108 protein-coding genes (1 of these 108 only partly in view) are annotated in these 113,580 nt (G+C 65.5%); 47 read left to right on the forward strand and 61 right to left on the reverse strand.

Translation table 11 applies throughout. The features are described 5' to 3' along the window. Positions 1–186 precede the first annotated feature (186 nt). From N825_RS39130 to N825_RS39855, 4 genes are all read right to left on the reverse strand, one after another. Positions 187–336, reverse strand: a complete 150-nt coding sequence (locus N825_RS39130) for a hypothetical protein (protein ID WP_157619526.1) — start codon at positions 334–336, stop codon at positions 187–189. An 862-nt stretch (positions 337–1,198) separates the two neighbouring features. Further along, the gene (locus N825_RS39135; RefSeq protein ID WP_211098411.1) at positions 1,199–2,779 is read right to left on the reverse strand and encodes a hypothetical protein; all 1,581 of its coding nucleotides are present in this window, start codon (positions 2,777–2,779) and stop codon (positions 1,199–1,201) included. A gap of 313 nt (positions 2,780–3,092) precedes the next feature. Beyond that, positions 3,093–4,148, reverse strand: a complete 1,056-nt coding sequence (locus tag N825_RS38090) for an AAA family ATPase (RefSeq protein ID WP_157619528.1) — start codon at positions 4,146–4,148, stop codon at positions 3,093–3,095. 562 nt (positions 4,149–4,710) lie between these two features. Then, positions 4,711–5,052, reverse strand: coding sequence for a nucleotidyltransferase family protein (locus tag N825_RS39855; protein ID WP_051513007.1), 342 nt, complete (start codon positions 5,050–5,052; stop codon positions 4,711–4,713). Between N825_RS39855 and N825_RS39860 the strand changes: the two genes are divergently transcribed. Further along, on the forward strand, positions 5,051–5,569 hold the full coding sequence (locus N825_RS39860) for a hypothetical protein (RefSeq protein WP_198038890.1): 519 nt from the start codon (positions 5,051–5,053) through the stop codon (positions 5,567–5,569). The genes N825_RS39855 and N825_RS39860 overlap by 2 nt on opposite strands. Continuing rightward, positions 5,517–6,110, forward strand: coding sequence for a DUF6036 family nucleotidyltransferase (locus N825_RS39865; RefSeq protein ID WP_198038891.1), 594 nt, complete (start codon positions 5,517–5,519; stop codon positions 6,108–6,110). The genes N825_RS39860 and N825_RS39865 overlap by 53 nt, the downstream gene beginning before the upstream one ends. 91 nt (positions 6,111–6,201) lie before the next feature. On the opposite strand, the gene N825_RS38100 is transcribed toward N825_RS39865, so the two are convergent. The 3 genes from N825_RS38100 to N825_RS25090 all read right to left on the reverse strand — a co-directional run bounded on the left by N825_RS38100 (position 6,202) and on the right by N825_RS25090 (position 7,764). Then, positions 6,202–6,513: a type II toxin-antitoxin system RelE/ParE family toxin gene (locus N825_RS38100; RefSeq protein ID WP_084165054.1), complete on the reverse strand. Its 312-nt coding sequence runs from the start codon at positions 6,511–6,513 to the stop codon at positions 6,202–6,204. After that, a complete protein-coding gene (locus tag N825_RS25085; protein ID WP_037458212.1) occupies positions 6,510–6,758 on the reverse strand; it encodes a type II toxin-antitoxin system ParD family antitoxin in 249 nt (82 codons plus the stop codon). Before N825_RS25085 ends, N825_RS38100 begins: the two co-directional genes overlap by 4 nt. A 115-nt stretch (positions 6,759–6,873) precedes the next feature. Further along, positions 6,874–7,764: a LysR family transcriptional regulator gene (locus N825_RS25090; RefSeq protein ID WP_037458214.1), complete on the reverse strand. Its 891-nt coding sequence runs from the start codon at positions 7,762–7,764 to the stop codon at positions 6,874–6,876. Between the two features lie 125 nt (positions 7,765–7,889). Here N825_RS25090 and N825_RS25095 point away from each other — a divergent pair, with 125 nt between their 5' ends. After that, positions 7,890–8,120, forward strand: coding sequence for a DUF1127 domain-containing protein (locus tag N825_RS25095; RefSeq protein ID WP_037458216.1), 231 nt, complete (start codon positions 7,890–7,892; stop codon positions 8,118–8,120). Positions 8,121–8,145: 25 nt separating this feature from the next. After that, positions 8,146–8,607 (forward strand): GNAT family N-acetyltransferase, encoded by a 462-nt coding sequence (locus tag N825_RS25100; RefSeq protein ID WP_051513010.1) that lies wholly within the window; start codon positions 8,146–8,148, stop codon positions 8,605–8,607. 111 nt (positions 8,608–8,718) lie between these two features. On the opposite strand, the gene N825_RS25105 is transcribed toward N825_RS25100, so the two are convergent. Then, a complete protein-coding gene (locus N825_RS25105; RefSeq protein ID WP_037458219.1) occupies positions 8,719–9,468 on the reverse strand; it encodes an SDR family NAD(P)-dependent oxidoreductase in 750 nt (249 codons plus the stop codon). 218 nt (positions 9,469–9,686) lie between these two features. On the opposite strand from N825_RS25105, the gene N825_RS39140 reads away from it, so the two are divergent. The 9 genes from N825_RS39140 to N825_RS25145 all read left to right on the forward strand — a co-directional run bounded on the left by N825_RS39140 (position 9,687) and on the right by N825_RS25145 (position 16,623). Then, positions 9,687–9,839, forward strand: coding sequence for a hypothetical protein (locus N825_RS39140; protein WP_157619529.1), 153 nt, complete (start codon positions 9,687–9,689; stop codon positions 9,837–9,839). A gap of 249 nt (positions 9,840–10,088) precedes the next feature. Next, complete coding sequence (locus N825_RS25110) at positions 10,089–10,970, forward strand: polysaccharide deacetylase family protein (RefSeq protein ID WP_037458222.1); 882 nt, start codon at positions 10,089–10,091, stop codon at positions 10,968–10,970. A 27-nt stretch (positions 10,971–10,997) separates the two neighbouring features. Beyond that, positions 10,998–11,321, forward strand: a complete 324-nt coding sequence (locus N825_RS25115; protein WP_037458225.1) for a hypothetical protein — start codon at positions 10,998–11,000, stop codon at positions 11,319–11,321. Further along, positions 11,318–12,346, forward strand: coding sequence for a CobW family GTP-binding protein (locus N825_RS25120; RefSeq protein ID WP_037458226.1), 1,029 nt, complete (start codon positions 11,318–11,320; stop codon positions 12,344–12,346). The genes N825_RS25115 and N825_RS25120 overlap by 4 nt, the downstream gene beginning before the upstream one ends. A 108-nt stretch (positions 12,347–12,454) precedes the next feature. Continuing rightward, complete coding sequence (gene cdhC, locus N825_RS25125; protein ID WP_245613228.1) at positions 12,455–13,363, forward strand: 3-dehydrocarnitine:acetyl-CoA trimethylamine transferase CdhC; 909 nt, start codon at positions 12,455–12,457, stop codon at positions 13,361–13,363. Next, positions 13,360–14,313, forward strand: a complete 954-nt coding sequence (locus tag N825_RS25130; protein WP_037458229.1) for an L-carnitine dehydrogenase — start codon at positions 13,360–13,362, stop codon at positions 14,311–14,313. Before cdhC ends, N825_RS25130 begins: the two co-directional genes overlap by 4 nt. Next, a complete protein-coding gene (locus N825_RS25135) occupies positions 14,310–14,792 on the forward strand; it encodes a thioesterase family protein (RefSeq protein WP_051513012.1) in 483 nt (160 codons plus the stop codon). Before N825_RS25130 ends, N825_RS25135 begins: the two co-directional genes overlap by 4 nt. A 27-nt stretch (positions 14,793–14,819) precedes the next feature. Beyond that, complete coding sequence (gene choX / locus N825_RS25140) at positions 14,820–15,785, forward strand: choline ABC transporter substrate-binding protein (protein ID WP_245613229.1); 966 nt, start codon at positions 14,820–14,822, stop codon at positions 15,783–15,785. After that, a complete protein-coding gene (locus N825_RS25145) occupies positions 15,775–16,623 on the forward strand; it encodes an alpha/beta hydrolase fold domain-containing protein (RefSeq protein ID WP_051513014.1) in 849 nt (282 codons plus the stop codon). The genes choX and N825_RS25145 overlap by 11 nt, the downstream gene beginning before the upstream one ends. Here N825_RS25145 and N825_RS25150 read toward each other — a convergent pair. The 7 genes from N825_RS25150 to bcsA form a co-directional block, all read right to left on the reverse strand. Further along, the gene (locus N825_RS25150) at positions 16,607–17,680 is read right to left on the reverse strand and encodes a GlxA family transcriptional regulator (protein WP_342666048.1); all 1,074 of its coding nucleotides are present in this window, start codon (positions 17,678–17,680) and stop codon (positions 16,607–16,609) included. The genes N825_RS25145 and N825_RS25150 overlap by 17 nt on opposite strands. Next, positions 17,677–18,450 (reverse strand): molybdate ABC transporter substrate-binding protein, encoded by a 774-nt coding sequence (locus N825_RS25155; RefSeq protein ID WP_198038892.1) that lies wholly within the window; start codon positions 18,448–18,450, stop codon positions 17,677–17,679. Before N825_RS25155 ends, N825_RS25150 begins: the two co-directional genes overlap by 4 nt. A 306-nt stretch (positions 18,451–18,756) precedes the next feature. Further along, a complete protein-coding gene (gene bcsN, locus N825_RS25160) occupies positions 18,757–19,884 on the reverse strand; it encodes a cellulose biosynthesis protein BcsN (protein WP_037458235.1) in 1,128 nt (375 codons plus the stop codon). Further along, entirely contained in the window at positions 19,884–21,686 is a 1,803-nt protein-coding gene (locus tag N825_RS25165; protein WP_037458237.1) for a hypothetical protein, read from the reverse strand. The genes bcsN and N825_RS25165 overlap by 1 nt, the downstream gene beginning before the upstream one ends. A gap of 2 nt (positions 21,687–21,688) precedes the next feature. Then, the gene (locus tag N825_RS25170) at positions 21,689–22,759 is read right to left on the reverse strand and encodes a family 8 glycosyl hydrolase (RefSeq protein ID WP_037458239.1); all 1,071 of its coding nucleotides are present in this window, start codon (positions 22,757–22,759) and stop codon (positions 21,689–21,691) included. Continuing rightward, a complete protein-coding gene (locus N825_RS25175) occupies positions 22,752–25,196 on the reverse strand; it encodes a cellulose biosynthesis cyclic di-GMP-binding regulatory protein BcsB (protein ID WP_037458240.1) in 2,445 nt (814 codons plus the stop codon). The genes N825_RS25170 and N825_RS25175 overlap by 8 nt, the downstream gene beginning before the upstream one ends. Continuing rightward, entirely contained in the window at positions 25,193–27,397 is a 2,205-nt protein-coding gene (bcsA, locus tag N825_RS25180) for a UDP-forming cellulose synthase catalytic subunit (protein WP_084165057.1), read from the reverse strand. Before bcsA ends, N825_RS25175 begins: the two co-directional genes overlap by 4 nt. Positions 27,398–27,701: 304 nt before the next feature. Here bcsA and N825_RS39145 point away from each other — a divergent pair, with 304 nt between their 5' ends. After that, positions 27,702–27,863: a hypothetical protein gene (locus N825_RS39145; RefSeq protein WP_157619530.1), complete on the forward strand. Its 162-nt coding sequence runs from the start codon at positions 27,702–27,704 to the stop codon at positions 27,861–27,863. An 18-nt stretch (positions 27,864–27,881) separates the two neighbouring features. Here the strand turns inward: N825_RS39145 and N825_RS25185 are convergent, their stop codons facing one another. Beyond that, positions 27,882–29,135, reverse strand: coding sequence for a dienelactone hydrolase family protein (locus N825_RS25185; RefSeq protein WP_037458241.1), 1,254 nt, complete (start codon positions 29,133–29,135; stop codon positions 27,882–27,884). A 135-nt stretch (positions 29,136–29,270) separates the two neighbouring features. Here N825_RS25185 and N825_RS25190 point away from each other — a divergent pair, with 135 nt between their 5' ends. Continuing rightward, on the forward strand, positions 29,271–30,365 hold the full coding sequence (locus N825_RS25190) for a catalase family protein (RefSeq protein ID WP_245613230.1): 1,095 nt from the start codon (positions 29,271–29,273) through the stop codon (positions 30,363–30,365). 18 nt (positions 30,366–30,383) lie between these two features. On the opposite strand, the gene N825_RS36905 is transcribed toward N825_RS25190, so the two are convergent. The 16 genes from N825_RS36905 to N825_RS25270 form a co-directional block, all read right to left on the reverse strand. Then, positions 30,384–30,770 (reverse strand): DUF5615 family PIN-like protein, encoded by a 387-nt coding sequence (locus N825_RS36905; RefSeq protein ID WP_051513022.1) that lies wholly within the window; start codon positions 30,768–30,770, stop codon positions 30,384–30,386. After that, complete coding sequence (locus tag N825_RS36910) at positions 30,767–31,357, reverse strand: DUF433 domain-containing protein (RefSeq protein WP_051513024.1); 591 nt, start codon at positions 31,355–31,357, stop codon at positions 30,767–30,769. Before N825_RS36910 ends, N825_RS36905 begins: the two co-directional genes overlap by 4 nt. Positions 31,358–31,467: 110 nt before the next feature. Next, positions 31,468–32,856: an aspartate aminotransferase family protein gene (locus N825_RS25205; protein WP_037458242.1), complete on the reverse strand. Its 1,389-nt coding sequence runs from the start codon at positions 32,854–32,856 to the stop codon at positions 31,468–31,470. A gap of 79 nt (positions 32,857–32,935) precedes the next feature. Then, positions 32,936–34,648 (reverse strand): hydantoinase B/oxoprolinase family protein, encoded by a 1,713-nt coding sequence (locus tag N825_RS25210; protein ID WP_051513026.1) that lies wholly within the window; start codon positions 34,646–34,648, stop codon positions 32,936–32,938. A gap of 38 nt (positions 34,649–34,686) precedes the next feature. Beyond that, positions 34,687–36,705: a hydantoinase/oxoprolinase family protein gene (locus N825_RS25215; protein ID WP_037458243.1), complete on the reverse strand. Its 2,019-nt coding sequence runs from the start codon at positions 36,703–36,705 to the stop codon at positions 34,687–34,689. Between the two features lie 81 nt (positions 36,706–36,786). Next, positions 36,787–37,725, reverse strand: coding sequence for a branched-chain amino acid--2-keto-4-methylthiobutyrate aminotransferase (locus N825_RS25220; RefSeq protein WP_037458362.1), 939 nt, complete (start codon positions 37,723–37,725; stop codon positions 36,787–36,789). Positions 37,726–37,733: 8 nt separating this feature from the next. Further along, a complete protein-coding gene (locus N825_RS25225; protein ID WP_051513030.1) occupies positions 37,734–38,798 on the reverse strand; it encodes a branched-chain amino acid ABC transporter permease in 1,065 nt (354 codons plus the stop codon). 14 nt (positions 38,799–38,812) lie between these two features. Next, positions 38,813–39,727 carry a branched-chain amino acid ABC transporter permease gene (locus N825_RS25230; RefSeq protein ID WP_037458244.1) on the reverse strand — a complete coding sequence of 305 codons (915 nt, stop codon included), beginning with the start codon at positions 39,725–39,727 and terminating at the stop codon, positions 38,813–38,815. Beyond that, the gene (locus tag N825_RS25235) at positions 39,724–40,485 is read right to left on the reverse strand and encodes an ABC transporter ATP-binding protein (protein WP_051513032.1); all 762 of its coding nucleotides are present in this window, start codon (positions 40,483–40,485) and stop codon (positions 39,724–39,726) included. The genes N825_RS25230 and N825_RS25235 overlap by 4 nt, the downstream gene beginning before the upstream one ends. Further along, a complete protein-coding gene (locus N825_RS25240; RefSeq protein WP_084165058.1) occupies positions 40,485–41,252 on the reverse strand; it encodes an ABC transporter ATP-binding protein in 768 nt (255 codons plus the stop codon). The genes N825_RS25235 and N825_RS25240 overlap by 1 nt, the downstream gene beginning before the upstream one ends. A 106-nt stretch (positions 41,253–41,358) precedes the next feature. Continuing rightward, entirely contained in the window at positions 41,359–42,561 is a 1,203-nt protein-coding gene (locus N825_RS25245; protein ID WP_051513034.1) for an ABC transporter substrate-binding protein, read from the reverse strand. Positions 42,562–42,722: 161 nt separating this feature from the next. Then, positions 42,723–42,905 (reverse strand): hypothetical protein, encoded by a 183-nt coding sequence (locus N825_RS25250; RefSeq protein WP_037458245.1) that lies wholly within the window; start codon positions 42,903–42,905, stop codon positions 42,723–42,725. Next, complete coding sequence (locus N825_RS36915) at positions 42,902–43,822, reverse strand: GntR family transcriptional regulator (protein WP_084165059.1); 921 nt, start codon at positions 43,820–43,822, stop codon at positions 42,902–42,904. Before N825_RS36915 ends, N825_RS25250 begins: the two co-directional genes overlap by 4 nt. Positions 43,823–44,225: 403 nt before the next feature. After that, positions 44,226–44,717 carry a hypothetical protein gene (locus N825_RS25260; protein ID WP_157619531.1) on the reverse strand — a complete coding sequence of 164 codons (492 nt, stop codon included), beginning with the start codon at positions 44,715–44,717 and terminating at the stop codon, positions 44,226–44,228. A 212-nt stretch (positions 44,718–44,929) separates the two neighbouring features. Continuing rightward, a complete protein-coding gene (locus N825_RS25265; protein ID WP_037458247.1) occupies positions 44,930–45,568 on the reverse strand; it encodes an NHL repeat-containing protein in 639 nt (212 codons plus the stop codon). A gap of 9 nt (positions 45,569–45,577) precedes the next feature. After that, entirely contained in the window at positions 45,578–46,798 is a 1,221-nt protein-coding gene (locus N825_RS25270) for an HTH domain-containing protein (RefSeq protein ID WP_037458249.1), read from the reverse strand. Between the two features lie 128 nt (positions 46,799–46,926). Between N825_RS25270 and N825_RS25275 the strand changes: the two genes are divergently transcribed. From N825_RS25275 to ppc, 4 genes are all read left to right on the forward strand, one after another. Further along, entirely contained in the window at positions 46,927–47,700 is a 774-nt protein-coding gene (locus N825_RS25275) for a DUF899 domain-containing protein (protein ID WP_037458251.1), read from the forward strand. 213 nt (positions 47,701–47,913) lie between these two features. Further along, complete coding sequence (locus N825_RS25280) at positions 47,914–48,213, forward strand: co-chaperone GroES (protein WP_037458252.1); 300 nt, start codon at positions 47,914–47,916, stop codon at positions 48,211–48,213. A gap of 32 nt (positions 48,214–48,245) precedes the next feature. Then, positions 48,246–49,871: a chaperonin GroEL gene (groL, locus tag N825_RS25285; protein ID WP_037458254.1), complete on the forward strand. Its 1,626-nt coding sequence runs from the start codon at positions 48,246–48,248 to the stop codon at positions 49,869–49,871. Between the two features lie 197 nt (positions 49,872–50,068). After that, the gene (gene ppc / locus N825_RS25290; RefSeq protein WP_037458255.1) at positions 50,069–52,864 is read left to right on the forward strand and encodes a phosphoenolpyruvate carboxylase; all 2,796 of its coding nucleotides are present in this window, start codon (positions 50,069–50,071) and stop codon (positions 52,862–52,864) included. Positions 52,865–53,002: 138 nt separating this feature from the next. On the opposite strand, the gene N825_RS25295 is transcribed toward ppc, so the two are convergent. The 4 genes from N825_RS25295 to N825_RS25310 form a co-directional block, all read right to left on the reverse strand. Then, on the reverse strand, positions 53,003–53,767 hold the full coding sequence (locus N825_RS25295; RefSeq protein WP_037458256.1) for a hypothetical protein: 765 nt from the start codon (positions 53,765–53,767) through the stop codon (positions 53,003–53,005). A 184-nt stretch (positions 53,768–53,951) separates the two neighbouring features. Then, positions 53,952–55,025, reverse strand: a complete 1,074-nt coding sequence (locus N825_RS25300) for a type 2 periplasmic-binding domain-containing protein (RefSeq protein ID WP_037458257.1) — start codon at positions 55,023–55,025, stop codon at positions 53,952–53,954. 10 nt (positions 55,026–55,035) lie between these two features. Continuing rightward, positions 55,036–56,037, reverse strand: coding sequence for a glycosyltransferase family 2 protein (locus N825_RS25305; protein ID WP_198038893.1), 1,002 nt, complete (start codon positions 56,035–56,037; stop codon positions 55,036–55,038). A gap of 47 nt (positions 56,038–56,084) precedes the next feature. Then, entirely contained in the window at positions 56,085–57,545 is a 1,461-nt protein-coding gene (locus N825_RS25310) for an O-antigen ligase family protein (RefSeq protein ID WP_157619532.1), read from the reverse strand. 422 nt (positions 57,546–57,967) lie between these two features. Between N825_RS25310 and N825_RS25315 the strand changes: the two genes are divergently transcribed. The 9 genes from N825_RS25315 to N825_RS25355 all read left to right on the forward strand — a co-directional run bounded on the left by N825_RS25315 (position 57,968) and on the right by N825_RS25355 (position 70,855). Continuing rightward, positions 57,968–59,185, forward strand: a complete 1,218-nt coding sequence (locus tag N825_RS25315; protein ID WP_051513040.1) for a glycosyltransferase family 4 protein — start codon at positions 57,968–57,970, stop codon at positions 59,183–59,185. Then, complete coding sequence (locus N825_RS25320) at positions 59,182–60,675, forward strand: hypothetical protein (protein WP_157619533.1); 1,494 nt, start codon at positions 59,182–59,184, stop codon at positions 60,673–60,675. Before N825_RS25315 ends, N825_RS25320 begins: the two co-directional genes overlap by 4 nt. A gap of 4 nt (positions 60,676–60,679) precedes the next feature. Beyond that, the gene (locus N825_RS25325) at positions 60,680–61,903 is read left to right on the forward strand and encodes a glycosyltransferase family 4 protein (protein WP_051513042.1); all 1,224 of its coding nucleotides are present in this window, start codon (positions 60,680–60,682) and stop codon (positions 61,901–61,903) included. Positions 61,904–62,047: 144 nt separating this feature from the next. Next, a complete protein-coding gene (locus N825_RS25330; RefSeq protein ID WP_037458261.1) occupies positions 62,048–63,268 on the forward strand; it encodes a glycosyltransferase family 4 protein in 1,221 nt (406 codons plus the stop codon). Between the two features lie 23 nt (positions 63,269–63,291). Then, positions 63,292–65,574, forward strand: coding sequence for a GumC family protein (locus tag N825_RS25335; protein WP_198038894.1), 2,283 nt, complete (start codon positions 63,292–63,294; stop codon positions 65,572–65,574). Positions 65,575–65,764: 190 nt separating this feature from the next. After that, on the forward strand, positions 65,765–67,012 hold the full coding sequence (locus N825_RS25340; RefSeq protein WP_063833928.1) for a glycosyltransferase family 4 protein: 1,248 nt from the start codon (positions 65,765–65,767) through the stop codon (positions 67,010–67,012). Positions 67,013–67,096: 84 nt separating this feature from the next. Next, a complete protein-coding gene (gene rffA, locus N825_RS25345) occupies positions 67,097–68,407 on the forward strand; it encodes a dTDP-4-amino-4,6-dideoxygalactose transaminase (RefSeq protein WP_084165060.1) in 1,311 nt (436 codons plus the stop codon). 80 nt (positions 68,408–68,487) lie between these two features. Continuing rightward, entirely contained in the window at positions 68,488–69,795 is a 1,308-nt protein-coding gene (locus N825_RS25350; protein WP_037458264.1) for a lipopolysaccharide biosynthesis protein, read from the forward strand. A 55-nt stretch (positions 69,796–69,850) separates the two neighbouring features. Beyond that, on the forward strand, positions 69,851–70,855 hold the full coding sequence (locus N825_RS25355; protein WP_037458266.1) for a glycosyltransferase family 2 protein: 1,005 nt from the start codon (positions 69,851–69,853) through the stop codon (positions 70,853–70,855). Between the two features lie 574 nt (positions 70,856–71,429). Here the strand turns inward: N825_RS25355 and N825_RS25360 are convergent. After that, positions 71,430–72,209, reverse strand: a complete 780-nt coding sequence (locus N825_RS25360; protein WP_037458269.1) for an SDR family oxidoreductase — start codon at positions 72,207–72,209, stop codon at positions 71,430–71,432. Continuing rightward, on the reverse strand, positions 72,209–72,541 hold the full coding sequence (locus tag N825_RS25365; protein ID WP_051513077.1) for a nuclear transport factor 2 family protein: 333 nt from the start codon (positions 72,539–72,541) through the stop codon (positions 72,209–72,211). Before N825_RS25365 ends, N825_RS25360 begins: the two co-directional genes overlap by 1 nt. Positions 72,542–72,718: 177 nt before the next feature. On the opposite strand from N825_RS25365, the gene N825_RS25370 reads away from it, so the two are divergent. Next, positions 72,719–73,078, forward strand: coding sequence for a winged helix-turn-helix transcriptional regulator (locus N825_RS25370; RefSeq protein WP_051513043.1), 360 nt, complete (start codon positions 72,719–72,721; stop codon positions 73,076–73,078). A gap of 53 nt (positions 73,079–73,131) precedes the next feature. Here the strand turns inward: N825_RS25370 and N825_RS25375 are convergent, their stop codons facing one another. Together N825_RS25375 and N825_RS39150 are read right to left on the reverse strand one after the other, a co-directional pair. Then, positions 73,132–73,977 carry a transporter gene (locus tag N825_RS25375; protein ID WP_084165061.1) on the reverse strand — a complete coding sequence of 282 codons (846 nt, stop codon included), beginning with the start codon at positions 73,975–73,977 and terminating at the stop codon, positions 73,132–73,134. A gap of 175 nt (positions 73,978–74,152) precedes the next feature. Next, positions 74,153–74,326, reverse strand: coding sequence for a hypothetical protein (locus tag N825_RS39150; RefSeq protein ID WP_198038895.1), 174 nt, complete (start codon positions 74,324–74,326; stop codon positions 74,153–74,155). A gap of 209 nt (positions 74,327–74,535) precedes the next feature. Between N825_RS39150 and N825_RS25380 the strand changes: the two genes are divergently transcribed. The 4 genes from N825_RS25380 to fbaA all read left to right on the forward strand — a co-directional run bounded on the left by N825_RS25380 (position 74,536) and on the right by fbaA (position 77,102). Continuing rightward, on the forward strand, positions 74,536–74,832 hold the full coding sequence (locus N825_RS25380) for a 2Fe-2S iron-sulfur cluster-binding protein (protein ID WP_037458273.1): 297 nt from the start codon (positions 74,536–74,538) through the stop codon (positions 74,830–74,832). A gap of 140 nt (positions 74,833–74,972) precedes the next feature. Further along, complete coding sequence (locus N825_RS25385; RefSeq protein WP_037458275.1) at positions 74,973–75,464, forward strand: methyltransferase family protein; 492 nt, start codon at positions 74,973–74,975, stop codon at positions 75,462–75,464. After that, entirely contained in the window at positions 75,455–75,880 is a 426-nt protein-coding gene (locus tag N825_RS25390) for a DUF4345 domain-containing protein (RefSeq protein WP_245613231.1), read from the forward strand. Before N825_RS25385 ends, N825_RS25390 begins: the two co-directional genes overlap by 10 nt. A gap of 106 nt (positions 75,881–75,986) precedes the next feature. Next, complete coding sequence (gene fbaA / locus N825_RS25395) at positions 75,987–77,102, forward strand: class II fructose-bisphosphate aldolase (RefSeq protein ID WP_051513045.1); 1,116 nt, start codon at positions 75,987–75,989, stop codon at positions 77,100–77,102. A 75-nt stretch (positions 77,103–77,177) separates the two neighbouring features. Here fbaA and N825_RS36920 read toward each other — a convergent pair whose 3' ends face one another. Further along, positions 77,178–78,836: a sensor histidine kinase gene (locus tag N825_RS36920; RefSeq protein ID WP_084165062.1), complete on the reverse strand. Its 1,659-nt coding sequence runs from the start codon at positions 78,834–78,836 to the stop codon at positions 77,178–77,180. Between the two features lie 348 nt (positions 78,837–79,184). On the opposite strand from N825_RS36920, the gene N825_RS25405 reads away from it, so the two are divergent. The 8 genes from N825_RS25405 (at position 79,185) to N825_RS25440 (ending at position 87,960) form a co-directional block, all read left to right on the forward strand. Next, on the forward strand, positions 79,185–80,588 hold the full coding sequence (locus tag N825_RS25405) for an MmgE/PrpD family protein (protein WP_037458277.1): 1,404 nt from the start codon (positions 79,185–79,187) through the stop codon (positions 80,586–80,588). 28 nt (positions 80,589–80,616) lie between these two features. Beyond that, positions 80,617–81,795, forward strand: a complete 1,179-nt coding sequence (locus N825_RS25410) for an acyl-CoA dehydrogenase family protein (protein WP_051513049.1) — start codon at positions 80,617–80,619, stop codon at positions 81,793–81,795. Between the two features lie 21 nt (positions 81,796–81,816). Then, positions 81,817–83,070, forward strand: a complete 1,254-nt coding sequence (locus tag N825_RS25415; RefSeq protein ID WP_211098415.1) for a CaiB/BaiF CoA transferase family protein — start codon at positions 81,817–81,819, stop codon at positions 83,068–83,070. Next, complete coding sequence (locus tag N825_RS25420; protein WP_051513051.1) at positions 83,067–83,843, forward strand: GntR family transcriptional regulator; 777 nt, start codon at positions 83,067–83,069, stop codon at positions 83,841–83,843. The genes N825_RS25415 and N825_RS25420 overlap by 4 nt, the downstream gene beginning before the upstream one ends. A 78-nt stretch (positions 83,844–83,921) precedes the next feature. Further along, the gene (locus N825_RS25425) at positions 83,922–84,506 is read left to right on the forward strand and encodes a TRAP transporter small permease (protein WP_051513054.1); all 585 of its coding nucleotides are present in this window, start codon (positions 83,922–83,924) and stop codon (positions 84,504–84,506) included. Position 84,507: 1 nt separating this feature from the next. After that, positions 84,508–85,776, forward strand: coding sequence for a TRAP transporter large permease (locus N825_RS25430; protein ID WP_037458278.1), 1,269 nt, complete (start codon positions 84,508–84,510; stop codon positions 85,774–85,776). A 130-nt stretch (positions 85,777–85,906) separates the two neighbouring features. After that, positions 85,907–87,496, forward strand: a complete 1,590-nt coding sequence (locus tag N825_RS25435; protein WP_051513056.1) for a putative bifunctional diguanylate cyclase/phosphodiesterase — start codon at positions 85,907–85,909, stop codon at positions 87,494–87,496. 17 nt (positions 87,497–87,513) lie between these two features. After that, a complete protein-coding gene (locus tag N825_RS25440) occupies positions 87,514–87,960 on the forward strand; it encodes a BLUF domain-containing protein (RefSeq protein ID WP_037458279.1) in 447 nt (148 codons plus the stop codon). 128 nt (positions 87,961–88,088) lie between these two features. Here N825_RS25440 and N825_RS25445 read toward each other — a convergent pair whose 3' ends face one another. The 6 genes from N825_RS25445 to iolG are packed head-to-tail and all read right to left on the reverse strand — an operon-like array spanning position 88,089 to position 94,907. Continuing rightward, entirely contained in the window at positions 88,089–89,120 is a 1,032-nt protein-coding gene (locus N825_RS25445; RefSeq protein ID WP_037458280.1) for a class 1 fructose-bisphosphatase, read from the reverse strand. A gap of 58 nt (positions 89,121–89,178) precedes the next feature. Then, entirely contained in the window at positions 89,179–90,177 is a 999-nt protein-coding gene (locus N825_RS25450; protein ID WP_037458281.1) for a Gfo/Idh/MocA family protein, read from the reverse strand. Between the two features lie 30 nt (positions 90,178–90,207). Then, positions 90,208–91,098, reverse strand: a complete 891-nt coding sequence (locus tag N825_RS25455; protein ID WP_037458282.1) for an SMP-30/gluconolactonase/LRE family protein — start codon at positions 91,096–91,098, stop codon at positions 90,208–90,210. Further along, positions 91,091–92,020 (reverse strand): myo-inosose-2 dehydratase, encoded by a 930-nt coding sequence (gene iolE / locus N825_RS25460; protein ID WP_037458283.1) that lies wholly within the window; start codon positions 92,018–92,020, stop codon positions 91,091–91,093. Before iolE ends, N825_RS25455 begins: the two co-directional genes overlap by 8 nt. A 21-nt stretch (positions 92,021–92,041) precedes the next feature. Next, a complete protein-coding gene (gene iolD, locus N825_RS25465) occupies positions 92,042–93,889 on the reverse strand; it encodes a 3D-(3,5/4)-trihydroxycyclohexane-1,2-dione acylhydrolase (decyclizing) (protein WP_037458284.1) in 1,848 nt (615 codons plus the stop codon). A gap of 22 nt (positions 93,890–93,911) precedes the next feature. Next, positions 93,912–94,907, reverse strand: coding sequence for an inositol 2-dehydrogenase (gene iolG / locus N825_RS25470; RefSeq protein ID WP_037458285.1), 996 nt, complete (start codon positions 94,905–94,907; stop codon positions 93,912–93,914). Between the two features lie 182 nt (positions 94,908–95,089). Between iolG and N825_RS25475 the strand changes: the two genes are divergently transcribed. After that, positions 95,090–96,040, forward strand: a complete 951-nt coding sequence (locus N825_RS25475) for a GDP-L-fucose synthase family protein (protein WP_051513082.1) — start codon at positions 95,090–95,092, stop codon at positions 96,038–96,040. A gap of 5 nt (positions 96,041–96,045) precedes the next feature. On the opposite strand, the gene N825_RS25480 is transcribed toward N825_RS25475, so the two are convergent. Further along, on the reverse strand, positions 96,046–96,348 hold the full coding sequence (locus N825_RS25480) for a hypothetical protein (RefSeq protein ID WP_051513084.1): 303 nt from the start codon (positions 96,346–96,348) through the stop codon (positions 96,046–96,048). Positions 96,349–96,811: 463 nt separating this feature from the next. Between N825_RS25480 and N825_RS25485 the strand changes: the two genes are divergently transcribed. The 3 genes from N825_RS25485 (at position 96,812) to N825_RS25495 (ending at position 99,212) form a co-directional block, all read left to right on the forward strand. Beyond that, positions 96,812–97,714 carry a replication initiator protein A gene (locus N825_RS25485; RefSeq protein ID WP_037458289.1) on the forward strand — a complete coding sequence of 301 codons (903 nt, stop codon included), beginning with the start codon at positions 96,812–96,814 and terminating at the stop codon, positions 97,712–97,714. A 279-nt stretch (positions 97,715–97,993) separates the two neighbouring features. Further along, on the forward strand, positions 97,994–98,824 hold the full coding sequence (locus N825_RS25490) for a helix-turn-helix domain-containing protein (protein ID WP_037458291.1): 831 nt from the start codon (positions 97,994–97,996) through the stop codon (positions 98,822–98,824). Continuing rightward, positions 98,814–99,212, forward strand: coding sequence for a hypothetical protein (locus tag N825_RS25495; protein ID WP_037458292.1), 399 nt, complete (start codon positions 98,814–98,816; stop codon positions 99,210–99,212). The genes N825_RS25490 and N825_RS25495 overlap by 11 nt, the downstream gene beginning before the upstream one ends. Here the strand turns inward: N825_RS25495 and N825_RS25500 are convergent. From N825_RS25500 to argE, 4 genes are all read right to left on the reverse strand, one after another. Next, complete coding sequence (locus N825_RS25500; RefSeq protein WP_037458294.1) at positions 99,209–100,771, reverse strand: B12-binding domain-containing radical SAM protein; 1,563 nt, start codon at positions 100,769–100,771, stop codon at positions 99,209–99,211. The genes N825_RS25495 and N825_RS25500 overlap by 4 nt on opposite strands. A gap of 81 nt (positions 100,772–100,852) precedes the next feature. Then, positions 100,853–101,920, reverse strand: coding sequence for an extracellular catalytic domain type 1 short-chain-length polyhydroxyalkanoate depolymerase (locus N825_RS25505; protein WP_051513058.1), 1,068 nt, complete (start codon positions 101,918–101,920; stop codon positions 100,853–100,855). 220 nt (positions 101,921–102,140) lie between these two features. Beyond that, the gene (locus N825_RS25510; protein WP_037458296.1) at positions 102,141–102,563 is read right to left on the reverse strand and encodes a GlcG/HbpS family heme-binding protein; all 423 of its coding nucleotides are present in this window, start codon (positions 102,561–102,563) and stop codon (positions 102,141–102,143) included. Beyond that, complete coding sequence (gene argE, locus N825_RS25515) at positions 102,560–103,747, reverse strand: acetylornithine deacetylase (RefSeq protein ID WP_037458297.1); 1,188 nt, start codon at positions 103,745–103,747, stop codon at positions 102,560–102,562. Before argE ends, N825_RS25510 begins: the two co-directional genes overlap by 4 nt. 31 nt (positions 103,748–103,778) lie before the next feature. On the opposite strand from argE, the gene N825_RS25520 reads away from it, so the two are divergent. Next, positions 103,779–104,432, forward strand: coding sequence for a DUF1028 domain-containing protein (locus N825_RS25520; protein ID WP_037458299.1), 654 nt, complete (start codon positions 103,779–103,781; stop codon positions 104,430–104,432). A gap of 5 nt (positions 104,433–104,437) precedes the next feature. Here the strand turns inward: N825_RS25520 and N825_RS25525 are convergent, their stop codons facing one another. From N825_RS25525 to N825_RS25550, 6 genes are all read right to left on the reverse strand, one after another. Then, positions 104,438–105,592: an ABC transporter ATP-binding protein gene (locus N825_RS25525; protein ID WP_051513059.1), complete on the reverse strand. Its 1,155-nt coding sequence runs from the start codon at positions 105,590–105,592 to the stop codon at positions 104,438–104,440. Continuing rightward, entirely contained in the window at positions 105,573–106,391 is an 819-nt protein-coding gene (locus N825_RS25530) for an ABC transporter permease (protein WP_037458302.1), read from the reverse strand. The genes N825_RS25525 and N825_RS25530 overlap by 20 nt, the downstream gene beginning before the upstream one ends. Before the next feature lies 1 nt (position 106,392). Continuing rightward, positions 106,393–107,244 carry an ABC transporter permease gene (locus tag N825_RS25535; RefSeq protein ID WP_037458303.1) on the reverse strand — a complete coding sequence of 284 codons (852 nt, stop codon included), beginning with the start codon at positions 107,242–107,244 and terminating at the stop codon, positions 106,393–106,395. A gap of 22 nt (positions 107,245–107,266) precedes the next feature. Then, positions 107,267–108,298, reverse strand: coding sequence for a polyamine ABC transporter substrate-binding protein (locus N825_RS25540; protein ID WP_051513061.1), 1,032 nt, complete (start codon positions 108,296–108,298; stop codon positions 107,267–107,269). 326 nt (positions 108,299–108,624) lie between these two features. Continuing rightward, positions 108,625–109,152: a flavin reductase family protein gene (locus N825_RS25545; protein ID WP_037458305.1), complete on the reverse strand. Its 528-nt coding sequence runs from the start codon at positions 109,150–109,152 to the stop codon at positions 108,625–108,627. Beyond that, on the reverse strand, positions 109,149–110,603 hold the full coding sequence (locus tag N825_RS25550; RefSeq protein ID WP_037458307.1) for a 4-hydroxyphenylacetate 3-hydroxylase family protein: 1,455 nt from the start codon (positions 110,601–110,603) through the stop codon (positions 109,149–109,151). Before N825_RS25550 ends, N825_RS25545 begins: the two co-directional genes overlap by 4 nt. A 91-nt stretch (positions 110,604–110,694) precedes the next feature. Here N825_RS25550 and N825_RS25555 point away from each other — a divergent pair, with 91 nt between their 5' ends. Then, positions 110,695–111,657 (forward strand): LysR family transcriptional regulator, encoded by a 963-nt coding sequence (locus N825_RS25555; RefSeq protein WP_037458309.1) that lies wholly within the window; start codon positions 110,695–110,697, stop codon positions 111,655–111,657. Here N825_RS25555 and N825_RS25560 read toward each other — a convergent pair. The 3 genes from N825_RS25560 to N825_RS25570 form a co-directional block, all read right to left on the reverse strand. Further along, positions 111,610–112,545: a 2-hydroxyacid dehydrogenase gene (locus N825_RS25560; RefSeq protein WP_037458311.1), complete on the reverse strand. Its 936-nt coding sequence runs from the start codon at positions 112,543–112,545 to the stop codon at positions 111,610–111,612. The genes N825_RS25555 and N825_RS25560 overlap by 48 nt on opposite strands. Continuing rightward, on the reverse strand, positions 112,542–113,018 hold the full coding sequence (locus N825_RS25565) for a type II 3-dehydroquinate dehydratase (protein ID WP_037458313.1): 477 nt from the start codon (positions 113,016–113,018) through the stop codon (positions 112,542–112,544). Before N825_RS25565 ends, N825_RS25560 begins: the two co-directional genes overlap by 4 nt. 148 nt (positions 113,019–113,166) lie before the next feature. After that, positions 113,167–113,580 carry the final stretch of a ring-cleaving dioxygenase gene (locus tag N825_RS25570; RefSeq protein ID WP_037458315.1) on the reverse strand. It continues 531 nt past the right edge of the window, so only the last 414 of its 945 coding nucleotides appear in the window; the start codon falls outside the window, past its right edge — the gene reads right to left on this strand; its stop codon occupies positions 113,167–113,169.

The raw sequence follows: 113,580 nt of genomic DNA on the forward strand, positions 1-113,580 counted from the left end.
TGAGGAATTTTCAATGCCCTCAAGTGGGGATTATTGAGTGCCCGATAACAGTGTCGACATGGCTGTTGATCCGCGTCTCCGAGAAAGCGACACGACAAGGGGCGTACGCGCGCACGGGGGGCGCCGTCGCTCGATCCCAAGTCAGGGAGCGGGCCGGTGTTCGGGCTTGACGCCGAACTCCAACTCTCAGGACGGGAGCGTGACCGTGGCGCCGCGGAACTCCGCGACGCCCCACGGTTCGCCCGTCGCCGCGAGGGTCGAAACCCCCACGGCGACGGTCACCAAAAATCGGCGCGCGAAGGCGCCGGGCGGTGTGCTATTGGTGGCGGTAGCCATTGATACATTTTCCTTAACACGGGCTATCAGTGGTCAGGTCGGGCGGGGAAGTTGCAAGCTCCTCGTTCGACCGCCCCGCGGGTGCGTGGGCTGCGGCGACTCTGATTGGGTTACCCCGGAATGTCAAGGATGGGACAGGGGGCGCCTGGCTCTTCGGCGCGATGGCAACCGGGAACTGCCACGTGACTGATGGCTGTTTCATATCAGGTTTTCTCTTCCCTACTATGCGGCACCAACTCCGTTGCCGCCCACTTCGCGTCGGTGGTGGAATGGACGTTGAATGCTTGAGACAGTCATCGCGAGCCGCTGCGACTGGAAGGCGGTCGTTGGACTTACAACACCATATCGGATCGCCGCCACCACTAAGAGCGCCTAACATAACCTTCGTTCACGCAATAAAATCAACTGCTTAGATGTTGGCGGCTAGGGTTATGATAGGTCCTCTAAGCCGAGCGATGATGTTGAAATGCTTGTGAAGCCGAGCGCAGGATGTGATGGTGGTGTCGCAGCCTTGGTAGACGGTGTCGTTGAATTTATCCCCGTGATGAGATGAAGGTGTGATGCACACCTATACTCATACCGTGCTTCGTTATATTCATGAGAAGATTAGTGTAGAATTCGTGAATATGAAGGTGGCGCTACACGCTGCTGATTACCAGTTCCTCGGAGCCAAGTGTGGGCATATCTTGGCCGTATCTCGAAGGCATTCCCTCGCGTAGACGGAGAAGTCTTGTCGCCCACGCTGCTTGCAGCAAAAAGCGAAATTGGGAAACGTGCCGGGCGGATCGGCAGCAAGTTTCTATTCGATCTGACAGCTTCTGTAGAGCATTTGATCATAGAGAAGCCTATTTATCAAAATTTATCAACGATGAATATATACATTCATCGTATCCCGAAAATTCTTCAGCCGCAAATGAATGTGGGAATATACAGATGGATAACTTTCGACCAATATTCCACTTTCCCGCTTAGTGGGTAGCCATAGCTCACTTCTAATTCTATGTCGAGGATAGCGGCTCTGAAGTATTTTCTCGTAGACAAACTGCTTTCTCAGATCTTTCTCAAAAACCCAGGTTTCAGCTTTCGAGTCGAGCATCTGATGTTCGTTCACATATTTGATGTCAATGATAGTGAGAGCAGGCACAAGCGCGTGACGGGCTGCCGCCCAATCAACTCTGTGCTTTTCAATTATATCGAAGAAATCTTTTGCTAGAATCCTCAACGACTGGTCTGTATATTCTCGAAATATGCATTTTTCTAAGAACTCACTTCTACCTGCGTTTTTCTCAAGCCATTTTGGAAAATCTAAACTACCCTTAGTTCCATCGAGAACATATTGTACAGACAAGCTGTTCAGCCGTATAAGTACTTTAAAGAGATATATTCGATCATTCTGAGGCATGTTGTCAATTTCATCATCATCCAAAGTAATATGAGACACAATATCATCTGGGAATGGATATCTTAAGTTAATAGCAATATATTTTTGACCATACCGATCTTTGTCATCGATTACCACTGCCAAGCCTTTTTCTACCAGAGAGTTAGACGAATGTGAAGAGTGAAAATCTCCCTTCTGGTGGTCTAACGATGCCAGTTTAACTTTCATGCTCACGCCTGAGATGGGCAGACTTAATGTATAAGTTGCCTTATATCCAAAATCATCCCAAGCATTTGTCTTTAAGCGGATATTTAGCAGAGCGGTGCTTTCTACTACGGCGTCTGGGCGAAGATTAATCCATTTTTCTTCATTAGAGCCACGGATGGAGAAACAAAGGTCGGTACTATGTCCAAAATTAATAAAGGAAGTATCAACACACAAGAGATGATTTATGCTCGTAGTCTCTACGAGTTCTGTGAGGCACATGCTCTCCCAAACAGCCCAAAAGTTCGAAAACCCCCATATTACCCCGTCTGGTTCAACAGATTGCTCATTCGAAGCATACAAAAAAGCATAGATGGCGTCAAATACATCATGATAAAGATTGTCTTTATAGTTTGTAGTACAATCAATTCTTTCCAACTCATCTCGGAGTGTATCCCTTACTAGTTCGAAATAGTCCTGATCAAACATCATGCCATGGGCTATTCCCAACTGCTCATGACACGCTTCTGCCAGCACACTCATTTCAGGATGGATCATTTCACGCTGATCCATTTCTGATATAAGTTCGACAAGTACAAAAGCGTACAACCGGAAAATAGGTCCAGGCCAATATAGAATTTCGTTTCTCAATTCACAACTTTCTTGGAATATGGCTGTGCCGTCCGAAAGAAAGGTAGCCTGGTCTAAGCTGCGGAGACACCATTCATTGAATGCATCACTCGATTTCCCAAGATTCCTTATGATAGAACTTTCTTGCACTAGCTCATGTATATTTAATACTGCTTCAAGTTGAACAAATCGCGCATATCCAGGTATTGGGATAGCGGTCTGCGCCATTTTTCTGTTTGTTTCTTCACTAGACTGATAAGTTCCATCTCGCGAGTTCGATAGTATTTTATTAATAGAATCTTCAGAATATTGGTTATTTTGCAAAAGGTTTGCAAACTTCCTCAATAAACAAAACATTTCGAAAAACGCTTTTTTTTGCTTTCGAAGCTTCCGATATCAGTTTCGCCACTATATCCCTTTGGAAGATGTAGTGTAAGTTTTCCGTTGAACTTCTGGAGGCCAACAAATGAATTAGTAGCATCTACGTTGATTTGCAGTTTGTCAAAGGCGATCATGGTACAGTTAACTCTCATAGATTGAGTTAGAAGGGAATTTTAGATTCAAGCCCGTGAGACTCCTCCAAACGGTTTTGGAATTTTCCAAATCCGTCAGAGAAATCGCCAAATGTAAAGAGTCTAGTGTCTTTTCCTAAAAATTCGCTCAATGGCTGTTTAGATCGTGAGAAGACTGAGTCCCAGAGATGAAATAGAATTTTCTCCCTTACGTTTTCAGCGTCAAGTACTTTATCGCGCGTCGGCTTTATAAACCAGTATCCTATAGTCTTGTCCTCAACTCTTCTCACTTTGTCGGCACAGGAAATAATAAATGAATTGACGGCATCCACGAAGTTGATCCAGTCGTATGACAAACGCTCGTATTCGAAATGACTTTCCATATGAGCACTCGTTTCGCTCAACTGGTTTCTAATATACTGCCAGTTCCATCTACGTTTAAATGCACTATCCAAGTAAAAGATTGACTCGTCTGATGTATTCATTGTTCCAATTATCGAAAGATTAGGTGGGAGTACAATTCTTCTTTCTCTAAGCATTTCGCTCAATTCTACCATAGCGGCTTCGTTCTTGGGTTTGATGAAACTGAATCCAGTAATTTGGCCAGACCTTGTATTTTCTTCAAACCCCACCTTACGAGCTAGTGCCAAGATTTCCATGTCCGACATCGATACAGCGTAATTGGACCAACCGTTAAGGTTACGATCAAGTAACTGAAAAACCTTTCCAAAGATCGCTGGCGCATTTCCACGGTTAATTTCATCAATGATAAGGGCAACAGGTTCGGGAACTTCTTGGGATATAAGTAGATAGTACGCTCTTGCCAGGGCACGAAAAAAGTCACCAATATAATAATTGTAGGCAACACCGCCATCTGGACGTGAAAGTGGAAGCAATTTACCAACGAAATCGCCATAGCTGTATTCAGGATGAAAAACAGTTCTCACGACATTCTGCTGCCAATCACAGTCTAGCAGGAGCCTCTCGCCAACATGATGGCTTTTTCCTGTTCCTGGCGGGCCAAAAAGTATTTTCTGGATAGGTTGAAGTGGAGAGCCATCTGGGGCTAAAATTTCGTAATCCATTATGTTCACATCTATCAGCCAGCGAGCCTAGTACGGTTCGATCAACTATTTTACCCTAACCTATGACTTTTGGCAAAGGACAATCGGGCGTTTCTGATTCGATAGGAGGCAAATAGGCATTGACGGCGATCAACTTTGGAATGTCATTATAGCTGCGTACCACATCTTCCTTTAGATTCATTCAGCTTGAGATTGATAAGAGCCACAGTAAATGTCCCTCAATATCGCGCCAAGGTAGTGGACCCACGCTTTGCGGCGCCAAGTCGTTTCTCACCGCCCCAATTCGAGGACGTTGTCCGATCCGGCGTGCTGCGCTCACGACTACGTTCCGTTAAGCCGTGCCGGCGGAGGGGTTGTCCTTGGCGATCTGACAGACCGCCACGAGTAGGTCGCGACATAGAACCGGGGACAGACCCAATACCGTTCACTTAAGTCGGCCGAAAGCCAGATATTGGGTATTTTTCCGCTTGGTGCCCACAATATCTTGTTCTCTTTTGCGTTAAGTGAACGGTATTGGGGACAGACCACCATTAATGCGATATCCTAGATGCGCTGGACGTCGTCATGCGTGGAAGATTTCCACGCCTTCCGCTTCGACTGAGGCACGAACCGCATCACGCAGGCATTCGTCCGCGACCACATCCGCCTCTCGTCCAATGATGTCGGTCAGGAGGTTCCTCCAGCCGGCCAGACGCAGACCGCTGACGGTCACGGAGGGCAGGGGAGTGACCATGATGTCGACATCGCTGTCCCTGGTATCCTCTCCTCGAACGACCGACCCGAAGACGACGACCCGCCCAATGCCCGCCTTCCGCAGCCTCGACTTGTTCTCGCGGAGCGATTCGGCGACCGCGTACAGGGTTGGCCTGGATGCGCCGTCGATTTGATCGATCACCCGTGCCATGCAATCCTCCGCCACCCGCGATGAACATGCTCCTGATCCCCGCGAAGGACAAGCCGTCGTCGATCGGAAGCCGCAGCAAGCCATGGTTCCAGCGGGCAAGAACCCAGCAGGAACCGGGGCAGGCATCAGCCTTCCAGCAGCCTTGCGTGCCACCCTCCGCCAGTTTAATTTGGCACTGGAGGCCACCATGCATCGCGAGATCGTCAACGACCGGCTGAAGCTGATGTATCACCGCTTGGTCGTGCGGCGGCTGGCGCGCGACTCCAGCTTGATCGACGACGCGCGTAAGGTCGTGGCGCGCTGGCGGGAGGAAGAGGAACGCAGGACCTTCGTTGGCGAATGGGACTCGCTCCTGTCTCAGCCCTCCGACCGCATTTGCCGGCTCATCTCGTCCCGCTCACAGGATGCCGCCCGTCTTCGGCTCAGTTCACCTTTTCCACATGTCGAGCGTCTACGTATCGCCGATGAGGCCACACGGAGGCGCATGTGGCGGAAGGCACGGATGTCCGCACGGTAGCGGACTCGACCGCGCCGTCCGGGCGCTGTGCGAGTACTTCAAGACCGATACGACGATCATCATCGGCAGTCAGGCAATTCTGGTCGGCTGGCCCGATGCTCCGGTGGTCATGCGGACTTCGGTCGAGATCGACGCCTACCCGGTCAATGCCAGGGAGTGGGAGGCGGCGAACCCCGACGCGGAAGCGTCGGAGGAAATCAGCGTGTTGTTTGGCTACCTCTCGGATTTCCACACCGCGCATGGCTTTTACATCGATGGCGTGGATGAGACGACGGCATGCCTGCCTCCTGATTGGCGGGAACGCGCGGTCAGCAGGACGGTCCACAGCCACGGGCGCATGGTGACCGCCGTGGCACCGGCGACGAATGACTTGATCGTTTCCAAACTCCATCCGTTACGAGAGAAGGACAGAAGCTTCATCCTCGCCTGTCATCAAGCGAGGCCGCTCGATATCGATTTGATCAGGCGGCTGTTTGTCGAAACTGCTCCCAACGACCAAGCTCAAGCGGCCGCGACGGCGTTTCTCGATACGCTGAAGTGAGAGGAAGAAAAAGCGTCGAAGCATAGTTCCGCCGCTCAGGCTGTGCGGGCTTCCAGCCCGCGGGATCCTCCAAAGTGCGGACTCCGTGCCCTCAAAGGTCCCGCAGCAGTTCCGGCAACTCGCGGGCACCGTGGAGGACTCGGAGGATCAGTGCCGGCTCAGACCGCGCATCATAAACGATGACATAGGGAAAGCCGCTCACAGGTAGAAACCTCACGTTTTGCGGCGCCAAGTCGTTTCTCACCGTCCCAATTCGAGGATGCTGTCCAATCCGGTGAGCGGCGCCCACAACCGTGTCCCGCAACGCCGTGGCTGCGGATGGATTGTCCTTGGCGATCCAACGGACCGCCGCGAGTAGATCGCGCCGTGCCCAGGGAGCCAACACCGCCGTGGGTGGTGTCACTTGGACGCCGCGATGATCTCGTCCATTTCCAGGGCGACGGCGTCGATATCATGGGTGCCTTCGCGGTCGGCCTCGCCTCGGACATCATCGAGCATCGATATGAACCCGGCGCGGCGTTCCTCGCTCTCCTGTAAAAGCCGCAGCCCCGACCGGACGACTTCGCTGACGTTGTTGTACCGTCCGCTTTCGACACAGCTCCGGGCGAACTTCTCAAGTTCGGCCGTCAGGCTCACATTGGTGGACACGCGCGACTCCTATGCCAAGCTTTGACATAGGCTACCGGACCGCACCGGGATTGGCAATCGAGCGCGCCGATCACCTCCCCAAGCTCCCCCATGGCCACCCCCAACTTCCACCCCCTCACGCATCCGCCAGCCCCAGCAACTCCGCCCGGACCAAGCCCAGCGCCCGGTCCGCCTCCTTATCACGCCGCTGGATCAGTCCCAGCCGGCGCGGGATCGGCGGGGAGAGCGGGCGCGTCATCATGCCCTCGGGCATCGGGCGGCGCATGACGGACTCGAACGGCAGGATGGAGGCTCCCAGGCCGGCCGCCACGATGGACTTGATCGCCTCGATCATGTCCAACTCCATGGCCGGGCGCGGCGGCGCGCCGGCGCCGGTCAGCCACTCGCGCACCATCCGGCCCGTGGTGGCCTTGGCGTATTCCAGGATCAGCGGCTGCCCCATCATGTATTCGGCGGTCACCATGTCCGGAACACCCTCGTAGCTGGTCGGCAGGACCGCCTGCATCGGATCGCTCCTGATATAGGTCACGTCGAAAACCCGCTCATCCACCGGCAGGGTCACGGCGCCGATGTCAATCTCGTTCCGTAACATGCTCTCCACGATCGACTGGGTCGTTCCCACGGTGATCTCCAGTTCGATGTTGGGATGCGCGTCCCGCAGCCGCCGCAGGATGGGCGTGAAGAAATAGGCCAGGTACGTGGCGCCGGTGCCGATCCGCACCCGGCCAAGCCAACCCTCCCGATGCCGCCGCATCGCGGCCAGGGCCAAACCGGCGTCACGGGCCAGGACGCGGGCGTGTTCGACCAACTCGGCGCCGGCATGGGTGGCGAAAGCCCGCTTGCCCAGCCGCTCGACCAGTTGGACGCCGACACGCGCCTCCAACTCCCGGATCTGCTGACTGACCGCCGGCTGGCTGAGGTTGAGCCGCCGGGCCGCCGCGGAAAAGCTGCCGCCCTCCAGCACCTCGACCAAGGTCGCGAGTTGATCGAGGCTGAGGTTCCGCATCTCAAACCTTTCCTTATGGTTTCGATCCAAAGATGCAATTTGCGCTAATGGTTGGCCGGAAGCAATCTTTAGGGCGCACCGCTTGAACAACACCGCGCGTCACCGCGCATTCGGGGGACCCGACCATGAAGCACTCAACGGCCTTACGGCACTCCAGCACGACCGGAAGCCTCGGCCAAACCATCCTCAATTCGGCGGCCGGCGCCTGGTTGGCACTTCTCGAACATCGGCGGATCCGGCGCGACTATCGTTACCTGATGGACGCCGACGACACCCTGCTCCGCGACATCGGCGTCACGCGCGACGACATCCGGAAAGCCTCGATGGGCACCGCGCCAAGCGGCGCCCACCGCTGATCCCCACGCCGCGAACGACGATGCCATGCCTCCCCGCTTGACGATCATCCAAAGCCTGCCCGACGCGCCGGCGTCGATGCCGCTGATCGACGCCCTGTCCGCCGAACTCCTGCGCCGGTTCGGCCACGACGGCCGCCACTCCTTCGCCGACTGGAACCCGCGGGACCAGCGCTCCGTCTTCCTGCTGGCGCTGGACGGGACCGAGGCCGTGGGCTGCGGCGCCATCCGCCCCATTCCTGGCGAGCCGGATGTCGCCGAGGTCAAGCGCATGTACGCCAGCAAGGCCCGGCGCGGCATCGGCTCGGTGGTGCTGGAGGCGCTGGAAGGGGAGGCGCGCCGCCTTGGCTTCTCCCGGATCTGGCTGGAGACGATGGCCATCAACACCGAGGCGGTCGCGTTCTACACCCGCCACGGATACCGCGGACGCGACAACTACGGGCGCTATGTCGGCATGGACGACCGCGTGTGTTTTGAAAAGTGGTTGTGAGGGAATGTTCGACGGAGGTCCTCCGGAAACGCCACGGCGGCGAAGCGATTCCGGGAACCCTTGGCCGTGTGGATCATACCACCACGGCCAACTTGACGGGGTGGGCGGGACTCAGTAGGTGGCGCGGCCACCGGACGCGTCGAACACGCTGCCGGTGGTGAACGAGCACTCGTCGCTGGCGATCCAGCAGACCAGCGATGTGATCTCCTCGACCAAGCCGAAGCGGCCCATCGGGATCTTCGACAGCATGAAGTCGATGTGCTGCTGCGTCATCTGATCGAAGATCGCGGTCTTGACGGCGGCGGGGGTCACGGCGTTGACGGTGATGTTCGTCTTGGCCAATTCCTTGCCCAGCGACTTGGTCAGCCCGATCACCGCCGCCTTGGACGTGCTGTAGGCCGACGCGTTGGGGTTGCCCTCCTTGCCGGCGACCGAAGCGATGTTGACGATGCGGCCGTAGCCGCCCGACATCATGTGCGGCACCACGGCGCGGTTGCAGTGGAAGATGCCGTTGACGTTGATGTCCATCACCTGACGCCAGCTGTCGACCGGGTAGTCCCACAGCGTCGTGTTGGGTCCGGTGATGCCGGCGCAGGCGACCAGCACGTCGATGCCCCCCAGCTTCGCGACCGTCTCGCTGGCCGCGCGTTCGACTGTGTCCCAGTCCGCCACGTTGACTTGGACGCCCATGGCCTTGTCGCCCAGCTCGGCGGTGGCCTTGGCGATGCTGTCGGGGTTGACGTCCCACAGGCAGACCGACGCTCCTTCCGCCACCAGCCGGCTGGCGACGCCAAAGCCGATGCCGGACGCGCCGCCGGTGATCACGGCGCGACGGCCCTTGTAACGGTTCTCGTAGATCATCTTTCCCCCACAGGTTCTTGGTTCGGTGGTTCTTGATTTTGGTCGATGGCGCGGTACGCGATTACGTCCGTACTCGATGGGCAATTGGTAGAAGCTACCGCGTGGCAACTCAAGGAGATTGCCGGCTGGTTGAATCCGACAGCTGATTTGACCTGAATCAAAGCCCTACAGTTCTTGTGGCCGTAGCGTTTCCCCATCGCTTGGTGATGGGTGGAAAAATGGAAACGCTGCTTTTCGTCGTCCTCGGAATGCTGGTCCTGGGTTCGGGGTTGGCGCTGTCCGGTCTGGTGCTGACCGGCGTCATCGCGACCGCGCGGACGCTGCTCAAGACCGTGACGAACGCGCGCGGCAAGGCGCTTCCCGCCGGCTGAGCGGTACTGGACCCGGATCAACCCAATGACGGTAGGGTGACGATATGTCGACAGGTGAGATTTTGTATCTCGTGATGGTGGTGGGTGCCTTCGCCAGCTTCAGCGTGTCGGTCTATTACGCGATGAGCGTGACCAAGGAACTTGGCGCCAAGCACTGAGCGTAAGCGTGAACTTGGCCGGCAACCATCCGGTTCCCGCGGCGTTCGGAAATGGTATGTTCCGACACGTCGATAGGGAGGGATCGCGCCGATGCCCAAGGAAATTTTGTGTGCCTTCGGGGTGGATGTGGACGCAGTCGCGGGGTGGCTTGGCTCCTATGGGGGTGAGGACTCCCCGGACGACATCTCGCGCGGCTTGTTCGCGGGCGAGGTCGGGGCGCCTCGCCTGCTGAAGCTGTTCGACCGCTTCGGCATCAAGACGACGTGGTTCGTGCCCGGCCACTCGATCGAGACGTTCCCCGAGCAGATGAAGGCCGTGGCCGAGGCGGGCCACGAGATCGGCATCCACGGCTATAGCCACGAGAACCCGATCGCGATGACGCGCGAGCAGGAGGAGAGGGTTCTCGACAAGTCGATCGAGCTGGTCACCCAGCTTTCCGGGCGTCGGCCGACCGGCTATGTGGCGCCGTGGTGGGAGTTCAGCACCGTCACCAACGAGCTGTTGCTGGAGCGGGGCATCAAGTACGACCACAGCCTGATGCACAACGACTTCCATCCCTATTACGTGCGGGTCGGCGACAGCTGGACCAAGATCGATTACTCGCAGGACCCGGACGACTGGATGAAGCCGCTGGTGCGCGGTCAGGAAACCGACCTGATCGAGATCCCGGCGAACTGGTACCTCGACGACCTGCCGCCGATGATGTTCATCAAGAAGGCGCCGAACAGCCATGGCTTCGTCAATCCGCGCCATCTGGAGGAGATGTGGCGGGATCAGTTCGACTGGGTCTACCGGGAGAACGATCACGCCGTCTTCACCATGACCATCCACCCCGATGTCTCCGGCCGGCCGCAGGTCCTGATGATGCTGGAACGGCTCTACGCCCACATCATCCGGCATCCGGGCGTGCGCTTCTGCACCTTCGACGAGATCGCCGACGACTTCGCCCGGCGCTCGCCCCGGAAGAAGTGACGGCGGGCCGATCGAGGGAGACAGAAGATGTGCGGGTTATGCGGGGTTCTGGGCGGCGGACCCCATTGGACCGACGGCGCCACCGGAGTGGATGATCCAAGCGCCCGGCGGCGCGAGCGGCTGGGACGGGTCGCCACCGTCAACCGGGTGCTGGCGCATTACGCGCTGAGGTCCGACGACTGGCAGGGCAGCGCCTATCTGCTATCCAACAGGACGGGGAAAACCGAGATCGTCGACAACCTGACCCACTTGTGGCAGGCGGCGGAGCGGATGATCGGGCGGGGTTGCGACCCGCTCGACCCGGCCTTGATCGAGCGGCTGGGAATGGATCGGTTGGGGAGGGGCGGGTGAGCCGGCTTCCCGTCAATGTCCTGACGGGGTTCCTGGGGAGCGGGAAGACGACCCTGCTCCAACGGATGCTGGCCTCTGAGGATCTGGCCGACACCGCCGTGCTGGTCAACGAGTTCGGCGAGGTCGGGCTGGATCATCACCTGCTGCGCCGGGTCGAGGGCGACATCGTCCTGCTGAAGAGCGGCTGCGTCTGCTGCACGATCCGCGAGGACCTGGGCTCCGCGATCCGGGACCTGTACTCGATGCGGAGCCGGGGTGTCGTGCCGCCGTTCCAACGGCTGGCGATCGAGACCACGGGGCTGGCCGATCCGGTGCCAATCCTGTCGACCGTCATGGGCGAGCCGGTGATCCGGCATCACTTCCGGCTGGGCAACGTCGTCGTCACGATCGATGCGGTCAATGGCGGGTTCCACCTGGACCGCCAGCCGGAATCCGTCCGCCAGATCGCCGTCGCCGACCGCATCGTGCTGACCAAGACCGACATCGCGGAGCCCCACGAGGTCGAGCGGCTGGTCGGGCGGGTGCGGGCAATCAACCACGCGGCGCCCATCGACTTGGCGGGCGATCCGAACCTGGACATCGGCGGTCTGCTGTCCTCCGACCCCTACGACGTGGGTTCCCGGGGCCAGGTGGTGGCGGATTGGCTGCGGCTGGCGGGGGAGGAGCGGGAACATCACCATGACCATTCCCACGGTCATGACCGCAACAGGCACGACGCGGCGATCCAAACCTTCAGCGTGACGCTGGACGAGCCGCTGGATTGGACCGCGTTCGGCATCTGGTTCAGCATGATGCTGAACCGGCATGGCGACGACCTGCTGCGGGTCAAGGGCATCCTGAACCTGAGGGGCGGCGACGCTCCCGTGGTGATCAACGGGGTGCAGCACGTCATCCACCCGCCGATCCACCTGGACGCCTGGCCGGATGGGGACCGGAGATCGCGGATCGTCTTCATCGTGCGCGGGCTGGAGCGGGAGCGGATCGAGGCGTCCCTGCGGGCTTTTCTGGGGCTGTCCGCGCTTTAGGCGTCGCTCGTGTCGCTTGGCGTCATGTCCATGACGGATTCTGTCAAGCGGCGTGCCGTGGCTGGCTCACACTGACGCTCACAGGAACAGCGAGCGGCACGGTGCGCCATGGCCCATTCAACCGAGATCAACCGACGCGTCATCATCACCTGCGCCGTCACCGGCGCTGGCGACACCGTCGACAAGCATCCCGCCATCCCCGTGACACCGAAGCAGATCGCGGCGGCGGCGCTGGAGGCGGCCTCGGCCGGCGCGGCTGTCGCCCATATCCACGTGCGCGATCCGGATACCGGCAAGGCGAGCCGCGATCCCGCCCTGTACCGCGAGGTGATGGACCGCATCCGCGACAGCGGCGGCGATGTCATCGTCAACCTGACGGCGGGCATGGGCGGCGACCTGTATATCGGTCCCGACCACGCGCCTTTGGGCTTTGGCGACGGCACCGATCTGGTCGGGGCGGAGGACAGGGCGGTCCACATCGCCGACCTGCTGCCGGAGATCTGCACGCTGGACTGCGGCTCGCTGAACTTCGGCGATGGGTCGCTGGTCTATGTCTCGACGCCGGACATCCTGCGCCGGCAAGCCGCGATCATCCAACGGTTGGGCGTCAAGCCGGAGCTGGAGATCTTCGACACCGGTAATCTGTGGTTCGCCAAACAGCTGCTGGACGAAGGTCTGCTGGAAGCGCCACCGCTGTTCCAATTCTGTCTCGGCATTCCGTGGGGAATGCCGCCGGAGCCGCGCCTGATGCTGGCGCTACGCGACATGCTGCCGCCGGGCGCCGTTTGGGCGGGCTTCGGCATCGGCAGGATGCAGATGCCGATGGTGGCCCAGGCGGTCCTGCTGGGTGGCAACGTCAGGGTCGGACTGGAGGACAACCTGTACCTGGACCGGGGCGTTCCCGCCAGCAACGGAAGTCTGGTGGAGCGCGCGGTGACCATCATCGAGGCGCTAGGTTCCAAGGTGGCGACACCGGACGAGGCGCGGGAAACACTTGGGTTGAGGCGGCGGGCATGAGCACCGACAGGATCATAAAGACGCTTGGGCTGGTCGGCGGCGGCGTGATTGGCAGCGGCTGGGCGGCGCGGGCGCTGGCCCAGGGGTTGGACGTGGTGGCCTACGACCCCGCTCCCGCCGGCGAGGCGACGCTGGTCGCGGCGGTGGAGAACGCCTGGCCGGCGCTGGAGCGGATGGGATTGGCCGAGGGAGCCAGCCGGGACCGCCTGCGCTTCGTCAGGTCGGTGGCCGAGGTCGCCGCCGCGGCCGATTTCATCCAGGAGAACGCGCCGGAGCGCGAGGAGTTGAAGCGCGGGTTGCTGGCCGAGATCGACGCCGGCTGTGGGCCGGACGTGATCATCGCGTCGAGCTCGTCGGGGCTGCTGCCGTCGCGCATCCAGTCGGAGTGCCGGCACCCGGAGCGGGTCGTGATCGGCCACCCCTTCAACCCGGTCTACCTGCTGCCACTGGTCGAGGTCGTTCCCGGCGAGCGCACGGCGGCGGAGACGGTGGAGCGGGCGGCGGCATTCTATCGCTCGATCGGGATGCGGCCGCTGCGGATGCGGAAGGAGATCGAGGGTTACCTGTCCGACCGGCTCCAGGAGGCCTTGTGGCGCGAGGCGCTCCACCTGGTCAACGAGGGGATCGCCACCACCGAGGACATCGACGACGCCATCGTCTATGGGCCGGGCCTGCGCTACGCCTTCATGGGCACCTGCCTGACCTTCCACCTGGCGGGCGGCGCAGGGGGAATGGCCCACATGCTGGACCAGTTCGGCCCGGCCTTGAAGCTGCCCTGGACCAAGCTGGTGGCCCCCGAGCTGACCCGCGAACTGCGCGACCGCATGGTCGAGGGCACGGCGGCGCAGGCCGACGGACGCTCGGTCGCGGAGCTGGAGCGCTGGCGCGACGACTGCCTGATCAGGCTGATCGAGGCGCTGGCCCCCGTGCGGCACGAGCGGCCGGCATGATGATGGCTACAGGCGCGCTTCACTCGCACCGGGCCCGGATCATCGCGGACTGGGTCGATTACAACGGACATCTGAGCGAGGCCTACTACGTCCTGATCTTCGGCCACGCGACCGACGCCCTGCTCGACGCGATCGGCATGGACGACGCGTTCCGCCGCCGGACCGGCCGATCGGTCTACACGGTGGACGCCCGCGTCCTCTACCTCGCCGAGGTCGCCGAGGGCGAGGAGGTCGAGATCCGCAGCTGGGTCACCGCCGCGGATCGGAAGCGGATGCTGGTCCAGCACGCGATGTATCTGGCCGGATCCGATCAGCCGGTGGCTCGGACCGAATTGGTCCTGCTGTCGGTCGGCCCGCCTGGACCGAAGGCGATGCCGTTCGACGCCGGCGTTCTCGACAGTGTCTTACGGCTCGTCAGGTCGTCCGGAGCGGACTTCCCGGCGATGCCGCCACGATGGGTTCCATCCAACCAGTCATAATCTCAACCAAAAACAGGGAGAACCAACATGCCTTTCAAAACCGCCCGCATGATGACAGCCGCCGGTATCGCGCTTTGTGGTGTCTCCCTGTGGTCCATGGCGGTATCGGCCGCCGAACCCGCCGAGTGCAAGCCTGTCCGGATGTCCGACCCCGGCTGGACGGACATCACCTCGACCACGACGACAGCGGCGGTGATCCTGTCGGCGCTGGGGTACGAGCCGAAGGTCGTCAGCCTGTCGGTCGCTGTGTCGATCGAGGGGCTGAAGTCAAAGAACCTGGACGCGTTCCTGGGCAACTGGATGCCGGCGCAGGAGGAGATGACCCGCAAGTACATCGATGGTGGCCAGATCGACATCGCAACCGTCAACCTGGAGGGCGCCACCACGACGCTGGCGGTCAACAAGGCGGCGGCGGACGCGGGCGTGAAGACCTTCGAGGACCTGAACAAACACGCCGACAAGTTCAACAGCACGATCTACAGCATCGAGCCCGGCTCCTCCGCCAACGCGAAGATCCAGAAGATGATAGCGGACAACGCCTACGGCTTGGGTGGCTGGAAGCTGGTGGAGTCCAGCGAGGCCGCCATGCTGGCCTCGGTCGACCGGACGGCGCGGCGGAAGGAATGGGCGGTGTTCCTGGGCTGGGCGCCGCACCCGATGAACGTCAAGCTACCGATGGGCTACCTGGATGGCGGCGAGGAGTATTTCGGCCCCAACCGAGGCAGCGCCACGGTCCGCACCCTAACCAGGTCTGGCCTGACGGGAGCCTGCCCGAACCTGGGTACCCTGTTGAAACAGATGGTCTTCTCCATTCCGATGGAGAACGACATGATGGTCATGATCCTGAACGACAAGATGGACCCGAAGAAGGCGGTCGAGCAGTGGATGCGGGCCAACCCGGCGGCGCTGGAGCCGTGGCTGGCCGGTGTCACCACGTTCGACGGCAAGCCGGGTCTGCCCGCCGTCAAGTCGGCGCTCGGCCTTGCCTCCTGAGGACATCGCGGCGCTGCGGGCGGCTTACGCCGCCGAGCGGGCGGGCTGGAACCAGCCGGTTATTCCGCTGGCATCGGTCACGGACGCGGTGCTCGAGGTGGCGGGCGGCGGCGTCGCGGTTCGGTTCTACCGGCCTTCGGACGCGATTGCGGCGCCGGCGCTGATCTACCTGCATGGTGGCGGCTTCGTGGTCGGCTCGCTCGACACCCACGACCGTATCATGCGGCAGCTTTGCCGACGATCGGGAGCCATGGTCGTTGGCGTCGACTATCCGCTGGCCCCGGAACACCCGTATCCCGCGGCGCTCGATGTGGTCGAGGCCGTGGTGGTCGAGTTGGCCGGTCGGGCGGCGGACCATGGCATCGATCCGGCGCGTCTGGCGATCGGCGGCGATTCCGCCGGAGCCTTCCTGGCGCTGTCGGCCACGGTGCGACGGCCCGACCTGATCAAGTTCATGCTGCTGTATTATGGTCTCTATGGCTTGCGCGACGGACGGTCCCGCCGGCGCTTCGCCGCTCCCGAATACGGCCTGACGCCCGCCGACCTGTCGTTCTACGAAGCCTGTTATCTGGCGGGCGGCGTGGACCGTGCCGTGATGGACGTGCTGGCGGCCGATCCATCCGGACTGCCGCCCGCCTTCATCGGTGCCGCGGCCCTCGATCCGCTGCTGGACGACAGCCTCGCCTTGTCCGATCTAATGCCGGGTGCCGAACTCCGCGTCTACGACGGCATGCGTCACGGCTTCCTGCACTGGAGCCGGGAGGTTCCCCTGGCGGAAACCGCGCTGGACGATGGCGCCCGCGCGCTCGCCGCGGGCTTGGTCACGCCCGCATCGTGAGCGTGGTCGCGGCCACCGCCGGCTGAAGGCGCGCCGTCGCCCTATCCTTGCTGGGCGAGGCTCCCGCGTGGCGCCGGTATGTCCGGGAAAAGCCCTCGTAGCTGCCGAAGCCGCATGCGACGGCGATTTCCGACAGCGGCTGGGTGGAGTAGAGCACCAGGGAACGCGCCCGCTCGACCCGAAGCCAGAGATAGTAGCTGGTGGGAGACTGGCCGAGACCGGCGTGGAACAGCCGCTCCATCTGTCGGAGCGACAGGCCCGCCCGATCGGCCACAGTGTTCAGCGACAGCGGCTCCTCGAGATTCTGCTCCATCATCTGGACCGCCGCCGCCAGCTTGGCATGCTGGAGCCCCAGCCGCCGCGGCACCTCCGCCCGCTGGCTGGAATGGGCGTCGCGGATGGCGGGGTGGATGAACTGCTCGGACACGGCGACGGCGACCCGATGGCCGAGGTCGATACGGATCAGGTGCAGCATCATGTCCAGTGCCGCGGTGCCGCCAGCACAGGTCAAGCGCCGACGGTCGATGACGAAGATCGAGGGTTGGACCTCGATCCGGGGAAACTGCTCGGCCAAGCTGTCCAGGCATTCCCAGTGGGTCGTCGCCGCGTGCCCGTCCAGCAGGCCGGTGCGGGCGAGCAGCAGGCTGCCGCTGTCGATGGCGCCCAGGATGGTGCCTTGCCGGTCGAACCGGCGCAGCGGAACCGCCATCGCGTCGTCGAAGGTCTCGCCGGGATCGAACCCCGCGCACAGGATCAGCATTCCGGGAGAGGGGAGATCGCCCAACCGATGATCCGTGACCAGCGTCATGCCGTTGCTGGCCATCACGATGCCGGTTTGGGCGGAAACGGTCGACCAGCGGTAATACGGTCGGCCCATCAGATGGTTCGCGACACGCAAGGGTTCGACGGCGCAGGTGAAGGCCATCATCGAGAACTTGGGAAACAGGAGGAAGGCGATATCGCGGCCGGTCCGCTCACCTGGCCGCTCGCTAGACGGTATCGCGTTCAGGCCCAGCCTCCGTCGCCAAAATTCACGTGTCCGACAGTGTGCGATCAGCCGCCGCCGTGCAAGCCATCCGGTATTCCGGCCACGGCGAAGCCATGGCGGGCCAGGATCCGCTGGCCGGGGGGAGACATGATGTACAAGACCAAGGGCAAGGCCTTGGCCCTATCCGCGTTCTCCATGACGGTCAATCCATACTCGGCCGCCACGCCAAGTTCGGGAGGAAGCTCCACCACGGTGGCGCCCGGCAACTCAGAAGGAACGTGACGCGCCGCCGTGTGGTAGGTGAGGAAGACATCGGACCGGCCTTCCTGGATGTGCCATCCATAGACCGTCCGTCCCACCGGCGGATGGGGGGAGTTCGGCCCGCCGGTCAACGTCAGCGCCTTGGCCTCCAGCCTCTCCCGGCTGCCCGGCAGCACGGCTTCCGCTTTCGCGAACATCGCCCAGGCATAATCGCCGGATGGGTCGGCCCCAGGAGTCGAGGTCGCCAGTTTGATCGACGGGTCGAGCAGGCTCGTCAACAGGGTTCGCGGAGTCAGTTCCAATCCCGGCCGGACGATCGCGCAGAGGTGATTTCGGGCGAACAGCACCACGGGACCCGCCAGTCCCAGGTGCGACAAGGTCATCGGGTTGCCAAGATCGGCGGAGGCGAAGATATCTCCAAGCTCGCCCCTCTCCAAACGCCTGCGGATCAGTCCTGACGAGCCGAACATCGCTTCCACGGGAGCGCCGGTCTCGGCGGTATAGGCGCTTGCGACTTCCGAAAGCGCCGCCTTCAAGCTGCCAGCCGCGTGAAGGCGGATCGGTTTGGCGTTGATCACGGGAACCGAATCGGTAGGCGGAGGCATCGATACCGGAGCGTGATGGAGTTCACTTCCTAATCGGGGAAGGGACATGGACAGCATGCCACGGCATGCATGTTCGCGTGTCGCGGGTACGACTTATCCCCTATTCTCGCCAGTGTCCGGTGGAGCGGAACGGCCACTCCACCGAGACATACTGGAGGGAGAATCCATGCTGAAATGGATAATCCGGCTCCGCTGGAAAGGACAGACGATCGAGATTGAAATCGAGATCGGACTGAACTTCTAACGGAGTCGCGGGAGGGGTGTAGCAAGCACCCCTCCCTACTCCTCCACTCTAATCAAATTCGTGGCGGTTTGAAAGGGGCCGCGTGATGACGAGCCTTGGCCATATCGTCCGCCCGGCACCGGTACCAGTTGCCCCATCCGCCGCTGAACCGCCGCGTCCCAGCCATCGTTGGCCGGCAAGCCATTGGCCGCCTTGAACAGTTTGAGCGCCTTGCGGGATTGCGGTCCCCAGATGCCGTCGATCCGTCCTTCGTAGAGCCCAACCCCCTGGAGCAAGCGCTGGACGGTTTCCGCGTGCGTCGCGTTGTCCAGGTCCAGCAGGCTGGCCCGCCCCAGCGGAATGTCGCCGCTGGATTTCCCACGTGTGCTGATCGACAGGGTCGGGGACTCGGGCTTGACGCGGGGGGCGCTTCGGCCGACTGGCGGCTCGCCCCTTTCGGACGGCGGGACGATCTCGTCACGATGGCCAAGGTAGGAGGCGCCGGTTTCGATCGACGGCATCATGTTGCCGTTGAAGAACAGGGTCGCCGTGTCGAACGCCTCCAGCAACTCGCCGGGCTTCTTGTCCGGCGCGCAGAAGCGATACTCGGAGCGCAGAAGCTTGAACATCGGCGGCAGGACGCGCTCGGAATCGTCGATCACCTGCCACGCCAGGACGCAGCCGACGATGCCATCCGTCGCCGTCGCGTAGCTGTACATTCCATAGCGATTGACGCGGAGGTCCGGCTGGATCTTCGCCTGGAGCGTTGGAAACTCCTGTTCCAGCTTGACGGTCAGCACGCGCTGGTCGTAACGCGGCGTCGCGAACGGTTCGCTTAGGGTCGTGATGCTGGTCAGCATCGACGTGGGACGGTGCCGGATTTCCAGCCGGAAGCTGTTCTCGCCCGGCAGGATGGTCGGGTTCTCCAGGGTCAGTTCGAAGATTTCCGTCAGCTTCCCATAGGTCTGGCGCCGCGCGGCCAGGATGTCCAGGGGGTGGTCCTCGGTGAAGATGACCGGAACATCGTCCTGGGCGACCCTGCGCCACGACTGGGAACTGGGGAGCTGGGCCTCCGGGTCATACCACGCGGTGCAGGCCGCCGTGGAGGCGAGGAGGCTCAGGGACAACGCCGCCTTGATCACGCGGCGGACGCCGGTGGACCGGCGGCCAATCTGGTTCACCATTATTCATAGCCCCCGGTGGTGACGCGGATTCCCTCGCGCGATTCAGGTGTGCTCAGCAGCTTGTCGAGTTGCCGGAAGATATCGAGCGCCTCGGTGATCCTATTTTCCTGGCGGAGGCTATAAGCGCGCAGGATCTCCAGGTCGCGGCGAGGCGGCATCACTTGGTTGCGAGCTTCGATCAGGCGCAGGGCCTCGGCGTAGTGGCCCGCCTCGTAATGGCGGATCGCCTGCTGCGACAGCGCGTCGGCGTGGAGTTCCGCGATCTTGGCCCGGCTGAGGTTGCTGGTCGCGAGGTCGCGCATGGCCTCGTCGACCATGCCGGCCTGGAGGCGCGACAGGATGATGCCGAGCTGGGCATTGTCCTCGTCGCTCGGCGTGCCCGACACGCCGGTTGAAACGGGGGTCGTTCCGGGGGCGGTGGCGCCAAGCGCCTTGGCCTCCTCGAAAGCCATGCGCGCTTCGGTCTCGCGCTTCAGCGACAGCAGGCACCAGCCGCGCATCTCGGCCATGGCGCTGGTCCAGCCCGGCAGCTCGCGGACGGGGTTCAGCTGGGCCAAGCAGTCGGAGGAGGCTCCCCGCGCATGGGCGGCGGTGGCGGCCCGCATGGCGGCGGCGGTGACCGCGTCACCCGCGGATTCCGGGCGAACGGCCGGAGCGCCACGCGCCCGCTGGGTCGCGGCGGCGGCGGACTTGGTGGCCGGTTTGCCTCTGCCCTTGGCCGCCGAGCCCTTGTCGGAGGCCAGCGCCTTCCTCACCTTGTCCGACGTCGACCAGGGTTTGGCGGCGTCCTCGGCCCGTTCCCGGTCCTTCAAGGCCAGATAGGTGTAGACGAGACCTTCGGCGGAATTCTCGTCAGGCCGCAAGGCGTTGGCGTAGAGGAACCACTTCTCCGCCTCGCGGTGGTTCTTTTCGTTGTGATAGTACCAACCAAGCGTCACGGCGCCGTCGCTATCCTTGGCGGCCCTGGTCTCCTCTTCGAACGACTTGACCTCCGTCGGATCCAGCTTGGCGCCCTTGGCGGTCGTCAGCTTGCGTGACAAGTTTCCCCGCTCCAGCTGGGCGCGGACCTGTTCGAACCGGGGTTTGCCCTCGGCGCTGGAACGCGCCGCCTCCTGGTTCAGCAGCGTCGCCAGCTGTGTCTCGCTCAAATAAGCCGACGCCTTGAGCAGGGTGTCCTGCCGCTCCTTTTCATTGGGGCAGGTGCCGATGATCTTGCCGAACAAGTCGTTGGCGTCGCCCTTGCGCCCAAGCTCACCATAGGCTTGCGCCACGGTCCACATGATGTCGATCGTGTCGCACGCCACCAGTTCCGGATGCTGGCCCGCGATCTCCACGACCGTCGTCCATTTCCGCGCCGCGCTGGCGAGCTGAATGCCGCCGCGCGTTTCCTGGACGCTCAGGTGCTTCTCCAACGCGGGGGACGCCGTCCAAGTCGGGTTGAGCCGCTTGATCTCGGCCAGCTTGGCGCGGGCTTCCGCCGTCTTGCCCTTGGCCGCCAGATCCCAAACGGGTGTCTCGTCGGCACCCGCCGTGGCGGGCTTGGGAGCCAGCAGGTCCTTGGGCGGCTGCCAGCTGGGGTCGAGCGCCTGGAGCCGCCGGATCTCCGCTTCGACGCGGCCAAGATCCCGCTTCGACGCGTAGTATCGCAGCGCGGTCTCATCCAGCGCTCCGGCCGATGGCTGGGGTTGATCGAGCGTCACGGTGGGAGCGGACGGAGCGATGTCCGGCTTTTGAGCGTGGGCGGGGCAGGCCGCGAACAGGCCGACGGCGGCGCCGAGACCGATCAGGGTATTTTTGACCATGTCTATATCCCGGTTTCTTTGGCGGCTATCTTGGAAAGCAGCCGGAGTGATGCGGAGTAATAATCCTCAGGCATGGCGGCGTCTGGCCGGGGCGCGCGGTATCCCGCTTTCCGCGACCGAGCGACCAGCTCGTAAACCGCCAGGGTCCCGGCCGAAGCGGCCATGGCCGAGGGTTCGCCCGACGATAAATCGACCGTCGCCGCCATCGTCGGACCGTCTTTCCGCGCTTCCACCAGCGTCAGGTAAGGCTCCAGGTACCAGGCGTCTTGATAGCCGGCCCAGGTCAGATAGAGCGGCACCCGGATCGCGTCGAAGCCGAACTTACCGGAGAACCCTTCGGCCAATCCAACGTTCAGATCGGGATCGACCAGCATCCAGTCCGGCGGCAGGTTCCACTGGCTGAACCGCCCGCGGGCGAGCAGGGCGAGGCCGCCGGTGACGATGTCGTTCCAATCCGGGTGCCGTTCCCAATCGTGGAACGCCAGCAACGCCGGAAAGACCCAGTAGGACGGATTGACCACCAGCCCGCCCGGCCGGTCGAACCCTTGCGCTCCGGGCTTCAGGACGCTCTGATCACCGATCCGCTGGACCAGGGTTTCCCGGATCGTGACCGCCAGGGCGGTGGCGGCGTTCAGATAGCCGCGATCGTTCCACCGGCGGCCCGCCCGCAGAAGCGCCCAGGCGATCAGGATATCGCCATCGCTGGCGTTGTTGAGATCGGTGACCTTTCCCGAGCCAGCGGCCGCGGCGTCGGGCACCCATTTCCAGGCGGCCAAGCCGTCCTGCCGAACCATCAGCCTCGTGCGGGTCCACTGCCAGATCTGGTCGAAGTCGGACTTGGCGTCGGCGGATGCCGCCAGCAGCATGCCATAGCCTTGCCCCTCGGAATGGGAGATGCCGCCGTTGCCGGTATCGGTGACGCGCCCGTCCGCCGTCACGAAGGACTGGCGGAACCAACTCCAATCCTCCCGCGGCAGTGTGGGCGGAGGCGCCGCGCGAGCCATGAGCGGGGCGAAGGGCAGGCAAGCCGCCGTCGCCCCAGCCGCCTTGATCAAGTCACGCCGGTCAATCATGGCCGGACTTCTGTTCATTGCCAAGAAATGTCCGGGTGACCAAGCCGAACGCCGCGACCAGGGCCAACAGGCCCGCCGTCCACCACAGCACATGTTCCGACATCAGGTTGCCGGCGATCAGGCGGAGGTTCGACACGCGGAGGTCGGTGTCGAACCTATGGTAGGTCGTCGCCGGCTCGATGCTTCTGGTGGCCGCTGGATCGGGGCCCCAAGCCGTGGCGGCCCCGGACAACCTGTCCCAGTACGGGCGACGAACCAGAAGTGCCGCACTCTCGGCCAGCTGCCCGTCACCGCCGGCCGTCAGGATCGTCCAGGTCCGGGACGGCGTGACCGTCGATTCCATCTGCATCAGCAAGCCGGACGGTACCGGTCCACCGCCGGAGAACAAGCCGACCTCGGCGGGCTTGGCCTGGCCGAACACGGCGGGGAAGTGCTGGCGCATCGACGTGACGGCATCCTCCGCCGCCTCCGATACGCTGGTGACGACGCTCTGCTTCTCCCCCGACTTGACGATCTTCTGCCAGCGGTTCCGGACATCGCCATCGCCGGCGGGCGTCTCCGTCTCGCCGGAGGACTGTCCGGCCGCCCGCATCGCCTCGATCTGGGCCAGCAGTTGGCTGGTGTCGTCGTTGACCGGAGAGGCCGGGTCGGGCGACGGCGATGTGTCCAGCCCGATGCCCCAGGCGGCGGTCATCTCGGCTGGCTTGACTGGAAGCTCGACGCCGGGCAACCGCGCCAACGTCCGATGGTTTCCGACGATCAAGGCGTCGCCGATCGGCATCGTGGCGCCCGGCGGGACGAAGCGTGGCGCCAGGGGATGGCCCGAAGCCTGTGCCAGCTTGGCCAGCAGCGCCCAGGCGGCGGAGACCTCGTCCGCCGACCTGTTCATGAGGACCACGTCGAAGGCGTCGGCCCCGCCATCGGTGTAGGGGCTGCCGGTGCGGGCGAATGTGCCGAGGTCGGGGAATTGGGATAGCCGGGCGTATTCGGGCAGGGTCAGCGTGCTGTCGGAGAACAGGCTGAAGCGCGGCGAGATCTGCTGTTCGGGTATGCAGTTGGCGCCGTCGGCTGGCGGCAGATCGGCGGTGATCAGGATTTCGTTGTGGCCGGGCCGGAACAGCGACATCGGCAGATGAAGGTCACGGCGTTCGATGATCGCGCCGTCGCGGCTCAGCGGCATCGCCGCGGCGGCTCCGCCATTGACGAAGACCGAGAGGGCGGCACCCGTCCCGATGCCGGGAGCGGACGCGGCGTTGATCCGCAGGATGGCCTTGCGGCTGTCCAGATTGAAGAAGTCCCGCCCCAGCGTCACCGCCAGCCTTTGCGAGAACCGGTAGCCGTTGAACTCGCGGGTCTTGTAGCCGAGTTCCGACAAGGCGACCGCCCGCCCGCTGGGGAAGGTCACCAGTTCCGGCACCGGAGCCGCGTGCGCGTCGGAAACGATCATCTCGGCCGTGGCCGGCAACGTCACGGCGGGGTTGGAGAAGGCTTGTGTGGCGGTGGTCACCTCGTCCGCCGTGCGGCCGGAAACGACGAGGACCATGGCTCCGTCGTCACCAACGTTGAACAGACCAAGATAGGGCCCGGTGATGGCGGTCTGGATCCGGTCGCCGACGATCGCGCCGAGTTGCTCCGCGTCGCCGATCAGGACATTGCGGCCATATCCCAGCGTTGATTTATCCAATCCAGGAAACAGGCGGTCGCCGTCGGGGCGCTGGACCACCGCGGTGCCAGCCTTGGGGGTGATGGCCCGATCGCCAGCCCGGAGCGCCACGCCCTGTGCGATCCCCGCTCCCCAAGCCAGTTGAGCCGTCCCGCCATCCGGTTTGGCGTTCAGGATGGTCAGGCCGTGCCCTGTGGGGGACGCCATCGCCAGCAGCGTCGCGGCATCCCGCAGCAGGGGGGCCGCGGAGGCGTCCTGGTCCAGCACCTCGAGGGACGAGCGGTCCAGCAAGGGACGCGCCCACATCTCGAATGTGCTCTCGACGCCACAACTCACCCGGTGCCGGGCGGTATAGTTGATGGTCAACTCGTTGCGGCCGGCTTTCAGATAGCCGGGTGGCATGTCGATGCTGGCCGAGACCGGCTTCTCGAACGCGGTCAGGGGAAGGTCGCCAAGTTCCAACCCGTTGAGCGCCACCTTGAAGTGGGACAGGTCCGGCAGGATGTGGACCGCGTTCTCGTAGGCCAGCTTCAGGACCGCCGGCTTGTCCTTGGCGGTGACGGGGAGGTTGAACGGGATCGACAACGTGTCCGCCTCGCCGCCGAGGGTGGCGTGCAAGTCCGCATCGACCAACCGCGACAGCGGCACGGCTTCCAATTGGGGCTGTGCCGACGCGGGCATGGATGACGGTAGGGTGGCCGCGATCCAGACGGCGCCGGCGGTGGCCCGTTTGATGACGCGGGAGGACCGGCCGGGATGAGCGGGCTTCTTCATTGCGCGGGAACCGTTTCGGAGGACTCTTTCGCGGCGCCGCGGCGGGTGACGGCGCCTTTGCAGATGTTCCAAGCGGCCGGCAGGCCACGCGTCAGCGCCAGACCGGTCAGGAAGGCGAAGCTGCGGAGCGCGGATCTCTCCGCCGGAACGCGGCCTTGCCAGCGCTTGGCCCAGATCCGGCTGTTGCCGTAGACCAAGTGGACGGCATGCGCCGCCTCGGTCTGGCTGACCGGATTGAACTCGCAGCCGATCGAGAATGTGCCGCCCGAGACGGACATGCGCCTGACGCGCAGCGTGATCGGCTTCTCGATCTCCTCGTCTTGGGTCGGCGCCAGCAGGGTCACGATCATCGACTCGCTCAGATGCGACCGCGCCGGTATCGGCAGCTCGATGTTCAGCCCATTGGCCGACCCGTTGAGGACCTGCGCCGGGAAGCTGATGCCGTCGAGTTTCAGGACCGCCGGGACTTGCAGGCCGATGCGGGGAAAGCGGCGGATCTGGCGCTGCTCATAGACCGCTCCCAATCCCGCCAGCGCCAGCAGCAGGCTGATGCCGTTCCAGAACGCGACGATGCCGATGATCTCTCGGCTGTCGGGAAGGACGATGAAGCGCCAGACAGCCGCCACCATGCCAGCGGACAGGATAAGAACCATCCACACGAAGGGCCCGGCCAAGGGGGAGGCGCGGTTGGATGTCATGGTCTCGCCCTTCGCCGTCACCTTGAATTGGGGTGCGCGGGGATTCCACAGCACCGACAGCACGGCGCGGGACAGGTGGAGCGAGAGCACGTATTCGTAGAGTTCGGAGATGAACGGCCAACGAACCTTGCCGTTCAGGATGTTCGGCAACATCACGCTGGCGACGATATGGGGCAGTATATAGGCGAAGAACTCCGGCACATTGGTCCGGACGATCTGGAGGCCGAAGAACAGGTAGCATAGCGGGCCCAGCACGAAGATTGGCCGGATGAAGACGAAGAACCAGTACAGGCTGTTGCTGAGGTAGCAAAGCCGTTGGGCCACGGTCAGGCCCCGGCGCCACAGCACGTTCTTGAGCAGCAGGATCTGGATCATGCCCTGCGCCCAGCGTGACCGCTGGCCGATGAAGCTGACGAAGCTCTCCGGCTGGAGACCGGCGATCAGGGGTTCGTCGAGATAGGCGCTGCGATAGCCCTGGGCATGCAGGTCCATCGCGGTCTCGCAATCCTCGGTGATGCTGGTGCCGCTGATGCCGCCAACCTCCTCAAGGGCGGTCCGGCGGAGCAGCGCCGCCGAGCCGCAGAAGAAGGCGGCGTTCCAACGGTCGAGACCGGGCTGGATGTTGCGGTAGAACAGCTCGTTCTCGCTCGGCATCCGGGGGAATGTGCGGAGGTTGTATTCGACCGGATCGGGATTGAGGAAGAAGTGCGGCGTCTGGACCAGCGCGATGCCGGGGTCCTTGACGAAGAAACCGACCGTCTTCAGCAGGAAGTCGGACGATGGGACGTGGTCCGCGTCCAGGATGGCGATCAGGTCGCCGCCGATCTTGGACAGCGAGGCGTTGATGTTGCCCGCCTTGGCGTGCTCGTTGCGCTCACGCGTCAGGTAGATGGCCCCAGTCGCGGCGCAAAGCTCCTTCAGCTTCTCCGCCCGCCTGCGCGCGGCGTCCGCCTTCAAGGCGTCGGCTTGGTTGCATTTCTGCGCGGTCCCGCCGTCGTCCAGCAGGTAGACCTTGAACTTCGACTTTGGATAATCCAGCGAAACCGCCGCCGTCAGGGTGATCAGCAGCAGATTGGCCTCCTCGTCATAGGTCGGGATGACGATGTCGACCGAGGGCAGATCCGGATCGGTGACGTCGATCGGGATCGATTTCCGGTTGAGCGGATTGCTGATCACGAAGGTGCTCAGCAGGAACATCATGAAGGAGAAGATCTCGGCGACGTAGAGGATCATCCCCGGCACGAAGTTGACCAGATCGTCAGGCGCGGGGAGCGTGTTGGTCGTCCGCCAGATGATGTATCGGATCGTCACGAAGGCGGCGAAGGAAATCCCAAGGATACGCCCCGTCCGATGCGTCTTCAGCGAGGAAATCAGGAACAGGGCCGCGACGAAGGACCAAGCGACGAGAAGCTGCGCCTCAAGGCTGACTGGCAGGGTTGCCGAACATCCGATCGCGGTGAGAAGCACTAACCAGAGAGCGCGTGAAAGCAACTTGCGAACCATGAATAAGGTCCATTCTTTCCCCGTCCTCCGATAGGTCAGGTTCCATCAGATCGTTATGGCCTGCCTTGCTAAACATTTACTTAATAGATGCACGAGAAGCAGCTTACGTTATGTCGAGATAACAAGAATAAATGCTATAAAAGTCTCTTTATACTGACCGATGTCAAAACGGATACTTTACAAAAGACATAGCTCATTCGGTGGTGTGGTCACGCCGTGACGTTCCCTGTTGGTGGGTGTTGAGGGTTGGGCGGGCGCCATCCGGCGGACCCGCGCGAGACCAGGCAATTCACGGGAGGCCACCATGGCCGATGAGAACAAGAGCAATCAGGTTGACCAGGACCATCCCGACAGCGGCACGCCGGACGCCGGAAAGAAGGACGGCGCCAAGCAGAAAAGCGGCGCCGTCGATCAGGATGTCCAGGAGGAAGCGGCGGAGGAGCGGAAGGAAGGCGGCTACCAGTGACGCATCACCGGTGATGCGTCATCCGTGATCCGTCCCGCCCGGTTCCGTCCAGCGCGCCATCAGCGCGTTCGACGGCAGGGCGGGATCGACCAGTTTCCGGGCGGTCTCGACCCCGGCGACCGGCAGGCCGTCGGGCTTCAGTACGCCAATCTGGACCAGCACGGAGGCTTGATCCCAGTAGATGTGCTCGTTGTAAAGCTTGTCGCCCCGGAAGTTGATGATCGCGATCAGAGGGATCTCGACATATTTGCCGGTTGGTGGGATCCCGGGGATCATCCAGTCGATCTCGCGGTCATGGGTGAAGCAGAACAGCATCTCATCCACCACCCGGTCGGCCCCGACGGTGCGGGAGATCGGGATCAGCTTGGTGTCCCCAGGGTTCCCGTGGACGAAATGCTTCAGGTAGAAGTGATGGAGTTGCTGGTACCCATAGCCGCCGGTCATGGTCGGGATGTGGTTGACGTAGGGCTCGGCGACCATGGTCGACATGGTGGCGTCGACATCTCGGGTTCCGAACTCGTATTCGCAGTGCTTGTCCCACAGCGCCGACAGATCATAGCGTGGTCCCATCGCCTTGCGGAACACCGCGATCGAGCGTGAATGCGCCATCAACGCCGCCGGCTTGTTGAAATGCGGACCAGGGCGGTTGAAGGCGTGGCCAGCCTCCGGATACGCGAAGACCTCGACATCGGGACGGCCGGCGAAGGCGGCGCGGATCCTCTCGATGGTCTCCGGCGGTGAGATCCTGTCGGTGGCGCCGAAATGCAGCGTCAGAGGGCAGGAGACGCCACCCGCCTCGTCCAGCAGCTTGTCGATGCCGCCGCCGTAGTAGCCGACCGCCGCGTCGACCTCGAGGCGCGCGGCGCTCAGATAGGCCAAGCGCCCACCCAGGCAGAAACCGACGACGCCGACCGCCTTCCGCCCATCGGGACCGGTCACCTCCGGCAGGGCGCGGGCCGCGGCGACGGTCGAACCGATGTCGCGGACTCCCTGGTCGATGTCGAAGCGGGACAGCAGGTCCAGCGCCTTCTCCCGCTCGGCGCCCTCATAGCCAAGTTCGACATCCCGCTCGACCCGCCAGAACACGTCCGGAGCCAGAACGACATAACCTTCCTCGGCGTAGAACTCGGCGACATCCCGGATATGCGCGTTGATGCCGAAGATCTCCGGCAACAGAATGATCGCGGGGCCGCCGCCCGACCGTGGCACCGCCTTGTAGGCCCGGAACCGCTCGCCGCCTTCCGCTTCGATCTCGATGAATCCGCCACTCATGTAGGCACTCCCGATCTCACGTGCTTGGAACAGTCTGTCTACCGCGCGATCGGTGGCGCGTACAGGCGGGAACGAGAAGTCGATGATTTGGTTATCGCCATAAACCAGTTGATCACGATCCGGAAGATGACAATCATGACCGCGCCCCCAATCCCATACTCCCCGTCCGTCGAGACGGTGGAACCCGACGAGGCGGAGACGATCGCCGATCTCGTCGCCACCATGCGGAAGATCAGCGAGACCACATTCAGGGATGGTGGGCACGCCTTGAGAAGCGTCCACGCCAAGAGCCATGGCCTTCTGCAAGGCGAGTTGCGGGTGCTCGACGGTCTGCCGTCCGAACTGGCGCAAGGAATGTTCGCGCGCCCGGCAACCTACCCGGTGGTGCTGCGGTTCTCGACCAATCCAGGAGATATATTGGACGACAGCATCACCGTCCCGCGCGGCTTGGCGATCAAGGTCGTCGGTGTCGAGGGCGAGCGGCTTCCCGGATCGGAGGGAGCCGCGACGCAGGACTTCGTGATGGTCAATGCCCCGGCCTTCGCGGCGCCCACCGTGAAGAAGTTTCTAGGCAACCTCAAGCTGCTCGCCGCCACGACCGATCAGCCGCAGATCCTGAAGAAGGTGATCTCCACCGTCCTGCGCGGCGCCGAAAGTGTGGTCGAGACCTTCGGCGGCGAGAGCGCCGCGTTGAAGACCATGGGCGGCCATCCCCAGACCCATCCTCTGGGCGAGACCTTCCACACCCAGACGCCTTACCGGTATGGCGCCAACATCGCCAAGCTGTCGGTGGCTCCCGTGTCGGCCGAAATGACGGCGCTGACGGGCGACAAGCTCGCCACATCGGGCCAACCCAACGTGCTGCGCGAGTCCATCGTGGATTTCTTCGGGACCCAGTCCGGGACGTGGGAGGTGCGCGTCCAGCTCCAAACCGACGCGGAGGCGATGCCGATCGAGGACGCCTCCGTCCCCTGGCCGGAGGACAAGAGCCCCTACGTCACCGTCGCCCGCATCACGGTCCCGGCGCAGCCCGCCTGGAGCGACACGCGCTCCCACGCGGTGGACGACGGCCTGGCGTTCAGCCCGTGGCACGGCTTGGCGGCGCACCGCCCGCTCGGCTCGATCAACCGCGCCCGCAAACCCGCCTACGAGATGTCGGCGGGCTACAGGGCGGAACACAACGGCTGCCCGATCCACGAGCCAGACGCCGGGATCAAGTTGCCGGGCTAGGGCTTTCGACATGGCCCATCACGGAAGTTGAGCCGACGTCACTTTGTGGATGGCTATGGGGTCGGGCTCGATCAAGATTTCCATGTTGTCGATTGGCCCATGGGAGGCGATGTGCGCGAGCGCTTTGCCGAACGCGGCAAGCTGATAGGCGCGGCCACGCGTCGCGTCGGCGATGAACACGACACCAGCGTGAAACACTTGGCGGTTTCGATACCGCGTCCGGAACTCCTCGATATTGTTGGTCACCAAAGTGTACCCCTCGGCTTCCACAAGCTTGAGAAGCACGGGGTCACCGTCGTTCTCGCGACCTAGCGTACGGACATGGTATGCCTCATGTCCGTACGCCCAAGCTGAACCTTCGAGTTGTGGGGTGAGATTGGCGTCAATCAAAAAACGGTACTTCACACATCCCGGCCTTTCCCCAAGGGTCTCCCCCTTTGGGGGTATAGCCTATCGAAAAGGACCGCAAGCTCGATCATCTCGTCTGTGATCCGAGGGAAGTCCTCCGCGATCTCCCGGCGGTCAACCTTGTTATGGACCAGGCCTGCGACGTGGCGGACAAGAACGCGGGTTCCCTTGAAGGTCGGTGCTCCGCCTTGAACGTCCTCATCCATGACGATCAATTCGCGGATGCGCTCGATCTTCGCCAATCGCTCCGTCACGAGTTTGGCGAGTTCGGAACTCTTGAACGTCGTCACCACGCAGTGTTCGGTGTGGTCGACATCCTCGACTTCCGAAAGCCCATCGGCATCCCTGATCGCGTCCGCGACCTTCCCCTCGATACGCTTTCGCACCGGCGCTGGATAGTGTTTGAGGCGCTCCGCCACCGCGAGTTCGAAGGTGCCGCGGAGGTCGAGCGTCCGTTGCCGGGGTAAATTGGCGACCGTCGTGACTCGGTGGTTCTCGAAGGCCTTGGTGACCTTCCCATAATCCACATCGGCGACAAACGAGGCCTCCCGCGCCGTCAACGCCGTTTCCATCCCGAGCGCCATGTCCGTTCCCCATAAATATACCCCGTCTCAGGGTATATTTATGGGAAATAAGCTACCCGATCAAGATGGTCGATGGACCGAAGCACAACGGCATCCACCGAGGTTGAACCTCAAGCCGTCGGGAATTCCGTCGCGACGAAGTCCTCGATGTCCTTGAGGGTGCGGGCGAAGCGGGAGACGACTTCGCGGATCTGCTCCTCGGTGATGATCAGCGGGGGGCAGAAGGCGATGGTGTCTCCGATGGCGCGGATGATCAGGCCGTGTTCGTGGCCCTGCTGGAAGAACTTGGCTCCGACCTTGCCGAAGGGGTCGAACTTGGCCTTGGTCGCCTTGTCGGCCACCAGTTCCACCGCCGCGATCAAGCCGACGCCGCGAACCTCTCCCACCAGGGGGTGGTCGGCGAACCGGCGCAGTTCCGCTTGCAGGACCTCGCCGACGATGGCGGCGTTCTCCATCAATCCGCGCTCCTCGATGATGTCGAGGTTCTCCATCGCGACGGCGGTGGCGACCGGGTGGCCGCTGGTGGTGAAGCCGTGGCCGAAGCTGCCGATCTCGGCGGATTGGTCGGCGATGCCCTGGTAGATCTTGTCGCTGAACAGGATGGCCGCCAGCGGCTGGTAGGACGATGTCAGCTGCTTGGAGATGACCAGGATGTCCGGCTTGATGTTGAAGCGCTCGCAGGCGAACTTGGTGCCGGTGCGGCCGAAGCCGTTGATCACCTCGTCGGCGACCACCAGCACGTCGTAGCGGCGGCAGACCTCCTGGACCTTCTCCCAATATGTGGCGGGCGGAACCAGCACGCCGCCGGCGCCCATCACCGGCTCGCCGATGAAGGCGGCGACGGTCTCGGGGCCCTCCTCCAGGATCTTCGCCTCCAGCTCGGCGGCGAGGCGGTCGGCGAAGGCCTCCTCGGTCTCGCCCGGCTCCGACCAGCGGTAGTGGTGCGGGCATCCGACATGCTTCATCATCGGCAGCGGCAGGTCGAAGCCGCGCTGGTTGATCGGCAACCCGGTCAGGCTGCCCGACGCGATGGTGATGCCGTGATAGCCGCTGATCCGCGAGATGAACTTCTTCTTCTCGGGCTTGCCGATGGCGTTGTTGTAGTACCAGACCATCTTGACGACGGTGTCGTTCGCCTCGGATCCGGAATTGGTGAAGAAGACGCGCGACAGCCCGTTCGGCGCCATCTTGACCAGACGCTCGGCCAGCAGGATCGAGGGTTCGTGCGCCTTGCCGGAGAAGGTGTGGTAATAGGGCAGCTTGGCCATCTGCCGGGCGGCGGCGTCGACCAGCCGCTTCTCGCCGAAGCCGACCGCGACGCTCCACAGGCCGGCCATCGCCTCGATATACTGCTTCCCGGAGTCGTCGTAGACGTAGACACCCTCGCCGCGGTCGATGATGATCGGACCGACCTCCTCGTGGCGGCGGGCGTTGGTGTAGGGATGCAGCTGGTAGGTGATATCCCGGGCGTGCAGGGAGTTCAGCGCGACATTCATCATGTGATCCGTGGTTTCAGGTTCGCCGCGCGCTCCTCGCCATGGGGAGAGGCGCGCGCGGCAGGGTAAGTCCCGACCCCGCTCAGGCGGTCTCGGTTTGGCGGACGGATTTAACCTTATAAACCGTTTCCGCCTGTTCCGGTGTGATGAAGCCGTCGAGCAGGTCGGCTTCGACCAGCGCCGGATCGCGCTCCTCCACCGGACCCCAGCCGCCACCGGCGGGCGAGGTGATCTTGATGCGGTCGCCGGGCTTGATCGGCACGTTGGCGAACTTGCTGGGCGACGGCTTGTTGAAGGCCTGCGTGATCGTCAGCCATTCCTCCGAACCGGCGCGCATCATGAACAGTTCGGCCTTGCCGCCATCCTGGCCCTCGTGGATGCCCCAGGGCGACAGCTTCTGGCGGTCGCTCATGTAGCTGAAGGTCATCTCGGTGTCGGTGCAGCGCACCGTCTTGCTGAGCGACAGCCCGCCGCGGAACTGGCCGGGGCCGCCGGAGCCGTCGACCAGCTTGAACTCCTCGACGTGCCAGGGATAGCGGAACTCGAAGACCTCGACCGGGATGTGCGGGCAGTTGCCGTTGATGCCGCCGACCGCGTCGTTGCCGTCGGCGTTGGCGCGGCCGCCCCAGCCGACCGGCGTCAGGTCGTAGCAGCAGAAGAACTCGCCGGTCTGCTTGTCGGTGCCGCCGAACAGGAAGTTGGAGTGCGAGGCGCCGTCGGTCGCGGCCGAGCGCTCCTTGAGGCCGGGCGCCAGCGCGCCCATGATCGTGTTGGCGATCCGGCAGTGGGTTTCCGTGTTGCCGCCGACCGACGGGCCGGGGAAGTTGACGTTGACCACGCTGCCCGGCGGGGCGAGGATCCGGATCGGCCGGAAGCAGCCGGAATTCTTGGGAATCGAGGCGTCGGTCAGCTGCAGCACGGCGTTGTAGGCGGCGCCCCAGGCGACACCCAGCGTCGCGTTGATCGGCCCCTTCGCCTGCTTCGAGCTGCCGTGGTAATCGACGATCAGATCGTCGCCGTCGACCAGCACTTCGGCGCGGATCTTGTACGGGATGGCCTCGATCCCGTCGTCCTCCATGTAATCCTCGAAGACGTAGCGGCCGTCGGGGATCTTGGCGATCTCGGCGCGCATGCGGCGCTCCGAATAATCCATCAGGGCCGCGACATGCTCGCGGAAGCCCTCGATGCCGTGCTTGCGGGCGAGATCGGCCATGCGGCGCTCGCCCAAGTCGACCGCCGCGATCATGGCGCGGAAGTCGCCGTAGTTGTAGCGGGGTGTGCGCACATTGGCGAGCAGCAGGCGCCAGACGTCGTCGACGTCCTTGCCGGCCCGTTTGATCTTGACCGGAGGGACGCGCATGCCCTCGTGGAACACCTCGGTCGCCTCGCCGGCGAACCCGGCCGGGGCCATGCCGCCGACCTCGCAGACGTGGCCGATGGCGACCGAGAAGCCGATCAGCGCGCCATCCACGAAGACCGGCTTGAAGAAGGTGTGTTCCGGCGTGTGCAGACCACCCCGGTAGGGATCGTTGTGCAGGATGACGTCGCCCTCCTCCAGGTCTGCGATGTCGATCTCCTGCACGCAGGAGCGCAGCAGCAGGGGCATGCCGCCGATCATGCTGGGGCAGAAGTCGCCGGTGGCGACCAGCTCGCCGGTCGGCAAGGCCAGGCCGCAGGTGAAGTCGAGCGATTCGCTGAAAATGGTCGAATAGGAGGTCCGCATCAGCGTGACGCCCATGTCGCGGCAGATCGACACCAGGATACCGCCGGCGATGTTCAGGGAAACCATGTCCATGGGGGGATGATCCTCAGTTTCGCGTCAGGTTTGGCGGGTCAGGCCGAGATCAGCAGGTTGCCGTAGCGGTCCACGGTCAGCGTCTTGCCGGGATCGAGCACGGTGACCGAGGCGTTCTCCTCGACCAGTGCCGGGCCGGCGATGTCGTGGCCGGCCTTCAGGTCCTCGCGCCAATAGACCGGCGTGTCGCGCCAGCCCTCGGCGAACCAGACCGGGCGGCTGGCCTTGGGCTCGCACGGGCCGGTCGCGGCCTCGATCTCCGGCAGGGTCATCTCGCCGGTGCGGGCGATGCCGGTGACCAGGAAGTTGACCAGCTCGACATGGTCGTCCAGCTTGAAGCCGAAGCGCGCCAAGTGCTGGTCGTGGAACGCCTGGAAGACCTTGACCACCTCGTCGTCGGTGAACTCCTCGGCGTCGATCGGGATCTCCAGCTCGTAGTTCTGGCCGAGATAGCGCATCTCGACGCTCTTCATGATCTCGACCTTGTCGTGACCCTGGGCCATCAGCTCGTCCCGGCACTCGTCGATCAACGCCCGCATGGACGACCGGGCGCGCTCGCGGTCGAAGAAGCGGGAGTTGAGCTGGACCGTGCGGTAGCGGTCGACCCGCGCGTCGGCCATGGTGAAGCCGAAGGCGGAGAACTGTCCGGGGAAGTTGGGCACCAGACCGCGCGGAATCGACGCGTCGGTCATCAGGTCGCTGACATGGGGCGGGCCGGCTCCGCCGAACGCCACCAGCACGAAGTCGCGCGGGTCGAGCCCCTGTTCCGTCAGCACGGTGTGTAGGGCGCCCACCATGTTGTTGTTGGCGATCCTCACGATGGCCAGCGCCGCCTCCTCGACCCCGAGGCCCAGCGCCTCGGCGATCGGGGCGACGGCGGCGCGGGCCGCCGCGGCGTCCAGCGCCATGGCGCCGCCCAGGAAGTTTCCGGCGCTGATCCGGCCCAGCACCACGTTGGCGTCGGTCACGGTCGGCTTGACGCCGCCCTTGCCGTAGCAGGCGGGGCCGGGGTTGGCGCCGGCGCTCTCCGGCCCCACCACCAGCATGCCCCCGGCGTCCATCCGGGCGATCGAGCCGCCGCCGGCGCCGATCGACCGGATGTCGATCATCGGCACCTGGATCGGGCGGCCCCACTCGATCTCGAAATCGGTGGTGAACTTCTCCTTGCCGCCGACCACGGTGGAGACGTCGGTCGAGGTGCCGCCCATGTCGAGCGTCACCAGGTTGTCGAGACCCAGCAGCCGGGCGGTCTGCTTGGCGGCGATCACACCGCCTGTCGGGCCCGACATGGCGATCTGGATGGGGCTCTCGGCGACCGCCTCGGCGCTCATCTCGCCGCCATTGGAGCGCATGATCACCAGCTTGGCGTCGACGCCCTCGTCGCGCAGGCGCTGTTGCATGGTGCCGATGCGGGTCTTGACGACCGGCTTGATGAAGGCGTCGCAGATCGTGGTGGACGAGCGGAAATGCTCCTTCCATTTGGGCAGGACCTCGTAGGAGATCGAGACCGGGATGCCGGGCAGCGTCTCGGCGAAGATCTCCTTGATCCGGCGCTCGTGGTCCGGCCGCAGGTAGGAATGCAGCAGCATGACGGCGATCGCCTCGATCCCGCCATCCGCCTTGATCCGGGCCGCGATGTCGCGCACGCCCGCCTCGTCAAGCTCCTGGATGATCTCGCCCGACGGGCCGACCCGCTCCTCCACCTCATAGGTGTCGCGCCGCTGGACGAAGGGCTTCGGCTTGACCCAGGTCAGGTCGTAGTGGTGCTTGCGGTTGCCGCGGCCGATGAACGGCACGTCGCGGAACCCTTTGGTGCTGACATAGGCGACCCGCGCGCCCTTGCCCTCCAGCAACGCGTTGGTCGCGACCGTGGTGCCGAGCCGGATGCCGACGATGTCGTCGATCGCGCCGAAGGCGCGGAGGCCGGTCATGATGCCCTCGACCGGATCGGCTGGTGTCGAGAGGTTCTTCCAGGCCTTGAGGGTGCGGTCGTTCTCGTCGTAGGCGACGAAGTCGGTGAAGGTCCCACCGATGTCGATGCCGAGGCGGTATTGCATGGATCTGTTCCCTGTCATCGTGTCGCTGTTGTCTTCGGCGGCGATTTCTTGTTGTTCGTTCTTGGGTTTTTGGAACTTGGCCTAGCCGGCGATCTCCGGGTCGGCCTTGTCGTAGTCGATCGGCGTCGCGTGCCAGCCCTGGGCGCGCTTGGCCCAGAAGGTCTCGCGCAGGCGGGTGGAGATGGGTCCCGGCCGGTCGTTGCCCATGATCCGGCCGTCGATGCGGGATGCCGGCATGACGCCGCCCGCCGTCGTGCAGGTGAAGATCTCGTCGGCGTCGCGCAACTCGGCGGCGGAGACCGGCCGGACCTCGAACGGGATGCCAAGCTCCTCGCACAGCTCCAGCATCGACATCCGCGTCATGCCGTCCAAGGCGCCCCGATCGGGGGTCGCGACCCGGCCGTCGGTGATGCTGAAGACGTTGAAGCCGGCGCCCTCGGTGGCGTTGCCCTGGGCGTCGAGCAGGATCGCGAAGTCGCAGCCCTTCTCCATCGCCTCGAACTGGCCGCGCGTCAGATCGCCCCAGTGGAAGTTCTTGACGCGGGGTTCGAACGATTCCGGCGGGATGCGCCGCGTCTCGGCGATCATCAGGTGGAGCCCGCGCTCCATCATCTCGGCACTGGCGACCGACACCCAGGGCACCGCGTAGGCGGCGAGATAGTTGCGGCAATAGGCCGGGTGGCGCGGCATGCCGGGGCGGGGAACGCCGCGCAGGCAATCCATCGCGACATAGGCGGAGCGCAGGCCGGCGACGCGGACGAGGCGTTCGAGGATCGCCTTGATCTCGTCGTCGCTCTCGGTCGGCTTCAGGTGCAGGAACTCCATCGAGGCGCGGAACCGGCGGATATGGTCGTCCAGCCGGAAGAACGCGCCGTCCCAGACGCCGACCACGTCATAGGTCACGTCGGAGCGCCGATAGCCCCAGTCGGTGATCGGGATCGCGGCCTGGGCGATCGGCATGTACCGGCCATCGATGTAGGCGGCGCCATTGGTGAACGGGGAGGCTGCTGTTTCGGTCATCTCGGGGGTCATCCTTCCTGCGGGCGTTGTTCGAGCCGTTTCCGGCGAAATCCTAGCTGGGGCCAGCGGCGGGGGATCCTCAGTTCGCGTCCTCCCGTCAGACCCTTGGGCCTGAACACCAGGATCAGCGCCATCAAGACGCCCAGGCCAAGCTCCTGGCTGCCTTGGGGCAATGCCACGCCCAGGCCACCGCGTTCCAGGAAGCGGAGCACCTCGACGATCGCGGTGACGGCGACGACACCGCAGACGGCTCCGGTCAGGCTGAACATGCCGCCGACCACCAGCATCGCCAGCGTGATGAAGGACAGGTTCAGGTAGAACGGATCTACCGTCAGGATGCCGAGGAACTGGGCGTAGAGTCCGCCGCCCATCCCGACCAGGGCGGCGCTCAGCACGAAGGCCGCCAGCCGCACCTTGAGGACGTCGACGGCGGACGCCCGGGCCGCCACCTCGTCGTCGCGCGACGCCCGCAGCATCAGGCCGAAGCGCGAGATCTGGAACAGATGCGCCACCGCGATGGCCAGCAGCGCGAAGGCGAAGCCGATCCAAGGGCCGACCACGGTCGGGATGCCGATGATCGAGCTGACGCCCGCCGTCACCGAATCCCAGTTGGAATAGACGCTGTTGACGATCACCAGGAAGGCGAAGGTCGCGATCGAGCAGGCCGTTCCCGACAGCCGCATGATGGCGGCCCCCAGGATCAGCGCCACCAGCGCCGGCAGGGCGAACGACCCGGCCACGGCGACCAGGAAGGGATATTCGGCCTCCTGCAGGAAGACCGGCAGTCCCGAAAGCATGATCTGCTTGAAGGTCGGCTGCGCGGTGGCCCAGGCGGCGGCGTAGGCCCCGACGCACATGAAGCCGATATGGCCGAACGAGATGATTCCCGAATTGCCGATGAAGACGTAGAGCCCGACCACGACGATGACCCGGATCATCATCTCGGCCACGGTGACCTGGACGGTGTCCGATCCGGTCAGCGACGCCAGCGCCACGATAGCCAGCAGGCAGAGCGCCAGCAGTGCTGGGGATTGGTGGCGGGCGAGGGCGGGGAGGAGCGTTTTGGCTGACATGTCCCGGTGCCTCCTCAGACCCGTTCGACCGTGTTGCGCGCCGGCACCAGCCCGGCGGGCCGCACCAGCAGGACCAGGATGACGAAGGCGAACGCGAAGGCGTCGCGAAAGGCGCGGAGGTCGGGCGGCAGGTAGGCCTGGAGCATGGTGACGATGAAGCCGACCAGGAACCCGCCGACCACGGCGCCCACCAGGCTGCCCATGCCGCCGATCACCACGGCGACGAAGGCGAACAGCGCCAGCGGCACGCCCATGGTGTGGCTCAGCGAGCCGGACTGCGTGACGTAAAGGAGGGCCACGGCGCTGGCCAGGATGCCGCTGATCGCGAAGGCGAGGCCGATCACGAAGTTGCCGCGCACGCCCAGATACTGCGCCATGCGGAAGTCCTCCGCCGCCGCCCGCATCTGGACGCCGTAGCGCGACTTCTTGAGGAAGACCGACAGCCCCGCCATCAGCGCCAGGGTGACCACCAGCGTGATCACCTGGAGCATGGGGACCCGCAGGTCGCCGATGATCACCTGCGTGTTGGCGTCGCTCCACAGGTTGATCGCCTTGGGCCGCGAGCCGTACATCATCAGCACCGCGTTCTGGATGATGTAGCTGACCGCGAAGGAGCCGATCATCAGCGTCGGCGGCGACGAGCGGCGCAGCGGCCGGAACACCAGCGCGTCGGTCAGCAGCGCCGCGACGATCACGATCAGCGCGATGGCCGGCAGCATCAGCGCGATGTTGAAATCGCCGATCAGCATGCGGGCGGTGACATCGGCGGACGGCACGATCAGGGCATAGGCGCCGATCGTGATGAAATCGCCATGGGCGAAGTTGATCAGCCGCAGGATGCCGAACAGCAAGCCGATGCCAAGCGCGGTCAGGGCATAGATGCTGCCAAGGCTGAGCGCGTCGATCAGGTTTTGCAGCAGTCCGATCATGGCGCCGCCTCCAGCGCCGCCGGGGCGGCGGGGGCTTGGTGGCCGAAGCCGAAATAGGCGTGACGGATCGCGTCGCCGTCGCGCAGGTCCTCGGCGCGGCCCTCCAGCTGGATCACGCCGGCGCGCAGCACATGGATGCGGTCGGCGTGGTTGAGGATGCGGTTGGACGACTGCTCGTTGATCAGCAGCGTCAGCCCGTCGCGGCGGCGCAGGTCGAGCAGGATCTCGTAGATCTGGTCGACGATCTTGGGCGCCAAGCCCAGCGACGGCTCGTCCACCAGCAGCAGGCGCGGGCGGGTCATGACGGCGCGGGCAATCGCCAGCATCTGCTGCTCGCCGCCCGACAGCCGCCCGGCGGGATAGTGCAGCCGCTCGGCCAGTCGCGGCAGCAGGTCGAGCAGCCGGGCGCGGTCGGCCGCGACCCCGGCCTTGTCGTTCCGCATGTAGCCGCCGATCGCCAGGTTCTCGTCCACCGTCAGCGAGCCGAAGATGTGCCGGCCCTCCGGCACCAGAGAGACGCCCAGGGCGGCGATCCGCTCCGGCGCGCGGCCGGTGATGGCGGTGCCGTTCAGCCGGACCTCGCCCCGGAAGGGTTTGACGCCGCCGGCGACCGCCGCCAGCGTGGTCGATTTGCCGGCGCCGTTGGGGCCGATGACGCAGACGACCTCGCTCTCGGCCACCGTGATCGAGACGCCGCGCAGCGCGGTCATGTCGCCGTAGCGGACGTGGATCTGGTCTATTTCCAGAAGCGGCTTCATCACGCCTCCAATCCGAGATACGCCGCCATCACGGCCTCGTGGCGCTGGATCTCGCCGGGGGTGCCCTCCGCCAGGGTGCGGCCGCCGTCGAGCACGTGGATGCGGTCGCTGATGCCCATGACCACGCGCATGTTGTGCTCGATCAGCAGCACGCCGCAGATGAAGGTCGTGGGGATCGAGGCGACCAGCACCATCAGGTCCTCGCACTCGGCGTCCGACATGCCGGCCGCCGGCTCATCCAGCAGGATGAAGGCGGGTGACAGCATCAAGGCCCGCGCGATGCCCAGCCGGCGCTGGTCGGTATAGGCCAGGATCGAGGCGTGCTCGTCCGCCTTGTCGGCGATGCCGATCCAGTCCAGCAGCTCCATGGCTTGGACCCGCGCCGCCCGGCGGCTCAAGCCCAGGCTGACGCCGGTCACCTCGGCGTTCTCTACGACGGTCATATCGGTGAACAGGCGGCCCGCCTGGAAGGTGCGGGCGATGCCGTTCCGCCGGAACTCGGTCGGGCTCCAGCCCGCCGTGTCCGTCCGGCCCGCCAGCACGCGCCCCTCGGTCGGACGCTGGAATCCGGTCAGGCAATTGACCAGCGTCGTCTTGCCAGCGCCGTTCGGCCCAATCAAGCCGAACACCTGATGGCGCTCGACCTGGAGACTGACGTCGGAGATGGCGGCGAGCCCCTGGAACCGCACGGTCAGATGCTCGGCCCGCAGCTCGGCGGCACTAGCGCCGCCGGCGGTGACCGCTCTTTCCGTCGCTACCATGGTCATGGAGAACCTCCTTCTGACCGGACTTTTCATGTCGACCGGGTCATGACGACCGGTAAGTGGGCGCCACCCGCCTCAGAGGTCGGGCGGCGCCGTGACGGTGCGGGGTTCAGTTGCCGGCGAGGCGGTAGAGCACGGGGTCGGGGATGGTCTTGCCGACGCGCCACTCCTCGACGAAGCTTTGCTTGTCCCCGGCGAAGGAGGTGATCAGCAGGGGGATGTCGGTCTGGATGTGCAGCTTGTTGGTGAAGGAGCGCGGCCCCAGCACCGTCGGCGCGTCCTTGGCCTTCTCCAGCTCCGCCACCACCGGCTTGGCGTCGGTCGTGCCGGCCTTCTCGACGGCGGCCTTCCACAGGTCGAGCCAGGCGTAGATCGGATAGGCGTATTGGGTGGTCGGCGGCTTGCCGAACTTGGCGGTATAGGCCTTGGTGATCTCCTCCACCGCCGGGCGGGCGTCACCGGCCGGAAGCGCCTGGACCGGCAGGTAGAAGTCCTTCAGGTTCGGCACGGCGTTCAGCCAATAGGTCCCGTCCATGGCGGTACCGGACAAAACGGGCAGGGTGATGCCGGCGGCCCGGATCTGGCGCAGCGCGCTGGCGGCGCCTGGATTGGTCGAGCACAGCATGATGTGGTCGACGCCCTTGGTCCGGATCGCGTCGGTCATGCGGGTGATCTGCGAGCTGATGACCGGGTCGAGACCCTTGAAGGTATCGGCGCCGATCACCTCGCCCTTGGCGGCGAAGGCCCATTTGTAGCCGGCGCAGATCGACTTGTTGTACTCGATGCTCTCGTCGATCAGCTCGTAGCCCTTGCGGAAGCCCTTCTTCTCGAAGCCCCAGTCGCCCATGGTGGCGCCCTCGAGCTGGGCCGCCGCGATCGTGGTGAAGGCGAAGGGCCCGACGCCGAGCACGCCGGCCTTGGGATCGGCCGCCCCCAGGAACGCGGAGATGATGCCGGCCTTCTGCGCTTGGAGCGCCGCCGGGGCGCCATAGTCGTAGTCGGCCGAGACCAGCAGCAGGTTGGCGCCCTGCTGGATCAGGCTCTGCCCGGCCTTGGCGCCCTCGACGCGGTCGGTCTTGGTGTCGGCGCTGACCGTGGCGATCTGTTTGCCGAGCACGCCGCCATCGGCGTTGGTCTTCTCGATCCACAACTGGGCCATTTTGGTGGCCTCGCCGTCATAGGCCTCCATCCAGCCCGACATGGCGACCGCCATGCCGATGGTGACGGAATCCTCCTTCGCTTGGGCGGAAAACGTCCCCGCGAGGGTGGCCACGCCAGACAACAGCGCGGCCATCAGGAACCTGATCTTCATATCTCGCCTCTCCTGCTGTTCAGCCCGCGCCGGCGCCCATTTTCGGGTCACGCGGTCACGGCGATTTTTATTGGGGGCGGCAACTCTCCCGTCGCGGACTCTTTGGCGGTCCGGCGTTTTTTAAAGTATTCGCTATCTTTTATTTCAGTAAGGTGGCTTTGTTATTCGGCTGCGGCGGCGTGCCGTTTCGTCCGGTCCTCTTCCCAGTCCACGCACCATTGGGAACAGTAGATCTCCTCGCCCTTCATGACGGCTTCCGGCCGCTTGGCCTCATAGATCAGGACGCCGCAGTTGTGGCACTTGATGTAGCTCTCGACGTAAAGCTTGTTGGGAGCGAACTTCATGGGATCTCCTCTTCGCTGGGGTCGATGGGGTGAACGCCGGGGTCGGCGGATCGCTTGCGACGCGTCTTCGAGGCGGCGGCCTCGGCCCGCTCCAACTCCTCGTAGAAGGCGCGGGCGTGGCGCCATGTCTGTTCGATATGCGCGGTCAGAGCCGCTACCACCTTTTCAGGATCGCCGCCCATGATCGCCTCGGCAATCGGCACATGGGCGCTGGCGCCGTCGATCAGGCTCTCCGCGAACAGATCGACGCTGGCCATCAGCATCTGCATCTCGGTGTCGATCGCCTCGTGCGCCCGCAGCGTCTGGCGATTGCGCGATCGCTCGCACAGGCGGCGGTGCAGCAGGACATCCAGATGACGCACCGCGCCGACATCGCCCGCCTTCGCCGCCTCGATCATGTGATCGACGATGGCGGTGAACTCGGCCCGCGCCGCAGGATCCATCATCGGCATCGCCTGACGGATGGCGAAGGTTTCCACACAGATCCGGAAGGAGAAGACGTCGTCGACATCCTTGGCGGTGAAGCTGCGCATGAAGGCGCCGCGCCGCGGCTCCGACACCAGGAATCCCCGCTGCAGCAGGCCCGAGATGGCTTCCCGGATGGGATTGCGGCTGATCCCGAACCGCCGCGCCAACTCCGCCTCGTTAATCCGGTCGCCCGGCTTCAACCGCCCGGAAGTCAACTCCCCAAGCAGAAAATCTCGGACATGATCTGAAATCTTCGAAATATCGATGGAGAACTGCGAAGACGCCGGACGGTCCAGGTTCCCGGATTCCACCGACGCGTCGCTGGAAGCCGGACCTCGCGAAAGTGGTGGGAAGTCGATCTTGGGAAGGGCCGTACTCACGTTCCGAACCGCCTCAATCTGTGGACTGTGGACAGTTTCACCTTTAAGCAAAGGAGCGTCAATCGCCAAAATGACGTTTCCCAGCGCATGACTACATTATGGGCGATCTGATTTCCGATTATGCGAAACCGGTCTGGCACCGTACTTCGGCAGGACCGGCAGCGACAAGCCGACGCCGATCGAAACCAGTGCGCCAGCGAAGACGTGCTGCAAGGGCAGGGAGAGCGAACCGAAGTTCTCCACGATGCTCCGGATCGAGACTTCCAGCAGATTTCAGACCTAGACCGGCCATAGGTGCCACCGGCGCGGAACGTCAATCCACAGCGAATGAAACATTTATTTCGGTTGGTTCGTTGATCCGCTCTCAACCGTAGGTCGGGTGCCGCTTCGCTTTACCCGACCTACGGCAATGAACACGGCAATGACGATGTTGGTACGCGCATCGGAAAACGCCTGAGACGTCACGCTATTATTACTTCGGCTTGAACGGGAAAGCATTCGTGAAATAGACGCCGGTCTGGTGCGGGTCGCTTGGATTGTAGAACACCTTCATCCGGTTGGTCAGGACGCAATCGGTCGAATTGATGATCGACGCGTAGCCGAGTCCATGCTCAACGATGAACGGATCGTCCGGCACACCCACCAGATCATACTGGCCGTTATTGCCCTCATAGGCTTCGCACGCCGCCGACCTGACCAAGCTCTTGATCAGCGGCTTGAGCGCATCGCCGTCATCTAGACAGTATCGGCTATCGAAGATCGACTTCTGAGTTGCCTCGCAAGCATCCATAGGGGCCTGGGTGAAACTGCAATGCCCTTCGACGATGTGGTTCGTGTCGGTCGCCTCATCGATTTGTTCATCCGTGATGCCGATCTCGTCACACTTCAACGCGTGCGATTCCACTGGCAACATCACCGCCGCCATCAATGACGCGCGAATTAACCAGAGAGTTGTCGATTTCATGATTGCTCTATCCATATCCGAGTATTGGTCGTCAATCGAATACAGTTACGATAAACGCTATTATGCATTAAGGCATGCTATTTTTTACTGAATGTTCCATGAATACATGGGAATGCATATAGCTTCCATAAGCCGTGGGCTTTTGCGCAGTGTTGATCTCGTGGCGGTTAACAGGGGGATGGATCGCGGAGAGTGTGAAGCTGACCGCCCCCTCACCCCGGCCGGCGCACCGCCCTCACGAGCCCGCTGCGGCCGCCGCCGCAGAAGAACCGACCCGCGCCATCGGACTCGAGCCCGGAGACGCCTGTTCCCGGCGGCATTTCCAGCCGCTCCAAGACCTCGCCGCTCTCGGGATCGATGAGGTTCAGGCTGCTTTCCTCGTCTTCCCAGGTGCCGTGCCAGAGCGCGCCGTCGACCCAGGTGACGCCGGTCACGAAGCGATCGGAGCCGATCGTGCGGAGGATCGCTCCGGTTCCGGGGTCGACCTGATGGATCTTCCGCTCCCGGTACTGACCGACCCAAAGCGTTCCCTCCGCCCAGGCGAGGCCTGAGTCGCCACCGCTGGCGCCGCCGGGTGCCGGGATGGTGCCCAGCACTTGGCCGGTCTCCGGGTCGATCTTCTGGATGATACCCTCCGCGATCTGGAACAGGTGCCGGCCGTCGAAGGCCGTTCCCGCCGTGGCGGCGGCCTCGATCGAGCGCACCGGCTTTCCGTCGCCAGGATCGAAGGCGGTTAGTTTGTCGCCGGACGCCAGCCAGACGTTCCGGCCATCGAATGTGACCCCGTTGACCTGGTCCACGCCAGGGAAGGGGCCGTGCTCCCGAAGGATTTCAGCGGATGATGTTTTCATGCCAAAACCCTAATCGAGCGACAGGGGCGCGGGGAGTAACAATGTCGTCGTGAATGCCGGGACCGGTGGGGTGATCCAACGGCGCGCCCGCCCGTGGCCGAACGACCCGACCTTGCCCGCCGCCTTGAGCTGGTCGAGCGCCCGCTGCACGGTGCGCTGGCTGGTGCCGAGCGCCAGGGCGAGGGCCGAACTCGACCACGCCTCACCATCGGCGAGGAACGCCAGCACCGCCGCGTGGCGCTCCTCGATTGGCCGCGCCAGCACGACCACATCCCGCGCGCCGCACGGTGCCAGCGCGTAGCCCCGCTTGGTCGCGCTGATGGTCGCGACGGTTCGCAGCACGCCGCGAAGCCGGCCGATCTCGACACGCAATCGGGCGCGGTGCGATTCATCGGCGAACTTGGCGCCGAACGCGCGGACGAGCAGGGTGTCCCTCGGCACGTCACCCGGCCACGCCTCGGCCAGCGCGCGGGCGAGGGCGAAGAGGACAGGGCGGCTCGCCAACGGGACAACCACATGGGGCGCGCGCACGGCATGGCGGCAGGCGTCCACCACCAGCGCGTCCGACGCCTGCAACGCCTCGACCTCGGCCAGCAGGAGAAGACGCTCCCCACCGTCCGCGATCAGGCGCGCCGCGGGCGTGTCCAGCGCGCGGCGAGCGTTTTCAACCTCCGCCGTCAAGGCTGGGATGCCGGCATGACGCGCCGCGTGGCCGGCCAACGTCAGCGCCGCCCGCGCCTCCGCCGTCCGCAATCGCCGCATCGCGATCCCCGCCACGACCAGTTCGTGAGCGGTGCGGGATGCCGGCGGGAATGGGGACGGGTCGACGGCGGACAAAGCGCGCTCGGCCTCGTCCAGACGTCCGATCAGCAGGAGGCGCCTGACCTCGATGTGGCGGGCGAGTGCCGCGTTCAGGCAATCGCCATGTTCCTCCAGTACCGCCCGCGCCGCGTCGAGCGTCTTCGCCGGCCAGCCCAGGTCGCGCGAGACCAGGGCTATCTCCGCCTCGGCGACGACGCAGCGGGCGCGGGCCAGCGCCTCTCCCGGACCGAAGGCCCGCGCCGCGCGCCGCACCAGCGACCGGGCGCGGACGAGATCGCCGAGTTGCGCCATCGCGATGCCCCGGAGCGCCAGGGCCGGCGCGTCGTCCCTCAGGGCGACCCTGTTCAGCGCGCCCAGGGGATCGCCCGCCGCCAGGGCACGCGCCGCCGCCGTGATCAGCGGGTCCATCGCAATCCCGTCACACTTGTAACTCCCGCCGTTCGGTGCCCGGTGCCTACCCTATCACCCGAACACCAACCAGTCCGCCGGATCGGCGTAACGCCGCGCGGCTGATCACACGAGGGGGGAAAGGGACGATGACGGAACACATCACCGGGACACGCGAGGATTGGCAAACGGCGCGCCTCGACCTGCTCGCGGCGGAGAAGGACCTGACGCGGCAGAGCGACGACTTGGCGCGGCGGCGGCGCGAGCTGCCCTGGGTCCCGATCGACAAGGAGTACCGCTTCGACACCGACGAGGGTGGCGCCTCGCTTGCCGACCTGTTCCAGGGGCGTTCGCAACTGCTGGTCTATCACTTCATGTTCGGGCCGGAGTACAAGGCGGGCTGTCCATCGTGTTCGATGATCGCGGACGGCTTCAACGGCTTCGCGGTCCACTTGGCCAACCATGACGTGATGCTCTGGGCAGTGTCGCGGGCGCCGCTGGCGAAGCTGCGGGAATACAAGCGGCGCATGGGCTGGACCTTCCCGTGGGCATCCTCGATCGCCAGCGACTTCAATTCCGACTTCAACGTCTGGTTCAGCGAGGAACAGCAGCGCGGCGACGGCATCGACTACAATTACCGCCGCGAGCCGGCGGTCGCGTGGCGCGAAGGAGGAGAAGGCGGTGGCGCCGCGGCGGAGGGAACCATCGCCGCCCAGTGCGGGACCGACACCGCGACGTTCCAGCGCGACAGGCCGGGCATGAGCGCCTTCGCGCTCAAGGATGGCGTCGTCCATCACACCTATTCTACCTACGCGCGCGGCTTGGACAGCCTGTGGGGCGTCTATCAGTGGCTCGACCGCGCGCCTCGGGGACGAGATGAGACCGGCGTCTGGTGGCGCCGCCACGACGAATACGGTCGATGACGGAAGTCGGCCTGCGGGAGGGCCGTATCCACCGGGGTATCGGCCCTCCCGTCATATGACTTTCATGCGATTTCCGATATACCGATTGAATACGAACATGGGAATAGCTACTTTGAGGTCTGGTTGGCACTCGCCGGCCGAGAGCGCCAACCAGCCTTCTGGCGGGCGTTCCGGCTGGCGGTGGGCCAGACCAGGGTTACACAGGGAGTCTCCATGTCGTTCCGTCCATTGCATGACCGCGTTCTGATCCGCCGTATCGAGCAGGAATCCAAGACCAAGGGCGGGATCATCATTCCCGACACGGCCAAGGAAAAGCCGCAGGAGGGCGAGGTCGTCGCCGTCGGCCCCGGTACGCGCGACGAACAGGGCCGGCTCCATGCCCCGGATGTCAAGGCCGGTGACCGCGTCATGTTCGGCAAGTGGTCCGGCAGCGAGATCAAGATCGACGGCGCCGAGTTCCTGGTGATGAAAGAATCGGACATCATCGGCGTGCTCGAGACCAGCCTCGCCTGATTTCATCTTTCATTTTTTAAAGGATTTCGACCATGGCCGCCAAAGAAGTCAAGTTCTCCACCGACGCGCGTGACAAGCTGCTGCGCGGCGTCGATCTTCTCGCCGACGCCGTCAAGGTGACGCTGGGTCCCAAGGGCCGCAACGTCGTCATCGACAAGTCGTTCGGCGCTCCCCGGATCACCAAGGACGGCGTCACCGTCGCCAAGGAGATCGAGCTGACCGACAGGTTCGAGAACCTGGGCGCCCAGCTGGTCCGCGAGGTCGCCACCAAGACCAACGATCTCGCCGGCGACGGCACCACCACCGCCACGGTCCTGGCCCAGGCCATCGTCCGCGAGGGTGCCAAGGCGGTGGCCGCCGGCCTCAATCCGCTGGATCTCAAGCGCGGCATCGACCGGGCGGTCCTGGCCGTGATCGCCGACGTCAAGGCGCGGTCGAAGGAGATCTCGACCAATGACGAGGTGGCGCAGGTCGGCACCGTGTCCGCCAACGGCGACGCCGAGATCGGCGACATCCTGGCCCGCGCGGTCGCCAAGGTCGGCAAGGACGGAGTCATCACGGTCGAGGAGGCCAAGAGCCTCGAGACCGAACTGGACATCGTCGAGGGCATGCAGTTCGACCGCGGCTATCTCTCGGCCTACTTCGTGACCAACGCCGAGAAGATGCAGGTCGAGCTTGAGAACCCCTATATCCTGCTGCACGAGAAGAAGCTTTCCGGGCTTCAGCCGCTGCTGCCGGTGCTCGAGGCGGTCGTCCAAAGCGGGCGTCCGCTGCTGATCATCGCCGAGGACATCGAGGGCGAGGCGCTGGCGACCTTGGTCGTCAACAAGCTGCGCGGCGGCCTGAAGGTCGCGGCCGTCAAGGCGCCAGGCTTCGGCGAGCGCCGCAAGGCAATCTTCGAGGATCTCGCCATCCTGACCAACGGCCAGGTGCTGTTCGAGGACCTGGGCATGAAGCTCGAGGATGTCACGCTCGACACCTTGGGCAGCGCCCGCAAGGTCGTGATCACCAAGGAGCACACCACTATCATCGACGGCGCCGGTGACAAGGACGCCATCGCCTCCCGCGTGACCCGCCTGAGGGCGCAGATCGAGGAGTCCGACAGCACCTACGAGACCGAGAAGCTGCAGGAGCGGCTGGCCAAGCTGTCCGGCGGCGTCGCGGTGATCCGCGTCGGTGGCGGCAGCGAGATCGAGGTCAAGGAACGCAAGGATCGCGTAGACGACGCGATGCACGCGACCCGCGCCGCGATCCAGGAAGGCATCGTCGCCGGCGGCGGCGTGACGCTGCTCTACGCCACCCGCGCCATCGACGCCGTGGTCCCGGCCAATGCCGACGAGCGTGTCGGCATCGACATCGTCCGCAAGGCGCTGGTGGCCCCGGCCCGGCAGATCGCCGACAACTCCGGCGCCGATGGCGCCGTGATCGTCGGCAAGCTACTGGAGTCGACCGACACCAACTATGGCTACGACGCCCAGAAGGGCGAGTTCACCGACCTGATGAAGGCCGGCATCATCGACCCGACCAAGGTCGTCCGCATCGCCCTGCAGGACGCGGCCTCGATCGCCGGCCTGCTGATCACGACCGAGGCGATCGTCGTCGAGAAGCGCGACAAGAAGGCCCCCGCTCCCCAGGGCGGCGGCGACTACGACTACTGATAACCGGTTCGAATAGAACGGAAAGTCCGGCGGGCCGGGCGGGAGCGAAAGCCCCCGCCCGGCCTGTTCGCGTCAGGACCAGCCCAGCCCGGAATCGGAATAATGCCGCGGTGCGGTAAGTGGGGGATGGTGCGGCGGATTGACGCCAGTTAGACTCGGCCTGTCGCGACGCGAGGCAGCAGGGGGAGAAGTCGATCATGCGGGTTATCAATCAGACCGACGAGGTGCCTGAGAAGGACATTCCGCTCCGTGACGACATCCGCCTGCTGGGGCGTATCCTCGGCGACACGATCCGCGAGCAGGAGGGCGAGGATGTCTATGGGCTGGTCGAGAGCGTCCGCCAGACGTCGATCCGCTTCCACCGCGACCAGGACGAGGCGGCGCGAGACGAGTTGCAAAGCTTGCTGAACGGCATGTCGCCTCGCCAGACGACGCGGATCATCCGGGCGTTCAGCTATTTCTCGCACCTGTCCAACATCGCCGAGGACCAGCATCACATCCGGCGCAACCGTGCCCATGAGTTGGCGGGATCGGCGCCGCGCGCCGGCTCGATGGCCCACGCCCTTCTCCGCGCCGAGGAGGCCGGGATCGACGCCGACCGGCTCGATGCCTTCTTCGCCGAGGCGCTGATCTGCCCGGTGCTGACCGCGCATCCCACCGAGGTCCGCCGCAAGAGCTCGCTCAACCGGGAAATGGACATCGCCCAGCTGCTGGCCGAGCGGGAACGGGTCCAGATGACGCCGGAGGAGGAGGAGGCCTGCGCCGAAGCCCTGCGCCGCGCGGTGCTGACGCTGTGGCAGACCAGCCTGCTGCGCTGGACCAAGCGGACGGTGATCGACGAGGTCCAGAACGGCATCTCGTTTTACGACCACACCTTCCTCCGCGAGCTGCCGCGGCTCTACGCGCTGCTGGAGGACCGGCTGGCGCTGCTCGACCCCGACGAGGCGCGGGGCGAGGTGCCGCCGTTCCTCCGCATGGGCAGCTGGATGGGTGGCGACCGCGACGGCAACCCGTTCGTCACCGCCGACATCGTCAGCGAGACGCTGCGGCTGCAAAGCACGCAGGCGCTGAAGTTCTACTTGGAGGAGTTGCACGCGCTGGGCGGCGAGCTTTCGCTCAACCGGCGGAACGTCAGGCTGTCCGACGCGCTGGGGGAACTGGCGGAACGCTCGCCCGACCGGTCGATCAACCGGCAGGATGAACCCTATCGCCGCGCCATCACCGGCATCTATGCGCGCTTGGCCGCGACCGCGCGGGGGCTGGGGCAGGCCGAGGCGCTGCGCCACGCCGTCGGCGACGCCCCACCCTACGCCAGCGCCGCCGAGTTCAAGGCGGAACTGGACATCATCCATGATTCGCTGACGGCCAACGGCTCCGCCGTGCTGGCGCGCGGCCGGTTGCGGCAGCTGCGCTACGCCGTCGCGGTGTTCGGCTTCCATTTGGCGAGCCTGGATCTGCGCCAGAACTCCGATGTCCACGAACGGATGGTCGGCGAGTTGCTGGAGGCGGCCATTCCGGGAACCGGTTACGGTGGGCTGGACGAGGAAGGCCGGATAGCCCTGCTGCTGGAGGACCTGAAGACCGCCCGGCCGCTGGGCTCCGCCTTCATCGGCTATTCCGACGAGACGACGGGCGAGCTGGCGATCATGCGGACCGCCGCCGAGGCGCACCGGAAATACGGCGCCACCTCCATGCCCAACTGCATCATCTCCAAGGCCGACGGCGTGTCGGACATCCTGGAGGTGGCGGTGCTGCTGAAGGAGGTCGGGCTGCTGCGGCCGCTCGACGGCGGGCTGGACGTCAACATCATACCGCTGTTCGAGACGATCGGCGACCTCAGGAACTCGGTCGGAATCATGGACCGGCTGCTGGCGCTGCCGCTCTACAAGCGTCTGCTGGAAAGCCGGGGCATGGTCCAGGAGGTCATGCTGGGCTATTCGGACAGCAACAAGGACGGCGGTTTCGTCACCTCCGGATGGGAGCTGTACAAGGCGGAGATCGGGCTGGTTGAGGTCTTCCGCAAGCACGGCGTCAAGCTGAGGCTGTTCCATGGCCGGGGCGGTTCGGTCGGCCGGGGTGGCGGCCCCAGCTATCAGGCGATCCTGGCGCAGCCGGGCGGGGCGGTTCAGGGGCAGATCCGCATCACCGAACAGGGCGAGACGATCTCCGGCAAATACTCCAACGCGGAGGTCGGGCGGCGCAATCTGGAGACGCTGGCCGCCGCGACCCTGGAGGCGACGCTGCTCCAGCCGGACATCGCGGCACCCCGGCGCGACTATCTGACCGCGATGGAGGAATTGTCGGGCCACGCCTTCAAGGCCTATCGCGATCTGGTCTACGAGACCAAGGGCTTCGAGGACTATTTCTGGGAGTCGACGGTGATCACCGAGATCGCCAGCCTCAACATCGGCAGCCGGCCGTCGTCGCGCAAGAAGACGCGCAGCATCGAGGACTTGCGGGCGATCCCCTGGGTGTTCAGTTGGGCGCAATGCCGGCTGATGCTGCCGGGCTGGTACGGCTTCGGTTCGGCGGTCCAAGCTTGGCTGGCGGAGCACCCAGACAGTGGAAGTGAGAGCGAGCCGAACGGCGGCATGGCGATGCTGCGGGCCATGCATCGGGAGTGGCCATTCTTCCAGACGCTGCTGTCCAACATGGACATGGTGCTGGCCAAGAGCAACATCGCCATCGCGTCGCGCTACGCCGGTCTGGTCACCGATCCCCACCTGCGGCGTGGCGTGTTCGACCGCATCAAGGGGGAATGGCAGGGCTCGATCGACGCGCTGCTGGCGATCACCGGGCAGGACAGCCTGCTTGAGGGCAATCCGCTGCTGGCCCGGTCGATCCGCAACCGCTTCCCCTATCTCGACCCGCTGAACCACGTGCAGGTCGAGCTGCTGCGGCGCCATCGGGCCGACAGCGACGAGGAATACGTGCTGCGTGGCATCCAGCTGACGATCAACGGGATCGCCGCCGGGTTGCGCAACAGCGGTTGATAGTTCCGCCTTGGTTTTCATCGTAGGTCGGCTATAGCGCAGCGGCAGCCGACAAGCAGGCGCGTCGGGAGTGATGTCGGCTGCCGCTGCGCTATAGCCGACCTACGAGGTACGAACCGAGACGGGGCTTGGTCTTGCTCAGGTGTAGCGGATCAGCAGGACGAGGCGGGCGGAGGAGATCGGCTGCATCGCCCGGTGGAACGCGTTGGGGTCCTCGGCGAAGCCGTCGCCGGGCTCCCCAGTGGCGATCACCACTTGGCCGGGGCCGTAATAGCTCATCAGCTCCGCTTCGCTGATGCTGGTGCTGGGACGGAACAGCATCGACATCTTCTTGCGGCGGTGCGAGCCCAGGATGGTGGCGTGGGAGCCGTCCAGGTCGTCGTTGCCCTTCTTGATGTAGAAGAACAGCGAGACCGAGCTCTTGCCGATCACGTCATAGTGCCAGCGGCTCGCCAAGTCGATGTTGCGGTGTTCCTCCGTCGGCAGGTTTGTCGGGAACGACCAGCGCAGCGAGACCTCGATCGCCTTCGGGTTGAAGCCCAGCACCCGCTTGCCCAGCAGCAGCAGCTTGGGGTCGTGGGTGATCGTCCTGACCGCCGCGCACTGGTCGAGATCGACGGTCTCGGCGACGGCGACCGGCTCGCCAGTCGGCAGCCTGCCGCCGATTAGTGTTTCCAACGGGAAACCCTGCTTGGCGCCCCATGGTTTGACCGGCTTGGACGTGCCGAACGCGGCGAGTTCATCGCGCAGGTTTTCGGGGAGCTTGAGGCCGAGCGCCAGCCCGTCCACCTTGATCCGCTCCGCCGTCTTGTCCACGTCCAGCGACGTGAAGACGGAAGTATCCTGACCCTTGGGATCAAGATGATCCTGATCGGACGCCGCGATCTGGTGGAGCGTGGACATGAATCCTTGAATGCGCCTGATCGATTCGAAACGTCCAAGCGTTCGCTGGAGACGTTTTTCTTTGAGAACGGCATTGAGCCTGGAGGGTTTCACTTTTGCGCCCCGGGTTAATAGTGGTTTCGAACGAAAGTATGTGAAAGGTTCCCCGTCGAGAAGTGGAGCGTAGGCGCTAACTCATATAATTTTAGCCAAAAGCCGTATGGTTGACGCAGCAACCGGCGGCCGTGGCTCCCAGATGCCGCCTCACCTTGCGGTAGGCGTCGACGGTGTCATGGGCGTAGGCATCGGATTCGAGCGAGCGCAGCAGGTCTCCGGCCGTCCTGCCGGCCCTGACCACGCTGTCGGCCGGCATGTCGACCAGCAGGTTCGCCTCGGCGGCGTCGGTCAGCCAGCGCTGTTCGTCCTGCGCCGCCTCGGCGGACAGGGCCGCCGCCTCCTCGGCGCAGGCTTGGGCGATCTTGGCTTGGAGATCGGCGGGCAGGGTGGCGATGGCCGGTGACTTGACCAGCAACTCCGTCGCCATGCCGGGCGAGAACGTGCCGAACCGGACATAGCCGAGCCCGGCTTCGCCTAATCGGCGGACCGGACCGGCCAGCAGGGGAGGGACCTCCGCCGCCACCGCCTCGCCGTTGACCACGGCTCCCAGGCCCGCCGCCGGCGTCCTCGTGATCGTGTCGAAGCCCAATCGTTCCCATAGGGCGGAGGAGCCAGGGCTGCACGCGACGCGTCCCGAGCCGGGCCACCCCTTGCCCCGGATCGCCATGCCGCCGGCCGCGACCTCGCCGGTGAACCAGACATTCAGGCCGGCCCGCGCGGCCAAGCGTTCACGTTGGTCCAATCCAGGGGCGGTCGCGCGCCAGACGCGGATCTCCGGCGCGGTCATCCCGAAGGTCTGCATGCCGAACAGCGACCAGACCGGCGGCGCTCCCGGCCACAGATGCGCCGCCGCGTGCCAAGCGTCGACCGGGATGTCCCCGATGTCGGCCAGGGCCGGCAGGCTGCCGGTGCCGATGTCGACCAAGTCGACAGCGACGGCTCCTCCCGTCAGCCACTGGATCCGCTGCGCCAGGCGGCGGGTGGAAAGACCCAGCAGGTTGCCGTAGAGCGGCCATCCGGCACCGAGGCGGAGACGGACAGGCGTGGCCTCAGCCCCGGCGTCCCCGATCGAGAGCGAGGACGAGGCGATCGGCGCCAGACAGGCCATGGCTCCGATGCCAGCGCCCAGCTTGAACAGGGTACGGCGGTCGACCCTGCTCATCACGGCGCGCTCACGACGGCGACCCCCGCCAGTCGCGCAGGCCCGCGATCTGGCCACGCGCCGTCGCCAGCAGCTTCGGTGTGGCGTGATCGTCGCCGCTGATCAGCAGGCGCGCCCATTGGGCCACGCCCGGATAGTCCCTGGTCCCGACCAGCAGGGCCCAGGCGGCGAAGGCGGCGCGCCGGGCGGGCGAGAAGTGGCCCATGACGCTGATCGCATAGTTATAGGCGGCGTCGGACTTGGCGACCGGGTGGAAATAGGTCTTGCCGCGGCGATCGGCGTCATGCCGGACGCCGGGGAAATGATCGACCGCGATCTTCGGGTCATAGATCATCCGCCAGCCCGCGCGGCGCAGGCGCAGGCAGAAATCGATCTCGTTGTTGACCTGGGCGCCCTTGCCCCGCAAGCGCTGGTTCAGCCGCATGCCCTCGATCGCGGCGCGGCGGAAGCTCCAGTTGACGCCCTTGAGGATATCGACCTCGCGGGCGTCGCCCACGCCGATATGGTGGTTGCCGATCACCCGGCCGGTCCATTCCAGCTTGCCGACCACGGGTTCGGCGCCATCCTCCAGCACATCCCCGGCGAATACCCGGTCGCGGCCGCCGACGGCGCCGGCGCGTGGGTTGGTCCGGAAGGCGTGCTCGATCCGCTCGACCCAGTCGGCGTGGGGGGCCGCGTCGTCGTCCGTCACGGCGACGACATCGCCGTCGGCGTGGTCCAAGCCGGTGTTGATCGCGGCGATTTGGCCGGTGATCGCCACTGTCGCGATCCGAAGCGGAAGGCGGCCGGCGAACCGTTCCGCCACCATCCGCGATTCGGGGTCCTCGTCGCGCACGACCACGACGACGCGGCAGGGCGCCAGCGTCTGGGCGGCCAAGGCGCCGAGGCAGCGATCCAGATCCTGATGGCGCTTGAAGGTTGGGATGATCACCGACACCGCCAGACGTTCGGCATGGGACGTGGCGTCGGACTTGGCGTCGAAGGGGGCGACGAACATCGGGTTCGCGGACATGGCGCTCCTTGCGGTGCGAAGGGATTGCTGGATGGCGGGATGCCCACTCATCGGGGCTGAACTTCGGGCTGCGACCGCGACGCGGCGGCCCAGTGGCGTTCGGCGGCGATCGAGAAGCCGATGAAGCTCCAGAACATCGTGCCGATGAAGCCGGTGAGCATGTTGGTGAAGATCATCTGGACCAGGATCGACAAGGCGACCGATTCCGCGACCGTGACGAAGCCGTCGCCCTTGCTCCACCGACGCTTGAAGGTGCCGCGCACCAGCATCGCCACGCCGGACAGATAGAGGATGCCGCCCAGCCAGCCGAGCACGAAGGGCACTTCCAGCAGGCCGCTGTCGACCACGCCATGCTCGCCCATCTTGCCGTTGTTGGAGATTTTGGTCGCCACACCGGTGGCGCCGATGCCTTGGCCGATCGGGTTGGACAGGGCGTCCTCGATGAAGGTCTGGAAGAAGTGGACGCGGTCCTTGTAGCTCTGGTCGTCCTTCGCCTCGTCGCCGAACATGGACTCGATCCGGGTCGTCACGGTCTTGTTGATCGCCTCGACCGACAGCAGCGGCAGCGCCGTGACCAGGGTCAGCAGGACGGCGGCGATCAGCTTGGCGCGTTTTGACATGTCCATCTTGGCGATCATGATCAGCAGGCCCGCCGCGAAGCCCACCCAGGCGGCGCGGACAAGCGACAGCAGCAGGGCCACGACCGCCGGCATTCCCGCGAGGAACGGCAACCTGCCCTTGGCGCCCAGCACGATCAGCAGGGCCACCGCCAACATGTTGGCGTAGGGACCGGGCGAGTTGAGCGTGCCGAAGATCCGGACCTCCATCGGAGCCGGCCTGCCGATTGAATCCATCTGGACCACCTGCATCCAGAAGGCGTCCCAGGGTGCCAGGAAGAAGAACTGATGGATGCCATAGATGCCCAGTACGGCGGCCCCCATCAGGAAGGTCCGCTCCGTCGCGATCTTGAGCTTGTCGTAGCTGCGCCAGCTGAACGCGATGTGGATGCCCATGATCACCGGCAGAAACCAGTTGAGCGCGTCGAACGTGGCCGGGCTGAAACCGGCGTTCATCATGCCGACCGGATAGGCCATCGCCAACGCCACGATGATCGGCACGAACGGGAACATGTCGCGCTGGCTCAGCCGGGGCAGGAAGCGGATGACGGTGACGATCATCAGCAGGCTGACGACATAGGGCGCCAGCATGATCGGGCTGAACTCGGTCCAGCCGGATTTGAAGTCGACCACCCGGCGCACGAACGGCGTCAGGAACCACAGCCACCAGAGATGGACGAGATAGGCCGCTGGAAAACGGACGAACAGCACCACGCCGACCACGAAGGCCAGCGGCGTGTAGAAGAAACGCGTCCCGCTGGTCAGCCCGGCGGCGCAGGACAGCAGCACGATGGCCCAGAATCCGCCAACGAAGAACAGGCTCACGGGAACCGTGAACCTCATCTTCTGGCTTATCTGGGCTTGGGGAGGAACCATGCCGTACGCAGTCATTCACCGCTTCCCGATTGTTCGCAGGCCGCGCCCATCGTCCAAATGAACGACGGCGCGAGACTCTGTTATCACAGGCGGGCAACGTTGAAGGGGGAGGAAAGAAGGTTAGTCCGAAGAAGAAACGGAAGAGAAAGCCGGTGGCGACTTCGGGATCATACAACAGGGTGGAGTGTGAACTTAACCGTTCCGGTGATATCAAGTTAACCAGCCGAGGGCGACGCCTGGCGGCAAATAATCGGCTATCCTTTGGTATTCCCCTTCGCATCCGGGGCCGCTCCGAAGGGCGGCGCGTGGCTTCGAGGAATGATCCTCCAATGAGGATATCAGGCATTTTATGAAACTGCCATAGCTTCCCTCGGCAACAGTTTCTTCTGTTTCCGAGCGTTCCGAAGCCTCAGTTCCGACTCCGGGTGAAATTCTCCATGACCTTGCCGCATCCCGCCATCGACGCGCCCCCTGGCCGTCCGTCGCTGTCGCTGGTTTCGCCCGCGCGCGTCACCTCCCTTCAGATCGGCATCGGCTGGTTTCCCGAAACGCCGGGCGGGCTCGACTGCGTCTATTACAATCTGGCCAAGCAGCTGCCGGGCCAGGGCGTCGATGTCGTCGGGCTGGTCGCCGGCTCAGATCAGGTCGCCCGCGACAGCGGCGGCCACGTCACCAGCTTCGGCCGCCATGACGACGACTGGAAGTCGCGGATGCGGGCGATCCGGGCCAATGCCGGCGCCGCCCTCAAGTCCGGCGGCGTCGACCTGATCGCCAGCCACTTCGGACTCTACAGCCTGCCGATCTACGACCACCTCCGCAAGACGCCCTTCGTGATGCATTTCCACGGTCCCTGGGCCTTCGAATGCGCCGCCGAGGGCGGTGGGTTCATGGCGTCGCGGAGCCGCTGGCTGATCGAGAAGGCGGTCTACCGCGCCGCCGACCGCTTCATCGTGCTGTCCGACGCCTTCGCGCAGGTGCTGGTCAAGCAGTACGGCGTCCCGCGCGACCGGATCGAGATCGTGCCGGGCGGCGTCGCCGACAGCTTCTTCAACGAGCACGCCGGTCCCGCCGAGGCGCGCCAGCTCCTGAATCTGCCGGCCGACCGGCCGATCCTGCTGACCGTCCGCCGCCTGTGCCGCCGCATGGGGCTGGAGGACCTGATCGACGCGATCGGCGATCTCAAGGAGGCGGTGCCCGACGTGCTGCTGCTGATCGGCGGCAAGGGCCCGATCGAGGCCGACCTGAAGCGCCGGATCGAGGAGCGCGGGCTGGAGCGTCATGTCCGCATGCTGGGCTTCATTCCCGACGCCGACCTGCCGCTGTACTACCGCGCCGCCGACCTGTCGGTCGTGCCGTCGGTGACGCTGGAGGGGTTCGGCCTGGTCGCGGCGGAATCGCTGGCCGCCGGCTGCCCGGCCATGGTGACGCCGGTCGGCGGTCTGCCGTCGGTGGTCAAGGACCTGTCGCCCGGCCTCGTGTTCGACGAGGGCGGACCCGCCGGCCTTGCCGATGGCTTGGCCGCCGTGCTGCTGGGCGTCATCAAGGTGCCCGACCGCGTCCTGTGCCGTCACTTCGCGCTGGATCGCTACAAGTGGTCGCTGGTGGCCGAGCGCACCGCGCGGGTCTACCGCAAGGTGCTGGGAGGCCTGACATGAACGCCGGACACGGCGCCTGGATGCTCGACGGACGGGACGCCATCTACGGCATGGTCGCGGGGGTGTCCAACGCGATCCCGGTCAGCGTGCTGCGCGGCACCGGCGCCGTCTCGGTCGCGGACAAGGGCGCCATCGGCGATGGCGAGAGCCATCCGTTGTCGCAGGTGTTCCCGACGCTCGACATGGCGCGGAAGATGTATCCGTTCGCCGAGAGCCTGAGGATGGAGATCGACGAGGCGGCGATCCGCCTCGCGATTTTCGAGGCCGAGGCGTCCCAGCCGAAGAAGGCGGTCCACCTGCCTGGCGGCCGCCGCTACCGCGTCGCGGGCACCTTGACGCTCGACCAGGTGTCGATGTTCTCCGACGCGATCGGCACGACGATCCAATGCGCGGAATTGGGGCCGGGCAAGCCGTGCATCCAGCTGACCGGCCAGTCCAATCAGATGAACGTGCGGCCCTACCTGCGCGACATCTCGATCGAGGGTCCGAGCCGGCCGGCCAAGGTCGGCCAGAGCCCGGCGGATTGCGACGGGATCAGGATCGGCAGGCAGGGAACCAAGACGGCGCCCCAGTTGGAGCGCGTCTTCATCAAGGGTTTTCGGAACGGCATCGTCATCGACCAGGATGACGGCCACATCATGATGTTCAGCGTCGCCGCGACCGACAACTACTATGGCCTGCATCTGGCGCGGACCAACGGCGACACGAAGATGGTGAACTGCCAGTTCGGCGGCAACCGCTTCGCCGGCATCGGCTGCCGGCCCGACGCCGGCCTGGGCGGCGGCTTCACCTGCTACCAGACCACCTTCGGCTTCCAGCCCTACGGCATCTACCAGGAGCCGGGCAGGGGGGTGAACAACCTGCTGACCGACTGCATCATCCATGGCCGGTTCGAGGCCCTGGGCAACGGCGCCATCGTGTCCGAGGCGACGATCGGCGGCGAGAACCCGATGGTCTCCGGCATCCGGATCGTCAGCGCCGGGTTCAACTGGGACGACTCGTTCCGGATCGGGTCGAAACCTCGCGACTATTGCCTGAAGTTCCCGTTCGTCCAGGGCATCAACACGATCGAGATGGACAACTTCCCCTTCATGCCGGGCGACAAGGGGCTGATCCACACCGGCGACGGCCAGGGCCGGTTCCGGCTGATCTTCAGCGGACGGGCGAAGCCGGACCCCGACTGGCGGATGGTGGTCGGTAACGACTACACCGAGGGCCTGACCCGCGTCAGTGTCCGCGACACCGTCAACACGGTCGAGCTGGACGTGCCGGCGGGCGCCCGCTCGGGCTCGGTCCGGGTCCAGACCAATCACTACGCGGCCTCGACGCGCGGTATCAATCCGCAGGCGACGCCCATGGGCGATCCCGGAAGCTCGTGGTGGATCGCCACCGCCGAGCGCGGCGATCTCACCGAATTGACCGTCAAACTGTCGGCGCCGGCTCCGTCCGGAGGCGTGCGGTTCCGCATCCTGGTCACCGACAAGGACTGATGCCATGACCACGAAACCCACCGACACCTGGCCCCTGAACATCGGCCCCCTGAACATCGGGATGGTCAGCTTCGCCTTCCATCGCGCCAACGGCCAGGGGTTGGTCAACTGCGAGATCGCCGAGGCGGCGCTGGCGCGCGGGCATCGCGTCACCGTGTTCTGCGAGGAGATCGATCCGGTCCTCGCGGCCCGGCCCGGCGTCGAGGTGGTCAAGCTGAGCGCGTCGAAGCTGCCGACCCAATTGCTGCGCGACCAAGCCATGGCGCTCCAGGCGACGCTGGCGGTGGCTAAGCGGCGTCGCGATCTGGACGTGGTCGCGACCAACGGGTTCTGCATGTGGGGCGCCAGCGACGTCAATGCCGTGCATTTCCTTCACCGCACCTGGGCCCGCTCGCCCAACCATCCGTGGCGGCTGCGGCGCGGGCCGGACAGCGCCTATCGTTGGCTCTACAGCATGGCGAACTGCCTGTTCGAGCGGCACGCGTTCAACCGTTCCCGTCATATTGTCGCGGTGTCCGATCCGCTGCGCGACGAGGTGATCGGGATGGGGCTCAAACCCGACGGGGTCACCACCGTCCACAACGGCGTCGATCTCTCCCGCTTTCGTCCCGGCCCGGCGGAGCGGGCGCGCTTCGGGCTCCCGGAAGGAGTCACGACAGGCATCTTCGTCGGCGACATCCAGACCAGCCGCAAGAACCTGGACAGCGTGCTGAAGGCGCTGGTCAAGACGCCGGACGTCCATCTCGCGGTGGTCGGCACGGCGGAAGGCAGTGTCTTTCCAGCCATGGCCGAACGTCTCGGGCTGAAGGACCGCTGCCACTTCCTGGGCTTCATGAAGCCCGACGACGTCGCCGCCGCGTTCCGCTCCGCCGACTTCTTCATCTTCCCATCGCGCTACGAGACCAGCGGGCTGGTCCTGCTGGAGGCGGCGGCAACCGGCTTGCCGGTGGTCACGGCCAGCTCGGTCGGCGCCGCCGGCATCTTCGCGCCCGACGCGGCGTTGATCGCGGCCGATCCGGAGGATGTCGACTACTTCGCCGACGCCATGGCCCGCCTGCGCGACGATGCCGCTTTCGCGGACAGATTGGGCCGCGCCGCGCAAGCCGTTGCGGAGCGCCAGACCTGGGCCAACGCCACCAAGCGGTACCTCGACCTTTTCGAGCAACACGCCCGGCGGCTTTCCGCACGGCGCGTCCAGGCTAAGGATGCCGTCCCCGAAGGCGCCTGATGGATCCGGCGGGGTATCCTCCGGCGCGGCCTCAATCCGAGGTTTAGAAGCTTTGGGGAGTAATACAGATCCTGGACTGCCGCGATCATCAGGATTTTGGTAAAAAAACTTATAACGTATTTGTCACGAGGCGCGCTGAGCCAGATGGAAGCTTCCATACTCTTCGTCGACCATGCCTCCGATGTGGGTGGGGCCGAACTGTCGTTGCTCGACACAGCCCTGCACTGGAAGGCGCCGCTCAACGTCGCCTTGATGCAGCCGGGACCGTTCCGCGATCTCCTACGCGACAGCGGCGTTCCGGCGACCTTGGTCGAGGCTGGCGAGGCCGTGCTCGGCGTCCGGCGCGGCGGCGGCTGGGACCAGGGCCTACGCGCCATGGCCGGCATCCCCCAGCTGGCGTGGCAACTCGCCAAGCTCGCCAAGCCCCACGATGTCGTCTACGCCAACACGCAGAAGGCCCTGATCGTCGGCGGCCCGGCCGCTTGGCTGGCCGGACGGCCGCTGGTCTGGCACCTGCACGACATCCTGTCAGACGAACACTTCTCCAAGATGAACCGGATGCTGCCGGTGGCCGTCGCCAATCGGTTCTGCGCCCGGGTCATCGCCAACTCGACCGCGACCGCCGAGGCCTTCGTCCGCGAGGGCGGCAATCCCGATCTGGTCGGGGTGGTGCCCAACGGCTTCTCCCGCGAGCCGTTCGAGCGGGATGGCGCCGACGAGATCGAGGCGCTGCGCCGCCAACTTGGTTTGGAAGGCAAGAAGCTGGCTGGCATGTTCGGCCGCCTGGCTCCCTGGAAGGGGCAGCACGTCTTCATCCGGGCGGTCGCCGCCGTGCCCGACCTGCACGCCGTGATCGTCGGTGGCGCCCTGTTCGGCGAGCAGGTCTACGAGGAGGAGCTGAAGCTCCTGTGCGCCGAGCTTGGCGTGCGGGACCGGGTCCACTTCCTGGGCTTCCGCCGCGACATTCCGCGCCTGATGCGCATGATGACCCTGATCGTCCACGCCTCGACCGCCGCCGAGCCCTTCGGTAGGGTGCTGGTCGAGGCGATGCTGGCGCGGTCGCCGCTGATCGCGTCCCGCGCCGGCGGCGCCCTAGAGATCGTCGAGGACGGCGTCACTGGCCGCCTCGTCACCCCCGGCGACGCCGGGGAACTGCGCGACGCCATGGCCAAGATCCTGGCGGCTCCCCTATCGGCGGCTTTCATGGCGGACAACGCCTGGAACGCCGCCGTCGAAAGGTTCTCGACCGAGGTGATGATCGACGGCATCCGCCGCGAGATCGCCTTGGCACTGCCCGCCGCGCGCCGGAAGGCCGCGTCGGTCGCACAGCCATTTCCGGCTGACTTCAACACCACCAAACTTTGATTGAGGCGATAATGAGCGTCGAGATGCTCTCCTCCCCCATCAGCGAGCCGGCGCCTCCCAGCGCCCGCCCGGCGAAAGGCGACGAAATCGACCTTGGCGCCATCATGGCCGCGATCAAGCGTCGCCGGGGGACGATCCTTGGCCTGGCCGTGGCATGCACCGCGATCGGGATCGGCGCGAGTTACGCCGTCAAGCCGACCTACTGGTCGGAAGCCGTCGTCTCCCTGAACGTCCGCGGCGCCGCCGTCACCGACAATCCCAGCGTGATCGCCGACCTCAAGGTCGACAACTCGATCATCCGGGGCGAGATCGACATCGTGACCTCGCGCACCGCCGCGGGCCGCGTCGTCGACGCTCTCGGCCTGAAGCCGGAGCCGGTGGCCGAGGACAATGGCCTGATCGCCGGCGGTCTCCGTCGGATGGGCCAGGCCGTCGTCTCCAGTGGCCTGTTCGACCGCGTCGCCGGGCTGATTGGGCCGAACGAGACGATGGACAAGCTGCGCCGCGGCTTGGCCGAGCCGCCGGCGGCCCCGGTCGTGGTGGCGCAGGACCCGCGCGAGCAGATGATCAACACGCTGCTCAACAATGTCAGCGCCGCCAATGATGGGCGCTCCTACAGCATCCGGATCGGCTACAACGCGACCACGTCGGAGCAGGCGGCGACCATCGCCAACGCCTTCGCCAACGAATACCTCAAGATGCAGCGGGACGAGAAGGTCCGCGAGACCGTCAACGCCAACGAATGGCTGAAGCGGCAGGTTCAGGTCCTGCGCGAGGACGTCCTGGCGGCGGAGACGCGCGTCCAGAAGCTCCAGGAGACCGCCGGCCTGACCGATGCGACCCGGGGCGGTTCGGCGGCCAGCCAGCAGATGGCCAGCCTGAACGTCCAGTTGGTCGCCGCCCGCGCCGCCGTCACCCAGGCGGAGGCCAAGCTGCGCTCCGGCCAGGACATGGCCCGGACGCGCGGCGGCATCGACAGCGCCGCGGCGGTGCTGGAAAGCCCGATGCTCCAGTTGCTGGCGCGTGACCAGACCGAGATCAAGCGCAAGATGGCCGACCTGTCGAGCCAGTACGGCGATCGTCACCCGACGATCATCGGCCTGAAGAGCGAGCTGGCTTCGGTCGATCAGCGCATCAAGGTCGAGATGGACCGCACGGTCCAGGCCCTGACCAACGATGTCGCGGTCGCCCGCGCCAGCGAGCAGAGCCTGCAAACCCGACTGCGTCAGCTGGAATCGAACTACGCCGACGGCGCCAAGATCGAGATCCAGGTCCGTCAGTTCCAGCGCGAGGCCGACGCCGCCCGCGAGCTGTACCAAAGCTTCCTCCAGCGCATGAAGGAAACGGGAGCCCAGGCCGAGTTGGCGCGTCCCGACGCCCGGATCATCTCCGACGCCGTGGAATCGCCGTTCCCCGCCTTCCCGAACCGCAAGCTGTTCGCCGTCATCGGCTTGGTCATGGGCCTGTTCCTGGGTCTGTTCATCGCCTTCGTGGCGGAGAACATCCAGCGGGGCTTCAATGACCTGGACGACCTGGAAGGCGAGACCGGCATCCCCGGCTTCGGCAGCATCCCGCTGGTCCGCCGCCGCGGCAAGCGCAGCCCGGTCGACTACCTGCTGGAGAAGCCGATCTCGGCCTATTCGGAATCGCTCCGCACCGTCCAAAGCCTGATCCACAGCGTCAGTCAGAGCCGGACCGCCCGCGTCATCCTGGTGACCTCGGCGGTGGCCAGCGAAGGCAAGTCGACCTTTTGCGTCTCGCTGACCCGCCAGCTGGCATTGGGTCACCAGAAGGTGCTGCTGATCGACGGCGACCTGCGCCGCTCCCGCCTGCTGGAAGTGCTGCCCGGCAAGCCGGTGGCCGACCAGGCCGAGGCTCCGGCCGACCTGATCGAGGTGCTGGAGGGCAAGCGCGAGTTCGGCGACGCGATCCATGTCGACGAGGCGACCGGCCTGCACTATCTCGCCACGTCCCGCCACGAGCAGAACCCCCAGCGCCTGCTGATGGGCCGCTCGATGCAGAACGTCATCACCCAGGCGCTCCGCCACTACGATCTGGTCGTGATCGACGCCCCGCCCGTCATGGCGGTGTCCGACGCTCTGGTGCTGGCCCGCTACGCCGACGCCAGCCTGCTGATGGTCCGCTGGAACAAGACGTCGCGGAAGCTGGTGCTGGACGCCGTCAAGCGCCTGCGGGTCAGCGGAGTCAAGGTTTCCGGCGCCGTGATGACGATGGTCGACCAGAAGAAGAAGGCCAAGAGCGGCTACGAGGACTACAGCTACCGCAACCCCTACTACGCGGACTGACCCTCCCCCTGTCCAAGCGGCCACCGGGCCCTGAAACACGGAACGCCGGTGGCCGCTAGAAAGGGGTATATCCTACCCGACATAAATGAGTACGCGGAAGAGCGATGCCGATCTCTTCGTGACCCGCGATATTCATTAAATAACAATCTAAAATAAATACGAGCCAAATAGACAGAGAGGCAAGTTCGTCATGCCGTTCGACAGTAGCGGTTTCCTGGTGGAAAAAGCGCGCGTCGCCGTGATCCACGACTGGCTCTACACCTATGGTGGCGCCGAGCGGGTCCTGGAACAGATCCTCGCGGTCTTCCCCAACGCCGACGTTTTCAGCCTGTTCGACACCCTGCCGGAAAGCCAGCGCGGTTTCCTCGGCGGGCGCAAGGTCAAGACCTCCTTCATCCAGAAGCTGGTGCGCGGCAACGGCAACCACCGTATGCTGCTGCCCCTGATGCCGCTGGCCGTCGAGCAGTTCGACCTGTCGGATTACGACCTGGTGATCTCCAGCTCCTACGCGGTCGCCAAGGGCGTCATCACCGGCCCCCGGCAGTTCCACGCCAGCTACGTCCACTCGCCGATGCGCTACGCCTGGGATCTGCAGCACGAATACCTGCGGAACTCCAAGCTGACCTCGGGCCCGAAGGCGTGGATCGCCAAGATGCTGCTGCACAAGATGCGGCTGTGGGACATGCGGACGAGCAACAGCGTCGACGCCTATGTCGCCAATTCCAACTTCGTCGCGCAGCGGATCTGGAAGCTTTACCGCCGCCCGGCCAAGGTGATCTCGCCGCCGGTCAACCTCGACCGCTTCAAGCTGGGCGAGCGCAAGGGCGACTTCTATTTCACCGCGTCGCGGCTAGTCCAGTACAAGCGGATCGACATCATCGCGGAAGCCTTCTCCAGAACGCCGGAGCGGCGTCTGGTGATCGCCGGCGAGGGACCCGAGATGCGCAAGATCCAGGCGCTGGCGGGTCCCAATGTCGAGATCCTGGGCCATGTCGACGCCGAGCGGCTGACCTCGCTGATGCAACAGGCCAAGGCCTTCGTCTTCGCGGCCGAGGAGGATTTCGGCATCGTTCCGCTGGAGGCGCAGGCCTGCGGCACTCCGGTGATCGCGTTCGGCCGGGGCGGCGCCCTGGAGACGGTGCGCGGCCTGCTGAACTCGACCCAGCCGACCGGCATGTTCTTCAACCGCCAGAACGCCGACAGCATCGTCGAGGCGGTCGACCTGTTCGAGCAGATGGCGTCCCGGATCACGCCGCAAGCTTGTCGGGCCAACGCGCTGCGCTTCAGCGAGCAGCGTTTCCGCGAGGATCTGCTGGGCTTCGTCGGCCAGGAATTCGAACGGTACTTCCAGCATTACGACGGTATTCGGCCGGAACCGATGATCGAGAACGATTGGGCCGAGAAACGGCTGATCACCCATCCCGGCCACGCGGCCTGAAAGCGTCGGACTTCGGGGTGGAAGACAAACGAGCGCCACAACACTGCTTAGAGGGCATCCATGGTCATGCCCGAGGGGATAATCATGAATTTGGGTGAAGCCATCAACGGGAAGGTCAACGGCGGTTCGATCAATGGATCGGCGCTCAACGGGAACGCCTTGGCCGCGGACAAGACCACCGCTTCCGCCAGCGCGTCGATCCGCGCCGCGACGCCGCCCGTTGCCAAGCAGACCCTCAAGAACCGCCTGATCGAACCGGTCGGTCCCGTACCGTTCAACCGCGTCTTCCTGACCGGCGAGGAGAGGTCCAGCCTCTCCACGATCTGCGAGGGCAACAACGTCGCGACGGACGGCAAGGCGTCGGCCCGCGCCATCGAGGTGTTGAAGTCCCGGCTGGGTCTGCGCCACGTGCTGCTGACCCCCTCCTGCACGCTGGCGCTCGAAGCCATGCCGCGCGTGCTGGGCATAGGCCCCGGCGACGAGGTCATCATGCCCTCGTTCACCTTCTGCTCGACCGCCAACGCCTTCCTGCTGGCCGGCGCCAAGCCGGTCTTCGTGGACGTGCGGATCGACACCCTGACGATGGACGAACAGGCGATCGAGGCCGCGATCACGCCGCGCACCAAAGCGATCTGCGTCGTCCACTACGCCGGCGTCTGTTCCGACCTCGACCAGATCGCGGCCATCGCGGCCCGCCACGGCATCCCCATGGTGGAGGACGCGGCGCAGGGCGTCGGCGCCTTCTACAAGGACAGGGCGCTGGGCGGCATTGGCGACATGGGATCGTACAGCTTCCACCACACCAAGAACCTGATCTCCGGCGAGGGCGGCGCGCTGCTCATCAACAATCCGGAACTGGACGACCTCGCCTGCAATTACCGCGACAAGGGCACCAACCGGCGTCAGTTCTTCCGTGGGCAGGTCGACAAATACACCTGGGTCAGCCCCGGCTCGTCGCTCGCCATGAGCGAGATCGTGGCGGCCTACTTGGCGCCGCAGCTAGAAGCCATGGACCTGATCACGGCGCTACGCGGCGCCGCCTACAATTACTACGCCCAGGGCCTGCGCCGTCTGGCCCGGAAGGGCCTGCTGACGCTGCCGGTGATCCCCAGCTACGCCCGCAGCAACTACCACATCTTCCACATCCTGCTGGAAAGCCAGGACACCCGCGACCGGCTGCTGGATTTCCTGCGCAGCTGCGGCGTCCAGGCGACCACCCACTTCGTGCCGCTCCATTCGGCTCCGATGGGTGTCGCCCATTGCAAGACCTCCGGCCCGCTGCCGGTGACCGAGCACGCCGCCGCCTGCATGCTGCGCCTGCCCCTCTTCGCCGACATCACGCGCAGCGAGCAGGATAAGGTGATCGAGGCGATCCGCGCGTTCTTCCAAGGCTGAGCCAACTAAGGCCGGGCGCCCTCCAACGGGGGCGCCCGCATCCATTCCCCCCTTCGGGTTCATTCGGGACAATTGCTTTGATGAAGGCGTTGCGGTTCATATTCGGCGGCGGCAGCGTCGCCGCCGCCATCCAGACATTCGGTGCCCGGGTGATCATCCTGGGCATGAACCTGCTGACGGGCATCGTCACGGCGAACCTGCTGGGTCCCGAAGGGCGGGGCGCGCAAGGGGCCATGGCCTTGTGGCCGGCGGTGCTGATGCCGATCCTCGCGATCGGCCTGCCCATGTCGCTGACCTATAACTGGCGGAAGTCCGAACGGTTCGGACCGGAGTTCTTCTACGCCGCCATCGCCGTCTCGGTCGTGGTCGGCACCGTGGGCGGTGGCGCCGCGGCGCTGCTGATGCCGTGGCTGCTGGAGGCTTACGACCCCGGCGTGATCGCCGGTGCCCAGGGGCTGGTGCTGATGATGCCGCTGATGCTGTGCAACACCTTGGTGTACAGCGTCTACGAGGCGCTGGGCCGGTTCCGCTGGATCAACATCGTCATGATGGGCCAGACGCTGGCCACGCTGCTGCTGCTGATGGCGCTCGGCTACATGGGTGAGCTGACGGCGGTGCGCAGCGCCTATTGCTACGCCCTGCCGCCGCTGGTCTTCGCCTTGGTCTCCGGTCTGCGCTTGCTGCCCCAGATGCCGATGCGGCTGACACGGCTGAAGGCGACGTTCCGCCGGCTGCATGGTTACGGCTGGCGCTCCTACGGCATCGAGTTCCTGGGCGTGATCTCGGCCTATATCGACCAGCTGCTGCTGGTGGGTCTGCTGGCTCCGGCCGAGCTTGGCGTCTATGTCGTGGCCGCCAGCCTCGCCAAGATGCTCCACATGATCAGCGGTTCGGCGGCGGTCGTGCTTTTCCCCAAGGTGGCGGCGCAACCCTTGGAGGACGTGATCGCCTATGTCTCGCTCAGCTCCCGCGTGGCGACGACGGCGACCGGCCTGGTGGCGCTCGCCATCGCCGTGGCGGCCCCGGTGATGCTGCCGTTCATCTATGGCGAGGAATTCCGGCCGGCGATCCACATCTTCCCGATCCTGCTGGCGGAAGCGGTCCTGACCGGCAGCATCCGGATCATCGGACAGGGCTTCATGGGCGCCGGACGCCCTGGCGTGATCGCCTGGGCCCAAGGCGTCGGTCTCGTCTGCGTCGTGCCGCTGCTGTGGGTGCTGGTTCCCACCTATGGCGTGCTGGGCGCCGCCATGTCGATGCTGCTGGCGACCATGATCCGACTGGGCTTCATTGCCGCCAGCTACGAATACCTCCTGCGCCGCCGCATGCCCGGCCTGCTCATCAGGCGCAGCGACGTGAGCTTCCTCTACCGCCGCTTCGTCGCCTGAGTCCAAGTATTTGACCCCGCGTTCCTCCCGTCATCGCCCGTTGGAGTGGCATCCCATGAACGAATTGATCAGCGTCTGCATTCCCGCCTACGGCAAGCGGTTCCTGGCCGACACCATGGCGGCGCTGCTGAAGCAGGATTACCGGCCGTTCGAGATCGTGATCGGCGACGACAAGCCGAACCCCGACAACGAGGCGCTGCTCGCCTCGCTCCAGCCAGGGGCCGGGATCACGATCCGCTACATTCCCAACAAGGTCCGGCTGGGACAGGCGGGCAACGTCAACATGCTGTTCCGGGAGGCGCGCGGCGCCTGGATCATGATCATGCATGACGACGATTTCCCGCTGCCGGGCGCGCTGTCGGCTCTGCACGCCGGCGCCACGCGCCATCCCGGCGCCGCCGTGGTCTATGGCAAGGTCAGCATCGCCGACGCCGCCGGCGAGATCGACCGCGACGCCACCGACCAGTGCAACCGCGACTTCGGCCGCGGACCGGAGCGTGCGGGCGCCCAATCCTCTGCGCTGGCGACCGCCACCGACGGCCGCATCCCCCACAACGGCTTCCTGGTCCGCGCCGACTTGGCCCGCGCCGTCCGCTACAAGGGCCGCGATGTGGTCGGCGACGTCTGCGACTATGATTTCGGCATCCGCCTGGCCCTGGCCGCGCCCAACGCGCCCTTCGTCTTCGTCGACCACGACGCCTCGGCCTGCCGCCGCTGGGGCGGCCAGATCTCGTCCGAGTCGCGGAGCGGAATCTTCGCGCTCTCGATCCTGACCCGCCTGGATGCCAAGAGCGCCGAGGACAAGGCCGCCGTCAAGCGCGCGATCGAACGCCACGCCGCCATCGCGCTGTGCGAACATGCCCGCGCCGGCAACCGCAAGGCCGCGGCGAAGCTGCTGCTGTCGCGCGCCTACTGGAAACGCGCCGGCCTGGGAAAAACCAGCCTCGCCCAAGCCGTCTTCCACGGCTTGCTGATCGCGTCGCCCGAGGCCGCCGAAAAGGTCATGAAGCGCCTGAGACTGGGCCGCCGCGCGCGGGTGTCTGAAATGGCGATGGGGTAATCGGAAGGCTTTGGGCTTTCCCAAACCGGACGCGGGTGATCCACCGCGACTGAAAACGGCGGACCTTCCGCATGGGAGGTGAGGGTCGAACGACGTTGCGACACGATGGATGCCAATGGCAACGCGGCGTCCGGAGCCCCCGTCCGCGATGAACAGGACCACCGGCCATTATGAAAAGCTCCTGGATCTCAATGCTGGTGAGATGTGTTTCGGGGTTGATGGTCGGTCCCTAATCCGCCGGGGACGGCACACCACACGCTCGATCACGCGCAAATTCCTTTCCGACTTCCCCATCAAGAAAAGAAAACACAACTTCTCCGGAGCTTCATTGTTGTGAAAGTTGCAATTTGTCTATACAGGTTTCCCCTAAACAAACATTATTGGGGATGCACCACCCTCAAACCGGCGTCGCCAGTCGATTGGCCACACACCGCTGAGCCCCCATGACGTGTCGGCGCAACCAGCGTCTTCCCACCAGCACATTGTGGCACCTCGCCCAGCGGTTGACGGTTGGTACACCGGCTTCTTTGGCATGAGCTGACAAGGCTCCCGCCTAGAGGAGAAGCCGACCACCTCACGCGGTCGGGATGGTGCCGCCGTCGATGACGTATTCGGTGCCGGTGATCGAGGCGGCGCGGGGGGAGGCCAGGAAGGCGATCAGGTTGGCGACCTCGGCGGGCTTGGAGGGGCGGCCGAGGGGGATGCCGCCGAGCGAGTCCATGATGATCCGCTTGCCGCCCTCATAGTCGGTGCCCGCTTGGTCGGCGAGGCGTTCCGCCAGGGCGACGGAGGACTCGGTCTCGATCCAGCCGGGGGAGACGCGCACCACGCGCACACCTTTTGGCGAGACCTCCTTCGACAGGCCCTTGCTGTAGGTTGACAGCGCCGCCTTGGCCGCCGCGTAGGCGAGGGTGGCCTCGGGAAGCGGGAGCTGCCGCTGGATCGAGGTGACGTGGATGATGACGCCGGAGCCTTGGGCGATCATGCCCGGCAGCAAGGCGCGGTCCAGCCGTACGGCCGGGAACAGGTTGAGGTCCAACTCCTTGTGCCAGTCGGCCTCGCCCAGTGCCGCGAAACCGCCACCGGGAGCCGACGAGCCGCCGAGACCATGGACGATGACATCGACGCCGCCCAGCCTGTCCCCGACCGCGGCGGCGAGCGTGTCGCAGCCCTCCACCGTCGTCAGGTCGGCGGCGACGAACAGGTCCTCGGGGAAGCCGTCCGGGCGGGAGCGGGCCGTGGTCAGCACGCGGGCGCCTTGGTCGCGGAACAGCGCCACCGTCGCGGCGCCCGCTCCCCGCGTGCCGGATGTGATCAGGACGCGCAGGCCCCGGAGTTGCAGGAAATCGTCCATCAGATCGTCTCCAGGGACAGGATCGCGCCGCCTTCAAGGCCGGCCTCCAGGAGGAAGCGGAAATCGAGCGTGACGGGGCTGCCGGGGAAGTCGCCGGTCACCTCGCAGGTGACTATGGTGGCGCCATCGCGCTCGGCGCTGTGGAGCGGCTTGAGGGTGTGATTATACTTGCGCTTGGTTTCGGCTTTCCAAGTCTTGATGGCGGGCAGGCCGTGATGGACTTGGCCCTCGTCCCGAACGGTCGCGTTTGGGGCGAAGCATGTCGACAACGCGTCGACGTCGCCGGTGTTTTCGGCGGCGATATAGGTTTCGATTGGTTTTGGGAGCCGCATCGACGGTTCTCCTTTCTCCAGGATCATGGCGAATACTTCGAGCGGGAAAGTCTGGCTCGGTCGTTGCTTGAACCGGAGAATGGGGCTAGGCTTTCCAGATGACAAGAACGCACGGAAAAGTTTGGTACTTACCTCTGGGTGAGGTGCCAAGCAGGGTCACGATCGGGATGGTGGGCGATGGCGGGTAAGGTCGAGCACACGGCGATGTCGGCGGCGAGCGGCGTCGAACAGGCGTTCAAGCTGCTGGAGGGGCGGTGGAAGCTGCTGATCCTGTTCCACCTGTTCGGCGGGCGGCTGCTGCGGTTCTCCGATCTGGAGCGCGCCATTCCGGCCATCTCGCAGAAGATGCTGATCCAGCAGCTTCGCCAGATGGAGCGGGACGGCATCGTCGTGCGGATCGTCCATCATCAGGTGCCGCCCAAGGTCGAGTACGGGCTGACCGAGTGGGGGCAGGCGCTGTGTCCGGCGCTGGACGCGCTGCTGACCTGGGCGGGGCAGCGGGTGTGTGTGGATGAGGGGGAACCTGTGGGGGAGTGAGGGTCGGGGAGGTCTTGCCCGACCCTCGGAGCCGCGTTGGGGTTCGGGAGGGATCAGAACGGCAGGATCAGGCGGCCCCAGGCGCGGGTGTCGGTGCCGCCATAGTTCTCCTCCGTGACGGTGCGGGTCAGGTATCCTTGCAGCGTCAACTGGCTGAAGTTGTAGCCGACCAGACCGCCCAGCGCCAATTGGCTCTGCTTCTCATAGGTCGCCGTCGGGCTGGTGACGTCCCATGACGCGAAGCCGACCGGGCCGACCGTCCAGTTGCCCAGCGTCTTGGTGGCGGTCAGGTCCAGGTTGACGAAGTCGGGGTTGATCGTCTTGGAGACATCGCGGGTCGAGATGCCGTAGATGCCGTTGGCGGTCAGGTTCCAGCCGTCGTTGGTGTAGCTGACGGCCAAGCGCTGGTTGATGTTGGTGCTGTCGAAGCCCAGCTTGTTGCCGACCGGAAAGTAGACACCCAGCAGATAGCTGACGCCGAAGCCGTCGCCGAGGTCCCAGGCCAGCTGGCTGGCGAGGAAGGGATTGTACATGCCATTCTCGTGATCGGCGTTCTGGACGCCGACCTCCAGCGCCGGCAATGCCGCCAGGAGCTGGAGCCGGGCTCCGGCGATCTTGGTGGGTGTCGCCCAGGCGAGCACGGGAATGTTGACGCCCAGCGTCACGTCGGCGGCGCCGTTGTCGCCCTTGCGGACACCCCAGTTGAAGGTGTCGACGAAGTAGACGCCTTGGGGCAGCGGGGCTCCGGTCGCCAAGCCAACGGTCTCGCCCGGCTGGGTGACGGAACCGGCGGAGGCCGGCGAGGCCGTCAGGGACAAGGTCGCGGCGCATAGGGCTCCCATGGACAGCGCGGCCACGGACAGGGCCGCCGCGCGGACGGCGGCGAGTTTCTTCAGCATCGTATTCCCCCCTTCAAAGCATTTGATCGGCTCGCTTTTCAAATCCTCGCGTGGCTACGCTCCCGCCCAATCCAGTGGAATGGGCGGGTTCGCGAGTAAATGCCGGCTTGGCACCTTGAAACGACCGCTAGGGGTAATACGAAATATGGCATAGTGAGGATATACTACTTTATGGTCACGGCTGGTCGGCGCCTCCCGACGCGCCGTAGACCTCTCCGGTGATGTGGCTGGACTCGACGGATGCGGACTGGACATGGACCGGCGCCAGCTCCACCGGCTGGCCGGAGCGGCCGATCGGGGTGGCGCGGCCGAAGGCGCGGGAAGCGCTGTGCGGTGGAGTGGGCGGCATCACGACAAACCCTGTCGGCAAGGCGACAAGAGCCTGATGCGGGCGGCTCCCCGGTTGCTCGCCCGCTGCGTTATCTTGTTGTTGTGTAACGGTATTCAGCCCATGGCGTGGGCTTTGCATCCCTCGGCCGCAGCCTCTTGAAACCGGGCGATGGTCCGGCGGACGGGAAGACATGACCTGCCCGAACGCCTCAACAATGGAGTAGCGATATGCCGATAGTCACCCTCAAGCCCTCGGGCAAGACCGTCGAAGCCGCCGAGGGTTCCACGATCCTGGAAGCGATCCTGGCCTCGGGCGAGAAGTTCACCAGCAAGTGCGGCGGCGAGGCCAAGTGCGGCAGCTGCCACGTCTATGTTCCCGAAGGCCGCAAGACCCTGACGAAGATCCAGCGCCTGGAGAACGAGCGGCTCGACACCATCGTCGGCGTCGCCACCCCCTCGCGCCTCGCCTGCCAAGCCCGCATCGGCACCGAGAACATCACGGTCGAGATCCTCAGCTTCATCTGACCCACCGCCACCGTCCCCGGCGCCGTTGAAGCGCTGGGGAGGGGGGTACGGGAACGAGTTCGCCTCGACCACGAGTTTGACCACCACGTCGCGGCCTGATAGCAGTTTCCTTCTGGGAACTCCTGGGAGGCGGCATCACCATGACATCCGGCAAACCCGGCGGCAAACCCGGCGACAAAGCCGGCGTGATCGCGCCGCCACCGTTGCTGTTCGCGGGTGCGGTCGTCCTCGGGCTGGTGCTGGATCGGTGGGTGGTGCCGGCGGGGTTCGGGCTGCCGGACATGGCGCGCCAAGGCGGGGCGGGGGTGCTGGTGGTGGCGGGGCTGGCGCTGGGGGTGGCCGCGTTCAGGCTGTTCAGTCGCGCCGGCACCCATGTGGAGCCGTGGAAGCCCTCGACCGCGCTGGTGACCGATGGCGTCTACCGATGGACGCGGAACCCGATGTATGTCGGGATGAGCCTGCTCCAGGCGGGACTGGCGCTGATCTTCGACAGCGTCGCCGTGCTCGCGATGCTCGTCCCGCTGCTGGTCGTCCTGAGATATGGCGTCATCGCGCGGGAGGAGCGCTACCTCGGCGCCAAGTTCCCCGACCAGTACGCGGCCTACCGCCAGCGGGTGCGCCGGTGGCTGTGAGCGTCGAGCGGCGTCACTCGTCCTCGCGCCGTTCGCTGCGGATCGCCGTGGCGGCGCTCAGCCTGATCCCCATCCTGGCGGGAGCGGCGGGCGTGCTGCTGGGGCCGGCGATGCTCGGGAAAGTGTCGGCGTCGGTCGATCTGGACAGCCATTTCCGCTATCTGTCCGGCGTCTTCCTGGCGCTCGGGCTGGTTTTCCTCTCCACGGTGCCGGCGATCGAACACCACGCCGCGCGCTTCCAGCTGTCCGGATTGATGGTCATCGCCGGCGGACTGGCCCGCGCGCTGTCGTTCTGGATCCACGGGGCACCCACCTTGCCCCATCTGCTGGGGCTCGGCATGGAATTGGGTGTCATGCCTCTTCTCATGGTCTGGCAATGGAGGGTTGCGCGTCGGGACCGTGGGCGGGTCGACTAGGGGCCGCTTTTTCGTCGGCCGATACCACGGAAAAGATCGACTTTCCGGCTGTGGATATGCCATTTCTGGCGCGTAATCCGTATCACAAAGCTGGAAGTGTTCGACCATGACCGTTCCATCGACCGCTGGAACCTCTCCCGCGTCCTCGGCAGCCCGGATCGCCCCTGGCGTCGTCACCGGCGAGAACTACCGGGCGCTCGTCGCCGCCTGCAAAGCCGGCGGCCACGCGCTGCCCGCCGTCAATGTGACCGGCACGAACACGGTCAACGCGGTGCTCGAGGCGGCCGCCGCCGCCCGCTCCGACGTCATCATCCAGCTGTCCAACGGCGGCGCCCGCTTCTTCGCGGGCGAGGGCTTCCCGGACGCCGCCGAGGCGCGCGTGCTGGGCGCCGTCTCGGCCGCCCGCCACGTCCACATGATGGCGGAGCATTACGGCGTCTGCGTCGTGCTGCACACCGACCACGCCAACAAGGCGCTGATCCCCTGGGTCGAGGGCATGATCGCCCATAGCGAGGCGGAGTTCCAGAAGACTGGCCGCCCGCTGTTCAGCTCGCACATGCTGGACCTGTCCGAGGAGCCGCTGGAGGAGAACCTGGAGGAGTGCGCCCGCGTCCTCCGCCGCATGGCCCCGATCGGCATGAGCCTGGAGATCGAGCTGGGCGTGACCGGCGGCGAGGAGGACGGCATCGGGTCCGAGGATCTGGACGCCGCCGACAATTCCCGCCTGTACACCCAGCCCGAGGACGTCGCCCGCGCCTATGAGCTGCTGGCGCCGCTGGGCGACTTCTCGGTCGCGGCCTCGTTCGGCAACGTCCACGGCGTCTACGCGCCCGGCAACGTCAAGCTGCGTCCGGAGATCCTGGAAGCGTCGCAGAGCCTGGTCGCGGAGCGCTTCAAGCTGGGTCACAACCCGCTGAACCTGGTGTTCCACGGCGGTTCCGGCTCGGACAAGTCGGAGATCACCCGCGCGGTCGGCTATGGCGTGTTCAAGATGAACATCGACACCGACACGCAGTTCGCCTTCGCGACCGGTGTCGGCGAGTTCATCCTGAAGAACGGCAAGGCGTTCCAGCACCAGATCGACCCCGAGACCGGCGCTCCGTACAAGAAGCAGTACGATCCGCGCAAGTGGCTGCGCCTGGGCGAGCGCAAGATGGTCGAGCGGCTGCAGGAAGCGTTCGCCGATCTGGCGTCGGCCGGCAAGTCGGTCGCCGCCAAGTAGGACCCGAGGTCGAAGGGGAGCCCCGCGCCCGCCTTTGGCGAGGCGGGCGTGGGGCGGTCTCCTCCCGGAGCCGCGCTACGCTCCGACAGCCATCGCGGTCAACCGACGGCGACCGGTACCGGCTTCGTCATCGGCCCGGCCCAGGCCGGGCTCGCCACCCACATCGCGTGAGGTCACGACAGGAGGCGCCGGACTGGCCTGGATCAGCCGGCTGGCTGGCAGGGTGACGGTCATCGTCGTTCCCTCGCCCACCCGGCTGTCGATCCCGATCGCGCCACCATGCCGCTCGACCAGCGCCTTGGTGATGAACAGCCCCATGCCGCTGCCCTGGTAGCGGCGCGACGTGACGTTCTCGATCTGGCTGAAGGGCTGGCCCAGATCGCCGATCCTCTCCCGCGGGATGCCGATGCCGGTATCGGTGACGGCGATCGAAACCCCGTCATTCCCGACGGTGACGCCAACCCCGATGCGCCCACCGTCGGGCGTGAACTTGACCGCGTTGCCGATCAGGTTGATCAGCACCTGCTTGATCCGCCGCCGGTCGGCGCGGAGGATCGGCGGCGGCTCCGGCACGGCGATGTCGAACAGGTGGCTGACATCGGGCGCGGCTCCGCTGGCCACGTGGACCGCCTCCGCGATCAGCCTGGAGACGTCGATCGGCTCCTCCGACAGGTCGACCATGCCGGCCTCGATCCGCGCCATGTCGAGCAGGTCGTTGACCAGTTCCAGCAGATGCTGGCCGCTGCGGTGGATGTCACCGGCGTATTCGACGTATTGCGGCCGGCCCAGCGGACCGAACATCTCGGAGCGCAGCAGGTCGCTGAAACCGATGATCGCGTTGAGCGGCGTGCGCAGTTCATGGCTCATGCAGGCGAGGAAGCTGGACTTGGCGCGGTCGGCCGTCTCCGCCGCGTCGCGCGCCTCGCGCAGCCTCGCTTGCAGCCGGCGCTGCTCGGTCACGTCCTGACAGATCCCGAACAGGGCCACGACCCGGCCATCGGAATCGACCTCGCAACGCCCCTCCACCCACGCCACCCATTCGGCCCCGTCGGCGTTCCGCGCCCGGAACTCCCATTGGCTGGTCTTGCCCGACTTGAAGCAGTCGGTGAAGGCCCTAAGATAGGCCTGCCTGTCGTCGGGGTGGATGCGCGAAACGAGGTCGGGCAGACTGGGGACGTGTGTTTCCGGCGACGTGCCCATCAGGAAATGGGTGCCGACCGACCATTCCAGCCGGCGCGCCGCCACGTCCAGGCGCCAGTGGCCCATGCGCGCGATCCGCTGGGCTTCCAACAGTTCACGCTCGCGCTGCCGGAGCGCCAATTCCGACCGCTTACGCTCCGTGATGTCGACCAGCATGTTGATGGCGCCGATCATCCTGCCCCCAGCATCCTTCAACGGCGTCGGATAGGGGATGAAGGGCACCCGGGTTCCATCCGGCCGCTCCGCCACCGTCTCGCAACCGCGCACCGGGCGGTTTTCCCGCAACGTCACGGCCATGGAGCATTGGTCATGGGGCAGGGGGGTGCCGTCGGGCCGGTAGAGGCGCCACGCGCCGCACCACCCGTCCTCGCCCAGTTCCGGCGCTCGCCCCCACAGCTCCGCCGCTGCTTGGTTGTAGAAGGTGATCCTGCCCTCGGCGTCGGTCGTGTAGACCGCCATCGGCATGGCTTCGAGCAACGATATGTCGGGTATGTCCTGGCACGTCGACTGAAAAACGAAAGCTCGCGGATCCATGGTCTGGTCGCTCCCGGCAACATCGTTGTTCCACCGTCGAACGCCAGTTGCCGACGCGATGGTTGATAACCTCGACTCCCATTATAAGACAGTTTCCACAATTTGTATTTAACACTTCATTTACATAAATGGTCATAGGCCAAAATCGATCGTGGCAGGGTGGGAAATCGCCCGACACCTCGCGGGACGGCACCCGCGTGGACCTCAGCTATTCGCGCTTGACAGCGATCTCCCGATGCGGCTGAATGTCCGGACAAACTTACCGGCATTTCGAATGATCCATCGGCCCGGTGGGTTCCAAGCGGCCCAGACGAGCCCGCGCCGGCAAACAATCATGGGAGAGAAGCGATGCCCAGGGACGAACCGTCTTCCCGACGCGCGACCATTTCCAGCACCCTGGCGGATTTCGCGGCGGGGTTGAACTGGGACGCCATTCCGGCCGAGATCCGAACCCGCGCCAAGCACCACATCCTGGACGCCGTCGGCATCGCGCTGGCCGCCGGCACCTTCGATTTCGCGCATCGGACGCTGACGGCGCTGAACGGCCTGTCCGGTGGCGCCGCCGGGACGGTCGGCGTGATCGGAAAGTCGATGCGCCTGGCGCCGCGCGACGCGGCGCTGGCCAACGGCATCCTGTGCCATGGCCTCGATTTCGACGACACCCATCTGGGCGGCGTCGTCCACGCCACCGTCAGTTCGATGCCCTGCGCGCTGTCTGCCGGCGTGCTGGCCGGCGCCTCCGGGCGCGATCTGGTCGTGGCCTATATCCTGGGGATCGAGGTGGCGGCCCGGCTCGGTTCGGTCGCCAAGGGCGGCTTCCACCAAGTGGGATTCCACCCGACGGGCTTGGTCGGCGCCTTTTCCTCAGCCCTGGTCGCGGGCAAGCTGTTCGGCCTGTCGGCGGGCCAACTGGCCCACGCGCAGGGTATCGCCTTGAGCATGGGATCGGGCAGCCTGGAGTTCCTGGAGGATGGCGCCTGGACCAAGCGCATGCATCCGGGCTGGGCGGCGTCGAGCGGCATCACGGCGGCCGCCCTGGCGCGCGAGGGCTTCATCGGGGCCACGGCGCCCTATGAGGGCCGGTTCGGCCTGTACAACGCCTTCCTCGGCCCGCGCGCCGCCGAGTGCGACCTGGATCTCGCGACCGCCGGCCTCGGCAGCCGCTGGGAGCTGAGCCACACCGCGATCAAGCCGTTCCCGGCCTGCCACTTTACCCATGGCTGCATCGACGCCGCGATCAAGCTGGCACCCGAGGTCGACACCGGCGCCATCCGCCGCATCCGCGCCCTGGTGCCGGGCGAGGTGGTCAAGACCGTCTGCGAACCGGTCGCCAACAAGAAGCGCCCCGCCAACTCCTACGACGCCCAGTTCAGCATTCCCTATCTGGTAGCGGTCGGGCTGCGGCACGGCAGGATGGCCCTGGCCGATATCGAGCGGCCGATGCTGGACGATCCGGAGATCCTCGCCATCGCCGACAAGGTCGATTACGAGGTCGATCCCAAATCCGGCTTCCCCCGCCACTACTCGGGCGAGGTGATCGTCGAGATGACGGATGGACGCGTCCTGAACCACCGCGAGCAGATCAATCGGGGCGCTCCCGACCGGCCGCTGACCAATGGCGAGATCATCGAAAAGTACCGGACCAACGCGTCGCTGGCGGTGTCGACGGAGCGTTCCCAGGCGATCGAGGCCGCCGTGCTGGCCTGCCACGAGAGCGACGCCGCGGCCCTGTCCGCCAGCCTGACCCGCTAATCACCATCCTTCGGGAGATCAGAAAAGCATGACCGCCGCCCCCATCGTCCGCGACATGGCGGAACAGCTCGACCAGGAACGCATGATCCTGGACAGCATCAACCGCTTCCTCGACCGCGACGTCAAACCCTATGCCCAGCATCTCGAGCACGACGACATCTACCCCGAGGAGATCGTCGAGCGCATGAAGGAGATGGGCCTGTTCGGCGCGACCATCCCCGAGGAATACGGCGGGCTCGGGCTCGCCCCCAGCACCTACGCCGCGATGATCGAGCGGATCGCCCGCGTCTGGATGTCGCTGACCGGCATCATCAATTCCCACCTGATCATGGCCCATGTGGTCAACAAGATGGGCACCGACGAGCAGCGCCAGCGCTTCCTGCCGGTGTTCGCCACCGGTGAGATCCGCGGCGGTTTGGCCCTGACGGAACCGGACTGCGGCACCGACCTCCAGGCGATCCGCACGGTCGCCAGGAAGGACGGCGACGGCTATCTGATCAACGGCACCAAGACCTGGATCTCCAACGGCATCCAAGGTTCCTGCTTCGCCCTGCTGGTCAAGACCGACACCACGACCCAGCCGCGCCACAAGGGCATGTCAATGTTCATCGCGGAGAAGCGCGATGGTTTCCGGGTCAGCCGCAAGCTGGAGAAGCTAGGCTACAAGGGCATCGACAGCGCCGAGCTGGTGTTCGAGGACTACCGCGTCCCGGCCGATTGCCTGATCGGTGGCAAGGAGGGCACCGGCCTGCAATGCGCGATCTCCGGCCTGGAGCTGGGCCGCGTCAACGTGGCGGCGCGGGGCGTCGGCGTCGCCCAGGCGGCGCTGGATGAATCGATCAAGTACAGCCAGCAGCGCAGCACCTTCGGCAAGCAGATCCACGAGCATCAGGCCATCGCGCTGAAGCTGGCCGACATGGCGACCCGGACGGAGGCCGCCCGCCTGCTGGTCCGCAAGGCCGCCGAGGCGCTGGACCGCGGCGACCGCTGCGACCTGGAGGCCGGCATGGCGAAGCTGTTCGCCAGCGAGGCCGCCATCGAGAATTCGCTGGAGGCGCTGCGGATCCACGGCGGCTACGGCTATTCCAAGGAGTTCATCGTCGAGCGGCTGTACCGCGACGCGCCGCTGCTGGCGATCGGCGAGGGCACCAACGAGCTTCAGCGGCTGATCATCGCCAAGCGGCTGATCGAGCAGAACCCGATCTGACGCGACGGCGAGGGACAGGACATGACGATGACCACCGCACCCACCGGGGCATCCACGGGCGCTTCCACCGAACGGGCTCCCCTGCCGCTGGCCGGCGTCACCATCATCGCGGTCGAGCAGTATGGCGCCGGCCCGTTCGGCACCATGCTGCTGGCGGATCTCGGCGCCACCGTGATCAAGATCGAGAACCCCGCCGATGGCGGTGATGTCGGCCGCGTCGTCGGCCCGCATTTCTTCAGCCCCGGCGACAGCCATTTCTACCAGTCGTTCAACCGCAACAAGCGCAGCATCACGCTCAACCTCAAGAAGCCCGAGGCGCGCGAGGTCCTGCACGACTTGGTCCGCAAGGCCGATGGCGTGCTGGACAACCTGCGCGGCGACCAGCCGGAAAAGCTGGGACTGACCTATGACGCCCTGAGGGAGGTCAATCCCCGCATCGTCTGCGCCCATCTCTCGGCCTATGGCCGCAGCGGGTCCCGCAAGGCGTGGCCGGGCTACGACTATCTGATGCAGGCGGAGGCGGGTTATCTCAGTGTGACGGGCGAGCCGGACGGGCCACCCACCCGGTTCGGGCTGTCGGTGGTCGATCTGATGACCGGACAGGTCTGCGCCTTCGGCCTGCTGGCCGGCATCATGGGCGCCAGGGCCACGGGGATCGGGCGCGACGTCGACGTGTCGCTGTTCGACGTGGCGCTCCACAACGTCAACTATCTGGCGACGTGGTACCTCAACGCCGATCACCTCCAGGGCCGCGAACCGCGCGGCGCGCACCCGTCGCTGACGCCCAGCCAGCTGTACCGGACCGGCGACGGCTGGATCCTGATCATGTGCAACAAGGAGAAGTTCTGGCCGATCCTGGCGGACAAGCTGGGCCATCCGGAATGGGGGTCCGACCCCGATTTCTCCAGCTTCAAGGCGCGGCTGGCCAACCGGGACCGCCTGACGGTCCTGATGGACGAGGCGCTGATGACGCGCGGCACGGCGGAGTGGGTCGAGATCTTCGGCGGCCAGATCCCGGCGGCGCCGGTGCTGGATATCGGGCAAGCCTTGAACAATCCGTTCGTCGCGGAACAGGGCAACGTCGCCGAGTTCTCGGGACATCGTGACGGCGCTGGCCGACCGCTGCGGATGCTGAAGGGCCCGTTCCGGCTGTCGGACGCCGAGCTGCCGACCCGGGCGGCGCCGGAGATGGGCGAGGGCAGCGCCTCCATCCTGTCCGAACTCGGATATAGTGCCGATCGACTTCAACATCTGAAAGAGATCGGTGTCCTATGATCGCCCACGCGCCCTCGACGGAAATCCCCCGCTACCAGGAAATCGTCTCGATCCTGCTGAAGGAGATCGACGGGGGCGCGTATCGGGTCGGCGATCGCATGCCGACCGAGTTCGACCTGTGCGCCAGGTTCGACGTCAGCCGCCACACCGTCCGCGAGGCGTTGCGGAAGCTGGAGGACATGGGCCTGATCTCACGCCGGCCGGGGGCGGGGACGGTACTGGCCGCGACCACTCCCGATAGCCGGTATATCAATTCGATCAGTTCGTTGGACGAGTTGATGCAATACGCCAGCGCCACCCGGCTGGAAGTGCTGCGCTCGGAGCCGATCGAGGCCGACGCGGGACTGGCGGCCCTGCTCGACTGCGAGCCGGGAACCCCCTGGGTGCGGGTAGACGCCCAGCGCTGGGCGGCCGATACCCGGATGCCGTTCTGCCTGACGATCCTCTATGTCCGGGGCGACTTCGCCGACATCGTGCCCAAGGTCGGGCGGGAACAGGTGGCGGTCTACCGGATGATCGAGGAGTCCCACGGCGTCACCGTCCGCGAGGTGACACAGGACATCGAGGGCGTCGTGCTGGACGCCGACACCATCGCGGCGCTGGGCGTGCCGTCCGGTTCCGCCGGACTTAGGATCACCCGGCTCTACCTGGGCGCCGATGGCCAAGTCTTCGAGGGGGCCATCAACATCCATCCCGCCGACCGCTTCCGCTACTCGATGCGGCTTCAGCGCCAGAGCGATCCGCCGAGCGGGCGCAAGGGCACCAGAAGCTGAGACACCCGGAAACCGAAACACCGGGCAAAAAGCAATCGATTCTGTTCCCTGGGAGGAACACCGCAACAAGAGGGTGCCATGACCGGAATAGCCAGACCGGATGCCGCGACGGCATCCGCGCGCCACGGGACCGGCGAGGGGGCCGGGGCGGGATATACCCTGCCGAGGCCCTGGATATGGTTCGAGGACAAGATCCTGCTCAACATCGCGACGCTCTTCATGGCGGGCGCCATGGGTGTCATGTTCTACGAGGCGTCGAGCCGGTCGCTGCTGAGCGAGAGCCACTGGTGGGCCGAGGAGCTGGTCCGCTTCCTGGTCGTCTGGAGCGTGCTGCTGGCGCTGGGTTCCGCCAACCGCGACCATCACTTCATCCGCATGGACCTGCTGATCCAGCGCTTGCCGCGCGGAGTCCGGATGGGATTGAACTGGCTGAACTGCGCGCTGGGGATCGCCTTCGCCTCCGTCCTGGTCTACGCCGGGGTAACCGAGGTCATGCATCTCCACCGCATCGGCATGATGACCGAATCGAGCCTGGACTTGCCGCTGTGGCAGGTGCGCCTGATCATGCCCCTGGGTGGCCTGCTCTATATCGGCTACTTCGTGGGTGCGGCGCTCCAGCTTTATCACGGCATCGATCCGTTCGAGACAGAGGAGTTGCGCTGAGATGACCGTCGCCATCGCCGTCATCGCCCTGCTCGCCCTCATCGCCGCGGGCATCCATGTCGCCATCGCGCTCGGCATCATCGCCGCCGGCCTGATGCTGATCAGCTTCAACATCCCGCCGATCCTGATCGCCCAGACAGCCTGGGGCTCGATCGACAGCTACGCGCTGGTCGCCATCCCGTTCTTCATCTTCTCCGGCAACCTGATGTCGCGCGGCAACCTGGCGCTGGTCATCATGAACCTGGTGGCCTCGGTGGTCCGATGCTTCAAGGGCGGCGTCGCCCTGGCACTGGCGATCTCCAGCATGTTCTTCGCCGCCGTCAACGGATCGTCGGTCGCCTGCGCGGTGGCCCTGGGCCCGGCCGCCGTGCGGCTGCTGCCGGCGGAAGGCTACAGCCCCCGCTTCTCGGCCGCGCTGATCGCGGTATGCGGTACGCTGGGGCTGATGATCCCGCCGTCGCTGAGCTTCATCCTGATCGGCAGCATCGTCGGCATGCCGATCCCCGACCTGTTCATCGCCGGCATCATTCCAGGATTGCTGGAACTGACCCTGCTGGCGACCGGCACCGTCGTGCTGAGCCGCCGCTATGGCTTCGGCATCCAGCAGGACAAGCCGGACTGGAAGGCCTTCCGCAAGGCGTTGCCATCCGCCAGCGGCGCGCTGCTGATGCCGGTGCTGATCATCGGAACGATCTACGCCGGCCTGTTCACCCCGACCGAGGTGTCGGCGCTGGCGGCGATCTACGCGGCCGTGCTGGTTCTGCTGGTCTACCGCACCGCCAACCTCTTCGCGATCTGGCAAACGCTCCAGGAATCGGTCAAGCAGACCGTGATGATCTACGGCATCCTGCTCGGTTCCGGACTGCTGACCGCCATGCTGACCCGGCTGGGACTGGCGGCCGAACTGACCCGGTTCGTCGCCGAGGCCAACGTCTCGCCCTTCGTCTTCCTGCTGACGGTCAACATCCTGCTGATCATCGTCGGCATGTTCCTGGACGGCGTGTCGATGATCGTGCTGCTGAGCCCGATCCTGTTCCCGCTGGCGACAGCCGTGGACATCAACCCGGTACATTTCGCGGTGATCCTGACGGCCCTGGTCGAGATCGCCACCCTGACGCCACCGGTCGGGCTGAACCTGTTCGTCATGAGCAAGATCACCAAATTACCGGTCCACGAAATCATCCAGGGCGTCCTGCCGTTCTATGGCATTCGTCTGGTGGGTCTGGTCCTGATCAACGCCGTTCCCCAGTTGAGCTTGGCACTGCTATAGTATAGTTTTGCCAAAATCTGGTAAGTTATTGTATATCCTTGGTGATATCCAGGCTGAGGCATCTCTCTACACGGTTTCTTCACGGTTTTTAAGGTACCGTCAAGCAAGCTGAACCTTGCCTGTAGAGATCATGCTTCAGATACTGGAACCAGACCTGTCCCAAACGGTGATCCTCGAAGCGTGCGATCTGCTGCCTGGTGGTTTCGCCATCATCGAGCGGAATGGCGCCGTCGGCTACGCCAACAGCCCGTTCCGCTCCATCTTCGACATGCCGGACGACCCCGATCTCAAGCTCCTGCTGGAAAACGTCTGCGGCGGTGACGAGACGCTGTCCTCCAAGCTGAGGCGGGGAGAGCGGGACTTCACGGTTTCCTGCCGCGGCGTCAGCGATGGGCGCACCCTCGTCATGGTCGCCGAGACGGCGGTGGTGACGGTACCGGCGGCCGTCGAGCGGCGCGACGGCTTGACCGGCCTGCCCAACAGGGTGGTGCTCAACGATCAACTGACCGAGGCGCTGCGCGGGCCGGCCAACGAGGCGGAATTCGCGCTGCTGCTGCTCGACCTCGATCGGTTCAAGACCGTCAACGACACGCTTGGACATCCGATCGGCGACAAGCTCCTGTGCCACGTGGTTGACCGCATCCGGTCCTGCGTGCGCGACACCGACCTGATCGCCCGGCTGGGGGGTGACGAGTTCGCGATCCTCCAGCGCTCGCCCAAGCAGCCGGAGGCGGCCAGGGCGCTCGCCCGGCGCCTGGTCGATCTGGTCGGACGCACCTACATCGTCGACGACCACCTGCTGAACATCGGCGTCAGCATCGGCATCGCCCTGCCTCCCGCCGACGGCGCCGACCCGGACCGCCTGCTGAAGAGCGCCGATCTGGCGCTCTACCGCGCCAAGGAGGAGGGCAGGGGCCGCCACCGCTTCTTCGAGCAGGAGATGGATGCCCGCGCCCAGGCGCGCCGGGCGCTGGAACTGGACCTGCGCCGGGCCTTCGCGCTCCGCCAGTTCGAGGTCCACTACCAGCCGCAGATGAAGCTGGCCGACCGCCGCGTGGTCGGGTTCGAGGCGCTGGCCCGCTGGCGCCACCCCGAGCGCGGCATGATCTCGCCAGCCGCCTTCATCCCCATCGCGGAGGAGATCGGCCTGATCTCGCAGATCGGCGAATGGGTGCTCCAGACCGCTTGCCGCGAGGCGGCGGGCTGGCCCGACGACATCTCGATCGCGGTCAACCTGTCGCCGGTCCAGTTCTCCAGCCCCGGCCTGGTCACCATGGTGATCGCGGCGCTCCGCCAATCGGGCTTGGCGCCCGAGCGGCTGGAACTGGAGATCACCGAGAGCGTCCTGCTCCAGGAGACGGCGGCGACGCTGACCATCCTGCACCAGTTGCGGGCGCTGGGTGTCCGAATCGCGATGGACGATTTCGGGACTGGCTATTCCAGTCTCGGCTACCTGCGCTCGTTCCCGTTCGACAAGGTCAAGATCGACCAATCCTTCGTGCGCGAGATGCCGTCGGACGGCGACAGCAACGCGATCGTGCGGGCGATCATCGGCCTGGGCGTCAGCCTGGGCATCTCGACCACCGCCGAGGGGGTCGAGACACAGGAACAATTGGACCGGCTGCGGGCGGAAGGATGCACCGACATCCAGGGCTACCTGCTCAGCCGACCGATCCCGGCGTCAGGCGTCGGCGACCTTCTTCTTCAACTCCACTCTTGAGACCGTGTAGCGAAGCCATGACGACAGAGATCCACCGCATCGTTTATTTCAGCCGGAACGCCATTCCGGGCAGCGAGGAAACCATCGCCGCCGAGATCCGCCAGATCCTGGAAAGCTCGCGCCGCAACAACACCAAGGCCGATGTCACCGGCGCGCTGATGTTCAACGCCGGCTGCTTCGCCCAAGTGCTGGAAGGGCCGCAATCGGCGGTCACCCGGACCTTCGAACGCATCCAGCGCGACCCGCGCCACGGCGAGGTGCTGGTGCTGGACTATGGCGCCAAGTCGGAACGCGCCTTCGCCAACTGGTCGATGTCGTTCGTTGGCCGGGACCTGAGGGAGAAGGACTTGTTCGGCGCCATCTCCTCGGAGACCGGGTTCGACGCCAGCAGGCTGAGCGCCGAGGTGATCTTCACGACGCTCCACCGGCTGGTGGTCGAGGAGGAGAAGTCCGCCGTCGGCTGATGTGTGAGTTGCCACCTTAGGTCGCCTAGAGCGCAGCGGCAGCCGACAAGCAGGCGCGTCGGGAGTGGTGTCGGCTGCCGCTGCGCCATAGCCGACCTACGAACGTCAGTGTTTGGTGGTAAGGAAGGTTAGGCCGTATCACCCCCATCGCCACTGGTCTTCAGGTAGGTCGCGATGAGGTCCACCTCGTCGCGTGATCCCATGACGACGCCCACCCGCTCGTGCAGGGCGCTGGGCTGGATGTCGAGGATGCGGCGCTGGCCATCGGTCGCGGCGCCGCCCGCCTGCTCGATCAGGAAGCCCATTGGATTGGCCTCGTACATGAGCCGTAGCTTGCCCGCCCGGTTGGGCTCGCGCGCGTCCCACGGATAGAGGAAGATGCCGCCGCGTTGCAGGATGCGGTGGACGTCGGCGACCATCGAGGCGGTCCAGCGCATGTTGAAGTCCTTGCCGCGCGGCCCCTCGGTCCCGCTGATGCACTCCTCGATGTAGCGCCGCATGGGTGGCGCCCAGTGGCGGCTGTTCGACATGTTGATGGCGAACTCGCTGCTCACGGCGGGAATGCTCATGTTCTGGTGCGTCAGCAGCCATGCCCCCATCTCGCGATCCAGCGTGAAGCCGAAAACGCCGGTTCCGACGGACAGGACGAGCATGGTCTGCGGTCCATAGACCGCGTATCCGGCGGCGACCTGCCGCGACCCCGGCTGCAGGAAATCCGCCTCGCCGATCTCACGGCCTGAGGCATCCTCCGGCGCCACCAGGACGGAGAAGATGGTGCCGACCGTCAGGTTGACGTCGATGTTGCTGGAGCCGTCGATCGGATCGTACAGCAGGAGGTATTCGCCCTTGGGATAGCGGTTCGGAATGACATGGATCGTGTCCATCTCCTCCGAGGCCAGCGCGCCCAGGTGGCCGCCCCATTCGTTCGCCTCGACCAACAGGTCGTTGGCGATCACGTCGAGCTTCTTCTGAACCTCGCCCTGGATGTTCTCGCTGCCATGGCTGCCGAGAACGTCGCCCAGCTCGCCCTTGCCGACCGTGAAGCTGATCGCCTTGCAGGCGCGCGCGACGATCTCGAGCAGCAGTCGGAGCTGCGCCGGCAAGGCTTGCTCCTTTCGCTGCTGCTCGATCAGGAACTGGGTCAGCGTCACACGCTTCATGTCTTCTTCCTTGGTGTAATGCCGCGTTCGTCCGTCTTGGGATAGCGTATCACGCGCATCAAGACCGCATGGATTCTTCCCCGGGAGGCAGGGGGCGGCCGGGAATGGAGCGGGCGCCGTATCGGCCGTTCCAGTCGTTCTGGACCTTCTGGAGAATTCGGATCGCCGGCAACACGGAGGGACCCGACGCCAGCGGCGGACGGTTCTCCCGGACGGCGGCGAGGAAATCCAGGGTGACGCGGGCGCAGTTCTCCTGCTCGGCCTCGATCGCGGTGGTGCCCTCCGACGTCTTCAGGGTGCCGGACAGTATGTCGTAGAAATAGGTGTCCTTGTCGGTCACGATCAGCTTGTCATAGAAGCGATAGGCCGCGTGATAGCTGCCATGGACCACCAGCGTCTGGTCGGCCTCGGTCTCGACCAGCACCGTGCATTCCATCGGGATGCCGGTCGTCTCGTGAAGCGCCCCCAGATGGCTTTGGACCCGCCGGATCGGCGCGCCATCGAATAGGTACATGCCGAGATCGACGAAGTGGCAGAAGTGATGCCACAGGATGTTGTCGGTCCAGCTTCGCTGATAGCCGGTCGCCCCGATGTTGATGAGCCGCTTGATGAAGAAGCGGCCGGCGATGTGCCGGATCCTCTCGCTGCCGGCGCGGACATTGGCGAGCAGGGCCTCGCGCTCACGGCGGAAGCGCATCGGATGCGACAGGCCATAGACCTTGCCGCTCCGCTCGCCCGCCTCGATGACGCGCTCGGCCCCGCCCAGGCTCATGGCGATTGGGATCTCGATCAGCGTGTGCTTGCCGGCTTCCAGGCACTTGATCGCCTGCTCCTCGTGCTGGTCGGTCGGCGTCGCGAGGATCACGATGTCGATCGCCGGATCGGCCAGCGCCTCGTCCAGCGACAGCGTCCACTTGCGATAGCCGTGACTTTCCGCGAACTCCTGGGTTGATTGGGGATTGCGGCCGACCAGGGTGTGGAGCACGGCGTCGGTGCCGCGCAGCGCCTCGGAATGCCACACCCCCATCATGCCGTGGCCGACCATGCAGACGTTCATTTCGGTTCCCCTTTCGTCAGCCCCTTGTCCTCAGCCACGGAATTTCGGCACGGGCACACCGGGAACGTCCACCTCCACCGCGAAGATCCCGCCGGATAGGGGATACGCCGCCAGTTTTTCGTCCAGCACGTTGTGGCGAAGCGAGGTCACGTAGATCGTCCTCATGTCGGGCCCGCCGAAGCATGGCATTGTCGGCGCCGCGCAAGGCATCGGGATCTGGCGGTCCAGCCTGCCATCGGGCGACCAGCGGTTTAGCACGGCGGCGGAGACGCCTGCGCTCCAATAGAAGCCCTCCCTGTCGGTCGCGGCGCCGTCTGGCCGGCCGATCTCCTCGGTCGGCTCGGCGATCACGCGGCGGTTGGACAGCGCGCCGGTGGCGGGATCGTGGTCGAAGGCCATGATCTTCTTGCCGCGTGAATCCGACAGGAACAGGGTGGCGCCGTCGGCGCTCCAGGCCAAGCCGTTGGACACGATCAGCCCCTCGACCATCCGGGCGCAGGAGCCGTCGGGGGCGAGACGATAGAGGGAGCCCAAGGGCCTGCTCATGCCCTCCTCGTCCATGGTGCCGGCCCAGAAGCTTCCGTCGGGCGAGACCTTGCCGTCGTTCAGGCGGTTGCCCGGCTGGTCCGGTTCCGGGTTGGCGAGGAGGGTCAAGGCGCCGCTGTCGAAATCGAACAGGTGGAAGCCGGTCCGCAGCGCCACCACGGCGCCGCCGGCTTCGCGCAGGCCGAACGAGCCGATCGAGGCCGGCATCTCCCAGGTCCGGGTGGCTCCGGTCACGGGGTCCAGCCGGTTGAGGGTGGGGGCGAGGATGTCGACCCAGTAGAGCGCCTGTTCCTCCGCCGACCAGACGGGGCATTCGCCGATCGTGGCCCGCGCGTCGAGCACGCATCCGACATCAGGCTGGTTCGAGTCAGGCATGGGGGATGCTCCCTGTGTCGATGGTGAAGGCGAGCTTTCCCAGCACGGCCTTGAGGTGGTCGTGACCCATGCGGGCATAGGTCAGGGGGTGGGCCTTGGCGGGATCCTGTTCGGCCTCGCAGATCACCCAACCCTCGTAGCCGGCGGAGGCCCCAAGGGCACCCAAGGGCCGGAACGCCGCCTCGAAATCGATCATGCCGTCGCCGGGCACGGTGTAGACGCCGTTGACCACGGCGTCGAGGAAGCTCCAGCGTTCCCCCCGGGCGCGCCTCAGCACATCGAGGCGGACATCCTTGGCGTGGACGTGGTTGATCCGCGTGGCCCATTTCGCCGCGACCTCGGCGGGATCCTCGCCGGCGTAGGTCAGATGACCGGTGTCGTACAGCAGCCCGACGGTGTCCGGGGTGCCGGACAGCAGCCGGTCGATCTCGGCCGCGGTCTCGATCACCGTGCCCATGTGGTGGTGGAAGGCGAGGCGGACGCCCTCCGCCGCCATCAGCTCGGACAATTTGGCGATCCGGTCGAGGAAGACCGGCCATTCCGCCTCGCCCATGACGGGCCGATCGGCCACCGGCACGTCGCGCCGGCCTTGGACGGTGTCCGAGGTCTCGGCGAAGACCATCACCTCGCAGCCGCAGGCGGCCAGCAGGTCCAGGTGGGGGCGCATCACCGCCATCTCCTGCTCCACCGTCCGCTTGCGGAGTTCGGCGCCGTACCAGCCGGAGACGAGTTCAAGTCCGTGGGCGGCCAAGGTGGCTTTCAGCGCGTCGGCCTGTTTCGGGAACTTGTTGCCCATCTCGGTCCCGGTGAAGCCGGCCTCGCGGGTCTCGCGCAGGCAGGTCTCCAGGGGGGTGTCGCCGCCCAACTCGGGCAGGTCGTCGTTGCTCCAGGCGATCGGGTTGGTTCCCAGCCTCACTCTCATCGCGGACTCCCTGTCATTGATTCACCCCTGGGCCTGATCGCGCCGGGCCTCGACATGGGCGGCGTGGGCGTCGCGAACTTTGGCGCGCTCCGACACCTCGGGCACGGCGACGTCCCACCAGGCGCCCCCCGCCTCGGTGGTCGGCATCGGGTCGGTGTCGATCACGATCACGTGGGTCCGGTCCGACTGACGGGCGCGCTGGAGCGCCGATTCCAGGTCGGCGACGCCGGCGACCTTCTCGGCGATGGCGCCGAGGCTGCGGGCGTGGCCGGCGAAGTCGATCCAGCCCTCGTCCACCCGGTGATCGACATCCGCGATCAGGTTGTTGAAGCTCTCGCCGCCGCAGGCCCGCTGCAGGCGGTTGATGCAGCCGAAGCCCCGGTTGTCGAGCACGGTGACGATCAGCTTGCGGCCGAGCATGACCGAGGTTTGCAGCTCGGAGTTCATCATCATGTAACTGCCGTCACCGACCATGACGAAGACCTCGCGGTTGGGGTCGGCCATCTTGACGCCCAGCCCGCCGGCGATCTCGTAGCCCATGCAGGAGAAGCCGTATTCCATGTGGTAACCGTTCGGCCGTTCCGATCGCCACAGCTTGTGCAGCTCGCCCGGCAGCCCGCCGGCGGCGCAGACGATGGTGTCGCCGGCTCCGGCGGCGCGGTTGACCGCGCCGATCACCTGGGCGTCGGTCGGCAGATCAGCGTTGGTGGGCGCGGTGGCCTGATCGACGGCGGCGTTCCAGTCCTCCGCCAGCGCCGCGACACGCTGGCGCCAGCCGGCGGGAACCGTGTGGCCGCCGAGCGCCGCCGTGATCTCCTCCAGCGTCCGCTTGGCGTCGCCGATCAGCGGAACCGCCCGGTGCTTGCCGGCGTCGAAGGCTTGCAGGTTCAGCTGGATCAGGGTGGCGACGCCGGGCACCAGGGCCCGCGACCCGGTGGTGAAATCCTGGAGCCGGGTTCCGACCGCCAGGATCACGTCGGCCTCGCGCGCCAGGGTATTGGCGACGGAACTGCCGGTTACGCCGATCGAGCCGACCGCCTGGGGGTGGTTCCACGGCATGGCGCTCTTGCCGGCCTGGGTCTCGGCCACGGGGATGCCGTGGCGGGCGGCGAAGGCTTGGAGCGTTTCGGCGGCCCGGGAATAGAGGACGCCGCCACCCGCGACGACCAGCGGGCGTTCCCCGCGCCGCAGCAGGTCGATCGCCCGGGCCAGATCGTCGGCATCGGCGCCGGGGCGGCGGGCGCGGTGGACCTGGGGCCGGAAGAAGCTTTCGGGATAGTCGCAAGCCTCGGTCTGGACGTCCTGGGGCAGGCACAAGGTCACCGGGCCGCAGTCCACCGGATCGGTCAGCACCTGGATGGCGCGGGGCAGGGAGGTCAGCAGCTGTTCCGGCCGGGTGATCCTGTCCCACCAGCGCGAGACGGGCCGGAAGCAGTCGTTGACGCCGATGGTGGCGTCGTTGAAGTCCTCGATCTGTTGGAGCACCGGATCGGGGCGGCGGCTGGCGAAGACGTCGCCGGGCAGCAGCAGCACCGGCAGGCGGTTGACATGGGCCACCGCCGCGGCGGTCACCATGTTGGAGGCGCCCGGCCCGATCGAGGTCGTGCAGGCCATCATCCGGCGGCGGTTGCTGGCCTTGGCGAAGGCGACGGCGGCCAGCGCCATGCCCTGTTCGTTATGGGCGCGGAATGTGGGCAGCGCGCCGCGCGCGTGGTACAGGGCCTCGCCCATCCCGGCGACGTTGCCGTGGCCGAAGATCGCCCAGCAGCCGGCGAACAGCGGGACCTCCGCCTCGTCGACAAGGGTCGCTTGGGCGGCCAGATAGCGGACCAGGGCTTGGGCGGCGGTCAGGCGGATGGTCTTTTCCATGGCTTGGTCCTCCCCTTCAAGGTCAGCGGTCCAGCCGGACGGTGGCGCCGGTGCGGAGCGACTCCAACGCCGCGTCGGCGATCCGCAGCGCCTCGTGACCGTCCTGGAAGCTGGCGAGCGGCTTGGCGCCGGTCTCGACGCAGTCGACGAAATGGTCGATCTCCGCCATGTAGGCCTCGGTGTAGCGCTCGATGAAGAAGTTCAGCACGGTATCACGCGCCTGGGTGGCGGTGGCGCCCCACGCCTCGACTGTGGTCGGGCGGCGGTTGTGGACCTGGAGCATGCCCGTCTCGCCGAACGCCTCGACCCGCTGGTCGTAGCCATAGGCGCAGCGCCGGCTGTTGTTGATGTGGACCAGCGCGCCGGAGGCGGCCCGCAGGGTGACCATGGCGCCGTCGATGTCGCCCTGCTCGCCGATGCGGGGATCGATCAGGTTGGAGCCCATCGCCTGGACCTCCACGATGTCGCCGGCCAGATAGCGCGCCATGTCGAAGTCGTGGATCGTCATGTCGCGGAACAGCCCGCCGCTGCCCCTGACATAGGCCGGCGGCGGCGGCGCCGGGTCGCGGCTGGTGATGACGACCTGCTCCAGCCGGCCAAGCTCCCCGGCCTGGACGCGGTCGCGCAGCGCCTTGAACGAGGGGTCGAAGCGGCGGTTGAAGCCGATCATCACCAGCGGATCGAGCGGTCCGATCTCGCGCCAGCAGGTCTCGACGCGGCCGATGTCCAGGTCGATCGGCTTCTCGCACAGCACCGCCTTGCCGGCTTTGGCGCTCCGCGTGATCAGGTCGACATGGGTGTCGGTAGAGGAGGCGATGAAGATGGCGTCGATGCCCGGATCGCCCAGCGCCTCGTCCACCGAGGACAGCACGCGGGCGCCCAGTTGCGCCGCCACCTCGTCCGCCGCCTGCGGCGCCACGTCGTAGACGGCGGCCAGTTCGGCGCGCGGGTGGGTCTGGATGTTGCGGGCGTGCATGCGCCCGATGCGCCCGCAGCCCAGGATCGCGAATTTGACCATGTCTCCCCCCGGTCGGGGTCCCGCTGACCCATCGAGGCGGCGGACCCGGTTCTTCTTTGGTCCCATATGATGCGATCGCGGGCCGCGACACAAGTTCGCAGAACGGATCATCACCCCGCTTTCTTAAGCCTTGCCGCATTCCATGGTGGGCAGTGGTGGAGGGAACCGGGGGCGGCGGGACGATGGGCGAATTCGATCTGGCGGGACGGCGGGTGTGGGTCGCCGGGCATCGTGGCATGGCGGGGTCGGCGATCGTCCGGCGGCTGGCGACCGAGGATTGCGAGGTCCTGACGGTCGGCCGGGAGGAGGTGGACCTGCGCGATCCGGAGCCGCTGGACGCCTGGATGGCGCGGCGGCGGCCCGACGTGGTGTTCATGGCGGCCGGAACCGTCGGCGGCATCCTGGCCAATGATAGCCGCCCGGCCGAGTTCATCCGTGACAACGTGATGATCCAAGGCAACGTCATCCATGCGGCGTGGCGGCATGGTGTCGCCAAGATGCTGCTGCTGGGGTCGAGCTGCATCTATCCCAAGCTGGCGGTGCAGCCGATCAGCGAGGAGGCGTTGCTGACGGGACCACTGGAGCCGACCAACCAGTGGTACGCCGTCGCCAAGATCGCCGGCGTCACGATGGCCCAGGCCTACCGCGCGCAATACGGCTGCGACTTCATCACGGCGATGCCGACCAACCTCTATGGACCGGGCGACAACTTCAACCTGGACGCGGCGCATGTGCTGCCGGCCCTGATCCGGCGGACCCACGAGGCCAAGGTGACCGGCGCCGCGGCGCTGACCGTCTGGGGATCGGGGGCGCCGCAACGGGAGTTCCTGCATGTCGACGATCTGGCCGACGCCGCGGTCCACCTGATCAAGGTCCACGGCACGGCGGAACCCGTCAACATCGGCACCGGCACCGACTTGAGCATCCGCGACTTGGCGGAGCTGATCCGCGGGATCGTCGGCTTCGAGGGAGAACTGCGGTTCGACGAGACCAAGCCGGATGGCACGCCGCGCAAGCTGCTGGATGTCGGCCGCCTCACCCGGCTCGGCTGGACCGCCCGCATCGGCTTGGCCGACGGCGTCGCGCGGACCTATCGCTGGTTCCTGGAGAACCTGGATCGGCTGCGGCGGTGAAGCGCCTAGCGGGCGATCAGCTCGGCGGCGATGAAGCGGCCTTCCTCGTCGGTCCCCACCGTGGCCATCGTCCGCCCGGCGCGCCGGTACCAATAGCCCGCGTTGCTCAGGTCGCCCTCGACGCGGTGGAGCCAGGCGTGGACCCAGTCCGCGTCCTTGTCGCCCTCGTGCTGTTGCACGATGCCGTGGGCCCGCTCCCACTCGCCCCGCAAACCGTGCCGGATCGCCTGGAGCACGGGCGTCAGCCCGGCGGGCTCCGGCTCCTGGCCGATCGAGGCGTTGAAGTCCTGATGGCTGATCGTTGGCATCCCCATACCTCCCTGGTGTTCCTCGCCCTTGGTCACTATCCCGATCCGTCCCGGTGGTCAACCGAACGCCAAGGCGCTTGACCACCGGAGCCGTTAGGTCAATCGAACGCCAAGGACGGTGGGACGGCGCTGGCCGATGGCACGATTCGCGGCACCCTGGTCAACCGTACGCCAACCTCGGTGACGGGAAACCACCCTTTTTGGGGAGCGAGGAGCGGAGGAGTGCCGATTCGCGGAGGCTTCGTTGGCGTTTGGTTGACTTGAGGGCATGCCGCGTTGGCGTTTGGTTCACCTCGGGGCTGATGGGCTTGGCGTTTGGTTCACCTCGGTCGGGGGCGGCGCGGAATCGGATTGGCGTTTGGTTGACCTGTGGAAAAAAGATCTGGCGTTTGGTTGACCTGGGCGATTCACCATCTGGACGGGCGGACCGCCGGTGGCATCATGCCCTCCATGAGGAGGAGCCATGAGTAGTGAAGGACGCCAGTTAGGTCTGTTCGACAGCCCCTTGCGCGGGGATGTCAGCAATGACCGTCGGATGATGGTCTGGGGCTTCTTCGCGCTCGATACCAGCCGCAAGTCGATGGACCCCATCATTTATGATGACGGCATGCGCAGGATCGAGGTCAAGCCGAGTTATTCCGGCATGGCCAACGTGGTGGACAAGGACTTCATCATCTACATCGCCAGCCTGATGCGCGAGAAGATGGAGAAGGGCGAACGCCCGGCGCAGAAGTTCACGTTCACCGCCAACGATTTCTGCCGGGTTTCCGGCAAGGTCGTCGGCGGCTCCGCCTATGAGCAGATCCGGGAGAGCATCGACCGGCTGCAAGGCACCCAGATCAAGACCAACATCGAGACCGGGGGAGAGGGCGAGGACGCCTGGTTCTCCTGGATCTCAAAGGCCAAGATCAACTATCGCACGACCAAGGACGGCAAGAAGTCGATGCGCTCGATCACGGTCGAGCTGTGCGACTGGCTCTACCGCGCCATCCTGCACGACGACATGATGCTGACCTACAACCAGCGTTATTTCGAACTGGCGCCGTTGCCGCGCCGGATCTATGAGATCGCCCGCAGCCATATGGGCGGCAACGAGGGGTTCCGGATCAACCTGGAGTCGCTCAAGACCCATGTCGGCGGCTCGACGCCGCTGAAGGGTTTCAAATACCTGGTCAAGCAATTGCTGGAGGCGGACAGCCTGCCCGACTTCGGCATCGCGCTGGCCAATCAGAAACGCCTGGAGGCCGGTCCGCTGGACGGCTCCGAACGCATTCCGCTGAAGGATGTCGCGGTGATCTTCTGGCGCCGGTCTTCCGGCCGTCCAGGCGATTTCGCGGCGCTGCCCTTCTGGAATCCCGAGCTGTGAGAACACCGGAAACCAAGGATCGCGACATGACGTAGACAAAGGAAAGGCCCGCCTGCCAGGGCGGGCCCACCCCCGAACACAAGCGGCGGACGGAACCGCATACCTGTGGCCTAGACACCTCCAGAGTAGTCGGTTCCGGTGCCTTCTGACAAGCGGAAAGCCTGCCAGGGTTTTCACGCGTGGGGAAGGCGCGCCCGCCGCGGACATCAGAACTCCGCAAGGGACATCATGGGCGCTCACTCTGTGGGTGGTCGGTGGGGAACCGTTGCCGCGTCGGTCATGCGCCGTCCGGGACTCTCCGTCGCCGCCAAAGCTGTCTACGCCGCACTCGCGACCTATGCCGACAGGATCGGCTGGATCTGGGTGCGCCAGGAAACCATAGCCTCCGACCTGGAGCGTTCGCGCGCCTGGGTCCACGCCGCCATCGCCGAACTCGAGGCGCAGGGCCTGCTGCTGCACGACCGGCAATACATCGAAGGCCGCCAGCGGGCGAGCCGCTATCAGTTGCGCGACGGCATGGCGCGTCAGGCCTCGGACTCCCGAAGCGAGGCGCCCCGCGATCAGGTGTCAGGAGACGCTGACGCCGCTGTCGAGCCGGCTGACACGAGTCATCACGACGAAATAAAACAATCTCCCTCGACCCGCGAGGGCGCGGCTTCGGCCCCGGCATCGAACCAGGTTCCCGAGGATTGGGTGCCGACCAGCGCCGACGTGGTCTGGGCCAAGGCGCGGCATCCGGATCTGAACGTGCTGGCCTTCACCGAGAGCTTCGTCCTGTCCTGCCGAGCCAAGGGGTACCGCTACGCCGACCCGAGCGCCGCGTGGCGCCGCTGGCTGCTGGAACCCAAAGCCGCCTTGCCGTCGAACCCGTCCCGTAAACCGAAGACCCAGGAGAATTCCCATGGAAACCGCGGCCATGAAGCCGAGCCGGCGCCAAATTCCACGCCAAGCCCCGGAGCGGTCCGGCAACGTCGTGATGCTGGACAGAAGCCCGTCGGCCGTGGACCAGACCCGGAACTCTCAACTCACAATCGCGAACGGGCGGCTGCCTGCCTGGACCGACTCCTGGGCCGACGAGCCGGCCATCCACCTGCCGGACATGCCGGCTGAGATCGTCGAGGCGCTACCGGGCGCCATCGCGCGGGCCCGGGACGACTTGGCGGCCGGCGATCCGGCGGAGGTGCTGGCGGCGCTGACCACGCTGGCGTCACGGCGGGGCTTCCCGCTTCCCGACGATCTGGCGCTGGAACTGGATGTCGAGGTCATGGCGGGTTGGCCGCGCGATTTGTGGCGGAGAGCCTTCCGGGCCGTGTGGGAGCAGTTCGCGTATCGCCGCCTGCCGGAGGTCGCCGATTTCCGGCGCCACATCGCCGAGGATCTGGAGGAGCGGCGCGCCCGGCTCGACCGGCTGGACTCGCTGCGGCTGAAGCTGGAGACGGTGCGGCTGAAGCGTCAGTGGGACGAGGAGGCGCGCGGCCGTCGCGCTGGTAGGAGCTAATAGGAGTTGACGACCCCCGCTGGGCTTTTCGACATGCGGTCCGCGAGGAGCCACGCGTGATAGTGCATGGCGGCCCGCAAGGCGTAGACGAACAGCAGTGCCGGACGCGGGTTGACGCGGGCGAGGTGGAGGATGCGGCGTCGGTATTCCGATCGCAAGTCGGGCTCGCGGACCCACAGCATCAGGCGGGCGAACATCACGGTGGCGCGGACAAGGAAGCGCGCTTGCTCGCGGCGGCGGAGCCACGGCTTGCCCGTGAGCCGCGCGGTGCGTCCCTGGTCGCCGGAGAGGGGACCGTCGAGATAGAGCGCGTCCAACCGGTCGAAATAGGCCGCGGGTTCGCTCAGGTCGCGGAGGATGCGCAGGTAGCCGTCGCGCAGGACCATGCGGTCGAGCCGTTTGGGGATCACGTTGGTGCCGAAGGCGGGTTCGTCGTCGAGATCGAGGCGGCCTTCCGCCGCCAATCTGTCGTGCAGCGGCGTGGTCGGGATCGCGTTGAGCATGCCAACCATGGAACCGACGATGCGCGCCTCGGAGACGAAGCGGAGCTGGGCGTCGAAGATGGTGTCGTCGTCGTTGTCGAAACCCAGGATCATGCCGCTCCAGACCTCCAGGCCGGCGTTCTGGATGCCGTGGATCTTGCCCACCATCGTGCCGCCACGTCGCAGGTTCTGGAGCTTTTTGGTCTCACGCAGCGAGTCCTCGTTGGGCGTCTCGATGCCGACGAAGACGTTCACGATATTGGCCTCGACCATCAGGCGCATCAGGTCCGGCTCGTCGGCGAGGTCGAGCGACGCCTCGGTGAAGAAGGTCAGCGGGAAATCGCGCTCGCGCTGCCACTCGATCACCGGCCCCAGGATGTCGCGCATGGCGCGCTTGTTGGCGATCAGGTTGTCGTCGACGATGAAGACGATCTCCTGGCCCATGCGGTGGAGCAGGTCCAGTTCAGCCAGGATCTGGCGCACCGTCTTGATCCGGGGCCGCCGTCCGAACAGCACGATGATGTCGCAGAACTCGCAAGTGAAGGGACAGCCTCGGGTGAACTGGACATTGCCGAACGCGTAGCGCTTGAGGTCGAGCAGGTCGAGCCGCGGAGTTGGCAACAGGCTGAGGTCTGTCTTGTCCGCCTGCTGGTATCGTCTGGCCGGCGCGCCCCGGGACCAGTCCTCCAGGAAGCGGGGCCATGTTTCCTCCGCCTCGCCGATGAAGACCGTGTCGGCGAGCGTGCCGAAATAATCCTCGCTGACGCTGACCCAGGGGCCGCCGACCACGGTTGAACAGCCGCACGTCTTCAAGGCCTGGAGGATTTCGGTCATGCGGTGGCGCTGGACGATCATGCCGGTCAATCCGACGATGTCGGCGCGGGCGCACCGGTCGAAGTCGATCGGCGCGATGTTCTCGTCCATGATGGTGAGGGTGTGACCCGCCGGCGTCAGGGCCGCCAGCAGGGGCAGCGCCGCGGGGGGCATGTTGGCGCTGCGCCCCATGAAGGGCAGGGCGTGTTCCAACCCCCAGTAGGACATCTCGAACCGCGGGCTGATCAGGACGATGTCGGCCATGGTGCCTCCGGCGCTCCAGGCGCCCCCTCGATCCGTCAGCATCTTCCCGGAACGGATCGAGGATCAAGCGCTCCTTTGGGCTCAACCGCCGGAGAGCGTTCGCTTCAGCTTGCCCCACAGACCCTTGACGCGGGCGACCAGCCCCTGCTTGGGAGCTGCGCGCATCGCGAAGACCGGCTCCTTCGCCGCCGTGGCGGGAGTGGGTTTCGCGGGTGCCGTGACGCTGGGCTTCGCCGCTTCGGCCACCGGTCCCAGGCCCCAGAAGCGGGCGATGTGGTAGGTCGAGGAGATCCCGGCAGGCAGGATGAACGGGGCGGGAATACCGAGCTGGTCGTCGGCGTCGCCTTCGAGGATCGGGGCGCCATGGGGCATGTCGGCGATGTCGTACAACTCGACCACGGCGCGACCGTCGTTATCGCGCAGCAGCAGGTGGCGGTGGCCAGCCACTCTGTCCTCGTGCGCGGGAGCGGTGGCGCCGTGGAGGTTGGCCCACTGGTTCGCCAGTTCCGCCGCGTTCATCGGGGCCACCGTGCGGTCGCCGGTGCCGTGCCAGATCGACAGGATTGGCCAAGCTCCGGAGTGGCCGGTGGCGCCGCGCACCAGATCGCCCCATTCCTCCGCTGGCTTGGCGCGGCCCCGGAACATCGCGGTCAGCGCCTCCCGCAGGCCGAGGGCCGATTTATAGGGCAGTCCGGCGATGGCGCCGCCGCCGGCGAAGACCTCCGGGTATGTGGTTAGCATCACCACCGTCATGGCGCCGCCGGCGGACAGGCCGCTGACGAAGGTTCGGGCGGGATCGACGCCGTGGTCCTGGCGCATCCGTTCGACCATCTGGCGGATGGAGGCTGCCTCGCCGGTGTCGCGCTCGATGTCGCCGGGTTCGAACCAGTTGAAGCAGGTGCCCTGGTTGTTCTCCTTCCGCTGCTCCGGCAGCAGCAGCGCGAAGCCCCAGCGCTGGGCGAGCCGGGACCAGCCCGTGCCGTGGTCATACCCGGCGGCGGTCTGGCCGCAGCCATGCAGCGCCACGACCAGCGGCGCTCCGGCGCCAAGCCCGTCCGGCACGTATCGGTACATGGAGAGGTTGCCAGGGTTGGAGCCGAACTCCTCGATCTGGACGAGTTCCGGAGGGTTGGACACGTCGAGGCTCATGCGGGGCACCGGGGGTGTGGCATCGGATCAAGGGTCATGGCGACCGGGATATCGGAAAAGGACGGGGTGTCAATGTGTCAAACACGCGGGCCAACGAATACGCCCGCCGCGCTGAAGAAGAATGGGGACATTCTGGTTTGATGTTTCAGGAAGCCGCTTGGATGAGCAACTTCAATCCAGAATGTCCCCATACTTGATGCTCAGCCGCGGAGAGGTTGTCTTACGACGCCGTTTCCCGCGCGTCGATCGCGGCCAAGCCGCCGCGCGCGACCTCGACGTCCTGGGCGCCGGTGCCCGAGCCAACGCCGATGGCACCAACGCAGTGGCTGTCTATGAAGATCGGCAGGCCGCCTTCGGCGTTGGTCAGGCGGCCGCCCGACGCGATCGCCAGCTTGATCTCCATCGACGGGTTCATGCCGCCGGTCGGCACGCGGTGCGAGGCGGCCGAGAGCGCCTTCGACTTCGAGGTTTCGATCGACAGGAACTTGGCGCCGTCCATCCGGACGAAGGCCAGCAAGTTGCCGCCGTCGTCCACGACGGTGATGTTCTGCGGGACGCCGATCTCCTGGGCCTTGGCGATGGCGCCGGACAGGACTTTCAGGGCGCCTTCATGGGTCAGCTTGAGGGCCGGCTTGGTCGTCATGGTCTCATCCACTCCTTGGTGGGCCGGCGGATCGCTTCCGCCAGCCGGGTCATCATGCGGCTCGCGGCGGTGAGTTCATCGACCGCGATCCATTCGTCCGCCTTGTGGGCGCGGGCGATGTCGCCGGGGCCGCATACCACGGATGGGATGCCGGCGGCAGCGTAAAGGCCAGCCTCGGTCCCGAAACTAAGGGTTACCGGATCCCCGTTGTGGCCAGCCAGCCTAGCGGTGGCGCTGAGCGCGGGGGAGGAGCCGGGACAGTCCAGGGCGGGGTAGGCCGACAGCTCCTCGACGATGATGTCGGCCTCGGGTGCCCGCTCGCGCAGCCGGGTCCGTTCCGCCGCGACCAAGGAGTCGGCGCGCGCCAGCAGGGCGGCGACATCCTCGCCCGGCATGTGGCGCAGCTCGAACTCCAGCACGGCGTGGTCGGGCACCAGGTTGAGGGCGCCGCCGCCGTGGAGGGAGCCGACATGCAGGGTGCTCCAGGGCGGGTCGAAACTGGCGCCGGCGGCGCCCGCCTCCAGCCCGCGCGCGAGTTGGCCAAGACCGTGGACGATGGCGGCGGCCGCCTCCACCGCGTTCGCCGCCAGATGGGGCAGGGCGGAGTGTCCGGTCCGGCCGGTCACCGTGACGCGCCGGGCGGTCTTGCCCTTGTGGGCGCGCGCCACCTTGAGCCCCGTCGGCTCGCCGATGATCGCCAGGGCTGGGAGCGCCGGCAGGGCGGCCACGGCGCGGACGAGGTCGGGCGCCCCCTTGCAGCCGACCTCCTCGTCATAGGAGAGGGCGATGTGGATGGGCGTGCCCGCGGAGGAGGCGACGAATTCCGGCACATGGGCCAGCACCACGGCGATGAAGCCCTTCATGTCGGTGGCGCCGCGCCCGACGATGCGGCCATCCTTGACGGTGCCGGTGAAGGGCGGCGAGGTCCAGGGCTGTCCGGCCACCGGCACCACGTCGGTGTGGGCCGAGAGCACGACACCGGGCTTGGAGGCGTCGCCGATGGTCGCGAGGATGGATGCCTTGGTGCCGTCGACGGAATACACCCGCTCCGAAACCACTCCATGCGAAGACAAGTAAATCTCGATATAATTCACTATATCGAGGTTTGAATTTGAGCTTATACTTTCAAACCCTATGAGATCACACAATATTTGTTGTGCATCTTCTTGGTATCTGCTATCCATTATACATCATCCTGACAGTCCGGAGACGAAAGTGACCTACTCCATCGCCGCGCGGTGCCCCGATACCGGAGCCTTTGGCATCGCCATCACCTCGTCGAGCATCGCGGTGCCCAGCCGCTGCGCCTGGGTCGGTCCCTTGGGTCTCATCGTGACTCAAAACGTCACGGACCCCGCTTTGGGTCCAACCGGATTGACCCTGTTGCGTCAAGGTTTGGGAGCGGGCGCCGTGCTGTCGACGCTCAAGCTGGGAACTCCCGATCCGGAATGGCGTCAGGTCGGGGTGATAGACCGCTATGGCCGCGTCGCTTGGCATTCCGGCGCCAAGGCGCTTGGCACCGCCAACGCCGTCGAGGGGAACGAGTGCCTGGCGCTGGGCAATCTGCTGGCGAACCCGGATGTCCCCAAGGTGATGGTCGACCACTTCACCCGGTCGCGCGGACTGAGCCTGCCGGAGCGGCTGATGCGGGCGCTGGAGGCTGGCCTTGAAGCGGGCGGCGAGACCGACGACGAGCACGCCGCCGGCCTGCACGTCGCGCACCAGCTGGACTGGCCGGTGGTCGATCTGCGGGTCGATTGGCATGAGGCGCCGATTGGTGCGCTTCGCGAGTTGTGGACGCGCTACGAGCCGCAGCAGGCCGATTACGTCACCCGCGCCCGCACCCCGGCGGGGGCGCCCTCGTTTTAGAGAAGTCACGCCGGGTCGCCTTCGACCGGGAAGGCGGTCAGGTCGGTCGTTCCGAAGCGGAGGCCGACCTGACCGCCGACCGGCCAGCGGGTGATCGCGTCGACGCCCGGCAGGCGGACGAGGATGCGGTCGCGCGACAGGGCCGGCGCCTCGACATAGACGTCGACATGGCCGCCCTGGAAGATGTGGGTCGAGACGGTGCCCCGCAGGGTGCCGGCCTCGCCGGCGGGGGCGAGCTGGATGTGCTCCGGCCGGACGAACAGGTCGATGGCGGCGCCGGACGCCACGTCGTTCAGGGGACCGGCCGGGACGATGACAGGGATGCCGCCGACGGTGGCCACCGCCTCGCTCGACTGGCGCGATCCCAACCGGGCCTTCAGCACGTTGACATCGCCGACGAAGGACGCGACGAAGCGGTCGGCTGGGCGGCGGTAGATCTCGTCGGGGGTGGCGATCTGGCGGATGCGGCCGGCGGACATCACGGCGATGCGGTCGGACATGCTCAGCGCCTCGCCCTGGTCGTGGGTGACGAAGATCGTGGTGACGCCAAGTTCGCGTTGGATCTCCTTCAACTCGACCTGCATCGAGCCGCGCAGGTTCTTGTCCAGCGCGGAGAACGGCTCGTCGAGCAGCAGCACCTTGGGCCGGATCACCAAGGCGCGCGCCAGCGCCACCCGCTGCTGCTGGCCGCCCGACAGCTGGCGCGGCCTGCGGTCGGCGTAGCCTGTCAGCTTGACCAACGCCAGGGCCTGTTCCACCCGGCGGGCGATCTCCGCCTTGGGCACGCCGCGCATGCGGAGGCCGTAGCCGATGTTCTTGGCCACGTCCATATGCGGGAACAGCGCGTAGTTCTGGAAGACGATGCCGATCTCCCGCTTGTGGGCGGGGGTTTCGGTGACCAGCGTGCCGTCGATGAAGATCTCGCCGCCGTCTGTGTCCAGGAACCCCGCCACCAGGTTCAGCAGCGTCGTTTTTCCGCAGCCGGACGGTCCCAGCAGGGTCATGAACTCGCCGCTGGGGATCTTCAGCCAGGCCTCGTGGAGGGCGACCGAGCCGCCGAATTTCTTGGTGACGCCATCGAGTTGGACGGCGGCTCGACGGGGGGCGTCCTCGATCACCGGGGAGCCCGCCGGCATCGTCTTAGCGGCCCTGCTCGACATTCAACACCTTTCCAAGTCCGAGATAAGCGTTCGCGAGGCTGAGAAGCACGGCGGTGACCACGATGTAGATGACCGACAAGGCGGCCAGGGTCGGGTCGGCGTACTCGCGGACGTAGTTGTACATGGCGACCGGCAAGGTCTGGGTCGCCTGGGTGGTGACGAACAGCGAGGCCGTGAACTCGTTGAACGACAGGATCGCGGCGAACAGCCAGCCGCTGACCAGACCCGGCACCAGCAGCGGCAGCGTCACCGTCAGCAGGATCTTGAGCGGCGAGGCGCCCAGGCTGGCCGCCGCCAGTTCCAGCCGCGTGTCCAGGTTCTGGAGCGAGATGTAGGCGCAGCGCATCACGAAGGGCAGCACCAGCACCACGTGGCAGAACACGATCAGCGGATATCCCCGCGGCAGGCCGGTCTGCGCCGCCAGCATCAGCAGCCCAAGCCCGATGGTGAAGTGCGGTACGATCAGGGGCGACAGCAGCAGGCCTTCCAGCGCCCGCTTGAACTTGAACTGGTAGCGGTTGATCGCGAAGGCGAAGGCCGCCCCCACCACCAGGGCGATGGTCGAGGCCCACAGCGTCACCGTCAGCCCGGCTTGGAAGCCCTTCTTGAAGTCGCCGTAAGAGACGGCCCGCTCGAACCAGCGGAACGAGTAGGCGCTGGGAGGAAAGGTGAGGATCGCCTTGGAATTGAAGGCGGCGATCGTGACCACCACGGCGGGCAGGATGATGAAGCCCAGGATCGCGGCGATCAGGAGCTTGCCCGAGATCCCGAGCAGCCGTTGCGGCAGGGGTTGGCGCATCTCAGTGCTCCCCGAGCTTTTCGAGCGGGCGCATGACCCGTTTCAGCAACGCCAGCACCACCAGCGTCAGCGCCAGTCCGGCGACCGACAGGGTGGCGGCGAACGGAAAGTTGAACGAGGCGAAGCCCAGCTGGTAGACCAGCGTCGAGATCGTGTTGACCCTGCCGCCACCGATCAGCTGGGGTGTCGCGAAGGCGCTGAAGGTCCAGGCGAAGGCGGTCGTGACTCCCGCGATGATGCCAGGCATCGACAGCGGCAGCGTCACCGTCAGGAATGCCCGGATCGGACCGGCGCCCAGGCTTTCGGCCGCCTTCTCGTAGTCGCGGTCGATATGCGACAGCGCCGCCGCCAGCATGATCACCATGACCGGCAAGGTCACGTGGACCAGCGCCACGACGACCCCGAAACTGGTGAACATGAACTGCACGGGCTTCTGGATCAGCCCCAGTCCCATCAGCACGCTGTTGATGAAGCCGTTGTTGCCCAGCACGATCATCCAGGAATATGTCCGGACCACCTCGCCCAGGAACAGCGGCGTCACGGCGATGATCAGGATCACCGACTTCAGCGCCTTGTTGCGGGTCCGGACCAGGGCGTAGGCCAGCGGATAGCCCAGCAGCAGGGTTATCACGGCGGTCTCGAAGCACAGCGCCACGGTCTGCAGGAAGGCGCTGCCGTAGATCGGCTTCAGCAGGTCGGCGAAGTTGCCGAGCGTGAAGCCGCCGACGTCGAGCGATCCCGGGATGTAGGCCCGCAGGCTGTACTGGAAGACCGCCGCTAGGGCGGCGGCGAGCCCAAGCGCCACCAGCCCCGCCGGAGAGACGAACCAGCCGAGGAAGGGTCGTCGTGTCATCAATTCAAACCCGGTGTGGGGATCAGCGTGAGATCATGTTTTCGGCGAACCACTTCCGCCACTCGGCGGTCTTCTCCGCGCGGAGCTTGTGGTCGATCACGATCGCCTGGCTGTTCCACTGCTCGGCCTTGGTGAAGACGCCGGGCAAGGCGGCGGTCTCGGCGTCGACCTTGGCGTTGAGCACGACGGGGCTGCCCTTCTTGATCTCGGCGATCTTGGCCTGGACCTCGGGGTCGAGCGCGGTGTTGATGAATTTATAGGCAAGCTCGGCGTTCTTCGAGCCCTTCATGATTGCCATGGTGTCGACGCCCAGAATGGCGCCCTCCTTCGGCACGACCAGTTTGATGTCGACGCCCTGGTCGATCATGTAATAGGCGTTCATCGATAGCACGACCTGCACCGGCGTCTCGCCGGTGGCGAAAAGCTGCTGGCTGTTGGCATCGTTGGTGTAGAACGCCTTGAAGTTGGGCTTCAGCTCCAGGAGCTTGGGCTGACCCTTCTCCCAGGTGGCGGCGTCGGCACCCGACAGCAGCGCCGCGACGTTGATGATGTGGCTGGGATCGAAGTCGGGGGCGGCCAGCATGCCCTTGAGCTTGGGCGACCACAGGTCCTGCCAGCTGGAGAAGGTCACGCCCTCGGGCACCAGGTCGGGGCGGTAGCCGATCGTGTAGACATAGGCCCAGGAGCCGATGTGGTACGGGCTGATCTTGGCCTGTTCCACCAGGTTGGCGGCGTTCGGAACCTTGGACAGGTCCAGCGTCTCGTAGAGCTCGTCGGAGGCGTAGAGCCAACCGACATGGGAGGTCGTGAAGGTGATGTCGCTTTCCGGCGCGCCCTTGGCGAGCTTGGCCTTGTTCAGCCGGTCCATGGTGCCGCCGGTCACGTATTCGACCTCGACGCCGGTATCGGCGGTGAACTTCTGGCCGATCGCCTCGTCGATCAGGTCGCGGAAGCTGCCGCCCCAGGTGCTGACCACCAGCTTGTCGGCGGCCTGCGCCGGAACGACGGCCAGGATGGCTGCCGCCAACCCCATGGCGATGAAATGCGGCTTCATGTCTGTCTTCCCCTGTTGCCTGTACCCTGAAATTCGTTAGCTAAGAAAATAGCAAGGATTGTGCCAGTTGAATGAATGAGAGTGTGACAGGGATTGGGGTGATGTCAGAAATGATGGATGCACAAATATTGATCTTCATCGCCTTAGGAATGAACAAGATCCAATGTTGTTAATTCTGTGTTTTAGGGTACGGAAAAAACACCCGCGAACCTTTAGGTCTGCGGTTTCATTTACTTCATTATTAGTGTTGCCGTAGGTCGGCTAGAGCGAAGCGGCAGCCGACATCGACGTGCCGGCTTGTCGGGTGCCGCTTCGCTTTACCCGACCTACGGCTCGCATGACATCGCGTCCAGACGCCGGTAGGCCCGGTTGGAGAAGACCAGCGGCTCGGAGGGAGCCGTCGCCAGCGCCAGCACCTCGCCGGCGATGATGCGGTGGGAGCCGAAGTCGAACACCTTGGCGACCCGGCAGTCGAAGCCGCACAGCGCGCCGTCGAGCACCGGGGCGCCGGTCTCCAGCAGTGACCAGGAGCCGGCGGCGAAGCGGTCGTCCCGCAATTCCGGGATGGCGCCCGCGAAGCTGTCGGCGACGCGCGTTTGGTCCTGCCGCAGGACGTTGGCGCAGAACACGCCGTTGGCCAGCAGGGTTTCCAGCGCCTTGCTCCTGTTGTGGACGCAGAGCACGACCGAGGGCGGCTCCATGGACAGCGAGCAGAGCGTCGAGACGGTCAGTCCCGCGCGGCCCTGGGCGCCGTCGGTCGTCACCACCGCGACGCCGGAGGCGGTCAGGCGCATCGCCTCGCGGAACAGCGCCGGATCGACGGGGCGCGCGGCGGACACGGTCTCCGCGATCATTGCGGCCGTCCCGTCACCTTATCCGACAGGTCGGCGGCCTTCCGGACGAAGTCGAGCGGGCCGGAGAAGTCGAAGCTGTTGTAGACGGCGGCCAAGTGGTTGAAGTGCGGCGCCTGGGCGAACTGGACGAAGGTCAGCCTGTGGCCGGCGTAGTCGGAGTTCAGCAGGTCGCGGCCGAAGGCCAGCAGCTTGCGGCGGTCCTCCGCCTCCCATTCCTCGTTCAGCGTATAGAACTTGTTGAGCCAGCCCGACGTGCCGGGCGAATTGAACGCCGCCGCGTTGGGGGTGACGCAGATCTGGCCACCGCACAGCTCGCGGGCGATGTGCATCATGTTCGGCAGGTTGGAGCAGCCGAACACCCGGCCGGCGTAGAGCATCGACTGTTGCGGCATCAGCAATCCGCCGGGGCTGCGTTCGGCCATCGCGATCGAGGCGGTCAGGTGGGCGTTGATGCCCTCGCGGTAGCAAACCAGATCGGCCAGCTTCTCGCGGACCGACTGGAGCTTGTCCAACCCGGTCTGCTTGGCGTTCCACATGGCGGTGCCGATCATCATGTCGGCGACGTAGAGCAGGCGGAGGACGTAGGGGAACGCCGAATAACGGTGCAGGGTGCTCCGGACGAACTGGGCCGCCTTGGTGTGGCGGTAGAAGAAGACGTCCTCCCACGGGATCAGCACGTCGTCGAACACGACCAGCGCCTCGACCTCGTCGAACTTGTTGGCGAGCGGATAATCCGCCGGGTCGCCGCGTCCCGCGAAACCGGCGCGGCAGATGTGCCGCACGCCGGGGGCGCCCATCTTGACGATGCAGCCTACGGCGTAGTCGGACAACTTGTCGTTGGCCCAGGCGCCGACGGTGGGCTTGAGATAGGCTTGGTCGGCGTAGGCCGCCGCCGTCTCGTACTTGGCGCCCCGGATGACGATGCCGGCGTCGGTCTCGCGGGTGACGTGGACCATCAGGTCCGGGTCCTGGTCCTGCGGCGCCCGCGACCGGTCGCCCTTGGGGTCCGTGTTGGCCGAGACGTGGAAGACGTCCTTCTCGATCACCGCCCGGATGTGGTGGTCGATGTTGTCGGAGAACCGGGGGTCGATCTCGGCCAGCACGTCGCGCCCGTCCTGCAGCGACCACATCTCGCCGATCGTCTCGTCGCCGACGCGGGTGACGACGCCGCCGATGTCCTTCATCACGGCGTCGACGGCGGCGATCTTGTCGCTCCAGTCCTTCTGTTCGGTCGGCGGGCGGTAGAAGACCGAGTGGCGCTGGTTGTCCTCGACATAGGAGAGGGTGGCCCGGTGGGCCTCCTCGTGCGCCATGTCGTACATGCGCGCCTTGACGTCGATGATCGGTTTGAGGGCGGGATGCTTGGTGACGTCGGCGACCTTCTCGCCATCGATCCAGACCTCTCGGCCGTCGCGCAAGCCAGCCCGATATTCATCGCCCGTACGGATCATCACGCTCTCCCACAATCATCTAGACCAATGGTGCACCGCACTTTAGCATCGGGAAAATATTTTTAGCTTTTCATCTGGATTGGAAAAGCCAATGCACCTGTCGATCCGGGTCCTGCGCTATGTGGTCGAAACCGCCGACGCCGGCAGCGTGACGGAGGCGGCGAAGCGGCTGAACGTGTCGCAGCCGTCCGTGTCCACCGCCGTGGCGCAGGTGGAGGCGGAACTGGGGGTTCAGATCTTCGTCCGTCATCACGCGCGCGGCGTCTCGCTGTCGGCGGCGGGGCAGAAGTTCGTCAATGACGCCCGCCTGCTGCTCACCCATTTCCGGGACTTCGCCCAGAATGCCCAGACGCTGGGCGACGCGCTGCGCGGCGAGATCATGGTCGGGAGCTTCGTGACGTTGGCGGCGCGGTTCATGCCGGGGCTGCTGTCCGGCTTCGCGCGGCGGGCGCCGGGCATCTCGGTTCGGCTGGAGGAGGGCGACCAGAAGGATATCCTGGAGGGGCTGACCAGCGGCCGGACCGAGATCGCGGTGTCGTACTCGTTCTCGGTGCCGGACGAGATCCTGGGGGAGCGGTTGGCCGACCTGCCGCCCCATGTGATCGTCTCGGCCGATCATCCGCTGGCGCGGCGGAAGCGGGTCAGCCTGACGGAGTTCGCGGACGAGCCGTTCATCCTGCTCGACCTGCCCCATTCGCGGGATTATTTCCAAGGCTTGTTCGCCGCCTGCGGGATGGAGCCGCGGGTCGGGATGCGCTCGCGATCGTACGAGCTGATCCGGGGGCTGGTCGGCCACGGGCACGGCTACGCGATCTTCAACGTCGTGCCCCGGACGATGATCGGCTATGACGGCAGCCGGATCGCCGTGCTGCCGATCATCGAGCCGCTGGCTCCCACCCACATCACCAGCCTGCGCCTGCGCCGCCAGTCGGTGCGGCCGGCGGTCCAGGCCTTCGCCGACTTCCTGCGCGAGGCCTTCGCCCCCGGCGGCGTCTTCGAGCCGGGATCAATAGCCCCGCCGCGGATCGACGCGGTGGAGGACCTCCCGGCCTGAGCGGATGCGGCGGATGTTCTCAGCGATCTGGCGCGCCGCCGATTTAGGGATGGCGACCGAGGCCAGATGCGGCGTGATCAGCACGTTCCCCATGGCCCACAAGGGATTGTCGGGCGACAGGGGTTCGCGCTCGAACACGTCCAGGGTCGCCTCCGCGATGCTGCCGTCGGTCAGCGCCGCGATCATCGCCGCCTCGTCCACCACGGCGCCGCGCGACACGTTGATCAGCTTGGCCCCCGGCGGCAGCAATGCCAGGTGGCGGGCGTCGAGCAGCCCGTCGGTCTCCGGCGTCAGCGGCAGCATCACCACCAGGATGTCGGAGCGGGCGAGAAAGTCCGGCAACTCGTCCGGCCCCGCCATGCAGGCGATGCCGTCGAGGTTCTTGCGCGTTCGCGACCAGCCGGCGACGTCGAAGCCCTGGCGCGCCAGTTCCAGGGCGGCCGCCGCTCCCAGTTCGCCGAGGCCAAGCACGCCGACGCGGGTCGTCTCCGGGCCGCGCGGGTGGATGTAGTGCCAGCGCCGCTCGCGCTGGGCGCGTTCGAAGATGTGGATGTCGCGGGCGTAGCGCAGCACGGCGAACAGCACGTAGCCGGCCATCATCCGTGCCATCTCCGGGTCGGACAGGCGGGTGATCGGCACGTCGGGCAGGTCGGTCCGCCCGACCAGCGCGTCGACCCCGGCTCCCAGGTTGACCACCAGGGACAACGACGGGTAGTCGGCGAAGAAGCCGTGGGGCGGTTTCCAGACCAGCGAGTAGCGGACGCTGGCGGGGTCGTCGATCTCGTCGGCCCGCCGCACCGCCAAGTCCGGCAATTCCGCTTCGAGGAACCCGCGCCAGATCTCCAGCTTGTCGAACTGGCTGTGGAAGACCATGGTTTCCCGGGTCATGCCGGCCGTCCCAGGCCAAAGGACCTCCGTTGGGCGATCAGGCCGGAGATGGCGGTCAGCGCTAGTTCGTAGCCGGCGACGCCCAGGCCAGCGATCACGCCGGTGGCGGCGCGGGAGACATGGGAGTGGTGGCGGAACGGCTCGCGTTTCCAGATATTGCTCATATGGGCCTCCATGATCGGTCCGTCGAACGCCAGAAGGGCGTCGAGGATCGACACCGAGGTATAGGTCAACCCGGCGGCGTTGATCACGATCCCATCGGCGGACGCGCGCGCCTCCTGGATCCAGTCGATGATGACGCCTTCGTGGTTGGACTGGCGGAAATCCAGTTCCAGCCCCAGGGTGGCCGCGTGCTCCTCGCACCGCGTCCGGATCGCGGGGAAACTGTCGCTGCCGTAAAGCCCATTCTTATCAAGGCCGTAGAGATTGGCGTTAGGCCCGTTGATGAAGAGGACGACAGGCGGTTTCGGCATGGGATCTCCTGTGGGAACGGCGGCGGGGCCGGGCATCGAGGGTGATGCCCAGCCTAGCCGTCGTTCCCGATCGGGGGGAAATCGAAAATTCCTATGCCGTGGATCCGCCTGACCAGCGGTCCCGACGCACTGTCGGGACCGCCTTGGGTCAGAGTGGTTTCAGGTTCGCTTCGATCTGGGCGCGCCGCGCCTCCAGGAAGGGCGGCAGGGACAGCTTCTCGCCCAGCGTCTCCATCGGCTCGTCGGTGGCGAAGCCCGGACCGTCGGTCGCGATCTCGAACAGCACGCCGTTTGGCTCCCGGAAATAGAGGCTGCGGAAGTAGTAGCGGTCGACCGGTCCGCTCGACGGCATCCGCACCCGCTCCAGCCGGTCGGCCCAAGCCTCGTAATCCGCGTCGGGAACGCGGAACGCCACGTGATGGACGCTACCCGCTCCCGGCTGCGACGGGTCGAGGTCCGGCCGCACGGCGACGTGGAGTTCCGCCGCGGCCCCGCCGCCGCCCATCTGGAAGACATGGGTGCGGGAGTTGGCCGCCCCTGGCGTTTCATAGTCGCGGACCTG

Origin of the sequence: Skermanella stibiiresistens SB22 (genome assembly GCF_000576635.1) — a bacterium.
Classification (GTDB): domain Bacteria; phylum Pseudomonadota; class Alphaproteobacteria; order Azospirillales; family Azospirillaceae; genus Skermanella; species Skermanella stibiiresistens.

Bases quoted from the DNA above. Each gene is read 5' to 3' on its own strand.
- ppc (WP_037458255.1), top strand. From the start codon at position 50,069: ATGCGGGTTATCAATCAGACCGACGAGGTGCCTGAGAAGGACATTCCG.
- N825_RS25525 (WP_051513059.1), bottom strand. From the start codon at position 105,592: ATGTCGAGCAGGGCCGCTAAGACGATGCCGGCGGGCTCCCCGGTGATC.
- N825_RS25440 (WP_037458279.1), top strand. From the start codon at position 87,514: ATGACGACAGAGATCCACCGCATCGTTTATTTCAGCCGGAACGCCATT.
- N825_RS25450 (WP_037458281.1), bottom strand. From the start codon at position 90,177: ATGAACGTCTGCATGGTCGGCCACGGCATGATGGGGGTGTGGCATTCC.
- N825_RS25385 (WP_037458275.1), top strand. From the start codon at position 74,973: ATGACATCCGGCAAACCCGGCGGCAAACCCGGCGACAAAGCCGGCGTG.
- N825_RS25095 (WP_037458216.1), top strand. From the start codon at position 7,890: ATGAAGCACTCAACGGCCTTACGGCACTCCAGCACGACCGGAAGCCTC.
- N825_RS25495 (WP_037458292.1), top strand. From the start codon at position 98,814: ATGCCGGCTGAGATCGTCGAGGCGCTACCGGGCGCCATCGCGCGGGCC.
- iolG (WP_037458285.1), bottom strand. From the start codon at position 94,907: ATGGTCAAATTCGCGATCCTGGGCTGCGGGCGCATCGGGCGCATGCAC.
- N825_RS39140 (WP_157619529.1), top strand. From the start codon at position 9,687: ATGGAAACGCTGCTTTTCGTCGTCCTCGGAATGCTGGTCCTGGGTTCG.
- N825_RS25375 (WP_084165061.1), bottom strand. From the start codon at position 73,977: ATGCTGAAGAAACTCGCCGCCGTCCGCGCGGCGGCCCTGTCCGTGGCC.
- N825_RS39855 (WP_051513007.1), bottom strand. From the start codon at position 5,052: ATGGCACGGGTGATCGATCAAATCGACGGCGCATCCAGGCCAACCCTG.
- N825_RS25480 (WP_051513084.1), bottom strand. From the start codon at position 96,348: ATGCCAACGATCAGCCATCAGGACTTCAACGCCTCGATCGGCCAGGAG.
- N825_RS25315 (WP_051513040.1), top strand. From the start codon at position 57,968: ATGACCTTGCCGCATCCCGCCATCGACGCGCCCCCTGGCCGTCCGTCG.
- N825_RS25295 (WP_037458256.1), bottom strand. From the start codon at position 53,767: ATGTCCACGCTCCACCAGATCGCGGCGTCCGATCAGGATCATCTTGAT.
- N825_RS25505 (WP_051513058.1), bottom strand. From the start codon at position 101,920: ATGAGCCTCGACGTGTCCAACCCTCCGGAACTCGTCCAGATCGAGGAG.
- N825_RS25340 (WP_063833928.1), top strand. From the start codon at position 65,765: ATGCCGTTCGACAGTAGCGGTTTCCTGGTGGAAAAAGCGCGCGTCGCC.
- N825_RS25415 (WP_211098415.1), top strand. From the start codon at position 81,817: ATGACGATGACCACCGCACCCACCGGGGCATCCACGGGCGCTTCCACC.
- N825_RS25300 (WP_037458257.1), bottom strand. From the start codon at position 55,025: ATGAGCAGGGTCGACCGCCGTACCCTGTTCAAGCTGGGCGCTGGCATC.
- N825_RS25405 (WP_037458277.1), top strand. From the start codon at position 79,185: ATGCCCAGGGACGAACCGTCTTCCCGACGCGCGACCATTTCCAGCACC.
- N825_RS25175 (WP_037458240.1), bottom strand. From the start codon at position 25,196: ATGAAGAAGCCCGCTCATCCCGGCCGGTCCTCCCGCGTCATCAAACGG.
- N825_RS25330 (WP_037458261.1), top strand. From the start codon at position 62,048: ATGGAAGCTTCCATACTCTTCGTCGACCATGCCTCCGATGTGGGTGGG.
- N825_RS25090 (WP_037458214.1), bottom strand. From the start codon at position 7,764: ATGCGGAACCTCAGCCTCGATCAACTCGCGACCTTGGTCGAGGTGCTG.
- N825_RS25235 (WP_051513032.1), bottom strand. From the start codon at position 40,485: ATGAAGCCGCTTCTGGAAATAGACCAGATCCACGTCCGCTACGGCGAC.
- N825_RS25325 (WP_051513042.1), top strand. From the start codon at position 60,680: ATGACCACGAAACCCACCGACACCTGGCCCCTGAACATCGGCCCCCTG.
- N825_RS25530 (WP_037458302.1), bottom strand. From the start codon at position 106,391: ATGCGCCAACCCCTGCCGCAACGGCTGCTCGGGATCTCGGGCAAGCTC.
- bcsA (WP_084165057.1), bottom strand. From the start codon at position 27,397: ATGGTTCGCAAGTTGCTTTCACGCGCTCTCTGGTTAGTGCTTCTCACC.
- N825_RS39135 (WP_211098411.1), bottom strand. From the start codon at position 2,779: ATGGCGCAGACCGCTATCCCAATACCTGGATATGCGCGATTTGTTCAA.
- fbaA (WP_051513045.1), top strand. From the start codon at position 75,987: ATGACCGTTCCATCGACCGCTGGAACCTCTCCCGCGTCCTCGGCAGCC.
- N825_RS36910 (WP_051513024.1), bottom strand. From the start codon at position 31,357: ATGGCGCTCGGGATGGAAACGGCGTTGACGGCGCGGGAGGCCTCGTTT.
- N825_RS25435 (WP_051513056.1), top strand. From the start codon at position 85,907: ATGCTTCAGATACTGGAACCAGACCTGTCCCAAACGGTGATCCTCGAA.
- N825_RS25110 (WP_037458222.1), top strand. From the start codon at position 10,089: ATGCCCAAGGAAATTTTGTGTGCCTTCGGGGTGGATGTGGACGCAGTC.
- N825_RS25165 (WP_037458237.1), bottom strand. From the start codon at position 21,686: ATGGTCAAAAATACCCTGATCGGTCTCGGCGCCGCCGTCGGCCTGTTC.
- N825_RS25230 (WP_037458244.1), bottom strand. From the start codon at position 39,727: ATGATCGGACTGCTGCAAAACCTGATCGACGCGCTCAGCCTTGGCAGC.
- N825_RS39865 (WP_198038891.1), top strand. From the start codon at position 5,517: ATGAGGCCACACGGAGGCGCATGTGGCGGAAGGCACGGATGTCCGCAC.
- N825_RS25240 (WP_084165058.1), bottom strand. From the start codon at position 41,252: ATGACCATGGTAGCGACGGAAAGAGCGGTCACCGCCGGCGGCGCTAGT.
- N825_RS25420 (WP_051513051.1), top strand. From the start codon at position 83,067: ATGATCGCCCACGCGCCCTCGACGGAAATCCCCCGCTACCAGGAAATC.
- N825_RS39145 (WP_157619530.1), top strand. From the start codon at position 27,702: ATGGCCGATGAGAACAAGAGCAATCAGGTTGACCAGGACCATCCCGAC.
- N825_RS25220 (WP_037458362.1), bottom strand. From the start codon at position 37,725: ATGACCGAAACAGCAGCCTCCCCGTTCACCAATGGCGCCGCCTACATC.
- N825_RS25130 (WP_037458229.1), top strand. From the start codon at position 13,360: ATGAGCACCGACAGGATCATAAAGACGCTTGGGCTGGTCGGCGGCGGC.
- N825_RS25115 (WP_037458225.1), top strand. From the start codon at position 10,998: ATGTGCGGGTTATGCGGGGTTCTGGGCGGCGGACCCCATTGGACCGAC.
- iolE (WP_037458283.1), bottom strand. From the start codon at position 92,020: ATGAGAGTGAGGCTGGGAACCAACCCGATCGCCTGGAGCAACGACGAC.
- N825_RS25320 (WP_157619533.1), top strand. From the start codon at position 59,182: ATGAACGCCGGACACGGCGCCTGGATGCTCGACGGACGGGACGCCATC.
- N825_RS25260 (WP_157619531.1), bottom strand. From the start codon at position 44,717: ATGAAATCGACAACTCTCTGGTTAATTCGCGCGTCATTGATGGCGGCG.
- N825_RS25430 (WP_037458278.1), top strand. From the start codon at position 84,508: ATGACCGTCGCCATCGCCGTCATCGCCCTGCTCGCCCTCATCGCCGCG.
- N825_RS25355 (WP_037458266.1), top strand. From the start codon at position 69,851: ATGAACGAATTGATCAGCGTCTGCATTCCCGCCTACGGCAAGCGGTTC.
- N825_RS25360 (WP_037458269.1), bottom strand. From the start codon at position 72,209: ATGGACGATTTCCTGCAACTCCGGGGCCTGCGCGTCCTGATCACATCC.
- N825_RS25475 (WP_051513082.1), top strand. From the start codon at position 95,090: ATGGGCGAATTCGATCTGGCGGGACGGCGGGTGTGGGTCGCCGGGCAT.
- N825_RS25350 (WP_037458264.1), top strand. From the start codon at position 68,488: ATGAAGGCGTTGCGGTTCATATTCGGCGGCGGCAGCGTCGCCGCCGCC.
- argE (WP_037458297.1), bottom strand. From the start codon at position 103,747: ATGGATAGCAGATACCAAGAAGATGCACAACAAATATTGTGTGATCTC.
- N825_RS25380 (WP_037458273.1), top strand. From the start codon at position 74,536: ATGCCGATAGTCACCCTCAAGCCCTCGGGCAAGACCGTCGAAGCCGCC.
- N825_RS25210 (WP_051513026.1), bottom strand. From the start codon at position 34,648: ATGGACATGGTTTCCCTGAACATCGCCGGCGGTATCCTGGTGTCGATC.
- N825_RS25190 (WP_245613230.1), top strand. From the start codon at position 29,271: ATGACCGCGCCCCCAATCCCATACTCCCCGTCCGTCGAGACGGTGGAA.
- N825_RS25535 (WP_037458303.1), bottom strand. From the start codon at position 107,244: ATGACACGACGACCCTTCCTCGGCTGGTTCGTCTCTCCGGCGGGGCTG.
- N825_RS25265 (WP_037458247.1), bottom strand. From the start codon at position 45,568: ATGAAAACATCATCCGCTGAAATCCTTCGGGAGCACGGCCCCTTCCCT.
- N825_RS39150 (WP_198038895.1), bottom strand. From the start codon at position 74,326: ATGCCGCCCACTCCACCGCACAGCGCTTCCCGCGCCTTCGGCCGCGCC.
- N825_RS25545 (WP_037458305.1), bottom strand. From the start codon at position 109,152: ATGATCGCGGAGACCGTGTCCGCCGCGCGCCCCGTCGATCCGGCGCTG.
- N825_RS25250 (WP_037458245.1), bottom strand. From the start codon at position 42,905: ATGAAGTTCGCTCCCAACAAGCTTTACGTCGAGAGCTACATCAAGTGC.
- N825_RS25105 (WP_037458219.1), bottom strand. From the start codon at position 9,468: ATGATCTACGAGAACCGTTACAAGGGCCGTCGCGCCGTGATCACCGGC.
- N825_RS25500 (WP_037458294.1), bottom strand. From the start codon at position 100,771: ATGGCCGACATCGTCCTGATCAGCCCGCGGTTCGAGATGTCCTACTGG.
- N825_RS25100 (WP_051513010.1), top strand. From the start codon at position 8,146: ATGCCTCCCCGCTTGACGATCATCCAAAGCCTGCCCGACGCGCCGGCG.
- N825_RS25270 (WP_037458249.1), bottom strand. From the start codon at position 46,798: ATGGACCCGCTGATCACGGCGGCGGCGCGTGCCCTGGCGGCGGGCGAT.
- groL (WP_037458254.1), top strand. From the start codon at position 48,246: ATGGCCGCCAAAGAAGTCAAGTTCTCCACCGACGCGCGTGACAAGCTG.
- N825_RS25540 (WP_051513061.1), bottom strand. From the start codon at position 108,298: ATGAAGCCGCATTTCATCGCCATGGGGTTGGCGGCAGCCATCCTGGCC.
- N825_RS25510 (WP_037458296.1), bottom strand. From the start codon at position 102,563: ATGACGACCAAGCCGGCCCTCAAGCTGACCCATGAAGGCGCCCTGAAA.
- N825_RS39130 (WP_157619526.1), bottom strand. From the start codon at position 336: ATGGCTACCGCCACCAATAGCACACCGCCCGGCGCCTTCGCGCGCCGA.
- N825_RS25485 (WP_037458289.1), top strand. From the start codon at position 96,812: ATGAGTAGTGAAGGACGCCAGTTAGGTCTGTTCGACAGCCCCTTGCGC.
- N825_RS25455 (WP_037458282.1), bottom strand. From the start codon at position 91,098: ATGCCTGACTCGAACCAGCCTGATGTCGGATGCGTGCTCGACGCGCGG.
- N825_RS25275 (WP_037458251.1), top strand. From the start codon at position 46,927: ATGACGGAACACATCACCGGGACACGCGAGGATTGGCAAACGGCGCGC.
- N825_RS25555 (WP_037458309.1), top strand. From the start codon at position 110,695: ATGCACCTGTCGATCCGGGTCCTGCGCTATGTGGTCGAAACCGCCGAC.
- N825_RS25245 (WP_051513034.1), bottom strand. From the start codon at position 42,561: ATGAAGATCAGGTTCCTGATGGCCGCGCTGTTGTCTGGCGTGGCCACC.
- N825_RS25370 (WP_051513043.1), top strand. From the start codon at position 72,719: ATGGCGGGTAAGGTCGAGCACACGGCGATGTCGGCGGCGAGCGGCGTC.
- N825_RS25185 (WP_037458241.1), bottom strand. From the start codon at position 29,135: ATGAGTGGCGGATTCATCGAGATCGAAGCGGAAGGCGGCGAGCGGTTC.
- N825_RS25365 (WP_051513077.1), bottom strand. From the start codon at position 72,541: ATGCGGCTCCCAAAACCAATCGAAACCTATATCGCCGCCGAAAACACC.
- N825_RS25280 (WP_037458252.1), top strand. From the start codon at position 47,914: ATGTCGTTCCGTCCATTGCATGACCGCGTTCTGATCCGCCGTATCGAG.
- N825_RS25335 (WP_198038894.1), top strand. From the start codon at position 63,292: ATGCTCTCCTCCCCCATCAGCGAGCCGGCGCCTCCCAGCGCCCGCCCG.
- choX (WP_245613229.1), top strand. From the start codon at position 14,820: ATGCCTTTCAAAACCGCCCGCATGATGACAGCCGCCGGTATCGCGCTT.
- N825_RS25425 (WP_051513054.1), top strand. From the start codon at position 83,922: ATGACCGGAATAGCCAGACCGGATGCCGCGACGGCATCCGCGCGCCAC.
- N825_RS25225 (WP_051513030.1), bottom strand. From the start codon at position 38,798: ATGTCAGCCAAAACGCTCCTCCCCGCCCTCGCCCGCCACCAATCCCCA.
- N825_RS25490 (WP_037458291.1), top strand. From the start codon at position 97,994: ATGCGCCGTCCGGGACTCTCCGTCGCCGCCAAAGCTGTCTACGCCGCA.
- N825_RS25305 (WP_198038893.1), bottom strand. From the start codon at position 56,037: ATGTCCGCGAACCCGATGTTCGTCGCCCCCTTCGACGCCAAGTCCGAC.
- rffA (WP_084165060.1), top strand. From the start codon at position 67,097: ATGAATTTGGGTGAAGCCATCAACGGGAAGGTCAACGGCGGTTCGATC.
- N825_RS39860 (WP_198038890.1), top strand. From the start codon at position 5,051: ATGCAATCCTCCGCCACCCGCGATGAACATGCTCCTGATCCCCGCGAA.
- N825_RS36920 (WP_084165062.1), bottom strand. From the start codon at position 78,836: ATGGATCCGCGAGCTTTCGTTTTTCAGTCGACGTGCCAGGACATACCC.
- N825_RS25550 (WP_037458307.1), bottom strand. From the start codon at position 110,603: ATGATCCGTACGGGCGATGAATATCGGGCTGGCTTGCGCGACGGCCGA.
- N825_RS25215 (WP_037458243.1), bottom strand. From the start codon at position 36,705: ATGCAATACCGCCTCGGCATCGACATCGGTGGGACCTTCACCGACTTC.
- bcsN (WP_037458235.1), bottom strand. From the start codon at position 19,884: ATGGTGAACCAGATTGGCCGCCGGTCCACCGGCGTCCGCCGCGTGATC.
- N825_RS25205 (WP_037458242.1), bottom strand. From the start codon at position 32,856: ATGATGAATGTCGCGCTGAACTCCCTGCACGCCCGGGATATCACCTAC.
- N825_RS25310 (WP_157619532.1), bottom strand. From the start codon at position 57,545: ATGACTGCGTACGGCATGGTTCCTCCCCAAGCCCAGATAAGCCAGAAG.
- iolD (WP_037458284.1), bottom strand. From the start codon at position 93,889: ATGGAAAAGACCATCCGCCTGACCGCCGCCCAAGCCCTGGTCCGCTAT.
- cdhC (WP_245613228.1), top strand. From the start codon at position 12,455: ATGGCCCATTCAACCGAGATCAACCGACGCGTCATCATCACCTGCGCC.
- N825_RS25170 (WP_037458239.1), bottom strand. From the start codon at position 22,759: ATGATTGACCGGCGTGACTTGATCAAGGCGGCTGGGGCGACGGCGGCT.
- N825_RS25565 (WP_037458313.1), bottom strand. From the start codon at position 113,018: ATGCCGAAACCGCCTGTCGTCCTCTTCATCAACGGGCCTAACGCCAAT.
- N825_RS25445 (WP_037458280.1), bottom strand. From the start codon at position 89,120: ATGAAGCGTGTGACGCTGACCCAGTTCCTGATCGAGCAGCAGCGAAAG.
- N825_RS25410 (WP_051513049.1), top strand. From the start codon at position 80,617: ATGACCGCCGCCCCCATCGTCCGCGACATGGCGGAACAGCTCGACCAG.
- N825_RS25560 (WP_037458311.1), bottom strand. From the start codon at position 112,545: ATGACCCGGGAAACCATGGTCTTCCACAGCCAGTTCGACAAGCTGGAG.
- N825_RS38090 (WP_157619528.1), bottom strand. From the start codon at position 4,148: ATGGATTACGAAATTTTAGCCCCAGATGGCTCTCCACTTCAACCTATC.
- N825_RS25135 (WP_051513012.1), top strand. From the start codon at position 14,310: ATGATGATGGCTACAGGCGCGCTTCACTCGCACCGGGCCCGGATCATC.